The organism is Phyllobacterium sp. YR620 (genome assembly GCF_900104165.1).
Taxonomy (GTDB): domain Bacteria; phylum Pseudomonadota; class Alphaproteobacteria; order Rhizobiales; family Rhizobiaceae; genus Phyllobacterium; species Phyllobacterium pellucidum.
Genome location: NZ_FNJP01000006.1, coordinates 1 through 112,973 on the forward strand (window position 1 = coordinate 1; position 112,973 = coordinate 112,973).

Here is a 112,973-nt window from a genome sequence, read left to right on the forward strand (position 1 = left end):
CGACAGCTGCAACTGAAGCTACGGTCGACTGGTCGACATAGGCGAGCACGGCATCAACTGCACCCTTGCGGATCGAGGAGCCGTCGATATCGACGCCGCTCATGCGGCTTTGCGCCGTGAACGGCACGAAGTCGGCGTGCAAGGTCTGCATGTCGCGGGCGCGGATACCGTATTTTTCCTTGGCGAGGATGACGATCGAGCGGCCTTCGGGCGTCTCGTCTGCAAGCGATGCGAGTTGCGCGGCGTCGGCAAGTTCTTCTTCGGACACGCCCTTGACCGGGAGCAGTTCGGTTGCCTGCCGGTTGCCGAAGGTAATGGTGCCGGTCTTGTCCAGGAGCAGCGTATCGACGTCGCCCGCCGCCTCGACAGCACGCCCCGACATGGCGAGGACGTTGAAGCGGACAAGGCGGTCCATGCCGGCAATACCGATGGCCGAAAGCAACGCGCCGATCGTCGTTGGTATGAGCGTCACGAACAGCGCGACAAGCACCACCACCGGAATGGCGCCGCCGGCATAGGAGGCAAAGCTCGGTATGGTCGCAGTTGCGAGGACGAAGATCAGCGTCATGCCGGCAAGAAGGATATTGAGCGCGATCTCGTTCGGGGTCTTCTGGCGTTCGGCGCCTTCGACAAGCGCGATCATCCGGTCGAGAAAGGTCGAGCCGGCCGCAGCGGTAATGCGCACCCTCAGCCAGTCCGACAGCACCTGCGTGCCGCCGGTGACGGCGGAACGGTCGCCGCCGGACTCGCGGATGACCGGGGCCGACTCGCCGGTGATCGCAGATTCGTTCACCGAGGCGACCCCCTCGATGACTTCGCCGTCGGAAGGTATGATATCGCCAGCCTCGACGAGGACGAGATCGCCGACTTTAAGGCTCGTGCCGGGCACCAATTTGAACTTGGTGTCCTTTTCGCTCGAAAGTAGCTTGGCCTGGGTTTCGGTCCGGGCCTTGCGGAGCGAATCCGCCTGCGCCTTGCCGCGCCCTTCCGCGACGGCCTCGGCAAAATTGGCAAAGAGCACCGTGAACCAGAGCCAGAGGATGATCTGGAAGGTGAAGCCGAGGCTTTCGCTGCCCGATGCAAGATCTTTAAGAAAGAGAACCGTGGTCAAAGCCGAGACGACGGCAACAACGAACATCACCGGGTTGCGGGCAAGGCTGCGCGGGTCGAGCTTCTTGAAGGCGCCGCCGATGGCCGGCAGCAGGACGGACGAGTCGATGAGACTCGGAGATTTGGACTGGCTCATGAGTGACTCCAGCTGTGAAGATGAATGAGGGCATATGCAGCGAGCCAGATCAGCATCGTCATCAGCGTCATGCCGAGAATGATGTCCGAGGCGCGCACGCGCTTGGCAGCACCCCGCGCCAATTTCTTGGCGCGGGTCTGCGGGTTGAATTGCAAGTAACCGTGACGCATGGCGGGCTCCATCAGAACGTCTGGCCAAGGCCGAGGGCGAGGTGTTCGACGATCGGGCCAACGGCGAGTGCCGGAAAGAAGGTGAGACCTCCGACGATCAGGATGACTCCGACCAGGAGCCCAACGAAAAGCGGGCTGTGCGTCGGGAACGTTCCGGCGGATTCAGGAACCGTCTTCTTCGTCACGAGCGAACCTGCGATCGCCAATGCGGGAATGATGACAAAGAAGCGTCCGACCCACATGCCGATGCCAAGCGTGACGTTGTACCAGGGCGTATTGCCGGTGAGACCGCCGAAAGCCGAGCCGTTGTTGGCGGCCGCCGAGGTATAGGCATAGAGGATCTCGGAAAACCCGTGCGGACCGGCATTTGCGACCGAGGCGACGGCCGAAGGCAGGACGCTGGCGGCGGCGGTGAAGCCGAGCATGGCGAGCGGCAGGCACAGTACGGCGAGCATCGCCATCTTGACTTCCTTGGCCTCGATCTTCTTGCCGAGATATTCCGGCGTGCGTCCAACCATCAGGCCGGCAATGAAGACGGCGATTATGACGTAGAGCAGGATGCCGTAAAGCCCGGCGCCGACGCCGCCGATGACAACTTCGCCAAGCATCATGTTGATGAGCGGCACCATGCCGCTGATCGCCATGAAGCTGTCGTGCATCGCATTGACCGCGCCGCAGGAAGCGGCCGTCGTTATCACGGCAAAGAGCGCCGAAAGGACGATGCCGAACCGCGCCTCCTTGCCTTCCATGTTGCCGCCGTCGATGCCGAGCGCGTGAACGAGCGGGTTGCCGGCGGCTTCGCCCCAGTAGCAAATGACGACGCCGACGAGGAAAAGAACGCCCATCGCTGCGAAGATCGCCCAGCCCTGCCGCTGATTGCCGACCATACGGCCGAACACATTGGTGAGCGCCGCGCCGATGGCAAAGATGGTCACCATCTGGATGAGGTTAGAGATGGCATCGGGGTTTTCGAAGGGGTGCGCGGAATTGACGTTGAAGAACCCGCCGCCATTGGTGCCGAGCATCTTGATGGCAAGCTGCGTCGCAACAGGTCCGACCGCAATCGTCTGCTTCGCGCCTTCGAGCGTCGTCGCGTCGATATAGCTTCCAAGGGTCTGGGGCACGCCGAGATAGACGTAAACCAGCGTCAGCACCACGCAGATCGGCAGGAGCACGTAGAGCGTGCTGCGCGTCATATCGACCCAGAAATTGCCGACGGTTTTGCCGGACGCACGAGCAAAGCCGCGGATCAGCGCGATGGCGATAGCGATGCCGGTGGCAGCCGAAACGAAGTTCTGCACGGTAAAGCCGGCCATCTGCACGAGATAGGACATCGTGCTCTCGCCGCCATAGTTCTGCCAATTGGTATTTGTGACGAAGCTGACTGCGGTGTTGAAAGCGAGCCCCGGTTCCGTTGCGCCCATGCCGGCGGGGTTGAGCGGCAACACGCCCTGCAGGCGCTGCAAGGCATAAAGCAGGGCGAAACCGGCAATATTGAAGAGCAGAAGCGCGACCGCATAGGTCAGCCAGTGCTGCTCCTCGCGCTCATTCGTGCCGGCGAGGCGGTAAAGGCCTCGCTCAATAGGCACCAGGACAGGCGATAGCAGTGTTCGCTCGCCGCTAAAAACGCGCGTCATGTAACCGCCGAGCGGTTTGACGAGCACAATGATGATCCCGCAAAAGACGAGAATCTGTATCCATCCGTTGATAGTCATGAATTCAGCTTTCCAAGCCTCAGAAGCGCTCTGGGCGAACGAGGGCGTAGGTGAGATAGGCGAGCAGGAAGAGGGTCACCGCGCCGCCGAGAATATAGTCGAGGGTCATCTCGCGCTCCTCCAGTCAAAGACTGTCGCAGGCTTTGGTATAAGCCAGCGAGAGGACGATCAGCACCACGCCGACCCCGAGAAAGATCAAATCCATCGCAGATACTCCTTGCTATCCATGGACCCGATCAAAGCAGTCAACCCATGGATAAGGTTATAAAATCTCAATCAGCGACGGCCCCGGCAACTATTGCCGGAGCTCTCCTGACGGCGCGGAGTATGACTCTTTACGAAATAGGAATTCGAGACGGCGTCAGCCGCAGACGTATAAGGATTCTATAAGGAACGCCCGGCACAAGGGGGCGCCAGCACCGGGCGACCAGTACAGTTCCAGAACTTGCGGTAATGCCGATGGGGGATCAAACTCCGCATCGAAGGGCAGGAATGCGCTTCCCGCCCAACGGAGGACTGATCATGAACGATTTGGGCTTATCTACCCTGGAATCCGGCAAGAAAAATATCAGTGCCAGTGCAGTCGAAGCGCTCGCCGCGCAAATGCGCGGGAGCCTTATTGGCGAAAAGCACGCTTCCTATGACGAAGCGCGGTCGATCTGGAATGGCATGATCGACCGGAGGCCCGGCCTCATCATTCGATGTGCCGATGCAAACGACGTCGTCAATGCGGTGCGTTTTGCGCGGGGGGACGGTTTACTCGTTTCCGTCCGCGGCGGCGGGCACAACATAGCCGGCAGCGCCGTTTGCGACGGCGGCGTGGTGATTGACCTGTCGCAGATGAAATCCGTGCAGGTCGATGCTGCGGCGAAGCTTGCGCGAATCGAACCGGGCGCCACATTAGCCGATGTCGATCGAGAAACCCAGGCCTTCGGACTGGCTGTTCCCACCGGCATCAACTCCACCACCGGTATTGCCGGGCTGACACTCGGCGGCGGTTTTGGCTGGATCACCCGCAAGTTCGGCCTGACTATCGACAATCTCCTTTCAGCCGACGTCGTAACCGCTGATGGCGAACTTGTGCATGCGAGCGAGGCCGAGCACCCCGACCTTTTCTGGGCCCTGCGTGGCGGCGGCGGAAACTTCGGCATCGTTACCGCCTTCGAGTTTCAATTGAACAAGGTCGGACCCGACGTCCTCGCCGGACTCGTCGTGCATCCTTTCGCCGATGCCGAAGCCGTCCTCAAGGAATACCGGGCCGCGCTCGAAACGGCGCCAGACGAACTCACCTGCTGGACAGTCATGCGGCAGGCGCCCCCGTTGCCGTTTCTTTCCTCCGAATGGCACGGCAAGGAGGTGCTTATACTCGCCATGTGCTATTGCGGCGCAGTGCAAGAGGGAGAACAGGCGACAAAGCGGCTGCGCTCGATCGGCAAGCCGATTGCCGATGTCGTCGGCCCGGTGCCCTTTGCCGGTTGGCAACAGGCTTTCGATCCACTGCTTGCGCCAGGCGCGCGCAACTATTGGAAGAGCCACGACCTTGCCGAACTGTCGGATGCCTCGATCAAAGTCTTGACCGAAGCCATACGAAATCTTCCGGGTCCCGAGTGTGAGATCTTCACCGCCCATGTTGGCGGAGCCGCTGGCCGCGTCCCCCTTGAGGCAACGGCGTTTCCGCAACGCAACTCGCACTTCGTGATGAACGTCCATGCGCGCTGGCAAACACCGGAAATGGACAAAGCGTGTATCGGATGGGCGCGTGGCCTCTATGACGCCATGAGGCCGCATGCGACTGGAACGGCCTATATCAACTTCATGCCCGGCGATGAAGTTGACCGTGTCGAGGAAGCTTATGGCAGCAACTACAAGCGCCTCGCCGCCATCAAACACCGCTACGACCCGCAGAACCTCTTCCGGATGAACCAGAACGTGAAGCCGAAGGCGAGTTAGGCTGTCAGTAGTAAAGGGCGAAAGACGGCCGCACTGCCGTCTTTCGCAACTATGCTATGTTGAGACATCCGAACCAGGGAGACCAATCATGGATGCTGCTCAACTGCGCGCAATCCAGGCGCCCATCAAGGATCGCTACCGCGCAAACCCCGAGGACGCTTTCATCACGCTTAAAGCGCAAGGGAGCATCGACGACCAGAACATAGCCTGCAAGGTGGAAACAGGGCGGGCGCTCGCCGTCGCGGGGCTGCACACGGCCACTGGCGGCAGCGGCATGGAGCTTTGCTCAGGCGACATGTTGCTTGAAGCCCTCGTGGCCTGCGCCGGCGTAACTCTCAAGGCCGTGGCCACGGCTCTTGAAATTCCCTTGAAATCCGGCAGTGTCGCGGCAGAAGGCGACCTCGACTTCCGTGGCACGCTCGGTGTCGAAAGGGACGCGCCTGTCGGCTTCAAGCAAATCCGTCTCGTCTTCGATCTCGACACCGATGCGCCGCAAGACAAGCTGGATCAATTGCTGAAGCTCACCGAACGCTATTGCGTGGTGTACCAGACCATTCGCAACGGACCGGCGGTTGAGATCACGCTCCGGCATAGCCAAGGTTGAGCGGCACCCTCGCCTGCCAACAATCTGCTGGTGCACTTTGAGCCAAGACATGTCAAACTCTCGGCGCAGCAGTCTATGGGGGAGAGACGAACATGCGTGGTGCAGGTGCACTCATTCTGTTAGCGACATTTGCGATGGCCGGATGTCAGTCGACAACTGGCGACGATGCGAACGCAGTTCCCGCATCGACCCTGCCGCCCGGCATGGCGGCAACCGCGACAGTGGGAGGTGGTGGTGCGCCTACAGACCTTGCCGATCTCGTTAACAAGCCCGCCAAGTCAGCCGCAAGCCAGATGACGGCACGTGGCTACGCCTCCGTGAGCTTCCAGGACAATACGGCTTACTGGTGGAACGCGAGGACTCAAGTCTGCGCCAGCGTCGTCACCGCCAACGGCAAATTCCAGTCGATAGGAACGGCGACAGCCCGCTTCTGCGGTCAGTAATCCATCTCCAGTCCAGGTCGATCGTCGCCATGGGAAACAGGTTGGCGCAAGCGCGGACCTGTAGAAGTGGACGCGGCAAAGCGAGGCATTGCCGATCACAAATGGCAGGCGCAGAGTGGCGACTCGCCAATCCAGAGATGCGGTAACAGTCATGGAAGAATGGGATCCGGTAGTCGTCAAAATGCTCAGCATTTTTATGCCGACTGCCTTTGAAGGGCGAGCGTCGATCAAACGACATTCGCGCTTCGTGCACTATACGACCGCAGCAAACCTCTTCCGCATTCTCGACAGGCAGCAAGTCTGGTTTCGAAATGCAAGGTGCATGAATGACGATGGTGACACGGAATACGCGGCCGCAAAGGTTCAGGAATGGCTGAACGATAGCAGCCGCACCGCGCAACTCGCGCAGACGCTCGAATTCTGCATGCCCGGCATCTGGCAGGACGGGGTAAAGAAATTCGAGCTGTGGCTGCCGCGATTGCGCAACGAGACCTATGTCTTGTCCGTTGCCGAGCACGATCTCGAAGAGCACTCGACCGGTCGGCTATCGCTGTGGCGGGCCTTCGACGACGAGGAAGTCGCCGTTGCCGCCGTCGTGAACGTCGCGCCATTCATACAAATGACCGATGCACTGCAGGCATATCCCGGCCCGGTGACCTACTGGACCAACAAGCAGTTTGACGACGAGTTCAAACTTGTGGCCCACCGTGTCGCTTCGAACCGGGATTTTCTGGCAAAGCTCAGCAAGGGTGCGCTCACGGAAGTCGTGTTCCTAATGCTGCTTTTCGCAGTGACTTGCTGGAAGCATCCGGGCCTGCGTGATGAGCGCGAATGGCGCGTTCTGACCAATCCCTTGCTCTGGCCTTCAAAACGGCTCTTCAAGACGCACGAGGTTATCGACCGAATCCCGCAGCCCGTCTACGCCTTGCCGCTGAAGAATGACCCGGGCAACCATTTGACCGGCATCGAGCTGCCCGAACTAATCGACCGCATCATTATCGGACCAACGGATCAGGCAGGCCCCATCCGGGATGCGATCATTGCGAAACTGGCTGAGATTGGCGTGAATGACCCGGATTCGAAGGTTGTTGCCTCCGGCCTGCCATTGCGCACCAGCAAAATGGGCTGATCAGTGCAGGAGGGTCGGCCTCGGCCTGCCAACTTACCCTTGGCTTCTCCCAAGGAGCCGGGAGACCCGCACTTCGACCGAAATAGCCACATCCTCACGACGTGCAAGCGCGAGGTCATCGATGACTTCCATCATGGCTGAAAGGATTTCGTCACGATGCCAACCGGCATCGCACGCCCTGCCGACGAGTTCGATCACCTCGTCCTCAATCGCCAACTGACACTGATGAAATCGCGCCGGATGGGTGCGCGGGCGTTGCGGCCTTTCGATGGTCATCGTCAGTTCCCCCCAAAGTTTAACAGCACGCGTTCCAGCATGAGCAGCGCATCGCCGGGAAGTGCCTCTTTGGGTTTTAACGTAGCGCGCACCCACGCGTCTATCCATATGCGATTTTATTCGTCGCATCACGATTCAGTCAACGCGCCGAAGCGGCGTTGCCGAGTGGGGTCTTGGGGCGCCGTAGCCAATTTGCTCCGGTTTCGCGCATTATGTGATCGACTTTGTTCGGGATATCGAACAGTCTGAAGCAATGTCACGGCGCAGCAAACCGCCGCGCCGTGACAATGGATTTATTCCGCTGCGGCGAGCCGCTGCTCGATTTCAACCGGAACCGAAGCGATCGTCTTGAGGATCTGAGAAGCGATCTCGTAGGGGTTGCCCTGCGAATTCGGACGGCGATCTTCCAGATAACCGCGGTAGCCGCTGTTGACGAAGCTGTGCGGAACGCGGATCGAGGCACCACGGTCGGCAATGCCGTAGCTGAACGTGTGGATCGACTGCGTTTCGTGCTTGCCCGTCAGGCGCATGTGGTTGTCCGGGCCATAGACGGCGATGTGATCGGCGCGCGCCGCTTCAAATGCTGCCATCAGGTCCTCGAAATACTCCTTGCCGCCGACTTCGCGCATGTAGGTGGTCGAGAAGTTGGCATGCATGCCCGAACCGTTCCAGTCCGTATCGCCGAGCGGCTTGCAGTGCCATTCGATGTCGATTCCATACTTTTCCGTCAGGCGCAGCATCAGGTAACGTGCAAGCCAGACTTCGTCGGCAGCCTTCCTGGAGCCCTTTCCGAAAATCTGGAATTCCCACTGGCCCTTGGCGACTTCGGCGTTGATGCCTTCATGATTGATGCCGGCAGCAAGGCACACATCGAGATGTTCTTCAACGATCTTGCGGGCGACGTCGCCGACATTGCTATAGCCAACGCCGGTATAGTACGGACCTTGCGGCGCCGGGTAACCGGCTTCCGGGAAACCGAGCGGACGTCCGTTTTTGTAGAAGAAGTATTCCTGTTCGAAGCCGAACCAGGCGCCGTCATCGTCGAGGACGGTTGCGCGCTTGTTGGAAACGTGCGGTGTGACGCCATCTGGCATCATGACTTCGCACATGACGAGAACGCCGTTCGTGCGCTCCGGATCCGGATAAACGGCAACCGGCTTCAACACGCAATCCGAGCTGCGGCCTTCGGCCTGATTGGTGGAGCTGCCATCGAAGCCCCAGAGAGGAAGCTGTTCAAGCGTGGGGAATTCCGCGAATTCCTTGATCTGCGTCTTGCCGCGAAGATTCTGTACCGGTTCGTGACCGTCGAGCCAGATGTACTCGAGCTTGTATTTTGTCATTTTGCGTTCTCTCACACGTAATTTGCCTAGTGATCCTGCCGCAAGCGTCTCGTTGATTTGGGCGCGACTTGCTGGATGATTCCATTAAAGCAATTTGTGTGCCAACTGACGCGATGGGTGTGGGGCGCCGGGCAAAATCGAGGAATCGCCGGTTTCGTTTGAACGGCTCACGCCCGCCGACGACCCGATGCCCTTTCGTCGATGACATATATATCGGCCTACGCTCAAAAATTCGACACGTAAGGGCGGCGATTTGCCTATGTTTTGAGCAGGTTGCGGGGACGTTACTCTGCTGCCTCGGCAACAGGGGCGCTACGCGACAGCCGCTTTGCGGCCTTGCCGAGAAGCCGCGACAGGTCTTCCATATAGAGGAAGATCACCGGCGTGATGAACAGCGTAAGTATCTGGGAAACGATGAGGCCGCCGACGACCGCGACACCGAGCGGCTGACGCAACTCGGAACTTGCGCCTGCACCGATCGCGATTGGAATTGTGCCCATCAATGCAGCAAGCGTCGTCATCATGATAGGCCGGAAACGGACAAGGCACGCTTCGCGGATGGCATCAAGCGACGTTTCGCCCGCCCTTTGCCGGACCAGCGCGAAGTCGATCATCATGATGGCGTTTTTCTTGACGATACCGATCAGCATCAGGATGCCGATGATGGCGATGACGCTGAGGTCGTAGCCGAAGAGCTCGAGTGTGGCCAGCGCGCCTGCGGCAGCAGCGGGCAGTCCGGTCAGGATGGTCAGCGGGTGAACGAAGCTCTCGTAGAGAATTCCCAGCACAATGTAGATCGTCAGAATCGCCGCGCCGACAAGCAAGCCCTGATTTGCCAGCGATTGCTCGAACACCTGGGCCGTTCCCGTAAAGGTGGAGGTTATCGTCGTTGGCACGCCGAGCTGCGTCTTCAGCGTGTCGAGTTCCTGTATTGCCTGACCGAGCGACACGCCCTGCGGTAGGTTGAACGAGATCGTGACTGCGGGGAGCTGGCCGAGCTGGTTGACTGCAAGGAGACCCGTGGTGCGCTCCACCCGGGCGAAGGCAGAAAGCGGAATGAGCTTGTTGGTCGTGGTCGAGCGGATCTGCATCTGGTCGAGCTTGTCCGCTGTCCACGGAATATCGGGGTCAAGCTCGACGATGACCTCGTAGCTGTCGCCTGTGGCGAAGATGGTCGATGCCTGGTTCGTGCCGAACGCGTAATAAAGCGTATTACGAAGCTGGTCCGAATTGATGCCGAGCAATTGTGCCTTGTCGTGATCGATGACGAGGTTGGCCTGGAGGGCATTGTTCTGCAGATTGCTCGACACATCCACGAATGTCTGCCGCTCCTGCTGCATGGCAAGCAGCATTTTTTGAGACCAGGGATAGAGGTCCGTCGAACTGACACTCTGCAGCACATATTGATACTGTGCATTCGAGGATACGCCGCCGATACGCAGGTTCTGCACCGCGACGGGATAGCTGGTAATGCCCGGAATTTTTGCCAGCGTCTGCCGCAGGTCACGCAGGAGTTCTTCCAGCGGCATCCGTTCGGACTTCGGCTTCAGCTCCACGAACAGCCGCCCCTGATTGAGACTGGCGGAGTTGAAACCGCCGCCTACGCTGGAAACCACATGGGCAACATAGGGACGGCCGGATACGGCACTGGCCACCTGCTTTTGCAGTGCCACCATCGCATCATAGGAGATGTCCTGCCGTGCTTCCGTCGAGATCGATAATTGTCCAATGTCTTCGGTCGGAAGGAAGCCTTTGTTGATCGTCGAAAAGAGATAGACGGTGGCGACAACGGTCAGAAGGAAAACGACAAGGATGACTGGACGGGCACGCAGGCAAATGTCGAGCAGGCGTCCATAGCCTCCTTGAACGGCGTCGAATACGCGTTCGGTCAGCGGTGGCTTCTTCTTTTCCGTCTCGTTCTGGTGGCCGCGCAAATGACTGCAGAGCATCGGCGTCAGCGTGAGCGATATGAGAGCCGAGGCGCAGATCGCGACTGTGACAACGACCGCGAATTCATTGAATATGCGTCCGACGACGCCGCCCATCAAAAGGATGGGAATGAACACCGCCACCAGCGAAGTGGTGATCGAAATAATGGTAAAGCCGATCTCCTCGCTGCCCTTCAGCGCCGCTTCGAATGGGGGCATCCCCTCTTCGATATGCCGGGTTATGTTTTCAAGCATGACGATGGCGTCGTCGACGACGAGACCCACCGAAAGTGTCAGACCCAGAAGCGAAATATTGTCGATGGAAAAGCCGAGGACATACATCGCCCCGAGCGTGGCGATAAGCGACAGGGGAACCGCGACGACCGGTATCAGCGTCGCGGAGAGCCGGCGCAAGAAGACGAAGATCACCAGTATGACCAGGGCAATCGTCAGAAGCAGGGTGAACTGCACATCGGAGACGGCCTGGCGGATGGATGCCGAACGGTCGTTGACGATGTGGATACTGGCCGATGGGCCGAGATCCTTTTCGAACTGCGGCAGGATTTCGCGCACGCGGTCCACCACGTCTACTGTATTGGCGCCGGGCTGCCGGAACACGGCCAGCACCAGCGACGGCTTGCCGTCATAGCGGCTTTCGGTCTGGGTCGTCGCCACCGAATCGATGACGCGCGCAACATCGCCGAGCCGCACCATCTTCCCGTTGGGCGCGGCAACGATGATCTGACGGAAAGTATCAGCGTTTTCCGCTTGGGTATTGGCCTGGATCGCCATTTGCTGCGTCGGGCTCGATATGGTGCCTACCGGAGCAATCGAGTTTTTAGCCGCCACCGCGGTGGTCAATTCGTCGAGACCGATGCCGCGCGCCGTGGCCGCATTGGGATCGACTTCGACGCGCACCGCATATTGCTTGGTACCCAGGACCTGGACTTCGCCAACACCGCTGATCGTCGAGAAAGCCGGCGACATGACATTCTCGGCGTAGTCGTCGAGTTTCGAAAGCTGCATCGTGTCGCTCTGCAGCGCGACGAGAACCACCGGTGCATCGGCGGGATTGGTCTTCCGGTAGCTCGGCGGGGTCGTCATATTCGGCGGCAGGCGGCGGAGCGTACTGGCGATCGCCGCTTCGACATCGGCTGCGGCTTGGTCGATGTCGCGGTTGAGATCGAATTCGAGCGTGATCTGGGTCGAGCCAAGCGTGCTTGTCGAACTGATCGTCGAAATGGCCTGGATCGTTGAAAACTGCTTGATGAGCGGCGTTGCGACCGCGTTGGCCATCGTATCGGGCGATGCACCAGGCAGTTTCGCCGAAACCGTTACGATGGGAAAATCGACCTGCGGCAGCGCCGCAACCGGCAGGAACTTATAGGCAAATATCCCCGAAGCTGCGAGTGCGACGGATAATAATATCGTCGCAATCGGCCGCCGGATGAAGAGTGCAGAAAGATTCATTGGGCGGCCTCGACGGGCAGCGCCTTGTTGTCACTGCCAGGGTCTGGCACGGGGGCTGCTTGCGCCTCCTTCGTCGTCGTTTGCACAGTCGCCCCGTCCTGGAGGTGCAATTGGCCGTCAACCACGACCTGATCGCCAGGCTGGATGCCCGACGCGATGACAGCGGTTTCGCCTACGGTATTGGCGAGCGTCACGTTCTGCATAGCCACTTTCTTGTCGGGATGGACAAGGAAGACAAATGAGCCGCTATTGCCCTGCTGCACGGCGATAAGGGGGACAGTCGTCGCGTCCTTCTGCAGACTGAGATCGACAACGGTTTTCACATATTGCCCAGGCCAAAGCGCACCATCCTCATTGGCAATATCGGCCTTGAGGACGATGGTGCCGGAGGCGGTGTCGACGCTGGAATCGATGAAGTTGAGCGTCCCGGTCGCGATAACATCATTGCTGCCCGGAAGCTTTATCTTGACGGACGCCGGATGACTGGCGACCGCCGCCCGCAACGCCGGCAAATCGCTTTCGGCAAGCGTGAACGCGACGCGCAGCGGAGCCATGCGGGTGATCGTCAAAAGGTTCGTCGTATCGGCAGTACGCACCAGATTGCCGACGGAGGTATTGACGACCCCGACGCGGCCGTCGATCGGAGCCTTGATCGTCGTATAAGAAAGTTGGACCTGATCCGCCGCGATTTGCGCCTTGTCCATATCGATCGTCGCCTCGATGACCTTTACCGCGGCATCCGCCTGATAGGCTTGCTGGTCCGTACCCACACGTTGCTTGGCAAGATCCTGCGCGCCCGAAAGATCGAGTTTCGCCGACACGAGGCTGGCTTCATCCTTCGCAAGCAAGGACTGGTCCTTGGCAAGCGTTGCATTGAGCGCTCGATCGTCCAGTTTGAAAAGCACGTCGCCGGCTTTGATCATCTGGCCATCGATGACGTGCTTTTCGACGACGACGCCATCAATCTGCGGGCGAACCGCGACGGTCTCAATGGGCTCGATCGACCCGACGACCGTTTTCGTAACCGGAACGTCCTCTTTTTTCGCCTCTGCAACCACGACGAGTGGCACGATCGCATTGCGCTTCTTTGTCTGCGCCTGTGCATTGCCCCCGCTTGCGGAGAGCGAGCCTGTCGGCATTGCGCCCTTGTCCGGTGCAGAGGCACGAAGCGAGAGTTCGGGATAGGCGAGAAAATAGCCGACGCCGATCATGACCGGAATTGCGATCACAAGGCCTATACGCTTCATGACGTGTTCTCTTTCTCGAACTCTATCGAACATGTCAGAACTACCCCTCCGGCAGCCCATTACAAATTATAGTTTTGTAATATTCATAAGGTGCACGACTTCGTTTCACGTCCCACCTATAGGCGGCAATTGGGTTTTTCGCGGGGCGCGGACGAGCCATCAACTGTCGGTCACGCAATTGTTACGATTTAACGCAGGTTGCGAAGGGTTGGACGAACCTGCCGCGTCATGGCTGCCCGCAGGCGAAAAACGCTTCACTGAATTTTTCGCTTGTCACGGGACTGTTATAAAAAGACAGTACAAGGAAAATAATTGCGCAGCTGTGCAATACGGGGAAGAAAATGAACGGGCAGGCTTTTCTCAAGGTAGAGAATCTCAGTGTGGGCTATGGCGGGACAACCGTCCTGACCGATCTTGACCTTTCGATCGGCAAGGGCGAATTCGTAGCGCTCCTCGGCTCGTCCGGCTGCGGGAAGACGACACTCTTAAGAACAATCGCCGGCTTTGCCAAACCCTCGGCCGGAGCAGTCTCGGTCGCCGGACGCGACGTGACGCAATTGCCCCCGGACAAACGCGGCATGGCCCTCGTCTTTCAATCCTACGCCCTGTGGCCGCACATGACGGTCGCGCAGAACATCGGCTACGGACTGAAGCTGCAGGGGCGCTCGCGTGGTGACATAGAAAAGCGTGTGACCGAAATGCAGGTACTGCTTGGCCTTGGCGGCCTTGGCAGTCGCAAACCCGGCCAGCTTTCAGGCGGCCAACGCCAGCGCGTGGCGCTTGGCCGGGCCCTGGCGATCGATCCGGAAATCCTGCTCCTCGATGAGCCCTTGTCAAACCTCGACGCGCGGATCCGGCTGACAGTGCGCCATGAAATTCGCTCGCTGCAGAAGCGGCTCGGCATCACCGCCATTCATGTCACCCATGATCGGGAAGAGGCCATGGTAATGGCCGATCGCATCGTCATCATGAACGCGGGGCGCATCGAACAGCAGGGAACGCCGGAAGACGTCTACAACAGGCCGGCTTCACCCTTCGTTGCCGCCTTCATGGGCGCCGAAAACCTTCTGACAATGCAGGCAAGGGTGAGCGGCGAACATATCGAGCTGATGGAAAGCGCGATGAGCCCACCGACCGTGACAGGACGTGGCGGTCGGGACGTCACAAGCGGGCCGGTTGAACTTCGTTTCCGTGCCGAAGCTGCGAGCCTCGTCCGCAACGGCGAGAAGACGACGCCTGCAGCTGGCGCCCTCGAGTTGCGCGGCCAGGTGGCAAGCGTCACCTATCCCGGCGGACATTGGCGCCATGCCGTGCATCTCGGCAACCAGGAGATTCTCGTCGACGCCGACCGGCCCTTCGATCAGGGCGAAACAGTGAGGGTACATGTGCCGGAGAGTTCGCTCTTCATCTTCAACGCGTGATGGCGTTCGCACGGAGTTTTGGCGCCCTACCGAAGTGCGCCAGGGAATAGAGTTGATAACCAAATCTTGCTCAGGGAGTTACGGAATGAAACATCTTCTTCAAGCTTCGATCATCCTCGGCCTCGCCACAACACCGGCGGCCGCCGTGGATCTTACTGTGGTGACCGCGGGCGACCAGAACATGGTCGATTATGTGAATGATTACCTTGCACCGCTCTTCGAGAAGGAAAATCCCGGCGCGAAGGTGCGCGTTGTCGGAACGGGCCCAGGCGATGCCGGTTCGCAGAAGATCGTCGAGCGCTTCGACGCGCAGGCGAAAGCCAACGCAGACAAGTGGGATGTGGACGTCGCTGTCGTCCACGAAAAATTCGCCGGACCCCTCGTCGCTGACGGCTACCTTGAAGCCTACAAATCCAAGATTCCGTCCGGTGAGATGGTGACGAGCGAAAAGGCGAAGCTTGCGCTCGGCGCCAATGTCGATGGCTATGTCATGCCCATGTTCTCGAGCCAGACCGCCATTGCCTACAATCCGGCCACCGTGCCCAACCCGCCGAAGAGCTATCAGGAGCTCGTAAGCTGGGCCAAGGAAAATCCGAAGCAGTTCGGCTATAACGGCATCAAGGGCGGCGCTTCTGGGGTCAGCTTCGTCATGGGCTGGATCTATGCTTTCGGCGATGGCGATGCGACAAAGCTGATGAACGGACCCTTCGAGGAAGCCGAAACCAAAAAGTGGGACAAGGCTTTCGCCAGCCTCAAGGATTTTACCACCAACGCGACGCTCACGCCTGGCAATGCCGGGACACTTGACATGCTGAGCCGTGGCGAAATTGCCATGGGTCCGGTCTGGGTCGATATGTTCTATTCGTGGAAAGCGGACGGCAAGCTTCCGCCGGAAATGAAACTGATCCTGCCTGCGCCGGGCATGCCGGGCCAGCCCATGCACTATGTCATTCCCGCGAAGAGCCCGAACACGGAACTCGCCGAGAAGTTCGTTGCACTGGCAACCAGCCCGAAAGTGCAGGCGGATGGCATCGTCAAGCGCTTCAACTGGTACCCGGGCATCGACGCGAAATTTGTGCAGCCGGAACTGGACAAGGCGAGCTGGGACAAGCTCTTCGTCGATATCACGCCTGATGACCTGGCCAGCAAGGGCAAGCCCTTCCCGATCGCGCCTTATAACAAGGCCATCCTCGAAGCCTATGAGAAGAACGTCGCCAACTGATAGCAACTGGGCCGCCGGCACCCCCGGCGGCCACTCCTCATCCGGACCAGTTCATGCCCAAACGTCTTCTACCCCTCCTGCTCGTCCTGCCCGCTCTGGCGATGATCCTTCTGTTTTTCATCGTCCCGCTCGCGGCCTCCATCATCGGCGCGTTCGAGGTCGGCGACCGGTTCGGCCTGGATAATTTCGCCAAATCCTTCGATCTTTATTCGAGCGACATGATCTTTACGCTCGTCATCGTCGCGATTTCGACGGCCCTCATCGGCATCATTGCCATTGCCATTGGCGGCTACCTCACCCTCGGCGAAAATCCACGCGCCGTGGCGGTGCTGCGCTGGCTTTATCGCTGGCCCATGTTCATCCCGTTCATCGTCGTCGGCCAGGTCATGCGCACCTTTCTCGCCAAGAACGGGTTGATGAACAATGTCCTGGTCAGTCTCGGCATACTGACACCTCTGCAAACAACCGGATTTCTGGACTGGCGCGGCATCGTTATCGCTTTCGTCTGGAAGCAGACGCCTTTCGTGACACTCCTCCTTGCTGGCGCGATGGCCTCGCTCGACCGCAGCACCATCGAGGCGGCGCGCAATCTCGGTGCATCGCGTTTGCGCATTCTCATAGAAATCGTGCTGCCGCAGGTTGCCGGCACACTGCTCGTCGGCCTGATCCTGTCATTCGTGACGATGATGTCGGTGCTTTCGGTGCCCTTGATGATAAACGCCCAGTCGCCGACCATGCTTACGGCGGATATCGCTTTCCGCATCAATGCCCATGGCGACTACGGCGTCGCCAATGCGCTCGGGATGATATCACTGTTGCTGACGGCGGGTGTTGCCCTCATTTATCTGCGTCATTCGGTGAAGGAGCGGTCATGACGGCTCGCTTCGATCTCTGGTGGCTGCCGCGCGCCGTTGTTCTCGGCCTCATCGCCTTCATCATCTTCGGCCCCCTTACCAATCTCGTCCTCTGGACAGTCGCCGAAAAATGGTATTTCCCGCATATGCTCCCGCTCGAATATGGGTTCAGCTTCTGGCAACGGGTATTCTCGTCGCGCGGCAACGCCATGTCCTCGCTCGCGACCAGCATCCTTATCGCATCGCTCACCGTCCTCGTATCGCTGGTCCTTGCCATCCCGGCGGGCTATGCGCTGTCACGCCTTAAGCTGCCCTTCCGCGGGCTGATCCTGTTGGCATTCCTGATACCGCAGGCGTTTCCCAACCTGCCTGTTTATGTGAACATTGCCCGCTTCTTCTATGAGATCGGCCTCAACGGTACGATAACCGGCGTCGTGCTCGTCCATGTGACACATGGGCTGGTCTATGCGGTATGGATTGCAACGGCGGCCTTCGCAGCAGTTGACGTCGATCTTGAGGAGGCAGCGCGCTCAATCGGCGCCGGCCCTTTGCGCGCGTTTCGCGATGTGACATTGCCGCTCGCGGCTCCCGGCCTCCTCGCCAGCGCCATCTTCGTTTTTCTGGAATCGCTCGACGAATTCACCGGCAGCTACTTCGTCGGCGCGCCGGATGTGAACACCTTACCGTTGCTGCTCTATACGGCGGGCGCCGGCGGCAATTACCAGATTGCATCCATCACCGCTCTTCTGTTGCTCGTGCCGTCGATAGGCTTCATGCTGGTTGTGGAGCGATTCTTGCGGGCGGACGTACTATCCAAGGTCGGACATTAGAAATGAAATCCAAGGACAAGAAAACGTCGAAGGATGACAAGCAGTTCGTCAGTGCGCTGCAGGTGGCCAAGTATGCCGGCGTCTCGCGCTCGGCGGTGTCGCGCGCCTTTACGCCTGGGGCCAGTGTTTCCGCCAAGAAACGCGAAAAAATCATGGAGGCCGCCGAAGCGCTCGGCTACCAGGTCAATGACCTTGCCCGCGGTCTGCTGGCGCGCAAGAGCCGGCTTGTCGGCCTTGTCGTCACTAACCCCGAGCTTGGCTATCGCTCCCACCTTGTCGCGGCCCTTACCAAGGCATTGATTCAGCGCGGCAGCGTTCCGATCGTCATCAATACCGGCAATACCGAAGAAGAACTCGTGGCCGCCCAGAAGACGCTGTTCGGCTACCGTGCCGAGGCGACGATCATTCTGTCCGGTTCCCCGCCCTCATCCTTTGTTGATCTTGCCCGCCGCAATGGTCAACCGCTCATTGTGCTCGGACGTTCAGAAACGGGAGCCGACGACGTCAACATCGACAATGAGGGCGCGGGACGCGAAGCCGCCCGGTTTTTCCTAGCCGGTGGTGCAAAACGGCTGGGCTTCGCCGGTGCGATGTCGCGCACGCCGACCACCATCGAACGCGAGCACGGATTTCGGCACGAAGGAGAATTGCGCGGCGCCGAGGTAATGATCGGCAATGGCAGCAACTCCAACTATTCCGGCGGCCAGGAGGCTGCCCAGCAGTTGTTCTCCGGGGCGAAGCGACCGGATGCTGTTTTCTGCGTCAACGATCTCGTTGCTTTCGGGCTCATTGACTACATCACCCATCATACGAACCTCAAAATTCCCGGCGATGTGTCGGTGATCGGCTTCGACGATATTCCCGAAGCGCAATGGGACTCCTTCAATCTCACCACCTTCCGGCAGGATGCCACCGTGATGGCCGCCCATGCGGTAGCGCTTCTCGATCAACGGGAGTCGGAACCCGACCGTCCGCCGTCACACGACCGGCTCACAACCGAACTTGTCCTGCGCGGCAGCACCCGTAACGCAACCGCCAAATCCAGGTCCGAACACGAGCGAATCCGATGAAGATATTGCAGGTAACCGACCTCCACCTGGTAACGCCGGGGGAAACCCTGTGCGGCCTCGACCCGTTGGCCCGGCTCGAGGCATGTGTCGCGGATATCAACCGCAACCATTCCGATGCCGAACTGGTGATATTCACCGGCGACCTCAGTGAGACCGGGGAAGAGATCACTTACAGGGCTTTGGCGGATGCTTTGCGCGAACTCGTCCCGGCCCACCGGTTGATGCTCGGCAACCATGATAACCGCGACAATTTCCTGCGTGTCTTCGACAAGGCCGCAACGCATGGGGGATTCGTACAAGGTATCGAAGATACGCGCGAGGGGCGCCTCATCCTGCTCGATACGCTGCTTCCCGGACGGCCGGAAGGCCGACTTGACGAGGCGCGGCTTGCCTGGCTCCGCGACCGTCTGAACGAAGCGTCAGATCGCCCTGTCTTCCTGTTCTCGCATCATCCGCCGTTTCCGATACACATGCCCTTGCTCGACCGCATGGGCATCATCGAAGCTGAAGCGCTCTACCCGCTGCTGCGCGAGCATGGCAATGTCCGGCACATCTTTGCCGGACACGCGCATCGCCCGATCGCGGGAAGCTGGCGCGGCATTCCGGTCAGCGTCCTGCGCGGCACCAACCATCAGTCGGCGCTCGATTTTTCGCCAGACCGCATAGCCAACACGCACGAGCCGCCTGCCTACGCGGTGATCTTCATCGACGCAAACGGCGTGATCGTGCATTTCCACGATTTTCTCGACAGGACCGCCGCCTATTACTGATCAGGCGGCTTGCCGCACCAGCGCCTGCGCCATGCAATGGATGCCACCGCCGGTCTTGGAGATTTCACTCATGTCGACCGAGGCGACTTCGAATCCTGTCGCCTTGAGCTTGTCGATGAGCGTCTTGCTCGACGAGGGCGCTATAACCCGGTCGTTGCCGAGCGACATGAAGTTGCAGCCGAGGTTCATTGTATCCTGAAACGGAACGTCGATGATTTCGTGCCCCTTTGCCTTCAGCCAGTCGACGATGCCGGGCTCCGTGCAGGCAAGGCAGACGGCCGTCAATTTCGGCGCGATCGGCACGACCATAAGGTCGATGTGGACGTAATATTCGTCGATAAAAGCAAGGCGGGTTTCCCAGCCTTCCTTGCGGAACCATTCTTCGACCTGGCGGGCGCCCTCTTCCTGGGTTCGTGCGCCGCCGCAGCCGATGAGCACGCTGCCCTCCTCGATCACATTGAAATCGCCGCCCTCGAACGTCCCTGCCGTCACCATATCGTAGATTGGGATGCCGAGCCGTTCATAGGTGCGGATCGCCGCATAGTTTTCGCCGCGACGCCACCAGTTGGCCATTGCCGTGATGATCGCGCCGTAAGGAGTCATCACGCTGGAATCGCGCGAATAGACCTGCATTGGCAGTTCGGGTTCCGGCTCGTGCCAATGGATCTTGACGCCGAAATGTTCATATGCGGAAACCAGTTCCTTGTGCTGCGCCTGCGCCGCCTGAATATTGCACGGCGCTTCACGCAAATGCTTGCGCGACAGGGAGCTTGTCGCCATGTGCCGCAGGAACGCCGGCGAGCCGAGGAGAACGTCGGTCAGCGGATCGGTCTCGTTGCGAAATCCCCAGCCTGAAAGCGGCTTGGTCCCGCCATTGGAATTGCGGCGTTTCAAAGTGAAGCTTTCGCTTGCAAGGTCCTGTTCGTGCCGTGTCATGACAATTCTCCTCGTTAGGCGGCGGTTGGTATCCACCATTCGCGCCCGCGCGCCGTTGTTACATATTCCGGCCAACGGAAACGAATCGGCGGTTCATAATCGCAAAGCGGGGCAACCCACTTCGATCCGCCAATGCCTCCGCCCGTTCGCTCAATGAATTCGTCCTTCGCCTGCGTTCTGGCGCTCTCGTCCTCGAGAAGCCGCAAGGCCGTCAGCGCCACGGTTTTCGCAGCGCAATTGACCATCGGATCGATCGTTTCCGGGATGCCGCCTAGCGCATTCATCACCCAACCCGGATAGGCAAAGCCTTTCGGTGCTTTCAGTGCGGGGCGCGCCACGTAGAAGCGGACCGTCGGCGCGTGCCACGTCATGTCCGTGTAATCATCCGACGTCGAATTGAGCTGCGAGGGCGGCAAGTCGCGCCGCAAGATCGCCTCGGCCTCCTGCGGTGCGATCAGCCGCTCGCACTCGTCGATAAACGGGTGGGCGATCGGGTCGATGCCGACATTGGCCTGTATCTCGCGTGCGATAGCCTTTGCGGCATCGCCCCAGCGGGGGGCGCCGACCGCCTGGAGCGCCTCCCACGTGATATTCGCCATCGCATGATTGGCAAGCCCCGGCCGCGACTTGCAAACCCAGTGACGCTCGACACGGCAGCCGGACATGGCCGCCGCATGCTCGGCATTGCGGTCAAGCACAGCGGTGATCTGCTCGGCCATCGCGATCGTCGGAACGCGCATCATGTACTGGATTTCGGCGAGAGCAGCGGGAAGGTTGTCGGCTGTGGCCTGCCCGGCGGTCAGGATCGCTTCGCTGATCGACCAGCCGCCCTGATGCGGCAGCATGGAATCGCGGAGCGCTTTGGAGGAGAAGTACATCAGCATCAGCGCATCATTGGCGCCGGGAGCACGCACCGCTGAGTGCGACTGGGGGATAGGCGCGCCATCGCTGAGCCCCCAACGTTCCGGCTGATCGCATACAAAGCGGTAGATCATCGAATAGGCGGCACCGCAATGCGTATCCCAGCGCACCGTATTGCACATCGGCAGCATGTAGAACGGATGGAACGAGATCATGCCGTCGAGGCCGTCATAGTAGCCCTTGGCCGCATGGATGGGCTTCGATCCCCGCACCTTTTCGGCGGGCTCGCCGGTAAATCGCAGCGTCCCGGCAATGCCGTGGCGCTCCATTGCAGCCTTGGTTGCAAGAAGTCCGCCAAGTCCGGAAATTCCAAGGCCCGAATGCGGATCGGTATGCCCGCCTGCGTGCTCGCCAAGACCAGGGCGCGGACGCTTTTGCGTGGTGGCGTCCTGGCAATTGCCGGGTACCGCGTCGTACTCGGCATACATCCCGATCGTGGGCGACCTGGAGTTAGTCCCGACCTTGTTGGTCCAGTGGGCGCAGAAAGCGGTGGGCATGCCGCCCGACCCCGCCTCCACATCGAACCCTTCCTGACGTAGCCGGCTCACGTACCAGTCGGCTGACTGATACTCGCGCCATGCCGTTTCGCCGAAATCGAAGATGGTACGGGTCCAGGTGGAGAGATCAGAGGCGCGCCCGTCAACAAAATCTCGTGCCGTCGTCGCTGATGCCGTAACCATGAACATTCTCCCGCTGGCGGGAGATAATCATCTGGAAGCCGGGACAAAAAGTGATATGTTTTTTCAAAACGTGCAAATTCCATTCACCTCTTTGTCCTCAAGGCCTATTCATGCGCATCCCATCGACCCAGGCGCTGCGTGCATTGGAAAGCTTCGCCCGGCACGGCAGCGTCTGGCGGGCCGCGGAGGAATTGCACCTGACTCGCAGCGCGGTCAGTCATCAATTGCGTCTGCTCGAACGCGATCTCGGCTTTCAACTGCTGCAGCGTGACGGCAAGGGCGTGATGCTGACGCCTCGCGGGCGCAAATATGCCAATGACGTGCGCAAAGCGCTGATCGTGATCGACGATGCTGGCGGCCGGCAAAGCTCGGCGAGCACCGGCGGTTCGCTGTGCGTCAGTTGCACGGCCGGCTTTGCGTCCTTGTGGCTTTGCACCCACATCGCTGAATTTCAGGAAAAATATCCGGACATTGCGCTACGCATCCTCACCCCCCGCAAACTCGATGACGTTACCGATGCAAGCGTCGATTTGTTCATCGCTTTCGGCGACGGCAATTGGCCGAACCGCTCGGTGGAACTGCTCTGCGAGGTCGAATTCACGCCGCTCTGCAGTCCGGTTTTGCTCAATAATCTTGGGGGCCTTGCCGAACCCAAGGACATATTGCGCGCGCCCCTTCTCCACCTCGACGATTTCGAGGATTGGACGCGCTGGCTCGCGCTCGCGAATGTCGATAATCCGGACTCCGAAAGGGGTATCGTGTTCTCGGATATGAACCTTGTCTTTTCTGCCGCGATCACCGCGCAGGGAATCGCCATGGGCGACGAACTGACCTGCCGAAAGGCAATGCGGGCCGGCCAATTGATCCGGCCCTTCGACCTCAGCATCAAGTCGCCGAAATCCTATTTCCTCGTCACCGACTATGCCAAAATCGAGCATCCGGCCCAGACAGCGTTTACGGAATGGTTGAAATCGCGTCTGTCGCAAACCCGCAATACCTGACCGGAGACATGAACGCGAAATTGAATGGCGTGAATTTTGTTCACGTGTGAGGGCAATATAATTCAATTGTCGTCGCGCCGGATTGTGCCTAGGCTTGCCTTAAAAATGGGGAAAGAAAGTCGATCAATGCCGCAAAGCATGCAACTGGGCGACTCGAAGGCCGCCGAGATCAAAGCCGTATCGATCGGCAAGACGTTTGGCGCGTTCCATGCGCTGAAAAACCTTTCGCTTGATATTGGCCGCGGCGAATTCCTCACCCTTCTTGGTCCCTCCGGTTCCGGCAAAACCACTTTCCTGATGATCCTTGCGGGTTTCACCGCGCCCACAACCGGCCGCCTGATGATGGATGGCAAGGACATTACCGACGTGCCTGCCGAGGATCGGTCGTACGGAATGGTTTTTCAGGGCTATGCTCTGTTTCCGCATCTGACCGTCGAACAAAATATCGCTTTCCCGCTGAAGGTAAGGGGACGCTCCTCCGCCGAGATCAAGCGGCGCGTTGGCGAGATGGTCGAGCGCGTCGGCCTCGTTGGTCACGAGCGCAAGCTCCCGGCGAAGCTCTCGGGCGGACAGCAGCAACGTGTAGCCCTCGCCCGGGCACTCGTATTCGAGCCAGCGGTCCTCCTGCTCGACGAACCTTTCTCGGCTCTCGACAAGAACTTGCGCGAAATGATGCAGGAAGAGGTCAAGCGGCTGCACCAGGAGACAGGAACAACTTTCGTCTTCGTCACGCACGACCAGTCGGAGGCGCTTGCCCTTTCCTCCCGGGTCGCGATCTTCAACCATGGTGAACTGCTGCAGGTGGGGCGGCCTCAGGATGTGTATGAACGGCCGGACAACCGCTTCGTCGCGGAGTTCCTTGGCGAGGTCAATCTACTGCCGCTCGATGCCGTCAAGCTCGACGGTGACCGCGCTGCGGGCCAGTTCGAAGATCGCACGATCATTCTCAACAAGACGACCAGGCTCGATGGGACCAGCGCCGTCGCGGCAGTGCGGCCCGAGCACATGGTGATTACGACGCAGCCAGCAACGTCCGACAGCAACGCGATTACCTGCCGGGTCGAGGGCGCGACCTATTTCGGCGCTTCGACCAAATATCATTTGCGGACAAGCAAGGGTACGAGCCTTGCGGTATCGATGCCGACCGCTGCGATAGCGCCGATCGCGCCGCAAACGGATGTTTGGGTCTCGTGGCCGACGAACCAGGGTTTCTTGCTGCCAAGCGGAAGTTAGCGCGGCGACGGGAATGCGAAAATAACAATCCAGAGGGAAAAAAGATGAACACTGAGTTTGAAAAAGACTGCCTCGAAATCCTCGCGGCGAAGGTCGAACGCGGCGAGATTAGCCGCAGGCGTTTTACCCAGATGGCCGCAATGTTCCTTGCTGGAGCGCCGGCCCTGCTCCGCTCCACCGGCTCCTATGCGCAGGCCAAGGAATTGGTGCTCGTCAACTGGGGCGGCGACGCGATGACGGCCTATGACAAGGCCTACGGCCAGCCATTCACCAAGGAAAGCGGCGTCGCGGTCAAGATGGACGGGTCGGGACCGACCGAAGGCGCTATCACGGCGCAGTTCAAGAGCGGCAAGCCGAGCTGGGATCTTCTTGACATCGATCCATTCTCGGGAATTTCGCTTGGCAAGCAGGGCATGCTGGAAGCCATCGACTACAATATCGTCGACAAGAACAAGATGCGGCCGGGCTTCGGCTGGGATCACGCCGCTTCCACCTACTTCTTCTCCTATATCATCGCCTACGATTCCTCGAAATTCGGCGACCAGGCACCAACTGGCATGGCTGATTTCTTCGATGTGAAGAAGTTCCCGGGCAAGCGTTCACTCTATAAGTGGGGCTCGGCCATGTGGGAAGCCGCACTCATGGCAGATGGCGTCGCTCCGGAAAAACTTTACCCGCTCGACCTGAAGCGCGCGCACGACAAGATTGCCGCATTCAAGGAGAACGTCGTCGCCTATTGGGGCGGCGGTGCCGAGAGCCAGTCCGTGCTGATGAATGGCGAAGCATCGATGGCGCTGATCTGGTCGACGCGCGCCCAGCTTCTCGAGCAGGACTCCGGCGGCAACATCAAGTTCATCTGGGATCAGGGCCTGATCTCTCCCGGTGCTCTCGGCGTCATGAAGAACAATCCCGGCGGCAAGGATAATGCAATGAAGTTCATTGCCAGCGCCCAGGCACCGGAGCGGCAGCTGGTCATGTTCGAAATGCTCGGCCAGGGCCCGGCAAATCCCGCGACGGATGCGCTGATCCCGGCCGACAAAAAGCGCGTCAACTGCGTCGATCCTGCCAATATGGCAAAGCAGGTGCCGCTCGACATGGAATGGTATGCCGAAAATTACGGCAAGGCATTCGACGAATACACCAAAGTCATTTCCGCATGACATCGATGGCGCGGGGGTTCAACGCCCCCGCGCCGGGTTTGCGTTTTTATGCCATGAAGGATGTTGAATGATCGGGAAGTCCGCCGCCTCCAGAAAGATCCTGTTGCTGGCCCCGCTGCTGCTGTTTCTCGGCCTTGCCTATGCCGTTCCGTTTTTTGGCGTCGTGCGCTGGAGCTTTACCCTCCCCGAGCCCGGTATCGGACAATATCGCGCAGTCTTTACCGATCCCCTCGTCCAGTCGGTGTTCATCCGCACCTTGAGGATCTGCCTCGTCGTCACGGCAGCTTCGCTCATCGCGGCCTATGCGATCGCCTATGTCTGGGTGCGCGGAAATTCACTCCAGCGGATGCTCGCCGAATTCTGTATTCTCGTTCCCTTCTGGATCTCGGTGTTGACGCGCGCATTCGGTTGGCTGGCGATGCTTTCCAATCGCGGGTTGATCAACACCTGGTTGCAGTCCGCGGGCATCATCAGTGAACCGTTGGCGCTCGCCCGCAACGAGCTCGGCGTCATCATCGGCATGACGCATTTCCTCATACCCTTTGCCGTCTTTCCGATTGCATCGGCCATGCGCAGCATCGACGAGCGCGTGTTGCTTGCGGCGCGCGGCATGGGGGCATCGCGCACGCGCATCTTCTGGACCGTCTTCGTACCGCTCACCTATGGTGGGCTGATCGGGGCGGCGCTCATCGTTTTCGTGTTCGCGCTCGGTTTCTTCGTCACGCCCGCCATCCTTGGCGGCGGACGCAGCGTGATGGTCGCCGAACTCGTTTACCTGCGCATATTCCAGAGCCCGGACTGGGGGCTTGGCGCGGCGATCAGCGTCGTCCTCGTCGTGTTCATCGGGGTCCTTCTTGCCCTCATGCGGCGTTTCATCAAACCCGCACACCTGGTGGGATAGCCATGCAATCATCAAGACCAGGACCCGTCATCCTCATTCTCGCAACAGCCATTGCGCTGTTCCTGCTCATGCCGCTGATCGCGGTGGTGCCGGTTTCATTCACGCCGGCTCGCTTCCTTTCGATGCCCTCCGGCACGCTGTCCCTGCGCCACTATCAGGCGCTGATCGACAACCCGCAGTGGGGGCAAAGCATATTGCTGAGCCTGCGCATCGGCATTCTGTCGAGCGCCATCGCCACCAGCCTGGCCACGCTGTTTGGTCTCGGCATCTGGATGTTCCAGCCGAGATTTTCGGCTCTTATGATCGGCTTCGTTCTGCTTCCGCTGGTGGTCCCCCCGGTCGTCTCGGCCATGACGCTCTACTTCCTGATGACCGCCCTTTCCTCCGTCAACAACTGGATCGGCTACGATACCTGGCTTGGGGTAGCGCTTGCACATGCTGTGATGATCACGCCTTTCGCCGTCGTTCTCATCCTCGTTGCGCTTTATCAGGTTGATAGGCGCATCGATCTTGCCGCACGGGGTCTGGGGGCAAATCTTGCCACACGAGCTCTAAAAATCATCATCCCGAACATAAAGTTCGGCATTGCCACGGCAGCGCTCCTATCGTTCGTCCTCTCCTGGGAAGAGATCGGCGTCACCCTGTTCATCACCAGCGTCAATGCGATAACCCTGCCCCGCTTGATGTGGATGGGACTGCGCGACAATATCGATCCTGCTATTGCTGCGATCTCCGTCGTCCTTATCATCGTGACGGCCGTTATCCTCGGCATCCGCATTTTCATTGAACGGCGGGGAGCAGCGCAACAGCAATGACCAGAGACGACATCGCCAGGCACCTCCGTTCGATCGTCGGACCGAATGGTGTGAAGGAGGCCGACGCACTGCGCCTTGTCCATCCTGGGTCCGATGCGCGCAATCTCGATGCCGGGCTGATGGCTACACCGGCGACTACGCAACAAGTCGCCAACATTCTCCGTTTCTGCAATGACCACCGCATAGCCGTCGTGCCCCACGGCGGACGCACCGGACTTACCGGCGGTGCAGTGTCGAGTGAGGGCGAGGTCATTCTCTCGCTTGCCGGGTTGAACCGCATTGAATCTCTCTCCGCTTCCGCAGCGACAGCCATCGTTGAAGCCGGCGTGACATTGCATACACTGCAGGAGGCCGCCGCAAAGGAAGGCCTGTCCACGGGCGTCGATATCGCCTCGCGCGGCAGCGCCACGATTGGCGGCATGATTGCAACCAATGCCGGCGGCATGGAGGCCTTCCGCCATGGTGTAATGCGCCAGCGTATTCTGGGACTTGAAGTCGTGCTGGCTGATGGCTCGATCATGCGTGACATGAGCGAGGTCAGCAAATGCAACGAGGGCTACGATCTGAAGCAGATATTCATCGGCGCCGAGGGGACGCTCGGCGTTGTTACGCGGGCGGTGGTGAAGCTGACGGCCGCCGACGCTTTTACAGCCACCGCACTGGTCGCCTGTCCGTCCGCCACCGATGCCGTTACCCTGTTCCAGGCGCTGCAGCGTGACCGCGGTATCCATTTGCTTCGCGCAGAATTCATGGCGCACGACTACTTCCATCTGGCGTCGCAGAGCCTCGGCCCCGCATCGCTTGCCGCCTTTACGCAAGCGCCGGCCTACCTCATTCTCGAAACGGACGATCCGGACCAGCCTACGGCCCGATCGAGGCTGGAGGAGGCACTCGGCCTTGCGATTGAACGCGGGCAGGTGGTCGATGCGATCATTGCTCAAAGCGAGAAAGAGCGGAACGCAATCTGGAATATTCGCGAAGACAGCAGCGTGATCGACCGTAACTGCCCCTATTGTCATTGGTTCGATATTTCCGTGCCGCTCGGTGCGCTCGAAACATGGCTGCAACAGTTCAATAGCGGGATTGCCGCTCTCGGCAGCGAGTTTCGCGGGTTCGCCTTTGGTCATCTTGGCGACGGCAATCTCCATATCGGCGTTGCCGGCGAAACCGCCTGGCCCGACAAGGAGCGCGCCAAGGCGATCATCTATGCCAATCTCCGCAAGATGGGGGGATCCTTCTCGGCCGAACATGGTATCGGCCTCGAAAAGCGACCTGAACTGATATCCGAAGGCGATCCGGTCAAGCTGAACCTGATGCGCATGGTCAAGCAGGCGCTTGATCCGCACGGCATCATGAACCCCGGCAAGGTGATAGGCTGACCGGTAATCACTCCTGACATTTTCAGTCGAATCTCCTATTGGCCTCGACGGGTTTAGGTATAGAATAGCTCCATGGATGATATCCAGCCACTGTTCGGTGTGCTGCGCCAGTCGGTCCAACCGGACATCGTCGACAAGATCGAGCGGCTTGTACGTGAAGCTCCCGACCGGAAGCTTTGTCGCGTCAATGCGCTCGCCTTTGCCGCCAGTGAAAGACTCGATGAAGAGGAAACGATCAACGCCTTTCTGCATGCTGCCCACCTTGGCATCTTCGAGATGTCATGGAACGTTTTGTGTCCGGGCTGCGGCGGGGTGCTTGATGCGAATACCTCGCTGAAGACGGTCCAGAGCGAAGAATACACCTGCGCACTCTGTGCCGCAGGCTACGAGCCGACGCTGGACGAAATGGTCGAGGTGACATTCACAGTCAGCCCGCGCGTGCGCCATATCGAGGCACACGATCCACATCGGCTGCCCACGCTCGAATACTTCCGTCAGATCTATTGGGGCTCCGGTATTGAACTGCCCGAGGACGATTTCGAAGCCAAAGTGGACGGTTTTATGCTCGAAGAGCTTGAACTGCCACCGAGCGAAAAGGCAGTAATCTCCCTGCAATTGCCGGCGGACTTCGTCATCGTCTTCGAGCCGGTAACACACGCCGCCCAGTTTCTCGACGTCAAGGGTGAGCCGACGAAGGAGCGTCAGAGCCTCTCGCTCATCTTCGATCGCACGCATCGCCACCACGAAACGCTTACCCTCCGCCCTGGCCCGTTGCGCATTGCACTGGAAAATCACACCGACGTTCGCGTCCTGCCATCCGTTTGCATAGCCAACGAGGCGCTGCATAATTTGCTCGGCCGTCGCCGGCCATTCCTTACCGCAAAGCGGCTGCTCACCAACCAGACATTCCGCGATATTTACCGCACCGACACGATCGACGTGGATCAGAGGCTAAAAATCACCAGCCTCACCTTCCTCTTCACTGATCTGCGCGGCTCGACCGAACTCTACGATAGGGTCGGCGACCTTGCAGCGTTTGACCTCGTGCGCATGCACTTTGGCATTCTCAATGACATTGTAAGTTCCGAAGCGGGCGCTGTCGTCAAAACCATCGGGGACGCGGTGATGGCGACCTTCCCGACCCCCGACCGGGCCGTCCTTGCGGCCATGCGGATGCGCGAAGCGATGCTGAAGCTGAACGGCGAACGCGGCAGCGAGGATCTCCTGTTGAAGATCGGCATCCACGAAGGACCGTGCATCGCCGTGAACCTCAACGAGCGGCAGGACTATTTCGGCCAGACGGTGAACATCGCCTCGCGCGTCCAGCACCTTGCGACGTCGCGGGAGATATTCGCCACCGGCTCCGTCCTTGACGATCCGCGCGCCTCCGACCTGCTAGTCCGGCACGGCCTGAAGCCGATGTCGCAGAGCGTGACGCTGCGCGGGATCACCGATGAGATCAGCGTTTATACGATTCCGTGAGCGGCGATCCGCGCGGCGTCTGCACAACTTCGTGAAAAATGTGGTCCCGATAATGATCGTGATTGGACTTCAAAGCGTGACAGAGTCAGGCTGGCTGGTGGGCTAAGACCGGGATTTTGGGCGGACCAACTATCGTTGATATAGGAGGCCAGAATGAAACATCTCGCTCTTGAACAATTGCAGGTCCTTGAAAAAACTGATCCCGACTACCCGCGCCAGATTCTGTCGCGCAATGAGCGTATCGAGCGCTGGGCTGAACTCTTGGAGCGCAACCCCGCACGGCGGCTTACGACACTATATCAGACCGAGTTCCAGTCGGCCGGGACCCGTGATGCGATGCGCGCTGATGGTTCTGCTCTGACGGTGGCGTTCGAGGATTCCTATCTGCGGGGATCAGGCCTCTCCGACGATAGCTATGGCGAAGCCAAGCGCTTCTTCGAACTCAACGACCATCAACTCCACAGAATGGTCTGCTATTGTCATTTCGGCGCCAATGTAAGCGCTGGTACGACCGCCCGATATGTGCGCAGGTTCCTGCCCTCGCAAGGCAAGGGCATGATTGGGTGGCTCCGGCAACTGTTTGCAGTTTAGTTTATAGGGCAAGCGCGCAAACGCCATGGTGCGTCCTCGGGCGAAAGCGGTTGCTTCGTCGATCGAGCTTGCCGCCGCAGCGAGAGAGCGCAGGATCACATCCTGCGCTCCACTCCTAGAGTTCAAGTTCGCGGCGTAGTTCCTCCAGCCGTTCCATGGCTATCACACCGTCATGGATCGTCGGCGCCGGCGTTGATGCCCCGCCGAGCCCCGGCACGACGTCAGCAAGCAGAGAGTAGTAGCCTTTGGGGTCCTCATTGGCTGCTGCCGTGAAATTCGGCTTCCAGGTCAGGGTGTCGACATCGTCCGCAAGCGTGGCGTTGGGATCGTCCACCTTGAAGGGTGGATTACGGTTCCACCGTACTTCTATAACATCGTCCACTTCGAGCCGCTGGTGATCGCTCATCAGTTCGATGCGCTCGACCGGCGTTCCGCGCGACTGGATCGTACCCATGGCAATATTGCCGATCGCGCCGCAGTCGAATTCGAAGCCGACGTGGAAGAGGACCCGGCCCGGCGTCTTTTCGACTTTCCGGGCGGATAGCGTGCGCACCGGCGAGACAAAAAACGATACAAGGTCCATGTAGTGCACGCAGTGATGCAGGAAGAAGCCGGTATAGTCGACATTGCCGGTAAAATAGCCGGGCGCCGTCATGTAATAGCCGGTGAGGCCGAGCACCGGGCCAAACCGACCCGACTTGATGATGTTGTGGGCGATCTTGTTGCCGACGGAATAGCGCTTCATGAAGCCGACGAACAATGGTTTGCCCGATCGCTCCGACGCCGCGCGCAGTTCCCGCGCGCCTTCAGCCGTACCCGAAGGCGGCTTTTCCATGAAGACGGAAAGTCCACGCTCAAGTGCGAGCTTGCCAAAACGCAAATGCTGATCTGGTCCTACCGCCATGCCGATAGCGTCGATACCCGGCGTGCGGATAAGCTCCTCGGCATCGCTGGTCAATCGCGAAACGCCAAACTGTCGTCCGGCATCGGCAAGCCGCTTGCCGTCGATATCGCACAGCGCAACGATTTCAACGTCGTGGCGCACGAGTTGGGGTAGAAGCATCTGGGTTGCGTGAATGCCGCAACCGATCCAGCCGATTTTCAAGGTCATCGCCGATATTCCGTCAAGGTGAGATGGGATTTGATAAAGGCAGCGCTGGCCGCGAGCCGTTCGCTTTCATCCTCGTGCGGCGCACGCCATTGCGCGAACGGTACGCCGAAACGGTCGTCATTGCGCCGGAACGGTTCGACCGATACCGGCCCCTTGTAGCCGATCTCATGCAATGCGCGACCGACAGCGACCCAATCGGTCGAACCGGTCCCAGGAAAGCCGCGGTGGTTTTCGTTCGCCTGGAAATGAACGAGACGGTCACCGCCAAGCCGGATCGCCTCGGCAATCGATGCCTCTTCCATATGCATGTGGAACGTATCGAGCATCAGCTTGATCGCCGGATGATCAACCGCATCGAGAAGCTCGTTTGCCTGTTGTGTCGTACACAAAACGTCGCTCTCAAAGCGGTTGAGCGGCTCGACGGCAAGAACGACGCCGGCCTTGGCGGCGTGATCGCCGGCTTCCTTGAGGCCGACTACGCAGCGCTCTTTGCGCTTCAAACGCTCGTCCTCGGAGACGGGCGCAGGTGGCCTTCCGGCGAAGACAAGGGGATTGCCGGTCAACGGTCCGCCGACGATCGTCGCACCGAGCGCGTTTGCGCAATCGGCCGTATAGCGCAGATAATCGATGCCGGCACGATGCGCGTCCTTGTCGTCCGACGAAAGGTTGCGCTGGAGATTAACCCGCGCGGCAAGGACGACGCCAAGCCCTGCATCGTCCAGCGCACGCCGCGCGGTGGCAAGATCGATCTCGCCTGGTTCCGGCACCAGAAGCTCGACGAAATCATAGCCGAGTTCGCGCATCCGCGTGAAGAGGTGAAAGTGCTCGGCGGTAAACGGCCGCGCATACTGCATGGAGATCAATCCGATGGGATTCATCGCTGTTCCTTTTTTGATTGGCATGTTCATCCCTTCACTGCGCCTTGGGTCAGGCCGCCGATAAGCCGGCGTTGGACGAGAAGGAAAAGTATGGTTGCGGGCAATGCGCCGACGACCCCGCCGGCGGCAAGTAGTCCCCACTCGATCTGGTATTCGCCGATGAGCGTCTGGATTGCTACCGTGACCGGGCGGACATTTCGGCCGCCGAGGGTCAAGGCATAAAGATATTCGTTCCAGGCGGTGATGAAGATATAGATGCCGGTCGAGATAATCCCGGGCATGGCGAGCGGCAGCACGACGCGGCGCAGGGCCTGAAGCCGTGAGCAGCCGTCTATCATAGCAGCCTCGTCGAGACTGCGCGGTATAGCGGCGATGTAGCTGGTCAGCATCCACACGGCAAAGGGGATCGCCACGGTGGAATTGGCCAGGATCAAGCCGATATGGGTATCGAGGATGCCGATCTTCCGGAACAGTACGAACAGCGGCAGGATCAGGAGGACGATCGGGAACATGTTGACGAGCAGGAACTGCAGCATGATGATCTTGCGCCCCGGGAACCGGAAGCGCGACAGGGCATAGGCTGCCGTAACCGATACGACGAGGCCAAGTATCACCGTTCCGCCTGCGATGATCAGGCTGTGCAGCATATTACCTAGGAACGAGGTCTGTTCGAGCAGGCGTATATAATTGTCGAGACTCCAGCCGGCGGGTGACAGTGAAACGCCGGACGCCGATAGCTGCGCGGTCGGGGTCAGCGACGTCAGGATCATCCATGCAAAGGGCCCGATGGCAAGGAGGATGATCAGGACGACCGGAATATCGGTTGTGAGGATCCGCTTGAGAGTGGATGGCTTGTTCATTGTTCCACCTCCCGCATCGTGCGGACGATATAGACGGCGACGATCGCGCCGAGCAGGATGGTGAAGGTCACCGCAATGGCAGTGCCGTAGCCGAAATCTAGATTCTGGCGCGCTTTGATGAAGGCATAGAGCGGCAGCGTATGCGTCGCATAGCCCGGCCCTCCCCCAGTCATCACGAAGATGACATCCATGGAATTCGCGACCCAGATGATGCGCAGCAACCCGGCGGTCGCAAGGACGGGAGCGATACCCGGCAGCGTGATGTGGATGAACTGACGCCAGCTGCTCGCCCCATCGATGGAAGCGGCCTCATACTGGCTTTGCGGAATGCCCTGCAGGCCGGCGAGGATCATGACCGCGAAGAACGGGAAGCCTTGCCAGGTGAGCGTGGCTATCACGGCGTAGAGCGCGAGCTGCGGATCGGCAAGCCAGGGCACCGTCGAGTGAATGATCGACAGGTAAAGGAGTATGTCATTGAGAACCCCGGTCGTCGGATCGTAAATCCATCGCCACATCAGGGCGATCACGACGCTTGGCAGTGCCCAGGGGATGATGACCAGGGCGCGCGCGAGCCCGCGCCATGGAAAATCACGGTTGAGCAAGAGTGCCGCGATGAGGCCAAGGCCCATTTGCAGCGGCACCGTCAGGCCGATCCATATCGCTGTGTGACCAAGAGACGTCCAGAACACGGGATCACGCAGCAGCTTCACATAGTTGCCGAATCCGACGAAACGGGTGGCATTCGGCTTCCACAAGACGAGGTCATAGAAGCTGGTGACGAGCGCCTGCACCATTGGAAAGAACACGATGACGAGTGTCACCAGCACGGCTGGCGCCAGCAGGGCATAGGGCATAAGCCTGCTGCGCAGCGGACGGAGCTGTGCGGCCTCTGCTGGTGCAGATGATACAAGCGTTGACATGACTTTACTTTCCGGCGTTCGTCGATCGGCCTCTTGAGAACCTTTCCGCGCTATTGCGCGAAAAGGGTCTCAAGCTGCTCCATCATCTGCTGCGAGGTGATCTGCCCCGTCAGCGCCTGCTGCATCGAGGTTTGCCAGGCGGTATTTACAAATTCGGCAGTGGCAGTGCTTTGCGGCAGGACATGCGCGAACGGGAGCGACTGCACAGTGGCATCGACGAAGCGGCGTTCATGCAGCGTCCAATGTTCCGCACCGCTCTTCGTTACGGTCATCTGGCCGGTCGCCTTGTTGAAGGCCACGTTGTTCTCGCCTTCCGCAAGGAACGAGATCCACTTCCACGCGGCATCCTTGACTTGCGATCCGGAGAAGATGGCCAGCGATTCGTCGCCATAGGACGTCCACTGATTGCCGCCGCACTTCGGCACGGGGACAGCCGAGACCTTGTCACCCAGCGCCTTGACGAGATCGTTGGACGAGCCGATGTGGTGAATGGTCATTGCAGTCTTGCCGGCCTTGAAAGCCGCGACAATTTCCTGGAACCCGTCATTCGGCGCGGATGGCGGAATGACCTTGTCCTTCTGGAAGAGATCGATGAGCCACTGGTTGGCCGCCACAGCTTCCGGTTTGGTCAAGCCGCCCGGCTTCAGTTCAGCACCCTGCGAGAACACGAACGTCCCCCACTGGTCCCAGCCACCCTTGCCGCCGCGCAGGCCAAATCCATAGGTGTCGGGGGACTTTGTGAGCTTCTGTGCAGCCGTGCGGAATTCCTCGCACGTGGTCGGCGGGTTCAGGCCGGCTTCCTTGAAGAGGTCGGCGCGGTAGTAGAGGTAAAGCACCACATACTGGATGGGCAAGTAGTACTGCTGTCCATCGGGGCCCTTGTTGAGTTCAAGCAGATTGTCGAGAAGGTCAGCCTTTCCCGGCCAGGCGTTGATACGTTCGCCAAGCGGTTCGAGCGCACCCATTTCAGCAAGCCGCGGCTGGGCGAAGAGCTTGACCATGCCGGCATCGGGAGCATTACCCCCGACGAGCGATGTATAGAGATTGTCGTAATAGCTGTTCCAGGGAACGTTTTCGGCCTCGATCTTGATATCGGGGTTTTTGGCCTCAAACTTCTGCACGAGATCCGACATAGGATTTTCCGGATTGTCGAAGTGATACCAGAAGCGCACGGTCTCGGCGGCGTTTGCGCTCCCCATGGCGAGACCTGCGACGAATGCGCAGCTGACGCTGAGTTTCTTGAAAATGCTCATTGTGTCCTCCACTGTTGTTCTTCGAAATTAACGACTGCTCCGGATCATCCGACGGGCGGCCTCACCGGCAGCCGCGAGCGCCTCCCGTGCCGCGGCCAATTCATTGGTGTTCTGCAAAAATCCATGCGTGACGCCCGGCACGATCGAAACGGGGCTATCCCGGCCAGCTGACTTCAGCCTGTCGGCGAGAAGCAGGGTGTCGGAGAGCAGCGGATCGATGCCGGCAGCCAACAGATAAAGCGGCGGCAGGGCCTTTAGCGTGCGGTCGCTGGCGTGAAGCGGCGATGCCATCGGACCGCGGCGCAAATCCTCATCACGGCAGTACCAGTTCCAATAGCGCTGCATCTTGCCGCGCGTCAGTCCCGGGCCATCCGCGAATTGCTGATAGGAAGGCGTGGTGAAATCCGCGGCGTAGGTTCCGTAGAAGAGCAGCGCGCCCGCCGGGACCGCATGACCTGCTTCAAGTTCATGAATCATGGCGGCAAGCGCGAGATTGGCGCCAGCAGAATCTCCCGAAACGAGCAGCGGCCCTTCTTCGACCCCGACTGCTGCCGTTGCCGGAAATGCGGCGCGCAGGCAAGCGACAACATCATGCAATCCATTCGGATAGGGATGTTCAGGGGCAAGGCGATAGTCGGGTACGAGCACGGGCAACCCTGTTTCAATAGCAAGGACCCGCGCGCATCGCTCATGGGTTTGCGGACTGCAGAACGCGAAACCCCCGCCATGGACGAAGAGCACTGCGCCGGGGCCCGCACTTTCCGGTATAAAGACCTTCATCCTGCAATCTGCCGAGCCAAGGTCGGAATTGGCTTCGACCATGACTTCCGCTGCTTTGGCGACCGGCGGAAGGTTCTCGTTATTACGTTCGTTGATGCGCTCGGATTGCGCCCGCCCCTCCGCAGGTGCAAGCAAGCTCGGATCAGGGAGTGGCCCAAGTTCCGCCTCGACGCGTGACATGATCATGCGCATCTCCGCCGAAAGGTCACTCGGAAATTCGTTTGAGGTGCTCATTGCTCGGCATCCGGGAACAGTGTGGGACCGAAATCGACGATGGTCGCGATGTGATGGTGCAGTGTCTGCGTTGCCGCCGCCATGTCCCCCTCGCCTATCGCTTCGATGATCACGCGGTGACGCAGGGCAGTCGCCATGAGGTCGCGCGTTCCTATGCTTCGCGAAATCTTGAAGCGGTGATTGTGGACGAGGCAGCGGTGCAGGATCGGATCGAGCGCAGGCAGGTCGGCGTCGCGGAAAATGCGGCGATGGAAGTCGCGATCTATTGCAGCGAGCTGCAATTCGTCGTCGGCCTTCGCCGCGTCAATCATATCTTCGGCCATGTCCTGCAGGTCGGGTATGAGGCTGCGGCTCTTGTGCCGCATCACCCGGGCCATGCCGTTGCACTCGATCTGCTGGCGGACGCGAAACATCTCCACGGCTTCATCCACGGTGCAGGCGGAGACCTGCGTGCCACGATGACCCTGACGCCGTACAAGTCCCTCCTCCTGCAATTGCAGGAGCGCTTCCCGTACGGTTCCCTGGCTGCACTGGAACCGCGCCGCCAGATCGAGTTCAGTCAAGGGTTCGCCTGCCCTGAGCTCGCCAAGCATGATGTCCCGTTTCAGCGAGGCAAACGCAACCGATGCCTTTGCGGCTAAAGGGCTCTGCGGCGTGCGAGCCAGGCGGCGGGACAGGGAGTCGGACACTGCAAGCCCTTTCTTGTTGTTGCAGACGACGCGAAATATCATTATTGATATTGATATCGATAATGAACGTCAATAGAGATAATGGGACGGAGGAATTTTCAAATGACAGCGATCAGCCTCGATAAGATCAAGAAGGTCTATGGCACCGTTCCAGTAATTCATGGCGTCGACATAACGATCGCAAGCGGCGAGTTTCTCGTGCTAGTCGGCCCCTCAGGCTGCGGTAAGTCCACGCTGTTGCGGATGATCGCCGGTCTCGAAGAGATCAGCGGCGGCGAACTGCGTATAGGTGACAAGGTGGTCAATGCGCTGCCGCCTTCAGACCGGGATATCGCCATGGTGTTCCAGGATTATGCGCTCTATCCGCACATGAGCGTCGAGGAAAACATGGCATTCGGCCTCAAGATGCGCAGCGAAGGAGCAAGCGAGATCAATACGCGCGTGTCGAGCGCCGCGGACATTCTCAAGCTTCAGGACTACCTAGCCCGGCGCCCGGCGCAGCTTTCTGGCGGCCAAAGGCAGCGCGTTGCCATGGGGCGGGCGATCGTGCGGCGCCCGAAGGCATTCCTGTTTGACGAACCGCTGTCCAATCTCGATGCGGCGCTGCGCGTCGAGATGCGCCTTGAGATCGCCAAGTTGCATCGGCAGATGCAGGCGACGACTGTGTACGTCACCCACGACCAGGTCGAGGCAATGACCCTGGCCGATCGCATCGTCGTCATGAATGCCGGTCATGTCGAACAGATTGGCAAGCCGCTCGATCTCTACCGGAAACCCGCCAGCCTTTTCGTCGCCCGCTTCATCGGCAGCCCGACAATGAATACACTCGCCGTCGATGTTGCAGAATCCGCCGGCGAAGACCTGGTTGTTCAACTGCCTGCCAGGCGGGCAGCAATTACGGTTCAAGATCGATCCACCAGGAAGGCGAAAGCTGTTACCTTCGGTGTCCGCCCCGAAGACCTGACGGTGTGCGAGCCGGATAATGCATGGTTTTCCGGCGAGTTGGTCGTCGTTGAACGCCTTGGCAGCCAGACGTTCGGCTATCTGGACGCCGGAACTGGAAAACTCATTACTGTAGAGTTTCCGCGCGTAGCCGAGGTCAATGTCGGCGACCGGATTTCGGTGAAGGGCGAGAGCACCAAAGCTCACCTCTTTGACAGTCAAAACGGACAACGCCTGAATTGAGCGCGTTATCTGCTGGCAATCACCTGTTGATACGGACAGCCAGCACATGACCGCACCAGGCTGCGGCGAGCGACAATAAAACGACGGCACCAAGATAGAGCGCGCCGGTAACGATGCTCGCATCGAGCATGAGCAGGTAAGTATCGAGGCTCATCGCCGAAAACGTCGTGAAGCCCCCGCAAATCCCGCCCATGACAAAAAGGCGCCCCATCGCACCAACGGGCCACCGTCCCTCGGGACCGGTCGACGTGGCGAAAAGCATGATGATGAACGAGCCTACGACATTGACGAAGGTGGTGGTCCAAAGCACGCTTTGACCCAGTCCATCGACGATGGCGACGCCCGCCAGAAAGCGCAGTAGCGAGCCAATCGCGGCACCACAGCCGACTGCGAGATACATCCGACCGACCTTCGTTTTTTCCGTCATCCGAGCAAACTGCCTGACCATTCGACAAGACGAAAACCGAGAGCCACGGCGAAGAGGCACAGGAGAGACGAGCCGACGACATTGAAAGCCGCACGACGCATTTCACCACTGAAGGCAAGGTAGAGGCTTTGCAGGCAGAATGACGACACGGTCGTATAGCCGCCCAAGAGGCCGACAACCACAAAGTCGCGGAACAATGGGTCGGCAAAAAAACCGCTTGAGTTGCGTCCAAGCCCGGCGACGATCCCGATTATAAGCGCGCCGCTGACATTCACGACAAACGTTCCCCAGGGGAAATATTCATCGAATCTTCTGCCGACGAGCGTCGACAGATAGAGGCGCGCAATACCGCCGACAAACCCGCCGATGAGGACTAGGAGACAGGCTTCAGGACTCATCTGGGCGGGTTCCGCGGTCGAAAGCAATGATGACGTGATATTTGTTCCTTGCCGTTTCTGCAATGGCGCCAAATCGAGGCACCCGTCCTTATAAAGCGCAGCGGGCACGACGAGCGGTTAGCCCACCAAACGCATTCCAGATAAGAGATAGCTGGAACAAAGCTCTGCAACAGTGTCTTATAGGTGCGATTTGCCACCTTACTGGCGGCGTAGTCCCGATGCTGAACAGTTTGCATAGCGGCAATCCGTCAGTGGAGCGAAGGCACTTTCGGAGTCATTTAATGTCGACACATGCCAGGTCTATCGCAGCTGCTACGGCGAGTACCTGGTTCGGTTTTGCCGCTTTGTGCATCGGCATGTTCATGGCGATCCTCGACGTGCAGATCGTCTCGACCTCCTTGCCAAATATCCAGAACGCGCTCGACATCGATCCCGATCAGATGAGCTGGATACAGACCGCCTACCTTATCGCGGAGGTCGTCGCCATTCCATTGAACGGCTTTCTCACGCGAACGCTGACGATGCGCTGGCTTTTCGTATGCGGCATCATTCTTTTTACGCTGGCCTCCGTTGGATGCGCATTGAGCGGCGATTTCTCGGCGTTGCTTGCCTGGCGGATTCTCCAGGGTCTTGCCGGCGGCGCGCTTATACCGCTCATATTTTCGGCGGTGTTCATCCTGTTTCCGGGAAACCTGCAGGGTATCGCCACAACAGCGGCAGGCGTCGTCGCAGTCATGGCTCCGACAGTCGGACCGATGGTGGGCGGCTGGATCACCGAGGCATATTCCTGGCATTGGCTGTTTCTCATCAACGTCATCCCGGGGATCGTCGCAGCTGGCCTCGCGGCTACTTTGCTGCCGCGCGAAACGACAAAGTTTCAGGAGATTCGGACGCTGGACGTCATGTCCCTGCTGATGATGGCGATTGGCCTCGCCGCCATGGAGATTGGTCTCAAGGAAGCCCCTAAGCGCGGTTGGACCGATGGCATCGTACTCGGGCTTGCCGTTGTAAGTGCCGCAACACTTGCCGGGTTTGTCCGGCGAACCTGGCGCAACAAGGTGCCTTTGGTAAACCTGCGAAACTTCAAGGAACTGAATTTTACGATCGGCTGCGCATTGAGCTTCATTCTGGGCTTCGGACTGTTCGGCTCGGTTTATCTGATGCCCTTGTTCCTGGCCTATGTGCGTGGCCACAGCGCCTTTACGATTGGAACCATGATGCTGGCGACGGGGGTCGCGCAAATCCTCGTCGCGCCGATAGCGGTTTTTCTGGAGCAGCGCATGGATGCGAGAGTCTTGACCGCCATTGGGTATGCTGTCTTTGCCATCGGTCTCGGATGCAGCGCCTTTCAGACGCCGGCAACCGACGGCGACGGCATGTTCTGGCCGCAAATAATACGCGGCGTTGCGATCATGTTCTGCATTTTGCCGCCGACGCGTCTCGCACTCGGCAACCTGCCGCATCACCGCATTCCGGATGCGAGCGGCCTTTTCAATCTGATGCGCAATCTCGGCGGTGCCCTGAGTCTGGCCCTGATTGATACGGTGATCTACTCGCGTGCCGCCACACACGGACTGGAGTTGGCCAACGGCCTTCTCATCGGCGATGCGAAGACCGCGGCGTTCGTCGGCATTCCGCTTGACCAACTGCGCGGTGACGGCATGGCAGGGGCTGGCGCCGAGGTGATGTTCAGCCCATTGGTGGCGAAGGCTGCGCTGGTGCAGTCCATCAATGACGCCTGGGCGATGATTGCGCTGATCACCCTCGTCTCGCTTATCGTCGTGCCCTTCGCCCGGCCGATAAAGCGCGATCCCCACGGGGTTGCGACCTGAAGTCAATGCGGAACCAACCTTCTCGCGGATCGTTGCTCAATATTCACGCGAGGAGGCGAACCCAATGGACGACAATACGATCACGGACGGCGAAGTGGCTGCGGCTCAGAGCAAGACAAAGCCGAAGACCCGAAGCGCCGCCACTCGGAAGGACGCAACCAAGAGCAAGGCTTCTCCACGCAAACAAACCGCCAAAAGTGCTGACTCCGGCTTGGCGGACTATGCTTCGTCCATGGCAACGACGGCTGCGCGGACGGTTCGCCGTCAGGCAGAGTCTGTGGCCGGTCCGGTGCGGCGCAACCCGGGACGAGCGATGTCGGCAGTCGGCGCAATAGGCATTCTTGGATTTTTCCTCGGCGTGTTGGTCGGTCGCATGACAGCCGAGGATACGCGCCGCCGCTGGTATTGAAATGGCCGGGGTGCTGACGGGCAAAGGAGGCAAGAATGAAACTCAATCGACGTAGTGTACTCGCACTGACCGCAGCTTCCGCTGCGACGACGTTGTTTGCGCCTGCCGGACGCTCGTGGGCGGCTGCACCGTTCAAACAACCCGAATTACCCTATGCCGAAGGCGCTCTGGCCCCGGCCATTTCGGCAAGGACGGTCGGACTCCACTATGGCAAGCACCATGCCGGCTATTTCAAGAAGCTGAACACGCTGGTGGAAAAGACGCCTTATGCCGACCTTTCGCTGGAAGAGGTCGTCGTCCGATCTAAGAAACAAGGTGACACCGACATCTTCAACAACGCTGCGCAGGCCTGGAACCACAACCTCTATTGGCAACAATTCAGGGGCGGATCGGCCGCGCCCAAGGGCGCGCTACTCGATGCGGTAAAGACCAGCTTCGGCGGGCCGGACGAAATGCAAAAGAAAATGGTTGCCGAGGGCGACAAGGTCTTTGGAACCGGTTGGGTTTGGCTCGTCAAGGATGGCGACAAGCTGACAATCGTTGGGCTACAGGACGCAGGAACGCCATTAGCTGATGGCAAGAAAGCCCTCGTCGGGATCGATGTATGGGAACACGCCTACTATCTCGATTATGAAAATCGTCGCCCAGAGCATGTTGCTGCGGTTTTGAGCAAGCTCGTCAACTGGGACTATGTCAGCGAACAGTTTGCGGGATAAGCGTTCGAGCCGCTGTTCCGCGTTGTGATTGCGCGTCCAACTTTCGGCCATCATGATCTGCATCGGCTACAATGAAGCCGATGCAGCAAAAATCACGTGTGCTCCCCACCATACGAAGATCTGGTCAACCTCGCTGGTCTGGCCTAAGATGAACGTTTACGAGCACACGGTCTGAGGGGGTCTTTGCCCCCCCAAAATGGGGTTAGTTCGCGTACCTGCGTCTCAATCGCCTTCGCTTAACCCATACTAACAAAATCATAGCGTTCGCATATTATCGGCGGACTGCCCTGCCGATCCTCATAAACGGGAGAGTGCGCCATGGCTGTTGCCATCAAAATCAATGGAAATACCCACAGCGTCGACGTCGACGACGACACGCCACTTCTGTGGGTCCTACGGGATGTGTTGGGTATGACCGGCACGAAATTCGGTTGCGGGATGGCGCTTTGCGGCGCCTGCACCGTTCAGATCGACGGTGTCGCCACACGCTCCTGCATTACGACAGTCGATAGCCTTGGCGAGTCCGAGGTGACGACGATCGAAGCGATCGGCTCGACTCCAGCGGGCGCTAAAATACAGAAGGCGTGGCTCGAGCACGAGGTTCCCCAATGCGGCTACTGTCAATCCGGCCAGATCATGTCGGCATCGGCGTTGCTGGCTGCCAACCCGAACCCGACGGACGCCGATATCGATGATGCCATGAGCGGCAATATCTGCAGGTGCGGTACCTATGTTCGCATTCGCGCGGCCATAAAGCTTGCAGCACAATCGGCCGGAAATGGAGGTTGACGACCATGACCATCGATCACGCCTTGACCGAAAGGGGTTCACGCCAGTCTCTGTTGCCGGCAAATCTCTCCCGCCGCAGCTTCCTTAAGGCAAGTGCGGCTATCGGCGGTGGACTTGTCTTGAGCCTGCACCTGCCATCATCAAGAAATACAGCGAGGGCGAGCGAAGCCGCAGGCTTCGAGCCAAACGCCATCATTCGCATTGATGGCAATGGCGAGGTTTTCCTGACGATGCCCTATGTCGAAATGGGCCAGGGCACCTATACTGCGATCCCCATGCTGATAGCCGAAGAACTTGAAGTGAGCCTGGACAAGGTTCACCTCGAACATGCGCCCCCGAATGAACAGCTTTATGCAAATCCGCTGCTCGGGGTCCAGGCCACGGGTAATTCGAACGCCATGCGGGGTGCATGGAAACCAATGCGGGAGGCGGGTGCAACCGCGCGCATGATGTTGGTTGCAGCGGCCGCCAAGGAGTGGAGTGTCGATCCGGGTACTTGCCGCGCGCAGGGCGGTGAGGTGATACACGATGAGACCGGCAAGCGACTGACATATGGAGCACTGGCCGGCGCGGCAGCGAACATGCCGGTGCCGAAAGATGTCGCGCTGAAATCGCCCGATAGTTTCACGTTGATAGGCAAGCCAATCAAGCGGCTCGACACGCCGACAAAGGTCAACGGCACCGCCATATATGGCATCGATGTCCGGCCGCCCGGGGTAAAGATCGCAACGCTTGCGCAGTCTCCGGTCTTTGGCGGCAGGGTGAAGAGCCTTGATGACGCTGCCGCTCTGGCCGTTAAAGGCGTGCGTCAGGTTGTAAGGCTTGACGATGCTGTCGCAGTCGTGGCCGATCATATGGGCGCTGCCAAAAAGGGCATGGAAGCCCTGCAGATCGAATGGGATGACGGCCAGCACGCTTCGCTTGCCACCGAGGATATTGCCCGCGAGCTCGACAAGGCGACAATGAGCCCAGGTGCCGTTGCGCAGAACATCGGCGACGTGGACAAGGCCATGGGCAGCGCGGTCACGAAGGTCGAGGCAACGTATCAGTTGCCGTTCCTCGCACATGCGCCGATGGAGCCGATGAATTGTACCGTGCATTTCCGCAAGGACGAATGCGAGATCTGGATCGGGAATCAAGCGATCGCGCGGGTTCAGGCGATGGCGGCGCAGGCAGCGGGTCTGCCGCAGGAGAAGGTCATTGTTCACAACCACCTGATCGGTGGCGGCTTTGGCCGGCGCCTTGAGGCGGATGGCGCGGTCCGCGCCGTGGAGATCGCCAAGCAAGTCGATGGTCCGGTAAAAGTGGTATGGACGCGCGAGGAAGATATCCAGCACGACCTATACCGCCCCTACTGGTTCGATCGCCTTTCAGCTGGGCTCGACGACAAGGGTAGGCCAATTGCCTGGAAGAACCGGTTCGCCGGATCGTCCGTGATTGCGCGGTGGCTGCCCCCAGGCTTCAAGGATGGGCTCGATCCGGACTCGACCGAAGGAGCCATCGATCTCGTCTACGATTTGCCGAACTTCCACGTCGAATATGTGCGGGCGGAGCCTCCGGCCATTCCGACTGGATTCTGGCGCAGTGTCGGCCCCTCGCACAATGTTTTCGTAACCGAAAGCTTCGTCGACGAACTGGCTGCTGCGGCAAAACAGGACCCCGTTGCTTACAGGCGGGCGCTTCTCGACAAGTCGCCCCGCGCTAAGGCCGTTCTCGACCTTGCGGCAGAAAAAGCCGGATGGGGAAGCACGCTCCCCGAGGGAAGCGGACGCGGGGTTTCGCTGCAGTTTGTCTTCGGCAGCTACATGGCACAAATTGCCGAGGTCGAAGTGGCGAAAGACGGCAGTGTCCAGCTTCGACGCGTCGTCTGCGCGATGGATTGCGGCACCCCCGTCAACCCGAATACGATCGAGGCTCAAATCCAGAGCGGCATTATCTTCGGAGCGACGGCAGCACTCTATGGGGAAATTACGCTCAAGAACGGGCGCGTCGAGCAGACCAATTTTGACTCCTACCAGATGCTGCGCATTAACGAAGCACCGGCCATCGAGGTTCACATTGTGGCGAGCACGGAACCACCCGGAGGGATGGGCGAGACTGGTACATCGGCAATCGTCCCAGCAATCGCCAATGCAATCTATGCCGCAACCGGGACGCGTCTGCGCAAGATGCCGGCAAATCCTGGTCTTCTGAAACGGGCGTAAGTTCAACGGCAATACCTACCAACACGGGGAGGGAATTATGACAAATGCAGGCGTGGACATGAAGTTGGAGATTGTCGTCATCCCTGTTTCGGACGTCGACAGGGCGAAGGAATTCTATTCAAGCCTCGGCTGGCGGCTCGACGCCGATTACCCTGCCGACGACTTTCGCGTCATTCAGTTCACGCCGCCGGGTTCGGGGTGCTCGGTCATTTTCGGTAAGAACGTCACTGCTGCGGCTCCAGGTTCAGTCAAGGGGCTCTATCTCATTGTTTCCGACATCGAGGCAGCGCGCACCGAGTTGATCGGCCACGGAGTCAAGGTCAGCGAAACATTCCACCATGCCGGCGACACCTATACCGGATCCGACGAACCCTACCTGTTTGGCAGTGTCCGCGTCAGCGGCCTTGATCCCGAACGGGGTACCTACCGTTCGTTCGCCTCATTCAGCGATCCTGACGGTAACGGCTGGCTGTTGCAGGAAATCACGGCACGGCTGCCGGGACGCGTCGACGCAGAAAACACCTTGTTCAATTCCTCGTCCGAGCTTGCTGCCGCCTTGCGCCGGGCAGCAACCGCGCATGGCGAACATGAGAAGCGAGAGGGCGGCAAGCACGACGAGAACTGGCCGGATTGGTACGCCGAATACATCGTGCGCGAGCAGGCCGGGAAGGAACTGCCGCTTTAGCGAACCCGGCGCGAAAGCCCAACCCGCTCGGACGATGCGCAATCATACGCCACTTCAAATGGACGCCTGACGCATTTTGCGCCTGGCGAAGCTGCGTTGCGGCCGGAAAGCATTTCTTACATAGTGGCTTGCGCGCGCAAGTGGCCTCCCATGGACGCCACCATAAGGAGATGGGGAAATATGGGCGATCACACCGATACGAGTCATGTGGAGATGGTGGTCCTCATGACACCGGACATGGCGAATTTCAGCGGCAAGGTCCACGGCGGCGCGCTTCTCAATCTTCTCGACCGCGTCGCTTTCTCCTGTGCCTCGCGCTTTTCCAAGCAATATGCGGTGACTCTGTCGGTGGACCAGGTGGTGTTTCGCCAACCCATCCTTGTCGGCGAACTCGTAACGTTCCGCGCCTCGATCAACTACGCGGGACGAACCTCAATGGAAGTGGGCATTCGGGTGGAAGCGGAAGACATCCGCAGCGGCGTCCGCCGGCACACCAATTCATGCTACTTCACCATGGTGGCCGTGGATGAAGAAGGAAAGCCGACCGCCATTCCAGCGTATGATCCACAATCTGAGATTGCAAAGAGACGATTGCGGGCAGCGGAAACGCGGCGGAGCCTACGCCGCGAGTTCGAGACGCGGTTCAAGGAGGCCGCTTCTTCCGAAAGCGCTGGCGAGGGCTAGCGCCGCCAACCCTTCTTCCGCGTCGTCCTCAGGGGAACCCCCCGCTACTTCCAAAGTAGTATGATTTCTCTCGAAGTGCATATTTTTCAAGCAATTGCTACGCCTAATTCATCAGCTGGCAAACACTAACCATGAGCGTTTCTAGCGCCCGCAGTTCATGTAGGATGATCTTGGGCCAATATCGGTAGAAACCGCACCAATAACAAAATGGAGGGGCATGATGTCATCAGGTAAAAGACAAAATTCACCGCACAACCGAGCGCGAAGACATTTCCTTGGCGTGGCGGGTGCAATCACAGCTACAGTCGTTGCTTCTTCAGCGGCGGACGCGATGGGTCACAAGACCTGGAGAAGAGGAGGCAACAAGGGCTCCGGATCGGGCTCAGGCTCCGGTTCCAGCGGCCAGAACTGCTTTCTGCGCGGCACTTCGATCATGACGCCGACAGGCGAAGCGGTGATCGAGGAGCTCAAGGTGGGTGATCTGGTGGTTACAATGCGGGGCCATGCAGTGCCGATCAAATGGGTCGGGCATCAACGCTACAAGAACGGCGGAAAATCCTGGCACGAAAGCGTCGTTCCCATCAAGGTTTCGCGTCATGCGCTCGACGATCGCACGCCACACAAAGACCTGTACCTCTCTCCCAACCATGCGCTCTATATTGATGGCGTCCTTATCCGCGTGAAGGACCTCGTAAACGGAGCTACGATTGCTCCTGCTACTCCCAACCGCGGCGAGGTGCTCGACTACTACCATATCGTACTGGATACCCATGAAGTGATCCAGGCGGAAGGGTTGGCTGCCGAGACGCTTCTCGTCAGGGAAAGCAATTATGAGCACTTCACCAATTTCGCGGATTACAAGCGCCTATATGCCGACGAAGCGCCTGTGGCCATGACACCATTTGCACCGATCGTCGGTTACGAGGGTGGCCGCGAACATCTCAAGGCCCTGCTCCGCATCTGGGCTTCGCCATTCGTCAAGGTAAGCGATCCGATCGAAAAGGCCTATCAGAGGATTGCAGCGCGGGCCGAGCAGCTCGTCAGCTGATCCTGACCGCTGAGGGGCGGCATCTGACCGCCCCCTAGCCTGTGCCAGCGCCATATTTGCCAATGCGACGGCCGGCCGTCTCGCTGACCAACAGGATCTGTTCAGGAGCAGGGAGCGAACTATCCGGCCTGCTCCAGACGGGCTCAGTCGCATTTCCTTGTCGAAGCAAGGCCGGCGCTGCAGTCCTTGGCAGGCGCTTTCTTCGTCGTGGTGTTCTGCGACACCCCAAAGGTCCCGCTAAGCTGATCCCCGTAATTGTCTCGCGTTGCTTGATCGACAACCGCGACCGGGGCAGCCAATATCAATCCGGCAGCGCCGCCTGCGGCGGCGGCCGTTCCCGTCGTCGCGGCGAGAATCTGATCGCCGAGACCTGTCTTGCTGTCGGTCAGCGTCTGGCCCTCGGAAATGCGCTGGCCGATGAGTTGCACAATCTCCGGTGATTCAGCAAACTTCGAGTGGTGGAGATCGTCGCCGGCCTTGATCTTGGTGAGATCGATGACCGCGATCTTGTTGTTCTCCAGTTCTGCTTTGTAAGGCGCTTGCTCGGGATCGATCGACCCAAGCCGCGGAATGTCCCCCCAGATACGCCGCGATAGCGCCAAGGCGCGATCATCGCGCGACACAAACAGTGTGAAGCGGGGATGCTGGCTTCCCATATCCGCAATCTGCGACCGGAAAACGTCGACATCGACATCGGGTGCCGCCAGCATCACATTGGTAAATTTCGCAGGCAGTTTACCATTACGGATCGCCATCTGGCGGAGAGACTCGAGTGCGAGCCAGTTTCCCATCGAATGCGCCAGCACGGAGACTTCCTTAACCTCTGGATCCCGCGCCAGATACTGGAACAGGTTTTCGAGGGCATTGCGCGTATAATTGGTGCTTTCCCGATCGTAGCCATAGGCGAGAAGGCTTCCGCGCGAGGGCCATGTCACAAGTATCGGCGCACTATGAACACCCGAATCCTTTACGATCTGCGCAAAGCGGAAAACGGAACTTTCGAACCTGTTGTTAAACCCATGGACAAATACGAGAACGCTGCGATCAGGGGATTTTCGGACCCCCGTACGGAGCCATTGTTTGGCTTCATCCAGGGTCAAATCATCTGTCTTCAGCGTCGCAAAATCTGTTGCCGGGTTGGGAGGAAGTCGCTTCGGCCAAGCTACTTCACCCTCCTTGCGCACCGTCTTTGGCGGGATCGAAACCGTGATGTCAGCAAATGCCGGCGCGAGCCCCCGCTCGCCGCTGAACATCTCGCCGGGGTTGGTGGAGCGCTTGCGGGTCGTCGTGACGAGCATATCGACCTGGCTTGCTGCTGGCGCGGTCTCGGCAACCGGCGCCAACACGTTTTTCGGATGGCTCGCACAACCTGAAGCGAGAATGGCCAACAATAGAATGAACGCCCCATATCGACGTTCAGAACGCATGACTTTTTTACACAACTGCATCAGATGGCACCGCTCCCACTCATGGCCTTAACAATAGTACACGCCGACGGCACAGCGGCGAACTGTTCGCCGGGCGACTCCTGCTACACTCACAGGCGTGAGCGGACGTCCGATCCTGGCGTCGGCGGGCGTAACGAAACCGGATATGCCCGGGACCGACAATTCGAAACCGGCTTCCAACACGAACAGCCCGACGATCGCCGTCAATACGACTATCCTCAGCTTCCTTGAGGTTTTCATTTGCTGCCTCCTACGGCGAAGTGTTGTGGAAGTTCGTCGATATCGCCCAATTTCTTGAGATCGACCTGCTTGGCATCCGTGGCGTTCTTGAATCCGAAGTCAGCTGCCGAGACGTCTGTCCCCGACTTCCAGTCGCTGATCTGAATGCTGTATTGCGGCCCCTGGTCTACCTTTTTCGCCGTGATGACATATCTGCAGGGATAAGGATGGTCGCCCTGGGCAATCCAGATCTGCCAGTCAACCTCCTTGGCCCGGAACGCAAGATGATCGCATTCGGTCCCGCCGATTACGCCGCTGCCGAGATCCTTCACATTCGTGACATCCCGCATCAGTTCATCGTAGACGTTGGGTAGGAGCAGGTCAGCGCCGGGAACAGGCCGATGCAGTTTATCCCGCAGTTCGTCGATGAGATGATCGATGCTGCCGGGCGAATCCACTTGCGTATAAACATTGGCGTCCTTGCCAAACAGGGTCACCGTCTTGCCATCGAAGGTCATTTCCACATTGGCGAATCCGCCATGCCGCGTCGCACGGATCTTGTCGGGACGGTCGAGTTCGATCGTTCCGGAACTTGCCAGCAGGAGTTTCTGATGTTCCTTGGTGACGACCTCGAGATTGGTGTCGTAATTGAACGAGATCTGCTTTTGCGCCGTGACGTAGTCGGACATTGCCTTGAGCAATTTCTTGGCGTCCGCCTCGTCGGCACTTGCTGCGGATAATGTTGCCGCTACTGCATAGAGCGCCACCGCCGCCACCGACAGGGTTGTCGCAGCGAACCGCTTAACGTTTCGAGCTATCTTCTGCATTGAAGCATCCCTCCCTGTTTCGCCCGCTTGAGCAGGCAGGAACAACACTATGCGCTGTGATGCCATTAAGCTTGTAGTATCGGGTATGTTACCCCCCCGCGCCACGCCACTACCGAGATGGAGCAGACGCAGCCGCCGGCACCGCGCCCGCCGCTGCTTCTGCGCCGGGCGGCAGCAGCAGGCCAGCCTTGCGAATGCCTGCGATCATGCGGGCCTGATCATTCGGTTGAATATTGCGGAGCTTGAGTTCGGTTACGAGGTTTGGAATGAACCCCGGGCGCATGGCGACGAACGTGTCGCCTTCTCGTTTTGCCTCATCCATCATCCCTTTTTCTGCGTAGATGACGGCAGCAACCAGATGAAAGAGGGGAAATTTCTCGAGGTTCGCCTGACGGATTTCGATAAGCGCCGTATCGTAATCTTCGAGCATATAGGCAGCGAGGGCGCGATTGCCGTGGTAGTAGCCGGCACCGCCGGGATTGAATGCGAGTGCCTGGTCAAGGACCTGTGCGCCTTGCTTCCATTCGCCGCCCATGGCGAGGCGGACCCCGTATTCACCCATCAGCTCAGTGTCGTTGGGATTGATGGCAAGCGCCTCTTCGCCCACGCGCATCGATTCCGCCAGTTGCTGATTGAAGAACAGAGCGGTCATCAGCGCCTGGAGGGCCCGGCTGTTGTCAGGCTCGAGTTCGACGGCGCGCCGGGCGGCCTGTAACGCACGTTGGAGTGCGGGTTGCGAATTCGATCGAGGATTGTAGCCGAATCGATCCTCGTCCAGATAGACGATCGACAGCATTGCCCAGGCTGTTGCATAGGTCGAATAACGCGCAACAGCTGTTTCCAGGCACGCGCGGACATTGGCGTGGCGTTCAACGCTGAGCTCGGCGCGGTAGGCATAGAACCGAAGGGTGCACCCGTACGCATCGAGATCATCTGGCGGCGGATTCGCCGTATTGACTTGCGTGATTATGCCGTATGGCTGGGCTATGGCTTTCGCGACCTTGTTTGCGACATCGGTCTGGATGGCAAAAAGGCCACGCGAGCGAAGATCATCCTCATAAGTGTCTGACCAAAGAATAGCATTTGTCGCTGTATCGATAAGCCGGGAAGTCACTCGCACGCGATCGTCGGATATACGCACGCCCCCGGTCAGCAGGTATCGTGCCCCGAGCTTGCCGCGTATATGCGACGCGTCCACGCCGGTTGGCAAAGCCTCGGATGTTTCCCGCCCAAACACTTTGAGTTCCTTGAAGCGGGGCAGCGCCGTCAACAGCTCTTCCGTCAGCCCCAGCGCATAAAGATTGGCCTGTGAGCTCTCGCCGAGATTGGCAAAGGGCGCGACGACGAGCGACGGTTCATTCGGAACCGACGTGAATGAGGCGCCTGGATCGAACACCGTGCGGGCAAACGTCCAGTAACCGAGTAATGCAATTGCAATTGCAGCCGCGAGCATCCACGCAGCCAGCCTACCGGGGCGGGCGAACAGGGATTTCGGAGGAGCCACGACGGGAGCAACGGCAGGCTCTGCCACCGTCCCGGCTTCGTTCCAGGAGAAATACGGGACGTACTTGCCCTTTGGTATATCGATCCTTACCGGATCATCCTTGCCGGCGATCAGATAATAACGCTCGAGCGTACGGCGCAGACGGCCCGCCTCGATCCGTACGACAGGGTCATCCTGGTTGAAGCCCTCGTCGCGATTGAAAACCTCTATGGCGATGGAATAGCCCTTGATCCGCTCGGCACGCCCTGCAAGCGTCTCTTCAACGACGTAGCGAAGAAAGGCATGTGCATGTCCTGCATTGGGGAATTCAGGACTGGCAACCATGCGATCCAATTGGGCGCGGATATCCTCCGGAGCGGGCGGCACGCGTTGTGCGCCGGCTGCCTGTTCAGTCCGGGCCTCCATTTGGTCCTGCATTCTTTCATCCCCCGATGAACAGAAACCGCCGGCATCTTCTAGTTGTATGCTACGGTAACCTACTCCCCAAATGCCTCCCCGTCCACGATAGTAAGTTCGAAACTCCTTTTGCTCCGGAAAGGGAGCTCTTTGACATGGATAGAGGGGTAGTGGCTGCGAAAAGGCGATTTCCTTTCCGAGGTCAAGCGATAGAGGAACGTGCCGCCCGCGATGATGAGTTCCGCGAACTGTGTGCCGATTTCGCGGACGCGGAGGTGGAACTGTGCCGTTGGGAGCAATCGACGGAGCCAAAGCGCAATGAGCGTTATGCCGAGTATCTGCAACTCGTGGACGACCTTGCAAGCGAGATCGGCGCGGCGCTCGATCGTGCGGCCATCATCCCGTTCCACAGACGTGGGCCCCGAACCTGACAGCCTCGCGCTCAGTTGGCGTTCTTTTCCGCCGGCGATGGCACCCCGACCCGAATGAGGCGGGAAAAATCCTGCGACAAGCCGGCGGCATTTGCCCGCTCGTCGATATGAGCGCGGGCACGCAAATCTGCGAGCGAATAGCTTTTGTCGAGCGCCCCGTGGTCGTAAGCATATTCAGGCAAATAGCCATTGACGATCAGCCGCCAGTCGAAAGGGACGACGTCGCCGACGGCACGCATCATCTTGACGACCGTCGTCGTACAGTTCGTCGTGATCGAATTATAGAATTCCGGTGACGTCGACAGGGCGTTGGCATCGGCAACGTATTCGAGAAGCAGCGCTCTTGCTGCCTCCGGTCCCGCCCTCAGGCGATAAATCTGCACATCCTCGCCGCGAAAATTCGACCTGACGCCAATGACGTCACGCTCGTCGGCCGCGATGATGACGAGAGGATCACTCTTGAATAGATCAGCTATCGGCGAGAACGCGCCGCCCTCACGCCGCTTTACCTCAATCGACCATGCAACATATTGATCCTGCTCGAAACCAAAACTCATTATGACATGCGCAATATTGGGATTGCCCCAATAGGACATGAAAAGATCAGCGGTCTGGAGTTTGCTGAGGTCGTAGCTGCGGGTCGACCAGCGTTCGACGAAATCCGTCTTGCCGCGCCATTCGAATTCGCGAACATTTGTTAGCGTCAGCACATTGCCATCCATCGTGCCGGTTACCTGCCGCGACACTTCAGGTGCCCAATCTGCCTGGGCCGGCGGTCGTATCGTGCTCCACCAGAGTAACAAGGCCGCGAATGCGATCAGAAAGGCGGCAAGGCCGCGAAACATCCTGCGCGTGAACATGGCAATGATGGCTACGATGCCGAGAATGACGAAGACGCACCCCGCAAGCGCGCGTAGATATTCGGGCGCCGGCAGGCGATACCAAAGCGCGAGCGCCGCCCATGCCGTCGCCAGCACAATGACCAGCGACAGGATGGTTGCGATCAGAATGCGCGCTACAAGCCGCAACAAGCCCCCTTCGCTGGCACTATTTCACCATGCCAAGGTTGATCAGCTGGACCCGGCGGTTTGACGCTGCCTTCGGATTGGCGGCATCGACCAGCATTTCCTGTCCCACGCCCACAGCATAAAGGCGATCGGGCGAAACGGCAAAAGTTGTGGTCAATGCCTCCCGGATCGCGTCTGCCCGTTCCTGGCTGAGCTTGAGGTTATGCCGGGCATCGCCTGTCGAACTTGTATGCCCGACGACGAGGAACTTGTAGAACATGAGGTTCGGATGATGCAGCGCATCGGCAATAAGTCCGACCGTCCGGTACGACTGCGGCTCTATCGCGACGGAATCGTTCTCGAAGTCGATCTCGACAAGCAATTGCGCGAGATGAGTGAGTTGGCTCCAGTTCGGCTGGTTCGCCACTCCCTTGCCGACATTGGCGTTCGCTTCTTCCATGAGCAGTGCGATATCTATCGCCGGTGCCTCGGACGATACCTGGCTCAAGCTGGTAACGAGTTGCCGGTCGGTAAGCTGCTGCGCCGCCACAGGACCGGCAGCGAGCAAGAGGCCAAGCGCCAGGCCGGCGCGCAGTCGATGAACAAGCATTCTTTGTCTCCCTAAGCCGCGCATGGTTCAACGCCATCCCGCATCGGTAATCGCCTGGTTGCACTTTCCGTTGTCGATCCGCTTCGTCTTCAAGAGACAGGCGAGAATATTGCCTTCGCCCTTTACGCCCTTGCAGAACTCGGCCGCGTCATGTTCGCAAAGCTTGAAAAAACCAGTCTGCGCGGCTTGCCGCTGACTGATCGAGGCAGTGACCGAAGTCAGCGTGGAGGTGCAGGTTGGCGAAACCTTCGCCTCGTTTTTCTGCAGGCAGTCCTGAATGCGGTTGTTGCCAAGGTTGAGACCGCTGCAAAGCTTCTTGATATCCTTGCCGCAGTCCTTGGCAAGCGCACTGACCGCATCGGCGTAGCTGATCGTATCCGCTGAGCTGATCCCGGCCATGAAAAGCGTCACGATTGCCACCGCTCCGCTCATGAGGCGTAGTCTCTTCATCACAAATTACCCCTCGTCCCGATTGACGTTTCTGGTAGTGCCGGCCCCTCCCCAGTAGCTTTCGTGCAGGGCCGATGGCGTGAAATTGAAGCATGCTCACTGCGCCAATGTGGCGTCATCGGCCCAAAAACTACTGAACTTACCGGCGGTCTGGGAGTAATTTACTGTAGGATACGCTCACACGGAGAATTGGGGATGGAGCGAAACACTCGGAGCAACCGGCAGGTCCTTGCATTCAGTTTTTTCGGTTTTGTCCTGTCAAACGCCGGCCCGGCACACTATCTTGCACTCGAAACCGCAGCATGAGTTGGAGGCCGGAATGAGTGCCGAGAAACAATTGACTGATCAGGACGCTTTTGAAGTGGCGAATGGAATCGTCGAAACGCAAAAGGCCAAGCTTTCCCCGAAATTTGTTGAGCAGATAGGCGATTCCGACTTGCGCGTAGGCGAATCCTGGTTTGCCTGGGGGATCTACGGAGCACTGACGACCGATGCCGAACGGCGCCGCCGGCTTCTGGCCGAGTATTTGAAGCGAAAGGACCAAAGCGAACGCGACCCAAACGAACTTGCGCGCGAGATCGAGGCACTTTCCATTGGCGAAAATCGGCTGTTCCATGCGGTCGCAGGGGCTGGGCGCCAAGCCTACCTAGAAGGCGGCGACGCGCATCTCGACAAGATCGCTTCCATCTTCCTCAATATGATCAGGAATCATTGAACGCAATAGCTTGCCAGTGGTGCAGAAATCCGGGCGAGGCAGTATCATTCCTGCGAGGTGTCACTCTTGCATCACTCAGGCTATCGTATGATCGACTTCTGATCGCCACACTGCCCCCAAGAAACCGGCGATCAGCTTTAGGAGGAGCAAGAGACGATAAGGTTCCCCCTTGTAAACGTTTCCCTCCTCCTCTTTTTAGGTGCGTCGTGACGTAAATTTAGGCCGCGCCGGGGGGCCGCCGGAATGAAATCCTGGAAATGGCTATCAAACAGGGCCATTGACAGGCCTGTTGCGGTGCAGCAAGGTTGGTGAGTCGAGAGGCCAACGCTCGATGTGAGGTTCGGTGAGTCACATTGAGCGAAATGCCGGACCTCACCTTTTACATTATCGTGAGTTGACGGGAAGCTGCAGCGGGCGCACGCTTTCGAGGTTGCGCTTCTAGCGATCTGCAACATCGGGGCTCGGGTCGACCCTTCCTTTCTCCTCGAGCCGAGCCTCACCTTACTTGTCCGCGCTTTCTTTTTATTTTCCGGCGCAATCGATCTCGCCGATTGTCGCGCTAGCGCCGGATGATCTCGTGGAACTCGTCATGCTGGCCGGGAAGGTCCTCGGCGACGACCAGGCCAAGGCCCTCGGCGTCAAAGATGGCAAACCATTCGTCCCATTCAACGAGCCGCGGACGGCCAAAATCCGCTGGGCGGTCAGCGCCCTGATCGTCGTCGTCCTCATAGGCGTGCTGGCCAAAGGCAAGCGCGAGGACTGGAACGTCGCTACCGATCAAATCGGCGGAATCGCGGATGGTGGGCACACCGGAACGACCTGCGGCCCAATCCTTTATTTCCTGGTGATCCGTGAGCAATCTGGTTTCGACCATGGGAACTCGTCCTTTCCATTGTGCTTGTGCCGAGGCGCGAAAGCCCCTGCCCCATTGATGCATGCCTTAGTCACATGCATCAAGTCCGCAAGGTCAAGCCCGTCTTGCTGCGAACTCTGACAGGATGGCCCGCTGGCCCTTGAGAATTTTCAGCGCGGCCACGGGCAACTGGAACCACCCCGCGCGATCGACCTCGGGAAATGCTTGCATCGAGCCGGATTTAGGCGGCCACTCCATTTCGAACGTATTGCTTACAATGGTTTCGGCATTCACCGCCGCATCGGCTTCGACCGACCAGGCAACTATTATCTTGCCGCTCGGCTGCTTGAATTCGCCGAGCGGCGCGAAGGTGCCGTCTATATCGAAGCCAATCTCTTCCCTGGTCTCGCGTCGCGCCGCATCCAGCTCATCCTCGTTATCGTCGATGAGGCCTTTCGGTATCGACCACACGCCATCATCCTTGCGAGCCCAATAGGGCCCGCCGGGATGGACCAGCAGCACTTCGAGAGTTCCGTCGCTGTAGCGATAGATCAGAAGGCCTGCGCTCCGCTGTACCATTCAGGCCGACGCAGCACGGACGGGAAGCTTCCAGCCGGGCCGGATGAAGTGACAGGTATATCCGTTCGGGATGCGCTCGAGATAATCCTGATGCTCGGGCTCGGCTTCCCAGAAATCGTTGGCCGGGGCCACCTCGGTGACAACTTTGCCGGGCCACAGTCCCGAAGCGTCAACGTCTGCGATCGTATCGAGCGCAACGCGCTTCTGCTCCTCGTTCGTATAGAAAATCGCTGAACGATAGCTCATGCCAACATCATTGCCCTGGCGGTTGCGGGTGCTCGGATCGTGAATCTGGAAAAAGAATTCAAGAATCTGCCGATAACTGATGCGGGCCGGATCAAAGACGATTTCGATGGCCTCCGCATGGGTTCCATGGTTGCGGTAGGTCGCGTTCGGAACGTCGCCGCCGCTATAGCCAACGCGTGTCGAAATCACCCCGTCATAGCGGCGAAACAAATCCTGCATGCCCCAGAAGCATCCGCCAGCGAGAATTGCGCGTTCTTGGCTCATGAATTTACCTCCAGTTTCTTGGGATGGACTGCTGTATCGCTGGTCCACATGCCCGGAATATAGGGATGCGCGTGTCCAGCCGCCAGAAGCGGGCCGCCAAGTGCAATGACACCGGCTGCCGGTGAAGGTTCACGCGAGGTCACATCGTAAATGCAAGGCGAACCTAGCACTCCCGCGACGATCAGGCACTTTATAACAAATTTCATTACGGCTTTTCCTCTCAGGTGGAGCGATATCGTACGATCATAGACGAAGATATCGCCCCTCAAGACGGGGGCGATATCTTTCGGATCGTCAGCCACGGGCTGCCTTGACCTCGGGCATGACGGGCTGATTGGCTGCCTGCTCGCCCTTGGCTTCAGCTAGAAGATCCTGAATTACCTTTTCCGACGTGTCGTATTCGCCTTCGCCGAAATGGTGGTAGCGGATCTGCCCCTTGGCATCGATGAAGTAGTGCGCCGGCCAATAGCTGTTCTCGAAAGCCTGCCAGATTTTATAGTTGTTATCGACGGCAACCGGATACTTGATTCTAAAGTCGGCGATCGCCTTCTTGACGTTGTCGATCTTCTTCTCAAAGGCATATTCCGGGGCGTGCACGCCAATGACGACAAGACCCTGATCCTTATACTTCTCGGACCATTCCACGACATAGGGCACCGTATGAATGCAGTTGATGCACGAGTAAGTCCAGAAATCGACCAGCACGACCTTGCCGCGTAATTGCTCCGGGGTCAGCGGCGCTGAATTCAGCCATTCGACAGCGCCACCCAGTGAGGGAAACTTGCCTTCGACCGGCAAATCACTGCGAAAGGCCGGTTGGGTGTTGGCGGCCAGCATAACGCCACGGTCTGCTGCTGATTGCGGTGAAGTACGCGGCTTGAGCGCATCGAGAAGCGCCTGCTCGGCCTTGCCCGTGGCCGGCCCCGAGAGCCGAGCCAGATAGCCCGTATCTGCGCCGAGCGCGATGGCGGCGACGCCAGCAAGAACGGCGATGCCGAGGCCACGACGCAGCCATTCGCCGGCGCCTATCGAGCGCTTCATCACAGCGAAGACCTGACCACCAACGAGCACTGCCAGTGCAAGCGATGTCCCTGCGCCTGCCGCATAGGCGAGAAGAAGCAGGGTCGTTTGGACGCTGGCACCCTGAAGCGCGGCTCCGGTCAGAACCAAGCCGAGAATCGGTCCGGCGCAGGGCGCCCAGAGCAGGCCCGTTGCAACGCCAAGGATGAGCGCTCCTCCGAATGTCGGAACGGACCCGGGTCCGCCGGTTGCGTTCAGCAATCTGTTGGCAAAGGTTACAATGGGAGTGGTGGCGATGGCGGCGAGCCGCGGAGAAACAAGGGTCAGGCCAAACGCGGCCAACAGCACAAGTGCCGCGTAGCGCCCATATTCATTGGCTTGCACGGCCCAACTGCCCCCAACAGCGGCGAGCGAAGCGACAAGGGCAAACGTCATTGCCATGCCGACCAGCATCGGCAAGGTACTCTTGATGAAGGGTTGCCCCGCGCGCGCGAAGACAAAGGGAAGTACGGGCAGGATGCAGGGGCTGAGGATCGTCAGCGCGCCCGCGAGGTAGGCAACAAACAGAAGCGTCATCATCATCTCCTTCGAAGCGATGTGTGTGCGACGACTGAAGATCAGTCGCGGATCGCATAGAGCCGCAACGACGTATCCTGGATGTGTCCTATAGGGCTCGAAATTGTATCGGATTGTACAAATGTGCGGGATGATATCACGCTTCAGCGAATGGTGACTTCCGCTGAAAGGCCACCACCGGCACGATTGCGCAATTGCAGCGATGCACCAATGGCAAGCGCAAGTTGGTGGGCGATGGCCAGTCCCAGCCCCGTGCCCCCGGTGCCGCGGTTGCGTGACTGCTCAAGCCGGAAGAACGGCTGGAGCACCGCCTCCAAATGGTCTTCCGGAATGCCGGGGCCACGATCCATGATCTTGACGGTCGCTTGACCGTTCTTGTCACTTTCAAGATATACCTCGGCGCTGCCGCCAAATTTCAGCGCATTGTCGATGAGGTTGGTGAAGATCCGCCGCAATGCGTGGGGCCGAGTCTCCACCGGGGCAAGGATTTTTCCTTCAATCGTTACGGCCTTACCTGTGTCCTGGTAGTCGTAGACTAGGCTTTCCATAAATGAGGTAATGTCGATGCGGGAGGACTTCTCGGCATCGCCGTGGGCGCTACGGGCATAAGCCACGCCTTCATGGACAAGCCGCTCGATCTCGGTCAGATCCTGGATCAGCTTGTCTTTCTCGGCGGAATCCTCACCGACCTCAGCACGAAGCTTCATCCGGGTAATCGGGGTCTGCAGGTCGTGGGAGATCGCAGCCAGGATTTGCACGCGTTCCTCGAGATAGTGCGCGATCCGGTCGCGCATGGCATTGAAGGCAGTTGCGGCATAGGCAACTTCACTCGGGCCTGACTCGCTGAGCCTTGGAGCCTTTTTGTTAGGGTCGAGCGTATCGGCTGCATGGGCGAGATCAACGAGTGGACGGATTGCCTGGCGCACCGCAAACCAGGTGCAAAGAACGAGCAAGAGCAGTTGAGCAACGAGCACGTACGGCAACCAATCTGCGAGCGGCATCGCCGCCGGTTGTACATCGATCGTCAATGGCGCGCCGTCGCTCAATGTCAGATGGGCCTGCAGGCGCATTGCATCGCCCGGGATGGATTCCACATGGATGGGAAAGCGCTGACCACCGGCAGCTTCTATCTTTGCCGCAATCTCGGCCCCCCGCTTGCTCATGTCCGGGAGGCCGGGCAGGCCGTTTCCGAGTTCGAAGCGATAGGTTCCACGATCAAGGCGGTCGAGCCAGTTCGCGCGCTCATTGGCGGGCAGCCGATCGAGAATGGCAATGGAGGTCGCGACATCGCTTTCGAGCGTGTTCAGCATGACGTTCCGCGTTGCCATATAGCGTTCAAGAAACAAGGCACTGAAGGACAACGCATGAGCAAGGATCAAGCCCGCGAGAAGGATCAGGAACAGGCGCGCGCCAAGCGTGCGGGGCCATCGCCAAGGATGCGGGCTCCCCGCAATGCTCATTGTCGCAGCTCGGCAATTTCAACTGGCATCGAGAAAACGTAGCCCTCGCTCCGTACAGTCTTGATATAGGCAGGTTCACGCGCATCGTCGCAAAGTCGCTGCCTCAGCCTGCTGACAAGCAGGTCGATCGAACGATCGAAGAGCTCCGCATCGCGGCCTTGCGTCAGATTGAGCAGTTGGTCGCGATTAAGCACGCGCTGAGGATGATCGACAAACACGCGAAGCAGTCGGTACTCGGCGCCGCTGAGTGTGACCGTGGTTCCGGTCTTGTCGACCAAATGCCGGCCTACCGTGTCGAGTTCCCAATCGCCGAACCGTAAGCGTTGGCCGGCCTCCGTGATCTGGAGGTTGGGCGGAAGCATACGGGTTCGCCGCAGCACGGCCTTGATACGTGCCAGCAATTCGCGTGCCGCAAATGGCTTCACCAGATAGTCGTCGGCACCCATTTCAAGCCCGATGATGCGATCGGTCTCATCGTTTCGCGCTGTCAGCATGAGGATCGGCGTCGCCTTGTGCTTACCCGCCCGCAACTCGCGGCACAGCACCAGCCCGTCGTCGCCAGGCATCATGATATCGAGAACGATGAGATCGACAGCATTCGTTTCAAGGAAAGCGCGCATGTGCCGGCCGTCTGCCGCGACGCTGACACGCAAGCCGTTCCTGGTCAGGTAGGCCGCGACCAGTTCGCGGATCTCACGGTCGTCATCGACGATCAAGACGTGGTCAATGTGGTCCATCACACCTGCTTCGTTTGTGTTGCCCTGCCGGCTTGAGCCTCAGAAGCCATCGACATCGATGACCGCCTGGGCAAAAGCCTGAGGCGCTTCCTGCGGCAGATTATGGCCTATGCCGCCCGTGATCGTTCGATGCTCGTACTTGCCGGAAAATTTCTGGCGATAGGATGCCGGCTCGGGATGCGGCGCGCCATTCGCGTCTCCTTCCATTGTGATCGTCGGCACGCTGATTAGCGGGCCCGCGGCAAGCTTTTTTTCCAACCCGTCGTACTGCGGTTCGCCCTGCGCAAGGCCAAGCCTCCAGCGGTAGTTGTGGATAACGATGTCGACATGATCCGGATTGTTGAACGCTTCGGCGGATCGATCGAAGGTAGCATCGTCAAAGTTCCACTTTGGCGATGCAAGCTGCCAGATGAGCTTTGCGAAGTCATGCCGGTTGCTGTCGTAGCCCTGGCGGCCGCGATCAGTGGCAAAATAGAACTGGTACCACCAGGCAAGCTCCGCCTTGGGCGGCAAGGGCTTCTTGTTGGCTTCCTGACTGCCGATCAGGTAGCCGCTCACCGAAACCATGGCCTTGCAACGCTCGGGCCATAGCGCTGCCACTATGTTCGCCGTCCGCGCTCCCCAGTCATAACCTGCGATGATCGCGGTCTGAATTTTCAATGCATCCATCAGCGCGACAATGTCGGTGGCAATGACCGCCTGCTGGCCGTTGCGGATCGTCTCGCTCGCGAGAAACCGGGTCGTGCCGTAGCCGCGAAGATAAGGCATGACGACGCGGTAACCCGCTCCGGCAAGAAGTGGCGCGACGTCGACAAAGCTGTAGATATCATACGGCCAACCATGCAGCAGTATCACCGCCGGGCCATCCGCGGGGCCGGCTTCCGCATAGCCGACGTTGAGCTGCCCCACGTCAACCTGCTTAAGGGGTGCGAAGCTCGTATGCGTCCCCGGCTTGACTGCAGGCGCTACCTTGCCGGCCTGCGCGTTCGCTGCGCCTATCAGTGGAAATTCCACAGCGACTGCCGTCACCGCGGCAATACTGAGGAAATTGCGACGGTTGACCTCTTCCGACATTGTTACTTCTCCGATTGGGTAATGCGACCACTGCAATGCATGGCGAACGTATACCCCGTGTGTCCGTCAAAGGGCAATTTGCATGCGCGTGTAAGTAGCAGCGTACCGGATACATACTGTTACAATCGGGCTTTGGACAAGCTACTGGATCAGAAGTAATCCGCGCTTCTTGTCGCCATCGAATGTGTCCATTGCCAAGAATAGGCGTTCGCGTTCAACGAGCCACGGCCGGTAGTTTTCGTTCACATCAAGGACGAGGACCATATCGGCCCCGTCAAGATAGCCACCAATCGGTGAGAAGTGCCCTGCGCCAGCGCCGAAGACTTTCTCTCTGGTAAAGTTGACGATGTAGCGACGGTCCGGATCATTCGAATGTCGCAAGTGCTCGCGGAACTCTTCGCTCGATATGTCGCGAATGACCGTGACTTTCCGATCGGTATGCTGTTTTGCTACACCGGCCAATTCGTCAAGCGTAAGACCCATGATGCATAGGCCGGTCCAACATTTGCCGGTGCCTTCGAGGACGGCCGCCTCGGTGGTCTCGTCCTCCCCGAGGGAGCGAAACACGTTGGCGACACTGGCGGGACCGCATTTTGAGGGGTTGGACTGGTAGCTGACCGTCAATCCAAATGTCTTGGCCGCCGGAAGCTTCCAAGCTTGTGCAAGCATGTCGGGTGACCGGGTGACGGCATTCGCTATGGCGTCGGCGGGAACCTTGGTCTGACCGACAACGACAATGACCGCCCCAAGAAAAGGGCACTGAAGGCGACCAAGGCTAAAAGAACACGCCTCATGTTTTCCGACCACCGATGATGCCGGCATCCTACATCAACGATTGCACCACTGCTACCGACCTGTTGAGCGTCAGTTCTGCTCGATGTCTCCGGCACCGGGCAGACGCGCAACCGAGACAGCGGCGTCGGGCGCGACAGTGACCGTCGCAGTCATGCCGGCTACGAGCTGCGTCTTTTGCGGGATCTGGTCCAACGCAATCCGCACCGGTATACGCTGCGCCAGCCGCACCCAGCTGAACGTTGGATTGATATTGGCGAGAAGACCCGAACCTGCCGTTCGCTCACGATCCTCAATGCCTGCGGCGATGCTGTCGACGTGGCCGGTGATGGCTTCTGATTGGCCCATCAGCTTGACCTTCACGGAGTCCCCGACACGGATACGGGCCAGCTTGGTTTCTTCGAAATAGCCTTCGACCCGAATTGAATCGGTGTCCACCAGCGCCATCTGGGAACTGCCTGTCGTCACATAATTTCCCGGCCGGAGCGACAGGTTGGTGATGGTACCGTTGACCGGCGCCTTTATCTGCGACCGCTCGCGGTTGAGGCGGGCGAGTTCCAGACTGGCGGTAGCTTGCAGATAGCTCGCTTGGGCAGTCGCCTCAGCGGACTGCGCCGCCTCCTTCTGTTGCTCGGAAATGACACCACCGAGCTGTTCGCGGCGCTTGCGGTCGCGGCTTGCCTGCTCGAGCGTTGCCTTCGCGCCTTCGACCGCCGCTTCGGCCTGTGTCACGGCGATTTCAAAGCGCCGCTCATCGACCTTGAACAGTATGTCGCCCTTCCGCACGACATCATTGTCCTTGACGAGAACGTCGCTGACGAGACCGGAGACGTCCGGCGCTACGGCCACGACATCCGCGCGCACCCTCGCGTCGCGAGTCCACGGATCGTTCATGTAGTGGTTCCAGAGTTCGCGACCCACGAACAATGCACACACGACCAATGCCAGGGTGACAACTACCCTGCCAGCTGTTTGAAGATTTTTCATCATGATACTAACCATTGCGTAAGTGAGACTGTCGCGCCGAGAAGCACGACGTAGAGCGCGACGTCGAATAGTCCACGATGCCAGACCCAGGCATAAATGCCGACCCAGGCAAGTGCGCGGCGGACCATCGCCGAGAGGAGCAGCGTCAGAAACATCATGCCGAGGAGCCCGGGCATGTAGACGCCGTAAATATCGAAATCACCAAGCATGTGTTCTACTCCGCAGCCATCAGCATTTGCGGCGATGACGTTTTGACGATGTCGCCGCCCATAGGTTTCGGGGACGGCGCGTAGGGGAAAAGGGCACGGCGCAGGCCGACAAGCGCATCGAGTATGCTGCGGCCCTGCATTGTCTGCTGCAGACCTGGCAGACTTAGCGCCTGATCGATGCGCTCCTGCAGGCGAGCATCGGGCGCGACCGCTTCGCGGCGTACGACACGCTGGCGAAACAGGTCGGCAATACCGGAAAGGACTGCATTCACGCTCGACTGGCCCTCGCCATCGAGATGCCGGCGCGCACGTTGTATCGCGACGATGTTGAAACCGAGACGTACTTCGGCAAAGCCATCGATCTCGGAGAGATACCGATCCTCCAGCGCAGCCAGCCGGGGAACAAGCTGGCCCATGCGATCGAGCATTCTTCCGGCAAGTTTTTCATGATCGCTTCGCCGCAAACCAGCCGCGGTTTCGGCGAGATCCGACCAGCCGGCCCGCACCAGGCGGCGCGCAGCTATCTCGGCGCCAAATGGCCTTGCGACCTGCGTCCAGACCAGCGCGAAGGCGATTCCCGCCATGGCCGCGATCGCCTCGTTGGCGAACGAGGCGAAGTCGACGGTCAAACGATTCTGCATGGCAACGAACGAGGCGGTGTTTACCGTGAGCAGCATGGCAAGCATGTTGAATTGCGGACGTGGAATAAGAAGTCCAATGAGAAGGAACGACGGCGCGAAGACGAGGACGAGCATTTCATAGCCGCTGATCGCCGGCAGGATCGCAAACTGGTAGACGAACGCTGCGATGAGGCTGACGCCGCACCACAGGAACATCTTGAAAATGAATGGTGCAGGTTGGTCCATTGCCGCAAAGAACGAGCAGGCTACGGCGGTCATCATGACGAAGCCGGCGCCGCTCTGCCATCCCGTTTCGATCCATATTAAGCTTGCAACGAGCGTAGCGACGACGACCGATCCAGATGAAAACAGCATCATGGCATAATCGTAATAGCGGGTGCGGCCGACGACTTGCCGATGCCGAAATGTTGGCCGCCACCGGCCCGAATACTGCCCGCGGGCGATCTGTTCGCGCAACGCAAGGCAATCGTGCCAGAGGTTGATAATTTCCAAAAGCCGCGCGAGCGCGCTCGACAGGATCAGGTGGTCCCAATTCTCTGATCGATCAGCCGATTTAAGCTCCTCGATCGTCCTGGCAAATCGTTGCGGAGCGTCCGCGGACGCTGCATCGGGTGATTGCAGCCAATCGGCCACTTCATGGAGCAACGAACTGAGTTTGGGCGGCAGGGGCCGGTCGCCCGACTTCAGGGCATGAAGCCTGTCCGCCAGTGACGAGAACAGCGGCAACAGCATCATGAGCCTACCGCGCAATTCTCTCGCATGGCGGGCGACGTCGCGGGTGCCGGCGTCAAAGGACAATTGACTGATGATGAGATCAAGGCCGGCAATATCTGCAGCGAGCTTCTGGCGCCTTGCCGGCGTTGCCGGTATTGCCCCCTCGCCGCGCAGAATTTCGTCGGCCCAGTCGGCTGCATCATCCAGCCAATCAGTGATGCGGCCACCGAGAACGGTCCCGACGCTGCTTGGAAAGATCAGGAGGCCAACGAGAGTGGCGCAGGTAATGCCGATGATGATTTCTTCCGTGCGTGCGACTGCTGTATCGAAAATCAGTTCGGGCGTTCCAACGGTTGGCAGGGCAATCAAAGGAAGCGAATAGCCTGCAAGCATAAAAACGTAACTGCGCGGCGTACGGTCGAGCATAGATATATAGAGGAGGCAGCCGGTCCATAGGGCGACGACGAGGGCGAGAAGCTCGGGCGCATTCACAAAGAGCGGCACGAAAAACACCGCGGCGCTGGCCCCGATGATTGTGCCGAGTGCGCGATAGAGACCCTTTGAGCTTGTTGCCCCGGCCAATGGATTTGCAACGACATAGACAGCCGCCATCGCCCAGTACGGACGCGGCAGGTCGAACCACAGGGCGATATAGAGCGCCATCATCGATGCGAGAAAGGCCTTGGCTGAAAATACCCAATCCCGCCAGGACGGAAACATCACGGCGTCAACTCGACCTCGCGCCTCGAAGGTTCAGCGGCAGGAGAGTTGCTTGCAGCGTCGAACGCCGCCAGAACCCGCAGTGCCGCATTGAGATCTTCCTTGCTCACGTCGGCAAGAATCTGGGCGCGCAAACCGACGAGGATATCCTCGAGCCTGGAGGCGTATTGCTTGCCCTTGCGCGTCAGCCACAGGGTCTTCGCGCGCCGGTCGCTCTTGTCTTCCTTGCGGATGACGAGGTCGGCCGCTTCCAGCTGGTCAATCAACCGGACCAGCGACGGGCCCTCGATCCCGATATAGGAAGCAAGAGTGATCTGACGCACCCCTCCGCCAAGCCGTCCGATCCACAATAGCGGCGCAGCACAGGCTTCGGAGATGTTCGACGACATCAACGCTTGATCGGTAATGCGCCGCCACTGCCGTCCCGTTTGGAGAAGACTGGTGGTAAAGGCGCGGCGGAGCTGATCTATTTCTTGCATAGGAAATTAATAGCATCCTAATGATTTTCTTGCAATCGATTTTTTCGCGGCTCGGCCGGTTGCAGCCAAGCCGTCTTTGGTATCAGGTGTGGCGTATGCGCGTGACTAAAAGAATGTCATCAACGAGGGCGCGGTCTTCCCCAAGCTTGCCGGCCGACCGCAAGCACAAAAGCATCAGTGGCAGCGTCGGCTTCAACAGCGGTGACTGGGCTTGAGGTCAACTGCCTGGGGCTATGGCGAGCAGTTCGCACGCCGAAAGGTCGCGCCATAATTTGAGGAGCTCAGGGCATTTTTGGCTGACCCGCGTTTTGTCAGCGTGGCATGGTCTCCCGGAACGAAGTCGAGGATCACAGGATTAGCCTTGCGGCGATTAGCGGCTAGCACCGGCGTCACATCCTGCGGATCGCAGATTAATTGCCACGGCAAGTGGCGCCTCGCAAAGTGACGCGAATTCGGTTGATGTGCGGCCGCGGCCAGGTTCATCTCCCGCCGCGGCGCAGACTTGCCGGTGTTTAAAGCGGTGTGACGTCGAACCCGAACCACTTCTGCGATAGCGACTTTATCGTGCCATCGGCCTTGGCGGCGTCGATTGCTTCGTTGAACAGCGCCTTTAGTTCAGGTTCGTTCTTGCGCAGACCAACCGAGCTTCCTTTACCGAGGAAGCCGCCCTGGAAGCGGGGACCTGCAACGGTCATTTCCTCGTTCCCGGGCTTGGCGGAAGCGGTGGTCAGATACGCCATCGATGCCATCACCAGATCGACGCGGCCGGCGGCGAGATCAAGGTCATGCTGTTCGGTGGTCTTGTATTCGCGCACCTCGACGACGCCCTTGAGATATTTGTCGACGAAGGTAGCGCCTGTCGATGCGGTCTGGACACCGATGATCTTGCCCTGCAAAAGCGGCTTCAGTTTTTCGAGCGCTTCAACCGCGCCTGCCTCGTTGGAAGCCAGCGAGAATACCTTGCCCTTGAGATCCATTCCTGCCAGCGGACTTGACTTCAACGTCGCAAATGCCTGCCCGGTCGAGCCGTACGACTGGCTGAAATCGATGACTTCCTCGCGCTTTGCCGTTGCCGACATGCCGGAGATGATTGCGTCGAACTTGCCGGCATTGAGAGCCGGGATCATGCCGTCGAAATCCTGAACGACGATCTTGCACTCAACCTTCATGTGGTCGCAAAGATACTTCGAGAGTTCAATCTCGTAGCCATCGAGCGTGCCATCGGGATTGGTGAAATTGTAGGGCTTGAACGCGCCTTCGGTCGCGATCGTAACATGCGTCCATTTCTTTTCTTCGGCGTGGGCGCCGGAGGCAAGGACGAGAGCTGAAAGCGTCAGTGCCTTCAGAAAGACGGTCAGTTTTTTCATTCGAGGTATTCCCCTTGGTTTGCGACTGGTGGTTCAGCCTTGGATAAACTGTTTGAAACGATCGGACTTGGAGTTGCCGAACACCTGTTCCGGTGTCCCCTCTTCCTCGATCAATCCTTTGTGGAGAAAAATGACGCGGCTCGAGACATCGCGCGCGAAACCCATTTCATGCGTGACGACGAGCATGGTGCGACCCTCTTCAGCAAGGCCTCGCATCACGCGCAGCACTTCGCCGACAAGTTCGGGATCGAGCGCCGACGTCGGTTCATCGAACAGCATGATCTGCGGGCGCATGGCGAGCGAGCGGGCAATGGCGGCACGTTGCTGCTGGCCTCCGGAGAGATGCGAGGGATAGTGATTGCGCTTGTCGGCGATCCCGACCTTCGCGAGCAATGCCTCGGCTTCTTCGATGCACTCCTTGCGCGGTCGCTTCTGCACGTGGATGGGCGCTTCGATCACGTTTTCGAGGATCGTCTTGTGCGACCAGAGATTGAAGCTCTGGAACACCATGCCGAGACGTGAGCGCACGCGCTCGACCTGGGCCTGATCGGCGGGACGGCTTTTGCCGTCACGCATGCGCTGCATGAGGATCGTCTCCGAGCCAACGGTTACTTCGCCCGAATCCGGAACCTCAAGCAGGTTGATGCAACGAAGCAGAGTGGACTTGCCGGAACCCGAGGAACCCAGAATCGAGACCACCTCGCCTTCATTGGCGGTAAGGCAGATTCCTTTCAGGACCTCGGCGTCACCGAAACTCTTGTGCAGGTCATTGACACGAAGCGCCAAGGGCGTGGCCGGATGTGACTGAGCGTTCATTTGGCTTCTCCTGGAACCGGCGTCATCATCCGGGGAGCGCGAAGGTGGGGACTGAGCAGGTGCTCGACGAATTGTACGAGGCGCGTCAGCATGAAGTTGATGGCGAGGTAGATCAGGCCGGCGACGATAAATACCTCGATGGCGCGATAGCTCTCGGAGATGATCTTCGCGGCAACGCCGGTGACTTCCATCAGCGTGATGATCGATGCAAGCGACGTCGCCTTGACCATGGAAATCATTTCATTGCCATAGCCCGGCAGCGCCTGCCTGATTGCCAGCGGCATGACGATGCGCCGGAAGATCATGAGGCGTGGCATGCCGCAGGCGCGGGCGGCTTCGATCTGTCCATGCGGAACGGACAGGAGCCCGCCGCGAATGATCTCGCTGGCATAGGCGGCTGTGTTCAGCGTCAACGCGATGACGGCGCACCAATAGGGCTCACGCAAGATTGGCCACAGCACCGTATGCCGAACCGCCGGAAACTGGCTAAGGCCGTAGTAGATGAGGAAAATCTGAACGAGAAGCGGCGTGCCGCGGAAAACGAATACATAGGTTCTCGCAAACCAGTCCAATACGGTGACACCCGAAAGCCGGAACAGCGCCAATGCAAGGGCGACGAACGCACCGAGGAAAATCGCCGTCGCCGCAAGCTGGAGCGTCAGGGGTATAGCCTTGACGAGGCTGACGAAGGTCTCGAGCATAAATGACCAATCCATCAGCCTCTCCTCACGCCGCGTGAGAAATGCCGTTCCGACCGCTGCAAGACGGCGCCCGAGAGTGTGGAGATCATGAGATAAATGCCGCCGGCAACGATGTAAAAATTGAACGGCATGCCCGTTGAGCCCGCACCGATTTGCGCCTGGCGCAGAAGTTCGACGACACCGGTGATCGAGACGAGCGCCGATTCCTTCAAGACCACCTGCCAGACATTGCCCATGCCGGGAAGTGCATGGCGCAAGGTCAGCGGCGCGATGATGCGTCTGAAGCGCAGCGGCCGCGACATGCCGCAGGCGATGGCGGCTTCGATTTCGCCGCGGTGCACCGCTCTGAAAGCGCCACGATAGACTTCAGTTTGCTGGGCGCCTGAGGTGATCCCGACCGCGAGCGCACCAGCAAGGAAGCCGGGAAAGCCGATAAAGCCTTCGGAACCGAGGAACCGGCCGATCGCCGTCACGGCCGCGCTGCCGCCGAAATAGAAGAGATAGATCACGAGAAGGTCGGGAATACCGCGCAGCACCGTCGTATAACCATCGGCGAGCACCCGTATTGTCCTGCCACCGGAAATCTTGGCCCATGCGCCGAATGTGCCGATGACCGAGCCGATCATAAAGCCGCTTATGGCGATGAGGATCGTCATCACGGCGCCGGTGAGGAGTGCAGCACCCCATCCTCCAGGTCCAAAGCTGATGACGTCCAGGAAGCTTGGCTGGTTCATAGCCTACGATCCGGCTTCAGGGGAAAGGTTGAAGAGCATTTCCTTGATCTGTTCCTTGAGCGTTCAGTTTCCGGGGAGTGCCGGCGAAAGACGAGCTTGCTCGACTTTCGCTGCGACAACTCGCTGATACGGCCCGTCAGCTGCTGTCGATCCCATGCGAAGGCCGTCTCAGACATCCGTGTTCTCCGGCAAGGGTGGCTGAACGTCATCGGTAATCGGATTGACGAAAGGCTTTCCCTCGAGGCGGTTGCGATGGTCGGCCTTGGCGGCATCAATGAGATCCCGGTTGGCGAGGAGGTCGATGGCCGTGCCCGCCATCACTTTCGCCGCGTGTTCCATGCCCTTGTGAGCCGCTGGCAGCTTGCCTTGCGCTACAAGCTGCCAAGAGTGCCCCGGCGTGCCAATGGCATAGGTCGCGCCGCGCATCTGGACTGTCGGAACGACCCAGCTTACCGTGCCGACATCCGTTGAGCCGACAATCGCGCCGTCGCCGCTTTCGGGCGGAAAGATGCTGTCGCACAAGGCTTGGCCCTTCTTCGGCGTGACGTCAAACCGCTTGTACGAGGATGCAATGTCTTCTTGCGAGAACGTCTCCTGAAATTTCCGTGCGATGGCATGGTCGTGCTCGTCGAAGGCAGGCGGGCCGAGACGCTCGAGGTGCGAATGCATTAGAGCTTCGAGCGGGGTGTTGCCGACCAGATTGGCGTCGCCGCTGATGATGCGGCTGCGAACGGTGGTCTCGGTCATCAATGCGGCGCCGTCGGCAACCTTCTTGACCCGCGCCACAAGGCCGTTGAGTTCCGGAAGATCGCGGGCCCGCACAAGATAGCGCACCGTTGCCCGGGCCTGGACGACATTCGGGGCGGAACCGCCCGTGTCTGTAACGGCGTAGTGGATGCGGGCGCTAGACGGCATATGTTCGCGCATGTAGTTAACACCAACATTCATCAATTCCACGGCATCGAGAGCGCTGCGGCCAAGATGCGGCGTTGCGGACGCATGTGAAGCACGACCGCTGAAGTGAAAATTGATCTCGTTGCAGGCAAGCGAGATCGGGTTGTTCACACCGGCAAACGCAGCAGGATGCCAGGAAATGGCAATGTCCACGTCGTCGAAGACGCCGGCGCGCACCATGAAGCCCTTGGACGAGCCACCCTCCTCGGCTGGGCAACCGTAGTAGCGGATACGGCCCTTAAGGCCGGTGCGCGCAAGGTAGTCCTTCACCGCAGCAGCCGCCAGCATCGAGCCGGAACCGAGTAGATTGTGGCCGCAGCCATGACCATTGCCGCCCGGTACGACAGGTTGCTCTTCCGCGAGGCCAGCGACCTGGCTTAATCCGGGCAGCGCGTCGAATTCACCGAGAATGGCGATGACCGGGCCGTCCTCGCCTGCTTCGCCCATGACAGCAGTCGGTAAGCCTGCAACGCCGCGCGTAACGCGAAAACCTTCGCGTTCGAGGAGGTCTGCATGCTCGTTCGACGAGCGAAACTCTTCGTAGTTGGTTTCGGGCATCTCCCAGACGCGATCGCTGAGTTCAAAAAACGCAGCGCGCTTGGCTTCGACGATTTCCCAGACTTCTGCCGAATTCTTCATGATTTCCCGATTGGTCGTTTTATGTTAGTAACCAAAATTGGCACCAATTTAGACGCAAATATTTTTTACGCAACCTCTGTGTAAAATTATTTGTCTGGCGTACATCTCGCGGGTGGGCCGCTAACTCTAAGAGGCTCGCATTCGATGGAATTTGGAGAGACGAATGAGTGAAGCAAGAGCCAAGCGAAAATCACAACTCAAATCCGTCGATGTTACCGACTCTATCCTGCACGACATTCTCGCCGGTGTTTTGGCGCCGGGTGTCTGGCTGAAGCAGATCGACCTCGAGCAGCGCTATCAGAGCACCAGGCCGGAAGTACGGCGTGCACTCGATCGTCTGGTGCAGAAGCGGCTTGTCGAGCACGTCCCGAACCGCGGTTATCACGTATTCGAACCGGATGGTAAGCAGGCGAATGAAGTAAGCGACATTCGCGTCATCCTTGAAACGGCTGTGGCGGACAAGATCGTTGCAAATGCCTCGGAGTTGACGACGAAAAAACTTCGCGACCTCGCACACCGTTTTGACGATCTCATCATGAACGGAACGATGATCGAGCTCTACGAGGCCAACCTTACCTTTCACCGCGAACTGCTGGCGCTGTGCGGCAACAGTGAACTGGTGAACCTCGTTACCGAGATCCGCCAAAGGACGTCGTCAGCGCCGGTGTCACAATGGAAAACACGCGCGCGGATCGAACAGTCGTCACGCGAGCATCACCAGATGATCGACGCTCTCGAAGCGAAGGACATTGAAGATCTGAAGCGCGTTATCATTGTTCATATAAGGCAGGTTTGAACCGGCCGTCTGGCACGGCGGGACGCGCTACAGAAAATCGTCACGCCGCGGCGTGAACGTATCGATCAGCAATCCATCCTCGAGCGCAACGACGCCGTGGACGAGATTGGGGGCAACGATGAAACTGCTGCCGGCAGGCAGTGCCGTGGTCACGCCGTCGACGGTCACCTCGAAGGCACCCTCGGCCACATAACTCACCTGCGTATGCGGATGGGAATGGAGCGCGCCGATCGCGCCTTTGTCGAAGCTGAAGGCGACGAGCATCATTTCGGGACGATGCGAAAGAACGGCGCGACGATTGCCCGGCGAGGTTTCCGTCCAGACCAGGCCGTTAGGCAATGTGTAGTGATCGGACAATGATACCTCCATTTATCGCGCCAGCCATCCGCCATCGACGGGTAGGATCGCGCCATGCACATAGTCGGATGCGCGGGATGCGAGAAAGACGGCCGCTCCGGCCATATCATCCGCCCGAGCCCAGCGTCCGGCCGGAATGCGTTTCAGGATATCGGCATTGCGTGTGGCATCCGCCCGCAGCGCAGTCGTGTTGTTGGTCTCGACATAGCCGGGAGCAATTGCATTGACGTTGATGCCATGCGCCGCCCACTCATTGGCCATCAGCCGCGTCAGGCCTGCAAGGCCGCTCTTTGCTGCCGTGTAGGATGCAACACGAATGCCACCCTGGAACGACAGGAGCGAGGCAATGTTGATGATCTTGGCCGGTAACTTCTCAGCCATCGCCATCCTGGCAAACGACTGGCAGAGAAAGAATGCCGACTTCAGGTTGGTGTCCATGACGGCATCCCAGTCTTCCTCGGTAAAATCGATCGTATCAGCCCGGCGGATGATCCCGGCATTGTTGACGAGAATGTCCGGGCGCTTACGAACGGCGGCAGCCCGCCCGATGACGGCGCGCACCTCATCCATCTTGGAAAGGTCTGCCAGAAGCGGATGAAACGCCCGGCCACCGGCCGTGACGAGGGACGCCGTTTCTTGCATCGGCGAGCGGCCAACGCCGATAATGTCGGCGCCGGCACCAGCGAGACCGACGGCAATGGCTTGGCCGATGCCCGTGTTGGCCCCCGTGACGATGGCGCATCTGCCAGAAAGATCGAACGGATTCATCTCAGACTTTCCATCGGTATCTTGTCCATGTCGGTGAAGCTCATGTTATCGCCAGCCATCGCCCAGATGAAGGAGTATCGACCGGTACCTGCGCCGGAGTGGATGGACCACCCCGGCGACAGCACGGCATCATGGTTTTTCAGCACCAGATGCCGCGTTTCATGCGGTTCTCCCATGAAATGGAAGATGCGGGTCGACTCTTCCATGCCGAAATAGAGATAGACCTCCATGCGCCGGTCATGCACATGCGCGGGCATGGTGTTCCAGACGGAACCCGGCTCGAATGCCGTGAGGCCTACCAGGAGTTGGCAGCTTTCGCAGACATCCGGATGCACGTACTGGTTGATCGTGCGTGCGTTCGCTTCTTGGGCCGAGCCCGTGCGCACCTTCTTGGCCATTTCCGGCGTGATCAGCACGGTCGGGCAAGCACGATGTGCAGGTGCGCTCAGGAGATAGAATTCGGCGGGACTGGCCGGGTCGTCGCTGCGAAACGACAGCATTCCCTGTCCCATTCCGACATAGAGCGCATCCTGAAAGCCAAGCGGATAGTCGACGACGCCGACAGTGACCGTGCCCTTGCCACCAATGTTGAGGATGGCGACTTCGCGCCGCTCGAGGAACTGGCTGGTGCCGGTTTCCTTTACCTGGTCGACCACAAGATCTTCTGCGAGCGGGACGACACCCCCGACAATCATCCGGTCGAGATGGCTGTAGGTAAGATTGACCTCACCTTTCGAAAAAAGCCCTTCAATCAGGAAGCCTTCGCGCAGGCCTTTCGTGTCGCGCCTGGCAGCATCTTCTGGACCAACGACCTGGCGCACATTTACGGAAATTGTCACAGCATTTGCCTCTTGGCTTTTGGTGAAAGGGTCACGTGAGGACGACATATTCGGTGAGTTGGCTGATGCTGGTGTCTGCCTTATTGACATCGAACACCTTGGTACCATGGCTCATGATTACAAAGCGATCGCAGACCTGGTAGGCATGGTAGAGATTGTGCGTCACCAGCACGCTCGACACGCCCTCGGCTTTCAGCTTCAGCACCTGCGCCAACAGGGCCTCGGTTTCGCGCACCGACAATGCCGAGGTCGGTTCATCGAGAAGCAGCACCCGCCGTTTGAAAAAGACAGCGCGTGCGATGGCGACGGCCTGCTTCTGCCCACCCGAGAGGTCACCCACCAGCTTATCGGGAGAATCGATACCCGAGATGTGGACAGCCTTCTCGAGCACCTCCATGGCGATATCGCGCATCTCTGCCTGCTTCAGGAAGCCAAAGGCATTGGTGCGCTCGCGCCCCATGAAGATGTTGCGGGTGATCGAAAGCGAATCCACCAGCGCGGTATTCTGGTAGATCGTTTCGATGCCGGCATCGGCGGAATCGGACCGGCAGGTGAACAGCGTCTCGCGACCGTCGACGCTCAAGTGGCCGGAGGTCGGCTTGTGGATCCCCGAAATCAAGTTGACGGTGGTCGACTTGCCGGCGCCGTTGTCGCCCAGAAGCCCGACGACTTCGCTTGGGCCGATGTGGAAGCTGAGGTCCCGCAGCGCCGTCAGCGTGCCAAACGTCTTGGAGATATTGTGCAGTTCGAGAAGATGGGGCGCAAACATCATACGGCCCCCCGGCGTTCGATGAGATGGTTGAATGCGGCAGCGATCACGATGAGCGTTGCGATAAACATGTCGAGGTAGAAGCCAGGGGCCCGGAGGAGCAGAAGCACATCGGTGATCGTGTGGATCAGCATGACCCCGAGGAAGATGCCGATAATCGAGCCGCGACCGCCGCGCAGCGACAGCCCGCCGATGACGCACGCGGCAATCGCCTGAAGCTCGAGCCCGGCGCCCTGCCCCGGCTGGACGCTGCCCACGCGGGCCGTGGCGATGATGCCGGCAACCGCCGCCATGCCTCCGGCAATGGCAAAGGCGATCAACTTGACACGGTCAGTGTTTATGCCGATTGCCGTTGCAGCGGCGGGATTGCCACCGGTGGCAAAGACATGGTTGCCGAACTTGTGCCGGTGCAGCAGTAAATAGAAGCTGACAACGAACAGGATGATCCAGATGAACGCGGCATTAATGCCGAATAGCGTGCCTGCAAAGAGGCTCGAAAAGGCTGGTTCCGGATCGAAACGCACCTGGACGGCGCCGTTATAGAGCAGCACGGCGCCACGCCAGAAGAGCAGGCCGCCGAGCGTGACGATGAAAGACGGCAGGCCAAAGCGCAACGTAATCGTGCCGTTGAGAAGTCCGATCATCACCCCCAGCAGTATGCCGAGCGGTGCTGCGATAAAAGCGCTCAGGCCGCCATCGACGAGGCTCGCCATCAGGACCGCCGTCAAGGTATAGACGGAACCGATCGACAGGTCGAACTCGCCAGCAATCATCAGGATGCCGGCGCCCAATGCCAGGCAACCCAGCACCGGAATAGCCTTCATTAGGATGGTCAGGTTCTGCGGTGACAGGTAGCGGAAGTCGTCGGGAAAGGCGAGCGCGCCGGCGATGCAGGCGATCTGCAGGGCCGCGAAAACCAGGAGAATCGCGCCGGCCGGCATGGTCATGATGTGCTTCAGCAGCGATTGTTTTTTCGTGCGGGATTTGGGCACGGCAACGTCGGTCATGGCGTAGGTCACTGTCTTTACTCTGTTCCAGGGATCGAGGGGACCTTCCGGATTTTGGCCGGAAGGTCTTCAGGCGTGACGCTTATCGGTAGCTGCCGATCAGTGGCTTGACCGAACTGATGCGCGTCTTATCGAGGAAGGCGCCCTGGCCGGTGTCGACATCGGTCGGGGTCAGACCGTATTTTTTCGCCAAAGCGATCTGGGCGATCGGATAGTAGCCCTGCAGGTACGGCTGCTGGTCCATCGTCGCGAACATTGCGCCGGATTCGACCGCGTTGACGATTTCAACGGCGAGATCGAAACCGCCAAAGGGAATCTTGACGCCGGCATCCTTGATGGCGCCTGCGCCGACCGTCGACGTTACGGACCCGGTGCCGAACAGCGCCTTGACATTGGGATTGGCGATCAGGAACTGCGCGATGATGTTCTGGGCTTCGGCCGGATCAAGCCCGGAGCGAACCGTCTCCACCTTGATGCCTTTTTCCTTCATTGCCTTTTCGATGCCGCCGCCACGCGCGACGGCGAAACTCGCTTCAGGAATCTCGCGCGGATTGAAGACCACGTCGCCATCCTTGAGGCCAAACTGCTCGATCATGCGATTGCCAAGTTCATAACCAGAGGCGAATTCATTCATGCCGACATAGGCTTGGCGGCAATTGCCCTTGGCCCCGTCGAGATCGTCATTGTTGAAACCGATGACGATGATGCCGGCCTTGGCGGCGGCGCAGATGCTGGCATCGAAGGCATCCGAACTGGAAATTGCAACTGCAATGCCGTCGACCCCGCTGGCCGTGGCGCTCTCAATAAGGTCGTTCTGGCGGACCGGATCGTTATTGGCATATTGCACGTCGAGATCGACACCGAACTGTGCCGCGGCATCCTGTGCGCCTTTGACGACCGGGTTAAAGAACTGGACACTCGGATCAAGATAGATAATCATCGTGGCCTTGACATCGGCCGCTACGGCGGCGGACGTGAAGGCCATAGCTGCGCACGCCGCAAGCATTGCGGTTTTCAGTTTGGTCAATTTCATTTGCGTATCCTCCCTTTGGATGTGCAATCGGGGTCGAAAGACCCATGTCTCGGCTGGCGAGCTCCGACCAAAGATCGCGCCAGCCGAGATTTTCCTCCTCTGCCTCAGTTTCCGATGAGCAATCTCACCCGAACCAAGGATCCGGCCGGCCCAAGGTCACGTGAATGCCCTTGAACTGCGAATACTCGTCAAAACCGTAGCGGCCAAGCTCGCGCCCGAGCCCGCTTTTCTTGTAGCCACCGATCGGCAGCTCAGGCGCGCCGTCGATGACGCTGTTGATCCAGCAGCGCCCGGCCCGGATGCGCCGGATGCTCTGCAGCGCGTTTTCGAGATTGGTGGACCAGACGCTTGCCGACAGGCCGAACTCCGATGCGTTTGCCAAGGCGACGGCCTCGTCAGCTGTCTTGAACGTCAGCGTCGATAGAACCGGTCCGAAGATTTCCTCGCGGGCAATCGACATATCGGCGGTGACCCCGGAAAACACGGTTGGCGCGTAATAGAGCCCCGCGCCCTCCCCGACACGTGTGCCGCCGAGCAACAATTCGGCACCGTCAGCCTGCCCTGCCTCGACATAGGAATGCACCTTGGCGGCATGCGCCTCCGAGATCATGGCGCCGATCTTCGTTCGCTCGTTCAAGGGATCGCCGAAAGTAACCTTGCGGGAAATATCGAGCAGGCGATCAAGAAGCGCATCGCGGATACCTTCCTGCACCAGGAGTCGGCTTCCCGAAATGCAGCACTGGCCGGCATTGTGGTAAACGCCGTAGGCGATGCCGTCGGCCGCCGCCTCAAGGTCGGCATCGGCGAAGACGATCTGCGGCCCCTTGCCGCCGAGTTCAAGGCCAACGCGCTTGACGCTGCGGGCCGCGATCTCGCCCAGCTTCGTTCCAACACGAACCGAACCGGTGAAGGCGACCATGTCTGTGCCGGGATCTTCCGCCAAGACCTGGCCGGCAGGATCGCCGTAGCCGGTGACGACGTTGAAGACGCCGTCGGGAATACCGGCCTCGCGGGCGAGCTCCGCCATGCGGATCGATGTACCGGACGTAAATTCGGATGGTTTCAATACGACCGTGCAACCGCCGCCAATGGCCCATGGCACGCGCTCGGAGGCGATGATAAAGGGGAAGTTCCACGGCGTGATGATGCCGACAACGCCGACAGGTTCCCGCAGGACCAGGCCAAGGCGGTTGTCGCCGATATTATTGTGGGTCTGCCCTTCCAGTGCCCGCGCCTGCCCGGCCGCATAGGACCAGAGATCAGCACAGAAGGTGATCTCGCCCCGGGCCTGAGCAATCGGCTTGCCAACCTCCAGGCTTTCCATCAGGGCGATCTCTTCCACATGGGCTAGAATGAGCTCCGCCGTCTTGAACATCAGGCGCGATCGTTCGGCGCCGGACATGCGCGGCCATGGCCCGGTGTCGAAGGCCCGGCGGGCGGCCGCAATCGCTGCGCGAACATCGTCGGCAGAGGCATCCGGCCACGTGCCGACCACAACGCCGGCGTGGCCCGGGCTCACCCGATCTATCGTCTTGCCCGAGGCCGCATCAACAGACTTGCCGTCGACAAGCATCCGGTAGCGGGATTTACTCTGCAAACGCGGGTCACTAGAGTCGGGCGTTATGAAATTGGATTGTACCGTCATCAACCGACCGGATTTTAAAGCCCGGCTCCTCCATTTAGGCTCGGCGTATCGACCGCCGTGCCTGTACAGTCGTTAAGTTGTATGGTACTGTATGGTGGCTAAATGCAAATGTCAACGAGATGGCGGCGGCGAAAAGCATGAACCTTGAGACATTGAAAATCGAGCCCATGAGGATCGAGACTGGGGAAACGACCGCCGCGCAGGTGGAACGTGACTTGCGCGAGGCGATCATCCGTCTCGATCTCGCGCCGGGGTCACGCCTGTCCGAGCAGGAGATCGCGTCTCGTCTCGGCGTCTCTCGCCAGCCGGTCCGCGAGGCGCTGATTGCCCTTGGAAAATCAAAGCTGGTCGAAATCCGCCCTAATCGGGGAACCATCGTGGTCCGCATTTCGGCGCGTCAGATGATGGAAGCCCGCTTCGTGCGCGAGGCGATCGAGGTCGCCGTCGCCAGGCGGGCCAGCGAGAGTTTCGATACCTGGACGCGGCGAAAGATTGACAGCATCCTCGAGCGCCAGCGAATGGCGATGACCGGTCACGATCACAATGCGTTTCGCCGGGAGGATGAGCAGTTCCACATCGCTATTGCAGAGGGCGCCGGCTGTGGCCTCGCCTGGAACGCGATTTCAGACATCAAGGCGCATATGGATCGCGTCTGCAACCTGCAGCTTCGTAACCCAGCCTCTATGAACAACCTCATCGAGCAGCATGAGAAAATCGTCGCCGCGATCGACGCCCGAAACGCCGAAGCTGCAGCCAACGCCATGAGGGAGCATCTGAACGGCATTCTTAACGACCTGCCACAGATCGAAGCTGACAATCGCGAGCTCTTCGAATAGCGCCATAAACTGTGGCGCATCTCCGTAGGAAACGGAGCATGCGCCACAATTTCAATCTTAATTTACGCCAGGTCAGGTCAAACGGACCTCGGCGACATCGTCTTTGTAATCTTCCTTCGGATCGACGCCTAGCAGCATTTTGACGCCCGCGAGCAGACTGGATTCGTTGAGCCATATCTCGGCCCGCTCGGCGTCAAACCGCAATAATGTCAGCTTGGGATCGTCCTTGCCGCCTTCAAACCAAGCCGCCACGAACCGGTTCCATAGCCGGTCGATGGTTTCCCGATCGTTGAAGACTGTGAGCCCGCCGTGAACGGCTGCAAAAAGGTCGTTACCTTTCGCCGCGAAGGTCGCGACAGCTCTGCTCTCGCTCTGCAGGTTTTGTACGAGCGAATTTTCGGTCGAGGTGAAGAAGTAAATGGGACCGTGATCGCCTTCGAGTTGAGCGGTCATCGGACGAGTATGACTCTCTTCAACCCCCACCAATCCCAACATCATGGTCATATCGGATTTCAGGGATTTCCAGAATTTTTCCCGCAGTTCCGGTGCAGTTGGCATGTTGTCATTCCTTTCGACGATTGACATGCATAACTGCCGCGATTGCTAAAGGTTTCGCGATCGCACCATTATTTTCCCCCATCGTGCTGCACACCTGCCGCTTGCACCAGGATAAACCTCGCCTACCGCTGGAAGAACATATACAAGCCGCTGAACACAAGCAGAGCCAGCGGCACCAATGGAGCGTAAACGATCGCGAGCGGCGCTGGACGGAACGTCATCGAGACAAAATTCGCCAGAATGGTGAGGGTCAGCAGAATTCCGAGCCACCGATGGCTCTGGCGTATCCAGTAGTGCAAGATCATGAGAGCCTCCTTGAAAGAGCATCCAGGATGGAATGTGGCACATGGCAACCTCAACGAGCCTGGACCAGCTTCCAGCCATTGCCTGATGGATCGCGGAAGCTTGCATCCACGGAGCCGTATCGATCGATCGGTTCTTGGGTGAACTCGACCCCGCGCTTGCGCATGGCTTCGAATGCAGCCTGGCAATCGTCGACCACCAGAACCAACGGCGGCATCGCACCCTTGGCCACGGCTTCAGTCAGGCCCTGAGCCGTTGCGTCATCAACGGTCGGAGCCTGCGGACGGAACAGGCCCAACTGGAAGTCCGGCTGCTCGGGATGCTGCACGGTCACCCAGCGATAGTCGCCATTGCGCGCATCCGTGTGCACCCGAAATCCCAGCTTTTCGACATAGAACTGAAGCGCTTCGTCCTGGTCATGGACATAGACGCCGGCAACTTGAACACCATTTTTCATGAGTCATCTCCCTTTCGCCCGTCGTGCCTACCCTCTTTCGTTCGTCGGCGCTTCTCCGAAACTGCCATTTTGAGGTGCGGCCTTTGCGCGGCGCTCACGAAACAATGGGGAACCTCCTCGAGATCTCCGGGAACAAGCTGCATTCGTCGCCTTAGTTCGCTTGGGCTTTCACCGGTCACGTCGCGGAAGGTGCGTCCAAACGTTCCAAGACTGTTCCAGCCTGTCTGCAGCGCGATTTCGATGATGGGTGTGTCAGTATCCCGCAAGAGCGCTGCGGCGCGCTCGACCCGGCGCGTCAGCAGGTAACGATGCGGCGGTATGCCGAAGGCGTCCCGAAACGATCGCGCGAAATAGGCTTCCGAGGCGCCGCTGACGCTTGCCAACCGGGATATCGGCCAATCCTCGTGTGGCGCCGCGTCCATGTGGTCTTTGGCACGCAGCAGGCGCCGCAGCAGTTTCAAATCTCTATTCACGGAGTTCTTGACGATTTTTGTCGGGCGCATAGCCAATGAATGCATGGACTGACGACCGTTGACAATGATTGCGCCCTCGAAAGAGCGGCACTTCATTTTGTCGTCGGGCGTAGCGGCATCTGAAAGGTAAACCTCGTTTCGATGGAAGAAGAGGTTACGACAAGGGTGCCACCATGCGCCTTGGCAATTTCCGATGCGATATATAGTCCAAGCCCCAGGCCTTGTTGACTTGCGCGAACGCCACCACGAAAAAACGGCTGGAAAAGACGTTCCATCGCCTCTTGCGCTATTGGAACGCCGCTATTGGCGACGCTTATCTCCAAAACTCCCGATTTCGTGCCTGCTGAAAACCGGATTGGCCGGCTCGCGTCACCATAGGTAATCGCATTGCCGAGAAGGTTTGAAACCATCTGACCAATACGGTCCCTGTCGCAGTAAACTTTTTCGGTGATGTTGAAGTTCGTCTCAATGGAAATGCCGGGCGTTCCCAATTGGAGCTCTTCTGCAATCTGCTTGAGGACGGGGTCGAGCAGTTCGTCCGCATCAAGCCGCAGCGCGAAGCCACTGCCGAGCCTCCCTCGCGCAAAATCGAGCACGTTATCGATCAGGCCCGACATGCGCTGCACACTGCCTTGCATCAGGGTAACGATCGTCTGTGCCCTTGGGCTTAGGTCTTCTTGCAGGAGCATGCGCGAACCGCCCTCCATCGAAGCGAGCGGGTTGCGAAGATCATGCCCCAAAACCGCAATGAACTGTTCGCGCAACTCCGCTATTGCCAGTTCCTCGCTCAGACCTGCCTCCGCCAGCATCCGTTCGGAGATCGCTTCGCTTTTGGCACCTTCAGCGGCGATTCGCTTGTCGACCAAATCGCGTTCATAGCGGCGGCGTTGAGCAGCCGGGAAGATGACGACACGGGTAAACTGCAGGTTGCCATCGTCATCCCGCCGCTCTTTTGCGTTGGCAAGCACCGGCAGTTTCTTCCCGTCGCCGGTCACAAAATCGAAAGCGACCTCTTCAAGGAAACCTTGCATGCGCAACAGCGGCGAAAAATGCGTTTCGTAAAACATTCGTCCGGAAAGCGTCAAAAGTTCACTGAACTTCTTGTCGAGAAGGTCGAGCTGTGAAACTCCAATCCAACGCGAGAAGGTGAGATTGGACTTGAAGATTCTGCCGTCGGGGCGAAGCGACAAGTATCCGCACGGTGCGTTCTCGTACAGCTCCGCAAGATCTTCGGCGAATGTGCTATTGGGATCCTCGGGCACGGCTCACACAAACGCCTTGATGGCCGCAATGACTTCGCCGGGCGCACTCAGATTTGGGCAATGCCCCGTAGCGTTCAACATAACCAGTTGGCTTTGAGGAATGTGTTGCTTCACGTATTCGCCTACATTCTCTGAGGCGATAATGTCTTCCCGGCACTGAAGTATCAATGTTCGCGCTGTGACACGTTGAAGATCGTCGCGATTGTCCGACGTGAAAGTGACCCGCGCGAACTCCTTTGCAATGTCAGGGTCGGTTCTGCAGAAGCTGTTGGTGAGCTCTTCACCAAGTTCGGGTCTGTCCGGATTGCCCATAATGGCTGGGGCCATCGCCGCCGACCACCCAAGATGATTGTCCGCGAGGGACTCCAGCAACTCGTCGATCTGAGCACGACTGAAGCCGCCGACGTATTCACCGTCGTCGATGTAGCGGGGCGATGGGCCGACGAGGATCAAGCTGTCGAAAATCGCTGGGTCCTTGAGCGAGGCAATCACGCCGATCATCGCACTGACGGAATGCCCGACGAACACCGCATCCTTGAGTTCGAGTTCCTTGCCAATCTCGATAAGGTCGTCGGCGTATCCTTCGAGGGAAGCATATTTCGCGGAGCTGTAAGCGCCAAGATCGGAGCCACCGGCCCCGACATGGTCGAAAAGAATGGTTCTGAACGTGCTTCCGAAGGCAGGCGCCACCAACTTCCACATGTTCTGATCGCAGCCAAAGCCGTGCGCGAACACCATCGACCGTTCCCCGCCGCCGGATAGTTTGACATTGTTGCGCTCTAAAACGGACACCCGGGACTCCTGATTTCGCAAAACGAAGTTCGACTGTATGCTTTGAAAGCTCGAACACCTAACTGCTTCGCGCCGCAGCAGCTCTTTTTTCGCGCTTGGAGGCTTAGCCGGTGCGCGTATTATCTACGCCCCTCCGCTTCATGCTGCGCATGTATTGGCCCAAGGACACATCTCCTTCATTCTGAATGGAAGCTGGAAGGTGCCCCCGGCGGTCAAGGAAAGCTGAGATGGCGGCTTAGCGGCGACTTTGGTTGAGCTTCAACCTGCCGAGCGGCGGCCGATGATCGCTAGCATCTTCACTTGCCAGGCCAAATATTGCGTCGACGCGGCCTTCGCTTCGGCCAAAGCCCTGGCTTGGGGATACGCCAGAGTTTCTTATTCGCTGATGGCATCGCCGCCTGGCAGGATGCCAATTACCCGACTGAGACAAGTTTGACGAAATAGCCGGTCGAGTTCGTGAACTAATAGGGGTAGGCCTACATGGCTTCCCAACTTATGTGTCATTCTTCATTCCTTCACCGGTCGCCAGATGACGCGCTTCTTGTTGACGCGATCGCGGTCGTCTTCGTAGGGCATGACCTCGCAGTCTATGGAATTGCAGTCCCGACACCGGAAGGTGAGGCTTGGAAGTGTGCGGCCATGGCCGAGAACAGCGGCCAGGTCAGTCGCTGTGAAGGTCGCGACCTTATCACATTTTCGACAACCAACCCGCACGAACATGCCGTAGCGGGCCGCCTGCCCCAGATTCTTGATTGCCCTTGTCATGCGAACAAAAAGAGAACAAATTCCTCGAGCAAGTCAAGTGGGATGAACTAGTAATGCACCAGGGCAGCCCTGACATCCATACAAAAATGCCCAACTCGGGGGCTTCGCCGCATTGAAGCGACCTGCTGCAGAGCTGCCAGACCCGCTACAGGACATCCCAGCATGCCCATTTTTGCGACACACCACACCGAACGTTGGTATAGTGTTTTCGCTTGGACACTTTCAATCGGAGAATAGCGTCGTGGCAGGCGATATTGGTCTAACCGGCATGTCTGCCTGCGAGGTGGTCGATCTGTTAAATGGCGGTGAGGTAACGCCGCTCGACTGTCTCGATGCACTTGAGGTTCGCATTGCCGCCGTGGAGAACGTCGTCAACGCACTTCCGATCCTTTGTTTCGATCGCGCCCGCGATCGAGCCCGGCGCCTGCTCCAACAGCCTCTCGGGTGCCGCGGTCGTTTGGCGGGATTGCCTGTGCCGATCAAGGACTTGACAGACGTTTCCGGCGTTCGCAGCACTTATGGCTCGACAATATTTGCAGACCATGTTCCCGAACAATCCGACATTCTTGTCGAGAGGCTGGAGGCCGAGGGCGGTGTTGTTTACGCCAAGTCGAACACCCCAGAATTTGGTGCTGGTGGCAATACATTCAACGACGTCTTCGGGACGACATTGAACCCCTGGAATACCGGCCTGTCCGCTGCAGGCTCCTCGGGTGGGGCCGCCGTTGCTCTTGCCACTGGCATGGCCTGGGTCGCGCAAGGCTCCGACCTTGGAGGCAGCTTGCGCAATCCCGCAAGCTTCTGCGGCGTAGTGGGCCTACGCCCAGGCCCGGGCCGCGTTCCTCGCAGTGCACGATTCAAGATCGATGACCTGCTGAGCGTCAACGGTCCTATGGCTCGTAACGTCGAAGACACAGCGCTTTTGCTGGATGCGATGACCGGCGATAGCCCTGCTGACCCTCTGTCGTTACCGCGGACCGAGAGTTTCCTTGCCGCAGCGCGCTCCGGCTGGCGGCCGGTGCGGGTGGCCTTTTCGGCCGATCTTGGCATTACGCCCGTTGACCCGGAGGTCGCCTCGATCTGTCGCGCAGCAGCTGCAAGCTTGGCGGCAATTGGCACGCATGTTGAAGAGGCGCATCCCGATCTCTCGGAGGCCCATGACACGTTCAGCGTCCTGCGCGGCATGGCCTTTGCCATAAGTTACGACGCGCTTCTGGAACAACATCGAGCCAAAATGAAGCCCGAAGTCGTATGGAATATTGAAACGGGGCTCAGCTATTCGATGGCAGATATCGTACGAGCGGAAAATAATCGCGCGGCGATTTACCGAAGGATGCATGCCTTTTTCGAAACTTATGACCTGCTCCTTTGTCCGGCCACGATCGTTGCCGCGTATCCTGCCAGTGACAGATACGTGAAGGAATGTGCCGGCTATGCCTTTCCGAATTATTTCGAATGGCTGGCAATAGCCTACGCAATTTCCCTGACAGCAGCGCCGGCGCTCAGCCTGCCTTGCGGGTTCACCAAAGATGGACGTCCGGTCGGACTACAGATCGTCGGCCGCCCCCGCGCCGAGGGACAGGTACTTGCCGCCGCCCGTGCACTGGAACTCCTTCTGGACCTTCATCCGACGACCCCAATAGACCCACTACCGCCGCGCCATGTTTGATTTCATGAATGTCAGTCCGGAAGGCAGGTCTTGGCGCCAGGCAATAGCTGCACACCGATTGTTGATTACTGTTTGTATCCCTTTGCCTGCATGCAGCTATTGATCAGATTGGCTTCTTCCTTCCGTCTGGCAGAACTATCGGACGCCAAGGAAGCCGTTGCACTCGCGGCCTGATATTTGCACTGCACCATATCATTGTCTGCCGGAGTCGCCGGAGCCTCGCTATGGACCCACTTTTTTTCGGAAGAAGCACACGACGCGAGCACCATGAGCGGAACCACGATCAGCATGGTACGGCTCCGGGAAAGTTGCTTAGAAAACGTGTCGTTTGAATTTGTAACTGCATTGCGCATCGTTCGAATCCTCATTTTATGGGTCTATGCTGTGTACGAAGCCTCCCATTTGGTGGCCGACGCGGGTGCCAACACTATCGTATTTGCTGTTGATAGTCCCGTATTCGCTGCCGCTCACTAGCGGCATCTTCATACGCCACGTCTTTCCGAACGATGCATTACTTGCAAATGTGGCGATACCGCAGCATTTGTCTCTATCGCCTGCGTCTCATGGAACAGACAGGTTTGGCCCGCGTTCCCTCACTGAACCATTATTCATTTACGGTTCTAATGACGACGAGTGCGGCAGATATGTTTTCAGGCGGCTCGATCTTCTATCTCCTGACTGCGATGGCTCTCATTGTCGGAGCGTGGCTGTTTTTCATTTTACGCCAGCATATGAGATGATCGATCGGCATGAACAATAATAGAGCCTGGTATCTCCGGATTGCCGCTTTTGCCCTGATCCTGATCGTGTTCCTGGGCGCGAGCGTTTACTTCCTTCCGTCTTGAAGGGTGGAAAAAGCCGGATATTCAACATCAACACGTAATATTGGAAGGGGCGCGGTTTCGTAGGTGAATGCTGATGGAGGGTGTATACTGCTCAACGGAGGATATATGCTAAAAACCTATTATAATTGCCCTATTTCCGATGAACCTGTTCATGAAGTGCTACCCCGAGACGGCGATTTCGTTGAATTCTTCTGCCCGACCTGCGGACAGTTTCGGATTTCAAATAAATCGATCACATCGATGCGCCACAGATCGCGCGGCGAGAGAGAGGCCATGCTGACCGACGCCAGGCGCGATGCTCAAGGCGGAGATGGCATTCCGCTCATAAGAGACAGCCATTCACATGCGAGGAAAACAGATGACCAACGATAAGACGACTTCCACATGGAAGAACCGCCCTCCGGGCAAAATCGGAGAAACCTACACTGTCGATCACCTCATGGAAGCGTTTAACCTCAACAGGGATGATGCCGAACAGTTGATCATCAAATTCAATGGTGATTGCGAGCGGATCAATGCTTCGGTCAGCGCGCGAAAGAGACGCCGTTAGCCACATTTTTTCGAGCCCCTTTTGCTCACGCTAAAAAGGGCACAATCCTATGGCCTTACAGGCAAGACATTCTTTCGACTGAAATCAATCTCCTGTCACAAATGAAGGAAACCGATGACGCTATACCTATGGTATTTCATCGTTCTAGGCGGCCCCGTCTTATTGGGCGCCATCATCGCATTCGATATGATGAAGCGCAGGCAATCGGCCAAGCTTAACAACAGGCCTCAGGCCATGAAAAAGCTTTGTCCCGCGGAATAAGCCATTCGCTGATTTGCAGCCGCCACTTAAAAGCCCCCTTGCCTACCCGCGCACTTCCCGGAGGCTCTCACTTCTTCCGGTCACGCGGCGTGCCATAGGCCGCGTCGCGCGGTCGCGAGTACTGATCTATTCTTGGCAAGGTATCATCGAAGGCAATCCAGGGAAGCTTCAGCTGCCAATAAGTATGCGCAGTGGGGGCGAAATGTTCAGGATGATCGAAGAAGCCGATCGTCAAATATATCTCGCCGGCTATGCCCTCATCCTCATACCCGATTGAGGTGCCACAGGTACCGCAGAAGCTGCGCACTACCCCACTCGTTCTTGAGAAGGTCTTTGGTGGCTCATGCGTAAAGCGAAATTGTGCCGTTTTGTAACCCACCCAGATCGTCAGCGGTGATCCGATCGCGCGACGACAATCATCATCGTGATCGTAGCAGATCCAGAACGGTTCGCCCTCGGCCTCGGCGGTGACTTGCCCGCAAAAGCAGGCGCAGGTTTCCAGCCTTTGTGTCATTCATTTCGAACCAATTGCCTGAAATTTAGTTCCGCGTCGGTAAATTTGCATTTATACATTTTGGATCGATTGCCAAGAATTGGGACCCAGCGAATAAAGATTTGGTCTCGCGATGGTGTAGCATTATTTCGACGGCCGCTTGGCAACATGCACCACGTCGGGGGAGTCCATATGAAGAGCAGCGTCAGAGCCTGGTTTATCTTTGCTTTGGTTTTCATTGCGGCCGCGATAATCTATTTTGGCGTACCACTCATTTGGCATGCCTTGTTTGATCGTCCAGCATAACCAAGGTGAACGTCCGCTTCCTCTAACGCCTTTCCGGAGAAATGATGAGGAAACTCAGTTTAACGAGATCTGCTATGTGGGGCGCTATACTTGGATGCCTGCTGATGGCCATATGGATACTCTATACCGGCAGGGCGCGAAGCGTTCCCGCAACAGGATATCTTGTCGAGCTTCTCGGAGGGGCAGCGGTCGGAGCCGGACTGCTATCCCTCATCGTGTGGCTTGTCGGATCCGCCGTGCGCCAGAAATAGCAATCGGGATTTCGCCGCCGATTTTTCCTGTCATCATCGTCTGAAAAGAGGGACGCAGTTCATGTTCTACGCCATCTTGGCCTATCACGAGGAAGAGATTGTCGAATCATGGTCGAAAGAGGAGGACGCATCGTTGATGGCCGAACTTCTGGAAATCGGCGACCGCCTTGTAAAGGAAAAGAGCCTGGGCCCGGCGGCCCGCCTTGGGCCGACCCGGCGCGCGGTCACATTGCGCGGCAAGGGAGCCGGTATCGTCACGGACGGGCCGTTTACAGAAACAAAGGAGCAATTGCTTGGCTTCTATGTTGTTGAGTGCCCTGCAATTGAGGGGGCGATCGCGATTGCCCGCGACTTGCGCCGTGCCAACCCGACCGCCGTCTATGAAATCCGCCCGGTCTTGCTCTACCAGTCCGGGGCGACGCTATCAGACAGGGATTGATTGGCACTCCGGTTGGAGTTCCTACGCATTTCAAAGGCGGGTCGCTTGCAAGGGCCTTGACCTCCGCAAACGCCGGATGCGGTATCAGAAGAGACTTGCGAAGTTGCGATCGTCTGCGTAGAAGGGGCTTCGACATCAAGAGTTGGGTTGACGCCCAACGCCAACCTGCGCTCCGGGCAAGGTGGTACTTCCGTCAGGGAGGATGTGGCCGAACCGGCAATTATACGGATTTAGCTACCGGCGTCTGTCCAGCGAACCAACAGGAACGCGCGATAATGCCGATAAAGATCCCCGACGATTTGCCCGCACGCCGCCAGCTCGAAGCCGAAGGCGTCAATATCATGCGCGAACGGGACGCGGTGCGTCAGGATATAAGGCCGCTGCGGATCGGATTGCTCAATCTGATGCCCAACAAGATCAGCACGGAAACGCAGATCGCAAGGCTGGTCGGCGCAACGCCGCTGCAGATCGAACTCACCCTCGTTAGGATAACCAATTACGTGGCGCGCAACACGCCGGTCACGCACATGGCATCATTCTACCGTGCCTGGGAGCAAGTCCGTGCCGAGCGGTTTGACGGATTTATCATTACCGGCGCGCCGGTCGAGCATCTGGCCTTTGAAGACGTGCAATATTGGGATGAGCTCCGCCACATTTTCGATTGGACGCAGTCGCATGTCCATCACTGCCTGACTATCTGCTGGGCAGCCCAAGCTGCGCTTTGGCATTTTCACGGCATCCCGAAGCACGCCCTGTCGGTAAAGGCTTTTGGTATCTTCAACCACGGCAACCTCGCGCCCGCTTCGCCATATTTGCGCGGTTTCTCTGATGATGTGCTTATGCCCGTGTCGCGGTGGACGGAGGTTCGGCGCGACGACATCCCACAGGGGCGCGGCCTCAAGGTGCTGCTTGAGGCGGAGGAGACGGGGCTAGGTCTGGTCGATGATCCTTCATGCCGGTCGCTCCACATGTTCAACCACCTCGAATATGACACGAACTCACTTGGCGACGAGTATTTCCGCGATCTCGCAAACGCACCTTCAATGCCGCTGCCTCGCAATTACTTTCCCGATGACGATTCGTCATGTAGGCCGGCGAACAGGTGGCGCAGCGCTGCCCATCTCCTTTTCGGCAATTGGATCAATGAGATCTATCAAACCACGCCTTTCAACGTCGACGACATAGGCATGATACCGCGACAGCTGGTAGGTTGACGCGATAAGGAATGTCGCTGATTTACGCGCGGATCCTTTTGACGTATGTAAATGAAATAGAAGCTTATTGGTATTTAGCTTCCGTTCGACCTTGACCCGATTTGCCCAGTCCCGCCTGATTTCGTATTAGAATCTAGGCCGTCCGGATGCCGGATCATCAGGAGATAGTCGAAGCGGAAACCCGAAGGTTCCGCGCTTGTTCCCCAAGCGCGCCACCTCGCACCCTTCATCAGGCATGAGAAACGGAATCTCGCACGCCCTCCCCGCCTTCCGTGTCCCATCATGCCGACGACTGCAATAGACATTCCGGAAGTCGGTTGGAAATTGGATGGATCGTGTCTGACGCCAAGCGTTTATTGTCGATCTCCCCGTTATCCACTTCCCCCGCCGGGGTGATTGTTGATTGGAGGTGGATCTGTACCATCAGGCTGTGCAAGGCAGAGTCCACCTCCCGACCTTGTGACCCCGAGGGCGCCGCTGGCATCTTTGCCCGCCAGCGGCGCTCCCCGTGTTTTCCATGCACGGTGCTATCTTGCTCGAACGCCGTGTGGCGCCCTAACTTGTTCAATCCGCCTCAGCCGCATCAACAGGGCGATACAGGCGAATATCCTGCGAAGGTGTGCAGGCAAATGTCTCACGGTAAAGCTTCGAGAACCGGCCTGGGTTGGCAAAGTGAAAGCGGGCGGCGAGTTCCCTGACCGACATTGCGTCCCCATTCTCGATGATCTTTCGAGCCGCCTCGATACGGCAATCCAGCAGCACCTTTATGGGCGTTACCCCTTTCAGCTTGCGAAACAGGCGTTGCAATGACCGGGTATTCACCCCGGCCGCGCTGGCGATATCGGACAGATTGATGGGCTGAAGAAGGTTGTTGCGAATGAAGTCCTCCGCGGCAGCGAATTGCTGCGAAGGACTTTTGGCCGGGACCGCGCCCGCGCTGGCAGGCTTTGGTTCATCCATTTGGCCTGAATGGGAGGGCGCGGAACCAAAGAGCAGGGCCGTGTCATCTATCATTCTTGATAACTCTTATTGAGTGTTGAAATTCGAAGTTCGGTAAAGGTACAACCAGATGTTGAAAAGGAATTAAGTAAAACGAGTGATTGTGCAAACCTTAAATCAGCCGGGCAAAATTCAAAATTCGACCTTAGATCTATGTCGGAATGTACTGTGTTGACAACTGTCAACACCAGGCTCTGGTGACGTTACGTTGACAGCTGTCAACTGACGCTCACGTTAAGTGCCGCTATCGACTTCACTATTTGTAAACCACATTTCCATACAGTCAGAGCTTATATGCACCGGCTTGTAAGCGAGTACTGCAGTGTCCCAGAGCAACGACGCATTCACAACCGAGATTAAACCGCACTCTGTTTCCAGGCGCCAAATTCTGATTGGCGTCGGCTCACTCGCATTGGCGGGTGTAGGGGGCTGCACTCAAACGACTTTTGAACTGCCCGAAATGAATATTGACCCGCTCCCCACGAGCGGTATCCGCCCGCAAATCAGCGTCGACAAATCCGTGACCGCACCCGACGTCATGTATGCGGCGGTCCAGGAAGGGCCCTACTCACTTCCGGCCGTTCCCTATCAGAAAATTCCGGCGCAGTTCCGTCGCCAGATCGTCGTCGACCCGACCGGCGAGCAACCCGGCACGATCGTCGTCCGGCTGCAGGAGCGCTACCTTTATCTTGTCCAGCCAGGTGGTGACGCCATCCGCTACGGAGTCGGCATTGGCAAAGCCGGCTTCCTGTGGAGCGGTCGCGCCAACATACAATACAAGAAGGAGTGGCCGCGGTGGACGCCGCCACGCGAAATGATCGGCCGCAAACCCGAACTTGCGAAATACGAAAACGGCATGGAGCCCGGTCCGCAGAACCCGCTGGGGGCCCGCGCACTCTACATCTACAAGGATGGCGTCGATACAGGATACCGTATCCACGGCTCGCCGGAATGGTGGTCCATTGGACAGTCGATGTCCTCTGGCTGCGTCCGCCTTATCAACCAGGACATCATCGATCTTTATAATCGTGTCCCTGGAAAAGCGACGGTCGTGGTTGGCTAACGTCGTCAAAGCGTCTAGACTAAGCCTTACGCCAGCTCGTTGATTCACTCTCCTCAACATTTGCCGGGTCGGCAACGCGCGGCTGGAAGCGAATGCTCATATAGCTTCCGCTTAACCTTTCGTTTACCATGTTTTCAATGGTTTACGATTCGGCTGATTTTTCACCCTGGGATTTGCTTGCTCCGCTCGTTGCGGCAGAAGACGCTCTCGCTCGGCTTGATGACCGGCTCGGCCGAAAAGGGGACCTTGGCGAGCCCAGTGGCCGCCGCACGCGGGAAGGGCTGCTACGGGAAAACGAAGGCTGGATAACCCGCTCTCACTTTATCGAAGCATGCAATGCCTTATGGCTCGCTGGTGAACTCGTCCACACCGAGGACCTCGTGCTTCACGATGCCCGGATGGATATTCGAACCCCTACCCACGAGTTGACCAAGGCACACGCGATCCTGCGTTGCCGGCGTCAGGTCGCGGGCAACGCCCCAGGCTGGGCCCTTAGCGCAAAAGGCATTGCCGCGCTGCGTGGACGCACCCTTAGCGAGGCCCCGCTCACGCCCGTTCCAGTTCATCGCGCGGAGCCGGTTACAGACCTTGCGAAAACCGAAGCCGAGAATGAATTTGAGGACGGTCTGGCCCGCCTCGATACATTGCTGGACCGCACGACGCGGCTTCTCGCAGAGTCCGGAAATTCCGCTTTTCCGAATCCTCCCTCCAGGCAGGGGACAGAACCGCCTCCCTCGGCGGTGACCCCGGACGGCGACCCACTCGTTTATGATCCCGATTGGGACGAAGATGCGCGACTGGATCGTTGGCTCAAGGTGTATGAACGTTCGCATGGCCTGCCGCCGCTGCTTGCGGCTGCTGTGGTCTGGGATGCGTGGGAACAGATCGAGCCGCTACAGCACCAGCATTGGCTTGGTCCCATGCTCGTTGCAGCCATGTTGCGGGAGCGCGGCAAGACAAAATCACACATGGCCGTCTTAAATGCGGGTCTGCGTTCCGTCCCGCGCGAGCGGCGCCGCGCACGCGACCGCACAACGCGCCTGCTCGCGTTTCTGGAGGCAGTCCAGACCTCCTCAACGACCGGTCTCAAGGATGTCGAACGGCTTGGACTCGCCCGCATGCAGATGGAACGCAAATTGAAAGACCGCCGCTCCACCTCCAGCCTCCCGGGGATGATCGATCTTGTACTTTCACTTCCTATGGTTTCGACGGCTCTGATTGCCAAGGAACTCAAGGTGTCCCAGCGCGGCGCCCTGAATCTCATCGCGGAACTTGGCGTGCGCGAGATGACCGGCCGCGGGCGCTACCGCGCATGGGGAATCATCTAGCATGGGAATATTCACCAGATTATAGTTGATTATTTTACTCATAAATAATAAGCCGCTCTCCACGACATTTGAAGGAACGGCTAATGAAGCAGACACAGGCCGATAAAATCTCGAAGGCACGTTTTATGCAATGGTCGCCGGTTGGCCCATTGTTCGCCACGCTCGTATTCGCGGCTACCGTTTGCGGAACGGCACACGGACAGGAAACGGTAACCCCTCCTGAACCCAACTCAGCGCAACAATCGGCCCCCGCCCCGGAAACAACAAACCCTGCTGCAAACACGCCGCCACAAACGATATCACCTGCGCCTTCAGGCGCGGTTATGCCGATGGATGCGCCGGCGCCAACCCCGCAGGCCACGCTGCGGAATTTGCCGCACAATCTCTCACCATGGGGCATGTTCATGGCGGCCGACTGGGTCGTCAAAGGTGTGATGATCGGGCTTGGCTTTGCTTCACTTGTCACCTGGACCGTATGGCTCGCTAAGACACTCGAACTTGCAGGCGCGCGTCTTCGCGCTCACCGCGCACTCCAGATCATCAACAACGCAGCTACATTGAGCGACGCGGAAAAAGAGCTTGAGGGGAGGGGAGGGCCCGGGGCTGCACTCGTCAATGCCGCTCGCCAGGAAGTCCGCCTGTCTGCAGATGCGAGAGAACATGCTGGCGCCGACGGTCTGAAGGAACGCGTTGCCTCGCGCCTTGCCCGTATCGAGGTGCAGGCCGGCCGGCGCATGAGCCGTGGCACTGGCGTTCTCGCCACGATCGGTTCGACTGCGCCCTTCGTCGGCCTGTTTGGGACGGTCTGGGGCATCATGAATTCTTTCATCGGCATCTCGGAATCGCAGACAACCAATCTTGCGATCGTGGCTCCGGGCATTGCTGAAGCGCTGCTGGCAACTGCGATCGGCCTTGTCGCCGCCATTCCGGCGGTTGTGATCTATAATGTGTTTGCGCGATCGATTACCGGTTACCGCCAATTGATTGCCGATGCATCGGCAGGCGTCGAACGTCTCGTCAGCCGCGACGCCGATTATGCGCTCGTTCCACAAACATCAAAGCGCGCCGCAGCGACAGAATAGGCGGCACGACCATGGCAGGCGGCATCCGGCACAACGTCTCCGACGACGAACTTCAGGAAAACCACGAAATCAACGTGACGCCATTCATCGACGTCATGCTGGTGCTCCTGATCATCTTCATGGTCGCGGCGCCCCTCGCGACAGTAGACATCAATGTCGACCTGCCGGCCTCGACGGCGACGCCGGCGCCTCGTCCAGACCAGCCGGTCTATCTGACTTTGAAGGACGATAAATCCATAGCCATCGGCAACGACACGATGACGCGCGACTCCCTCGGCCAGTTCCTCGACCAGAAGACAACCGGCAACAAGGAAACGCGAATCTTCCTGCGCGCCGACAAGGCGGTCGACTACGGTTCGCTCATGGACCTGATGAACGCGCTGCGGGACCATGGTTACCTCAAGATTGCGTTGGTGGGACTTGAAAGCGCACCTCTGGCTCCCAAAGGTGAAAGCGCGCAGTGATGTCCAACGGGTCTGCCACCGCCGGGGGAGGGGGCCCGCGTCTTGATTGGCGCGAAGTTGGTCTCTGGTCAGCAGCCGGACTGGTCGTTGTCGCGCTCCACGCGGGCGGAGCCTGGTATTTACAAAGCCGACAAAGCGCTGCACCCGCAGGCGATATCGCGAACGCCATCATCATCGACATGGAGCCACTGCCTGCGCCGATCGTGCCTGAGCCGGTTGCACGGGATGCGCAACCAATCGACCCCGAACCGACAGAGCCCGAGGCGGTCGAGCAGGAGGCCGTATCGCCCGAAGCTCTGCCCGAAGTCCAGCCGGAACCGGAAGAGCAGGTAACGCCGGTTGAAGAGGCAGAGCCCGTAGAGGAGGTGACGCCCGAACCAGTGCAGGAACAGGCCGAGGGAGTCGTGGAACTTCCCAATGTCGACGTGCCTTTACCCGTCGTCCGCCCAGAGCCGGAAAAGCCTGACACGCCAAAGAAGAAGGCCGTCCGCAGGCCGGAACCGAAGACGGCGGTTGCAAGGACCGAGGCTGAAACGCCCCGTCAGGCAGTGCAGCAGCCGCAGCCTGCAGCTTCCAGCGCAGCGTCGGCGCGGCAGGCGGAAAAGTGGAGTTCACGGGTCCAGGCCTATCTTATCCGCCGCGCCCGCAGCGCCCGCACATCGGGCGAGGGAACGGTTCGCGTCAGCTTTACCGTCACGCGGGACGGCGATATTGTTTCCGCTCGCATCGTTGGCAGTTCTGGCAATCCGACGCTCGACCAGGGCGTTCTCGATGCCGTACGCCGGGCATCACCAGTACCATCCGCTCCCGCCGATGTCACAGTATCGCGCCAAAGCTTCACCGTACCGTTTCTGATCCGCTAACCGCGCACGATCATTTCCGCAGCCTTTTCCGCAATCATGATTGTCGGCGAATTGGTATTGCCTGAGGTGATTGTCGGCATTATCGATGCGTCCGCCACCCGCAGCCCCTTGATGCCACGGACCCGCAATTGCGGATCGACCACCGAGGCTTCATCCGCGCCCATCCGGCACGTCCCGACCGGGTGAAAGATTGTCGTGCCGACCGCACCGGCAGCTTCAATCAATTCTTCTTCCGTCTGATAGGAGGGTCCGGGCTTGAATTCCTCCGGCTGAAACCGTTGCAATGGTTTCTGCGCCACAATGTTGCGGGTGATGCGGATCGAATCGGCAGCCACATGACGATCACCCGGCGTCATCATGTAGTTGGGTCGAATGGCGGGCTGCATCCGGTGGTCCGGCGACTTCACGTGCACGGTCCCTCGGCTTTCAGGGCGGAGATTGCATACACTTGCGGTAAAAGCCGGAAATGCGTGCACGTTCTCACCGAACTTCTCCAATGAAAGCGGTTGCACGTGATATTGCAAGTTCGGCATGTCAAAAGACGGATCCGAACGCGTGAACACGCCGAGCTGGCTTGGCGCCATCGACATGGGACCTGACTGTCTCAGCAGATATTCCAGTGCAATCGAAGCCTTGCCCAGCAAGCGGTTGGCTTTCTCGTTGAGTGTCGGAATCCCGGTCACTTTGTAGGCGCAACGCAACTGCAAATGATCCTGCAGGTTTTCGCCCACGCTACGCCGATCGAGCACCGTCTCGATACCAGCCGCCTGGAGGGCTTCGCCCCGCCCGATACCGGAAAGCTCCAGAATATGCGGAGAGCCGACTGCGCCTGCGGCGAGAATGACTTCGCGGCGGCAATCCACGGTCCTGGCCGTGCCCTCCTGATCGAACTCGACGCCTTGGACTTCGAGCCCATCGAGAACCAGTCTGCGCACATGCGCGCCGGTCGCCACGGTGAGGTTCGGCCGCTTGAGGGCAGGGCGCAAAAACGCCTTCGCGGTATTCCACCGGATACCGCGTTTCTGGTTCACCTTGAAATAGGACGACCCTTCATTGTTGCCTCGATTAAAATCGTCGGTGCGCGGAATGCCCGCCGCCTCAGCGGCGTCGCGAAACGCATCGAGAATATCCCAATGGAGGCGCGCTTCCTCGACCCGCCACTCGCCTCCGGCACCATGGAATTCATCAGCGCCCCGATAATAGTCTTCCGACTTCCTGAAATAGGGCAGCACGTCGTCCCATCCCCAGCCGGTGCACCCGTCCTGCCGCCAAAGATCGTAATCGCGCGCCTGCCCGCGCATGTAGATCATGCCGTTGATCGAGGAGCAGCCGCCAAGGACCTTTCCGCGCGGATAGTTCAGTATTCGTCCATTCAGCCCCGGCTCAGCTTCAGTTGAGAAACACCAATCCGTCCGGGGGTTGGAAATGCAGTAAAGGTAGCCAACCGGAATATGTATCCAGGGGTAATTGTCCTTACCGCCGGCCTCGAGGAGTAGAACCGAAACGTTGCGATCTGCCGACAGGCGATTGGCGAGCGTGCAACCCGCCGTTCCGGCACCGACGATGATGTAATCATAGGTTCCGTACATTCTGATCAGTTCTCGAGTTTGCTCGCAAGCATCCTTCCGAGGCGCGAGGCATAGAGTTCGCCAATGATGCCGCGGCGGAAAACGAGGACGCAAACCATGAAGATGATGCCGGTGATGACCGTCACTGGAAACTCGGAGGTTGCAAGGTAGTTCTCCAGCGTCGCTATGAGTGCGGCGCCGAAGATGGGCCCGACGAGAGTACCAATGCCACCCAGCAATGTCATGAGCACGACTTCACCCGACATTTGCCAGCTTACATCCGTCAGTGTGGCGAACTGGAAGACAATTGCCTTGAGACCACCGGCAAGGCCTGTCAACGCCGCGGACATCACAAAGGCGGCGAGCTTGTAGCGCGAGACCGAATAGCCGAGCGATATGGCGCGGTTTTCATTTTCGCGCACGGATTTGAGGATCATGCCGAAGGGCGAATTGATGATGCGCCAGATCATGAACATCCCAATCAGAAACACGCCAAGCACGAAGAAATACATGTTAAGCGGTTGTTCGAGATCGATAAACCCGAAGAGATACCCTCGTGGCACTCCCTGAATGCCGTCTTCGCCGTGGGTGAAGGACGCCTGCAAACAGAAGAAGGCAAACATCTGCGCCATCGCGAGCGTAATCATCGTGGAGTATATGCCCTGACGACGGATCGCAAGAAAGCCGATGACGAGGCCGAGGGCGGTCGCACCGGCGACACCGGTGAGAATGCCGAGCTCCGGTGAAAAGCCCCATTCCTTGACCGCGTGGGCGGTAAAATAGGCAGCGCCGCCAAAAAATGCTGCGTGGCCAAAGGAAAGGATGCCGGTATAGCCAAGGAGCAAATTGAACGCACAGGCGAAGAGCGCGAAACAGAGGACCTTCATCAGGAACACGGGATAGACATGAAACGGCGCAAATACCAAAAGGGCCACGCCGATCAGTATCAGAACCGTTTCGCGGTTGAGGCGCGCCTTTGGCGCGGATAGGGCAGCTTCGCTCATCTCACGCCTCCTTACCGAACAGCCCCGCAGGGCGCACAAGCAGCACGATTGCCATGATGACGAAGATGACGATGCTCGATGCTTCCGGATAGAAGACCTTCGTCAACCCCTCAAAAATGCCAAGCATATAACCGGTCACGATCGCCCCGAGTATCGACCCCATGCCCCCGACCACCACGACCGCGAAAACGATGATGATGATGTTCGAGCCCATCAGCGGGCTGACCTGATAGATCGGCGCCGCGAGGATTCCCGCGAGCCCGGCGAGTGCGGCCCCAAGGCCATAGGTAAACGTGAGCAGCAAAGGCACATTGATGCCAAAGGCCCGGACAAGCGTCGGATTTTCCGTCGCTGCACGCAAGTACGCGCCAAGGCGAGTCTTCTCGATCAGGAGCCAGGTGCCTAGACAGACGACGAGCGATGCAACGACCACCCACGCACGATATTTCGGCAGGAACATGAAGCCGAGGTTGACGCCGCCAGCCAGAGCATTCGGCACCGCATAGGGCTGTCCCGCGGCGCCAAAATAATAGCGGAAGGTGCCTTCGATCACGAGCGCGAGGCCGAACGTGAACAACAGGCCATAGAGATGGTCGAGATTATATAGGCGCGACAGGGCAACCCGTTCAATGAACGCTCCCGCGAGGCCGACGGCCAGGGGCGCAAGGATCAAAGCCGGCCAGTAGCCGATGCCAAGCTTGGCCAGGAGCAGATAACCAATAAAAGCACCCAGCATATATTGGGCGCCATGAGCGAAATTGATGACGCGAAGCAGCCCGAAAATGATCGCAAGGCCGAGGCTCAACATGGCATAAAAAGAGCCATTGATCAGCCCGATCAGCAATTGCCCGAGGAACGCCTGGAGAGGAACGCCGAATATCATGGTCATCGTCAGACTCCCAAAGCTTCGTTGAGCATCGACATGCGGCCGGTAAGTTCGCTGACATGAAAGTTGTCGATGATCCTGCCATGATCGACCACGTAGAATCGGTCGGCCACCTTGCTGGCAAAACGAAAATTCTGTTCCACAAGAAGGATCGTCATGCCGCGCTGCTTGAGCGTTACAAGCACCTCGCCAATGCGCTGTACGATAACCGGCGCGAGGCCTTCTGTCGGCTCGTCGAGGAGCAACAGTTTGACACCGGTCCGCAGGATGCGGGCAATCGCCAGCATTTGCTGTTCGCCGCCGGAAAGCTTGGTGCCGGGGCTGTTGCGCCGCTCCTTGAGGTTGGGGAAGAGTTCATAGATCTCGTTGATCGACATCCCGCCCTTGGCAACCACAGGCGGAAGGTTCAGATTCTCGTCGACGGAAAGCGTGGCAAAGATGCCGCGCTCTTCCGGTACGAAGCCAATGCCGGCATGGGCGGTGCGATGCAGTGGCACGCGCAACATATCCTTGCCATCGAACATGATGGTGCCGGTGCGCTTGCGAATGATACCCATGATGGAGCGCAGCGTCGTCGTCTTGCCGACGCCGTTGCGCCCAAGCAACGTCACCGTTTCGCCTTCGTCGATATCGAGATCGACGCCATGGAGAGCATGGCCTTCGCCATACCAGGCATTGAGATCGCGCACGGCCAGAAGCGGCTTAGTCATGTTCGGTCCCCATATAGGCCACCCGGACACGCTCGTCTTGACTGACGGTGCGATAATCACCCGACGTCAGAATCTCGCCTCGCTGCAGAACCGTGACCTGATGACAAAGGTCGGCGACCACCTTGAGATTATGTTCGACCATCAGGATGGCGCGATCCTTGGCGACCTCGCGAATAATGTCCGAAACGGTATGAACATCTTCATGCCCCATGCCGGCCATCGGCTCGTCGAGCAGGAGAACCTTGGGATCAAGCGCTAGCGTCGTGGCAATTTCGAGCACGCGCTTGCGGCCATAGGAGAGATCCGCCGCCGGGCTGTTGCGGGCGTCCGTAAGACCGACGGCCTCGATCAATTCGAGCGCCCGCTCGTTGAGCCGGTTGAGCGATGTCATCGGCAGCCAGAATTGCGTCGATAGGCCGCTGGGCCGTTGCAGCGCGACGCGGACATTATCAAGCACGCTCAGATGCGGAAAAACGGCGGAGATTTGAAACGAGCGGACCAGCCCCATGCGCGCGACCTTGGCAGGGTTGGTCTTTGTAATGTCGTTGCCAAGCAGCGTGATCGTCCCGCTGGATGGTTGCAAGAATTTGGTGAGAAGGTTGAAAACCGTCGTCTTGCCCGCGCCATTCGGCCCAATCAGCGCGTGCACGCGCGCATGGTGAACGTCGAGATCGACATTGTTTACGGCGATGAAGCCGCCAAAGTCGCGACGCAGGCCACGCGCCGACAGGACAACCGACGGTCCTTGTCGTTGGTCAGCGAGGGGAGAGGAGGTTCCTCTCCCGCCCGCCGGATTGGTCTGGGTTGCGGTCATGCGTTATTTGACCAGCGGGCAGCCGCTCTCTTCCGGCTTGATGTAGGCTTCGGCTCCCGGAACGGTTGCAAGTACCTTGTAGTAGTCCCAGGGTGCCTTGCTCTCATCCGGCTTCTTGACTTCCATCAGGTAGACGTCGCTGAAGAGGCGCCCGTTCGGTCCGACCTTTGCGCCTCGGCCAAAGACGTCATCAACCGGCATTTCATGCATCGCGGCCGCCACCTTTTCCGTGTCGTCTGTGCCAGCCTTCTGAATGGCCTTCAAATATTGCGTTACGCCCGAATAGGTCGCGGCCTGGATCATGTTTGGCATACGGCCGGTCCGCTTGAAGAATTTCTGGCCGAACTCACGCGATTGATCGTCGCGGTCCCAATAGAAGCTCTCCGTCAGCGTCAGCCCCTGTGCGGCTTCAAGACCGAGACCGTGTACTTCGGCAAGGGTGAAGAGAAGCGCCGCTAGGCGCTGACCTCCGGAAACGATGCCGAATTCAGCCGCCTGCTTGATGGCATTGGCCGTATCAAGACCGGCATTGGCAAGGCCGATGACCTTTGCGCCCGAGGATTGTGCCTGCAACAGGAAGGACGAATAATCGGTCGTCGCCAAGGGGTGGCGCACTGAGCCGACAATCTTGCCGCCCTTCGACGTTACGAACTTGCTCGTCTGTTCTTCCAGCGAATAGCCAAAGGCATAGTCGGCGGTGAGAAAGAACCAGGTATCGCCGCCCTGCGCCACGAGGGCGCCACCAGTACCGACAGCAAGCGCGTGCGTATCATAGGCCCAATGGAATCCATAAGGCGAGCATTGCTTGCCTGTGAGTTCCGCCGTCGCTGCCCCGGTTACGAGATCGATTTTCTTCTTTTCCTTGGAGATGCCCTGCACGGCCAGCGCCACCGAGGAGGTGGTCAGCTCCATGATCGTATCGACCTGCTCGGTGTCATACCATTGGCGCGCGATATTGGAGGCAATGTCAGGCTTGTTCTGATGGTCTGCGGAAATGACTTCGATCGGTGCGTCGAGCACTTTGCCGCCAAAATCTTCGGCCGCCATCTTTGCGGCTTCAAACGACCACTTGCCACCAAAATCAGCGTAAACGCCCGACTGGTCGTTAAGAATACCGATCTTGACCTTGCCGTCCGATATCTCGGCGCTGGCCGCGGGGATGACTGTTGCGGCCATCAGAGCTGCTGTTGCAATTGCCAAAAGTCTCATTCGTAACTCCTCCCAAAGATTGTACGCTCACAGGATCATCGGGTGATGGACTGCTGCGCGCCGAATGGTTCAATGAAAATGCCCAGGGAATACGCGCGGATAGTTCCGCGTTCCTTGGTTCTGGTTCCTCCTCAATCCGCCCCAAGGGGCGGACAAAATTCGTCTTATGATTGCCTTGTTTCTCCCGACCGGCAACCACGCGTTTGAAAAAACTGTAACATTGACAAATAGGTACACAAACACCTATTTTTGCACAGAATAAGTACAAAAATGTACAGACCCATAAAGGGCCGTTTTTGCGCCAGTTCACTTGGGACGATCTCCAGTATTTCCTTGCCGTCGCTCGCACCGGTCAATTGACGACGGCCGCGCGCCGCCTGCGCACCAATCATGTGACGGTTTCGCGGCGGATCGACAGGCTAGAGGAATCGCTGTCTGCGCGTTTATTCGAACGCAATCCTCGTGGCTATGTACTGACGGCGCTCGGAGAAAAACTTGTGGAGTCGGCCGAGATCATGGAGCGGGAAGCCGACCGTTTTCAAAACGAAGCCTCGGAGGGGACGGTCTCGCTGACCGGGGTTGTCCGCCTCAGCATCCTGGAAGGGTTTGCCAACTTCTTCCTGGCCGATCGCATGCCGCGCATGGCGCAGTCCTATCCCGGCCTTTCCATTGAAATGGTAACTATCCAGCAGATCGTGTCGCTGTCGCGCCGCGATGCGGACCTGTCGATCACGCTTCATGCGACACGAACCGGGCCATATTTCCAGGAAAAGCTGACGCCTTATCGACTGTTCATTTATGGATCGCGGGATTATCTGGCGCGCCATTCGCCAATCGGCGAGCAGTCGGACCTCTCCAATCATCGCTTTATCGGTTACATCGAGGACATGATCTTCACGCCGGGCCTCGACTACATGCGCGAGATCCTGCCTGGTCTCCATCCAGCCTATCAAAGCTCGAGTATTTTCGCGCAACTCAGCGCCACCCGTTCGGGCTTCGGGCTCTGCATCCTGCCATACTTCATCGCATGCAAATATCCCGAGCTGGTGCCGGTCCTGCCAAAAGACCTGCACCTCAACCGGGACTATTGGATGATCTGCCACGAGGATATCGTCAGCACGCCCCGTATCCGCGCCTTGAGCGATTTCATAAAGTCCGAGGTGAAAACGCAATCCAGCGTTTTTGCCGGGGAGCGGCTTCTCGGCTGATCAGGAAAACCGCGCCGGCGATAATTTCGGCAGGAGCGGTTCAAGTTCGGCATCGGGCGCGTCACCGCGAATGAGCGCTGCCGCCAAAGCCGACAGGGCAGGGGACGTCTGAATTCCATAGCCCCCTTGTCCGGCAAGCCAGAAAAAACCTTCGACGTCAGCGTCAAACCCGGCGACGGGCGTGCGGTCGGGCGCGAAAGTCCGCAAACCCGCCCAACTATGCTCCACGCGCGTGACTGACACGGTCACCGCCTGCTCGAAACGGTAGAGACCTTCCGCGAGCACCATGTCATCGGCGAAAGCGTCGTGCGGATCAACTGGTGTTTCATCGCAGGGCGAAACAAACATCCGTCCGCCGTCCGGCTTCATATACCAGGCTTCGTTCACGTCATCCACCAGGGGCCAACCGCGGGTATCGTGGTTTTCGGGTGCGGGCAGCACTGCGATGCTGCGGCGCAACGGCGTCAGGCCAAGCGGCTTTGCACCAAAAAGCGCAGCCGTCAGATCTGCCCATGCACCCGAGGCATTGACGATGGTTTGGGCCACGAACGTCTTGCCGCCGGCTTGAACGTGCCATTCGTCGCCGATGCGTTCCGCCCCGGTGACCTCGGACCTGGTATGGATTTCAACCCCGAGAGATGTGGCCTTGCGCAACCAGCCCTGATGCAGTGCATTGACGTCGATATCCCAGGCATCGGCCTGATAGCATGCTGCAGCAATATGGTCTGCGTTGAGTATCGGCACCATTTCAACGGCACGATCGACAGAAATGATCTCGACACCGACACTGGTGCGCGCAAAGTTTTCAAGATCGGCAATGTTCGTCGCATCGGCCACGGTCAGGCAACCGCGCGGCGTAAGCAGCGGCTGTGGGAAGAGGCTCGTGTCGCGATTTTCGAACAGCGGGGCACTCACCTTATTAAGGCCCCGGATAACGTCGTTGCCATAGTTGGGTAGAAAGATTGCCGCCGACCGGCCGGTGGAATGATAGCCCGGTTGATCCTCACGCTCGATCACGGTCACGCGATGCGTCGAAGCCAGGGCAGCGGCAACGCCAATACCGGCGATCCCCGCGCCAATGACAAGAACATCCGTTTTGATTGTATCGGTCATGCTGATCCCAAATCTTCAAGGTAGGTATTGTCGGCTATGGATGCTGAAAACGCGCCGGGGTCAATATCCGCAAACATCATGCTTTCCGCGTCCTCCGGGCCTTCCGCAAGCAGACCGCCATCGGGCGCAGCGATACGCGAGCGGCCGGCAAATGTGAAGCGGCCATCATTCCCAAAATGATTGACGTAGGCGACGAAAATCTGGTTCTCGAAAGCACGCACCTGAATCATGTGGTCGGTGATGAACGTGCCTGACGGTCCCCTCGGGAGCGCTGTCGGTACGAGCACCGCATCTGCGCCGGCGAGCGCCAACCGGCGGACATTTTCCGGAAACTCGACATCGTAGCAGATGAGCAGTCCCAACTTGAGACGCCCCAACTCGACGATACAGTTGTCGGGGTTTCCGGATTTAAACAGGCTGCGCTCATAGGGTCCGTAAAGGTGCGATTTGCGATAGATGGCGGGCTTGCCATCCCCATTGACGAATGCCGCGCTGTTGAAGACGTGAGCGCCATCGCGTTCGGCAAATCCAGCGATGATGGCCACTCCGCTTTCCGTGGAAATCTTCTGAAGCCTTTTGACCTGGCTGCCGGTTGCCGGTTCCGCGAGGGACTTGATAATATCCCCAGCGCCATAGCCGGTGACGCACAATTCAGGTGTGACCAGCAGGTCGGCACCGCCTTGCCCGGCCTCCTGCGCGGCTTGTTCGATCCGGGCAAGATTGGTGTCCACGTCACCGGGAGCCGACTGCATCTGCAATGCCGCGATCCGCATCATTTCTCCTCCGAAGCCATGGCGCCAAGCAGTTTCGGCAAGTCGCCGAATTTGGCCACCAGCGAGAAAATCACTGCCGCTGTCGCGACGAACAGGATCGTCACCGAAGCCATGGTCGGCGTATAGCCATAGCGCAACGCGTTGAAGATTTTGATCGGCAACGTTTCGAGGGTAAAACCAACCGTCATATAGGCAACGATATATTCGTTCAGTGACAGGACGAACGCGAATGCATAGCCGGATACCAGGTAGGGGCGGATCAGCGGCAGGACGACTGTGCGGAATATCGTCCGGTCGTCGGCGCCCATCGTGGCGGCCGCCTCAACGAGTGACCGGTCGATAGCGGAAAAGCCGAGCGAGAGGGTCACAAGCGGCAGCGTGACGAAGAAGATCGCATGGCCGATGACCGCGGTCCACGCCTGACCGTAGAAGCCGGTGGTTGCCCAGAACGTCAGGAAACCGAGCGCGGTAATGACAGGGGGCAGCGTGAAGGGCGCTATTCCAAGAACCTGGAAAATATTCGCCCACGGCGCGATGCGCCGCCACAGGAACCATGAGAGGGGGAGGGCGATCAGCACCGCAAGGGCTGCCGAGGTGGTCGCGAGAATAACCGAGGCGACGAGCGCGCTGCGCCACTCGGGATTGGTGAATATCTGGCCGTACCAGCTCAGCGAAAATCCTTGCGGCGGGAATGCAAGCGTCTGCTTGGCATTGACCGACACTCCGGCAACAACGATGAGCGGCATCGCCAGAAAGAGGCCTATCAGCACGAAATAGAGACGGCGCAACGCGTTGGTCATGCCTTTTCTCCCTTGCGGCCAACGAGCAGGGTGAGCGCGACGAGCCCAAGCGTCACGAGAACCAGGAACACGGCCATTGCCGCCGCAAACGGCATGTTCGACTGGTAAATCGCCAGGTCGGTAATAAGCACCGAAAGGGTCCAGTGCTGCGGACGACCCAGGATCTGCGGCAGCAGGTAGGAGCCAAGCGCAAAGATGAAAACCATGATCAGCGTTGCCATGATTGTATTGCGCAGCGCAGGCACAAGCACATTGAAAAAGGCGCGAACCGGGGAAGACCCAAGCGTTCGTGCTGCTTCCATTAAGGTGGGATCAAGGCGCACAATCGCGGGATAGAGAACGAGGATCGTATAGGGCAAGGCCTGGTAGATCATGCCGGTGAGCACGGCGCCAAAACTCGGGAACAAGGCGACGGGCTGGTTGAGCAAGCCAACTGCGACGAGGAGATTGCTGAGCCCACCCGTCCGCGACAGGAGCGTCGACCACGCAAAACCGATGATAACCTCTGAAAGAGACAGTATCGAAAGCAGCGCGACCAGCCAAAAGACCTGCAGACGACGCGAAAGCCGCGAGAGAAGATAAGTGAACGGCAGGGCCAGAACGACGCAACAGATGGCGACGGTAACGGCGAGCATCAGGGAGAAGCTGAGGACCCCGCCGAAGAAGGGCGTCAGGAACCGCTCATAATTGGAAAGCACGAACGCCGGCGTATAGAAGCCGCCCTCCTGACGCTGGAAGAAGCTGACCGTGATCATGGTGCCGAACGGAACGACGAAGAAAATGAGTAGCATGCCCGCCGGAAAGAATAGCGGGCCGTAATCGGCGATGGATTGGGGCCGTTCCCGCTTCATTGCTTGAGCACCACGCATACATCCGGCGAAAGCGTTATGCCCACCTTCTGGCCGGCGGCGACATCGGGCCGTTCGCGCGGCGTGGAGACGGCGATGATCTGCTGTCCGCCCGCGTCGACGAAGGTTTCGATCGTGCCGCCGAGATCGCGAACGAAGGTCACCGTACCGTCGATCGCTCCGCTGCCGGGAGCTGTCAGATGCACGTCTTCAGGACGCACCGATATCGTTGCACGCTGCGTGCCCGCTGGCAGGGCCAGACCTTGCACACGGTGTCCGAAGATCGTAGCCGCTCCCGAACTGTCGGCGGCGGTCTCGATCAGATTGGTTGATCCGATGAAATCGGCGACGAACGTATCGGCAGGTTTGCGATAGATCTCGACGGGGGAGGCGGCCTGCCTGATGTGTCCGCCGTTCATGACGACGACCGTATCGGCCATGGTCATGGCTTCGCGCTGGTCGTGGGTAACGACAATGGTGGTGATGCCAAGTTTCTGCTGCAACTGGCGCAGCTCCACCTGCATCGCCTCACGCAGCTTGGCGTCGAGCGCCGACAGCGGCTCGTCGAGCAGGAACAGGCGCGGCGACAGCGCGAGCGCCCGTGCGATCGCGACGCGCTGGCGCTGGCCACCCGAGAGCTTCGAGACGGGACGGTCTTCATAACCAGGCAGATGGATGAGAGACAGCAATTCATCGACGCGCTTCTTCTGTTCCTCGCGTGGCTTACCGCGGATGCGAAGCGGATAAGCAATGTTTTCCCCGACAGTCAGATGCGGAAAAAGCGCGAGCGATTGAAACACCATCCCGAGATTGCGCTTATGGGTCGGCACATTGGTGATGTCGGCTCCGTCGAGGAGAATGGCGCCATTGGTCGGGTCCTCAAGGCCGGCAATCATGCGCAGCAAGGTCGTCTTGCCGCAACCTGAAGGCCCGAGCAGGCACACGAATGTGCCATGCGGAACCGAAAGACGCACGTTCTCGACCGCAGCGAATGTCCCAAACCGCTTGGTGACATCGTTCAATACCAATCCGGACATCTGCCCCTCATTATCTCGATTGTTAAGCACCACCCTCCTGGCGAAGGGTGGTGCCTTTGTCTATTCAGCCGACGATGAGTTCGGTCCACTTCTGGTTCAGCCAATCCGACTTGGTGGTGTACAGATCGTAACGGGGGATGATCGGCTCGATATCGGACGAAACAGCGGCAAACTCCTTCTCGTTGAGATCGAGCAATTCCCGCTTGACTGTCGGGGATGTGCCGACCTTTCGTGAAAGGGTCGCCTGGATCGCCGGCTGGCTCATATAGTCGATGAAGGCATGGGCTTCATCCACCTTCTTCGAGGCGCGCGACAGCGCCCAGCAGCCGGAGTCCTGAACGCCGCCTTCCTTGGGGAAGGTCGAGCGAACCGGGTGTCCTTCGGACGCAGCAAGTCCGGTGACGTCGTGATAGTACTGGCCCATCGGAATTTCGCCCGACTTCAGCGACTGCTCAAACTGGGCCTCGTCGCGGTACCACAGGCGCACATTCGGTTTAACTTCGGCGAGCTTGTCGAAGGCTTTCAAAAGCCCTTCCTCAGTATCAAGCGCGTTTGTGCCACCGAAGTACGTCTTTGCCGTGATTTCCAGCAGGAACGAGTTGGAGACGAGAGCGAGAAGTCCGAGCTTGTCCGCGTTCGCCTTGTCCCAGAACGCGGCCCATGTCGTCGGCGCTTCCTTGTAGATGTCCGTGTTGGTCACGAGCGTGATGTACCAGGAAACCGCGCCGATGCCGGCAACGCCGCCATCCGGATATTTGTTGATGAAACGGTCGAGCAGATTCTTCGAATTCGGGATCTTCGCCATGTCGAGTGGGGTCCAGAGCTTCGTGGTCTGCCCCTTGAGCATCGCGACCTGCGACATCATCGAAACGTCGGCGGGTGCCGCGCCAGCCTTCGCCGCCTGTTCAAGCTGCACCAGCCAGGCCTCGCCAGTCGGCTCGGCAACGGACTCAACCGTGATACCGGTCGCCTTGGTGAATTCGGGAAAAATGTTCTTGTCGAACGAGTCCTTGAAGTAGCCGCCATAGACGCCGACCTTCAGCGACTTGTCCTGCGCCCGCAAGATCGACGGCATCGCCAAGGTACCCGCCGCCATTGCGCCGGTGGCGAGCACCACGCGGCGACTGACACCTTTTTGCAGAATATTGCTCATCATCATTCTCCTTATTTTTGCAGCCAGTACTGGCGATTTCCCACTCTTCTTATCTAGATGCGCAGCTTGCCATTCAGTGCTGGCGAGCAGCGCGAAGCTCCAATGTCTTTGTATAGCGCGTCAGCGGATAGCACAGAACAAAATAGATCAGCGCGACCAGGCCATAGACGGTGAAGGGTTCGAACGTCGCGTTGTTGATCGCATTGGAGGTGCGCACCAGTTCCTCGAACCCGATGATCGACGTCAGTGCCGTGCTCTTGATCAACTGCACGAGGAACCCGACAGTCGGCGCACGCGTGATGGCGAATGCTTGCGGCAGAATGATCAGTCGCAGCTGGGCCACATAATGAAGGCCGAGACTGCTACCCGCATCCCATTGGCCTGTCGGTAGCGACTGGACACCGCCGCGCCAGATCTCGGCAAGAAAGGCGCTCGCGCAGAGCGTCAGCCCCAGTACTGCGGCTGTCCATGCCTCGATGCGCAGGCCAAGCAGCGGCAGCCCAAAAAACAGCAGGAAAAGCTGCATCAGCAGCGGCGTTCCCTGGAAGAGGCCGATGTAATACTCCGCGGCGCGCCGCAGCCAGCGCCGCTTGGAAATGCGCAGCAGCAAGATAGCGAGGCCTGCAATCGAGCCGCCGATAAAGGCGACGACTGACAGGAGAATGGTCCAGCGGGCAGCGAGAAGCAGGTTGCGCAATATGTCCCAGAAGGTGAACTCGATCATGCCATACCCCCCGCAATCGCGCGCCTTCCGGCAGCAAAGAGCAGTCTGCGCAGACCGATGCTCATCGCGAGGTAAACCAGCGTCACCACGAAATAGGTTTCGAACGCCCGGAAAGTGCGTGCCTGCAGCATGTCGGCCTCGTAGGTCAATTCACGCACCGCGATCTGCGACACCACAGCGGATTCCAGCATCATGATGATGATCTGGCTGGTCAGTGCCGGGAAGATGACTTTCAGCGCCTGCGGCAGGACGATCTTGACGAAAACGAGCCATGGCTGGAGGCCGAGCGCCGCCGCCGCTTCCCGCTGCCCTTTCGGAACCGCGTCGAGGCCGGCGCCGACGATCTCCGTCGTATAGGCCGTCATGTTCAAGGTCATGGCGAGCATGGCCGAAACGACCGGGTCAAGCCGGATGCCGAGCCGCGGCAAGCCAAAGAAGATGAAGAACAACTGCACGAGAAAGGGCGTGTTGCGCACGATTTCGACGTAAGCGGCAATTGCCTTGCGCAGTATCGCATGACGGCTGCGCTTGGCGGCCGCCCCGAAGATGCTCAAGGTTACGCCTGCCACAGACGTCACGACGATCAGAAAGATCGTCATGGCGGCGCCACTGGCAATCATGCCAATGGCGCCATAGAGCCAGCCGAAATCGAGCGCGTAGCCCACCGTCAATCCTTGAGGTTTTCGGGATTGAGCGGCGTTTTGAGCCAGGCTTCCGAGCTCTTGTTGAGGCTGCCGTCCGAGAGCATCTTGGCGACCGTATCATTGATCGTCTGCTTCAGGCGATCTTCCTTCTTGTTGAGCGCGATGTGCGAGGGAGAGGTCAGAAGCTGGAACTTTTGCTCAGGTGCCAGTGCTTCCTGGCGGGCGAGAACCTGCGCGCCCACATCGTTGCCGACAACCATGAGTTCGGTCTGGCCCGAGATGAAGGCCTGAATGACAGCATTGTAGTTGTCGAAGCGCTTGATGTCGGCCGATGCAGGAGCGGCTTCGGTGAGAGACGTATCTTCGAGCGTGCCGCGGTTGACGGCAATGGTCTTGCCGGCAAGTCCATCCTTGTCTTTCACCTCGACCGCCTTCGGACCGATGACGGCGATATAGTAGGGCGCATAGGCGGCGGCAAAATCAATGACTTGTTCGCGCTCCTTGCTGTAGCCGACGCTCATCAACAGATCGACACGGTGTTCGGTGAGATAGGGAATGCGGTTCTGTCCAGTCACCGCGACCGCATTGAGCTTCACTTTGAGCGCGTCCGCGATCGCCTGCGCCACGTCCATGTCATAACCCTTGAGCGACATGTCCGCGCTCGCCGACGAAAAGGGCGGGAAGTCGGCGAAGACGCCGATGTTGACGACGCCCGCCTTGGTGATGTCGTCGACTGCATCGGCCTTGGCCGCTTGTGTGGCAAGGCCGAAACCGGCACTGCCGATGAGAAGCAGCGCCGCAAATGATGATCGCAGCTTGGTATGAATTGTCATCGTATTCCCCTTCATTGTTGTTGTTGTGTGTTGGTCTTCCAAAAATGCCGAGGCGCCAGTCGGCGCCTCGTACTCGATACTGTCGTCGTCAGCGCTTTCCCTGGACGAACGGGCTGAACACCATGAGCGACAGGATCTCGAAGAGTACCTGTGCGCCGGCATGCGCGGTGTTGGTGGTCGCATCGTATTGGGGAGCCACCTCGACGACATCACCGCCGACAAGGTTGAGCCCTTTTAGCCCGCGCAGGAGTTCGAGTACTTCGCGGGTCGTCAGTCCGCCGACTTCCGGCGTCCCAGTGCCCGGTGCGAAACTTGGATCGAGGCTGTCCACATCGAAGGACAGGTAGGTCGGTCCATCGCCGACGATGGCCTTTGCCTTTTCGATAATCGCCTGGATGCCGAGACCGCTTACCTCCTCGGCATGAATGACGGTCATGCCGGATTCGTACGAAAACTCCCACAGATATTCGGCCGAACCGCGAATGCCGATCTGGATGGTTCGGCTCGGATCCAGCACACCATCGAGAACCGCGTTGCGGAAGGGGCCGCCGTGATGGAACTTGGTCTGGTCGAAAGCGCCACCCGTATCGCAATGGGCATCGATATGGATCATTCCGACCGGGCGGTCCTTGCCGACTGCCTTAAGGATCGGATGGGTAATCGAATGGTCGCCACCGATGGAAAGCGGAACCACGCCGGCATCAACAATCTGGTTGATCCGCCGCTCGATATCGACATGGCTCTGTTCGAGGCGGTAGCGGCTGGCAAATGGCACGTCGCCGATGTCGGCCACGCGCAGATCAAAGACCGGCGAGCATTCGAGCACATGATTATAGGGACCGATGCGCTCGATTGTTCGCAAAGCGCGGGGACCAAAGCGCGATCCGGTGCGGTTGGTAACACCGAGATCCATCGGTACGCCTACCATGGCCACCTGCAAATTGCCGAAATCGGGATTTGCTGCGTCGACCGGCATGTGCGGCGCGGTCAGAAAGGTCGGAACGCCCGCATAGGGTGCAAGGCGCGTACCGCTCTTGGAGAAAATCTTGTCCGCGACTTTGCGGAATTTTGCGTCGAACAGCTCGCCGCCGTGGCTTTCACCATATT

Annotated in this window: 115 protein-coding genes, 2 pseudogenes and 1 riboswitch (1 of these 118 running past the window's edge); of the genes and pseudogenes, 41 read left to right on the top strand and 76 right to left on the bottom strand. The window is 58.8% G+C overall.

The features are described from left to right. The 4 genes from kdpB to BLR72_RS18275 form a co-directional block, all read right to left on the bottom strand. On the bottom strand, window positions 1-1,246 hold a 1,246-nt coding region (gene kdpB / locus BLR72_RS18260), incomplete at its 3' end, for a potassium-transporting ATPase subunit KdpB (RefSeq protein WP_139202555.1). Next, a complete protein-coding gene (locus tag BLR72_RS22550; RefSeq protein WP_175492403.1) occupies window positions 1,243-1,416 on the bottom strand; it encodes a hypothetical protein in 174 nt (57 codons plus the stop codon). The genes BLR72_RS22550 and kdpB, both read right to left, overlap by 4 nt. Window positions 1,417-1,427: 11 nt before the next feature. Further along, complete coding sequence (kdpA, locus tag BLR72_RS18270) at window positions 1,428-3,131, bottom strand: potassium-transporting ATPase subunit KdpA (RefSeq protein WP_091950870.1); 1,704 nt, start codon at window positions 3,129-3,131, stop codon at window positions 1,428-1,430. Window positions 3,132-3,150: 19 nt separating this feature from the next. Then, window positions 3,151-3,240 carry a K(+)-transporting ATPase subunit F gene (locus tag BLR72_RS18275; RefSeq protein ID WP_081815899.1) on the bottom strand — a complete coding sequence of 30 codons (90 nt, stop codon included), beginning with the start codon at window positions 3,238-3,240 and terminating at the stop codon, window positions 3,151-3,153. Window positions 3,241-3,653: 413 nt separating this feature from the next. On the opposite strand from BLR72_RS18275, the gene BLR72_RS18280 reads away from it, so the two are divergent. The 4 genes from BLR72_RS18280 (at window position 3,654) to BLR72_RS18295 (ending at window position 7,257) form a co-directional block, all read left to right on the top strand. Further along, window positions 3,654-5,081: an FAD-binding oxidoreductase gene (locus tag BLR72_RS18280; protein ID WP_091950872.1), complete on the top strand. Its 1,428-nt coding sequence runs from the start codon at window positions 3,654-3,656 to the stop codon at window positions 5,079-5,081. 88 nt (window positions 5,082-5,169) lie between these two features. Next, window positions 5,170-5,685: an OsmC family protein gene (locus BLR72_RS18285; RefSeq protein WP_091950874.1), complete on the top strand. Its 516-nt coding sequence runs from the start codon at window positions 5,170-5,172 to the stop codon at window positions 5,683-5,685. Window positions 5,686-5,777: 92 nt separating this feature from the next. Further along, window positions 5,778-6,128 carry a hypothetical protein gene (locus tag BLR72_RS18290; protein ID WP_091950876.1) on the top strand — a complete coding sequence of 117 codons (351 nt, stop codon included), beginning with the start codon at window positions 5,778-5,780 and terminating at the stop codon, window positions 6,126-6,128. A gap of 151 nt (window positions 6,129-6,279) precedes the next feature. Next, window positions 6,280-7,257, top strand: a complete 978-nt coding sequence (locus tag BLR72_RS18295; protein WP_091950878.1) for a hypothetical protein — start codon at window positions 6,280-6,282, stop codon at window positions 7,255-7,257. 33 nt (window positions 7,258-7,290) lie between these two features. Here BLR72_RS18295 and BLR72_RS18300 read toward each other — a convergent pair whose 3' ends face one another. The 4 genes from BLR72_RS18300 to BLR72_RS18315 form a co-directional block, all read right to left on the bottom strand. Beyond that, entirely contained in the window at window positions 7,291-7,533 is a 243-nt protein-coding gene (locus BLR72_RS18300) for a hypothetical protein (protein WP_036814624.1), read from the bottom strand. Between the two features lie 293 nt (window positions 7,534-7,826). After that, entirely contained in the window at window positions 7,827-8,873 is a 1,047-nt protein-coding gene (locus BLR72_RS18305; RefSeq protein WP_091950879.1) for a glutamine synthetase beta-grasp domain-containing protein, read from the bottom strand. 284 nt (window positions 8,874-9,157) lie between these two features. Next, complete coding sequence (locus tag BLR72_RS18310; RefSeq protein WP_091950881.1) at window positions 9,158-12,271, bottom strand: efflux RND transporter permease subunit; 3,114 nt, start codon at window positions 12,269-12,271, stop codon at window positions 9,158-9,160. Continuing rightward, window positions 12,268-13,518: an efflux RND transporter periplasmic adaptor subunit gene (locus BLR72_RS18315; protein WP_175492404.1), complete on the bottom strand. Its 1,251-nt coding sequence runs from the start codon at window positions 13,516-13,518 to the stop codon at window positions 12,268-12,270. Before BLR72_RS18315 ends, BLR72_RS18310 begins: the two co-directional genes overlap by 4 nt. Window positions 13,519-13,859: 341 nt before the next feature. Between BLR72_RS18315 and BLR72_RS18320 the strand changes: the two genes are divergently transcribed. The 6 genes from BLR72_RS18320 to BLR72_RS18345 all read left to right on the top strand — a co-directional run bounded on the left by BLR72_RS18320 (window position 13,860) and on the right by BLR72_RS18345 (window position 19,685). After that, the gene (locus BLR72_RS18320) at window positions 13,860-14,939 is read left to right on the top strand and encodes an ABC transporter ATP-binding protein (protein WP_091950885.1); all 1,080 of its coding nucleotides are present in this window, start codon (window positions 13,860-13,862) and stop codon (window positions 14,937-14,939) included. An 85-nt stretch (window positions 14,940-15,024) separates the two neighbouring features. Further along, complete coding sequence (locus BLR72_RS18325; RefSeq protein ID WP_091950886.1) at window positions 15,025-16,161, top strand: ABC transporter substrate-binding protein; 1,137 nt, start codon at window positions 15,025-15,027, stop codon at window positions 16,159-16,161. Between the two features lie 53 nt (window positions 16,162-16,214). Beyond that, complete coding sequence (locus tag BLR72_RS18330; RefSeq protein WP_091950888.1) at window positions 16,215-17,036, top strand: ABC transporter permease; 822 nt, start codon at window positions 16,215-16,217, stop codon at window positions 17,034-17,036. Beyond that, complete coding sequence (locus BLR72_RS18335) at window positions 17,033-17,845, top strand: ABC transporter permease (protein WP_091950890.1); 813 nt, start codon at window positions 17,033-17,035, stop codon at window positions 17,843-17,845. Before BLR72_RS18330 ends, BLR72_RS18335 begins: the two co-directional genes overlap by 4 nt. Before the next feature lie 2 nt (window positions 17,846-17,847). Then, the gene (locus BLR72_RS18340) at window positions 17,848-18,915 is read left to right on the top strand and encodes a LacI family DNA-binding transcriptional regulator (RefSeq protein WP_091950892.1); all 1,068 of its coding nucleotides are present in this window, start codon (window positions 17,848-17,850) and stop codon (window positions 18,913-18,915) included. Then, window positions 18,912-19,685, top strand: coding sequence for a phosphodiesterase (locus BLR72_RS18345; RefSeq protein ID WP_091950893.1), 774 nt, complete (start codon window positions 18,912-18,914; stop codon window positions 19,683-19,685). The genes BLR72_RS18340 and BLR72_RS18345 overlap by 4 nt, the downstream gene beginning before the upstream one ends. Here the strand turns inward: BLR72_RS18345 and BLR72_RS18350 are convergent, their stop codons facing one another. After that, window positions 19,686-20,621 carry a dimethylarginine dimethylaminohydrolase family protein gene (locus BLR72_RS18350; RefSeq protein ID WP_091950895.1) on the bottom strand — a complete coding sequence of 312 codons (936 nt, stop codon included), beginning with the start codon at window positions 20,619-20,621 and terminating at the stop codon, window positions 19,686-19,688. A gap of 14 nt (window positions 20,622-20,635) precedes the next feature. Then, the gene (locus tag BLR72_RS18355; RefSeq protein ID WP_091950897.1) at window positions 20,636-22,222 is read right to left on the bottom strand and encodes a zinc-binding metallopeptidase family protein; all 1,587 of its coding nucleotides are present in this window, start codon (window positions 22,220-22,222) and stop codon (window positions 20,636-20,638) included. Window positions 22,223-22,332: 110 nt separating this feature from the next. Here BLR72_RS18355 and BLR72_RS18360 point away from each other — a divergent pair, with 110 nt between their 5' ends. The 8 genes from BLR72_RS18360 (at window position 22,333) to BLR72_RS18395 (ending at window position 30,784) form a co-directional block, all read left to right on the top strand. Then, a complete protein-coding gene (locus tag BLR72_RS18360) occupies window positions 22,333-23,223 on the top strand; it encodes a LysR substrate-binding domain-containing protein (RefSeq protein WP_027232079.1) in 891 nt (296 codons plus the stop codon). A gap of 126 nt (window positions 23,224-23,349) precedes the next feature. Next, entirely contained in the window at window positions 23,350-24,456 is a 1,107-nt protein-coding gene (locus tag BLR72_RS18365) for an ABC transporter ATP-binding protein (RefSeq protein ID WP_091950899.1), read from the top strand. A gap of 44 nt (window positions 24,457-24,500) precedes the next feature. Then, a complete protein-coding gene (locus BLR72_RS18370; protein ID WP_027232081.1) occupies window positions 24,501-25,616 on the top strand; it encodes an ABC transporter substrate-binding protein in 1,116 nt (371 codons plus the stop codon). A gap of 67 nt (window positions 25,617-25,683) precedes the next feature. Then, on the top strand, window positions 25,684-26,517 hold the full coding sequence (locus tag BLR72_RS18375; RefSeq protein WP_091950901.1) for an ABC transporter permease: 834 nt from the start codon (window positions 25,684-25,686) through the stop codon (window positions 26,515-26,517). A 2-nt stretch (window positions 26,518-26,519) separates the two neighbouring features. After that, a complete protein-coding gene (locus BLR72_RS18380) occupies window positions 26,520-27,332 on the top strand; it encodes an ABC transporter permease (RefSeq protein WP_091950903.1) in 813 nt (270 codons plus the stop codon). After that, window positions 27,329-28,711 carry an FAD-binding oxidoreductase gene (locus BLR72_RS18385; protein ID WP_091950905.1) on the top strand — a complete coding sequence of 461 codons (1,383 nt, stop codon included), beginning with the start codon at window positions 27,329-27,331 and terminating at the stop codon, window positions 28,709-28,711. Before BLR72_RS18380 ends, BLR72_RS18385 begins: the two co-directional genes overlap by 4 nt. 72 nt (window positions 28,712-28,783) lie before the next feature. Beyond that, on the top strand, window positions 28,784-30,193 hold the full coding sequence (locus BLR72_RS18390; RefSeq protein ID WP_091950907.1) for an adenylate/guanylate cyclase domain-containing protein: 1,410 nt from the start codon (window positions 28,784-28,786) through the stop codon (window positions 30,191-30,193). 153 nt (window positions 30,194-30,346) lie between these two features. Beyond that, entirely contained in the window at window positions 30,347-30,784 is a 438-nt protein-coding gene (locus BLR72_RS18395; protein WP_091950909.1) for a hypothetical protein, read from the top strand. A gap of 115 nt (window positions 30,785-30,899) precedes the next feature. Here BLR72_RS18395 and BLR72_RS18400 read toward each other — a convergent pair whose 3' ends face one another. The 7 genes from BLR72_RS18400 to BLR72_RS18430 are packed head-to-tail and all read right to left on the bottom strand — an operon-like array spanning window position 30,900 to window position 37,509. After that, the gene (locus BLR72_RS18400) at window positions 30,900-31,895 is read right to left on the bottom strand and encodes a Gfo/Idh/MocA family protein (protein WP_091950911.1); all 996 of its coding nucleotides are present in this window, start codon (window positions 31,893-31,895) and stop codon (window positions 30,900-30,902) included. Then, entirely contained in the window at window positions 31,892-32,773 is an 882-nt protein-coding gene (locus tag BLR72_RS18405; protein WP_091951282.1) for a sugar phosphate isomerase/epimerase family protein, read from the bottom strand. Before BLR72_RS18405 ends, BLR72_RS18400 begins: the two co-directional genes overlap by 4 nt. Window positions 32,774-32,799: 26 nt before the next feature. Continuing rightward, on the bottom strand, window positions 32,800-33,633 hold the full coding sequence (locus BLR72_RS18410) for a carbohydrate ABC transporter permease (RefSeq protein WP_027232089.1): 834 nt from the start codon (window positions 33,631-33,633) through the stop codon (window positions 32,800-32,802). Further along, entirely contained in the window at window positions 33,630-34,553 is a 924-nt protein-coding gene (locus BLR72_RS18415) for a carbohydrate ABC transporter permease (protein WP_091950913.1), read from the bottom strand. Before BLR72_RS18415 ends, BLR72_RS18410 begins: the two co-directional genes overlap by 4 nt. A gap of 50 nt (window positions 34,554-34,603) precedes the next feature. Next, complete coding sequence (locus BLR72_RS18420) at window positions 34,604-35,806, bottom strand: ABC transporter substrate-binding protein (RefSeq protein ID WP_091923192.1); 1,203 nt, start codon at window positions 35,804-35,806, stop codon at window positions 34,604-34,606. 27 nt (window positions 35,807-35,833) lie between these two features. Next, window positions 35,834-36,820, bottom strand: coding sequence for an alpha/beta hydrolase (locus BLR72_RS18425; RefSeq protein WP_091950915.1), 987 nt, complete (start codon window positions 36,818-36,820; stop codon window positions 35,834-35,836). Beyond that, window positions 36,817-37,509, bottom strand: coding sequence for a GntR family transcriptional regulator (locus BLR72_RS18430; RefSeq protein ID WP_244506753.1), 693 nt, complete (start codon window positions 37,507-37,509; stop codon window positions 36,817-36,819). The genes BLR72_RS18425 and BLR72_RS18430 overlap by 4 nt, the downstream gene beginning before the upstream one ends. A 102-nt stretch (window positions 37,510-37,611) precedes the next feature. Here BLR72_RS18430 and ugpC point away from each other — a divergent pair, with 102 nt between their 5' ends. Next, window positions 37,612-38,694: an ABC transporter ATP-binding protein gene (ugpC, locus tag BLR72_RS18435; RefSeq protein WP_091950917.1), complete on the top strand. Its 1,083-nt coding sequence runs from the start codon at window positions 37,612-37,614 to the stop codon at window positions 38,692-38,694. Between the two features lie 19 nt (window positions 38,695-38,713). On the opposite strand, the gene crcB (BLR72_RS18440) is transcribed toward ugpC, so the two are convergent. Continuing rightward, entirely contained in the window at window positions 38,714-39,121 is a 408-nt protein-coding gene (gene crcB / locus BLR72_RS18440) for a fluoride efflux transporter CrcB (RefSeq protein ID WP_091950919.1), read from the bottom strand. Further along, on the bottom strand, window positions 39,118-39,519 hold the full coding sequence (gene crcB / locus BLR72_RS18445) for a fluoride efflux transporter CrcB (RefSeq protein ID WP_091951284.1): 402 nt from the start codon (window positions 39,517-39,519) through the stop codon (window positions 39,118-39,120). Before crcB (BLR72_RS18445) ends, crcB (BLR72_RS18440) begins: the two co-directional genes overlap by 4 nt. 281 nt (window positions 39,520-39,800) lie before the next feature. On the opposite strand from crcB (BLR72_RS18445), the gene BLR72_RS18450 reads away from it, so the two are divergent. The 8 genes from BLR72_RS18450 to BLR72_RS18485 all read left to right on the top strand — a co-directional run bounded on the left by BLR72_RS18450 (window position 39,801) and on the right by BLR72_RS18485 (window position 47,886). Then, window positions 39,801-41,351 carry a DHA2 family efflux MFS transporter permease subunit gene (locus BLR72_RS18450; RefSeq protein ID WP_091950921.1) on the top strand — a complete coding sequence of 517 codons (1,551 nt, stop codon included), beginning with the start codon at window positions 39,801-39,803 and terminating at the stop codon, window positions 41,349-41,351. 64 nt (window positions 41,352-41,415) lie between these two features. After that, window positions 41,416-41,760, top strand: coding sequence for a hypothetical protein (locus BLR72_RS18455; protein WP_091950923.1), 345 nt, complete (start codon window positions 41,416-41,418; stop codon window positions 41,758-41,760). A 35-nt stretch (window positions 41,761-41,795) separates the two neighbouring features. After that, window positions 41,796-42,476: a superoxide dismutase gene (locus tag BLR72_RS18460; protein WP_091950925.1), complete on the top strand. Its 681-nt coding sequence runs from the start codon at window positions 41,796-41,798 to the stop codon at window positions 42,474-42,476. A 318-nt stretch (window positions 42,477-42,794) separates the two neighbouring features. Then, complete coding sequence (locus BLR72_RS18465) at window positions 42,795-43,265, top strand: (2Fe-2S)-binding protein (RefSeq protein ID WP_091950926.1); 471 nt, start codon at window positions 42,795-42,797, stop codon at window positions 43,263-43,265. 5 nt (window positions 43,266-43,270) lie between these two features. After that, window positions 43,271-45,469, top strand: a complete 2,199-nt coding sequence (locus BLR72_RS18470; protein ID WP_091951286.1) for a xanthine dehydrogenase family protein molybdopterin-binding subunit — start codon at window positions 43,271-43,273, stop codon at window positions 45,467-45,469. Between the two features lie 37 nt (window positions 45,470-45,506). After that, a complete protein-coding gene (locus tag BLR72_RS18475; protein ID WP_091950928.1) occupies window positions 45,507-46,154 on the top strand; it encodes a VOC family protein in 648 nt (215 codons plus the stop codon). A 180-nt stretch (window positions 46,155-46,334) separates the two neighbouring features. After that, window positions 46,335-46,838 (top strand): acyl-CoA thioesterase, encoded by a 504-nt coding sequence (locus tag BLR72_RS18480; RefSeq protein ID WP_027232102.1) that lies wholly within the window; start codon window positions 46,335-46,337, stop codon window positions 46,836-46,838. A gap of 220 nt (window positions 46,839-47,058) precedes the next feature. Beyond that, window positions 47,059-47,886, top strand: coding sequence for a Hint domain-containing protein (locus BLR72_RS18485; RefSeq protein WP_091950931.1), 828 nt, complete (start codon window positions 47,059-47,061; stop codon window positions 47,884-47,886). 143 nt (window positions 47,887-48,029) lie between these two features. On the opposite strand, the gene BLR72_RS18490 is transcribed toward BLR72_RS18485, so the two are convergent. The 8 genes from BLR72_RS18490 to BLR72_RS18525 all read right to left on the bottom strand — a co-directional run bounded on the left by BLR72_RS18490 (window position 48,030) and on the right by BLR72_RS18525 (window position 54,760). Then, window positions 48,030-49,313, bottom strand: coding sequence for an alpha/beta hydrolase (locus tag BLR72_RS18490; RefSeq protein ID WP_091923213.1), 1,284 nt, complete (start codon window positions 49,311-49,313; stop codon window positions 48,030-48,032). A 48-nt stretch (window positions 49,314-49,361) separates the two neighbouring features. Continuing rightward, a complete protein-coding gene (locus tag BLR72_RS18495) occupies window positions 49,362-49,574 on the bottom strand; it encodes a hypothetical protein (protein WP_036814631.1) in 213 nt (70 codons plus the stop codon). Next, window positions 49,571-50,380, bottom strand: a complete 810-nt coding sequence (locus BLR72_RS18500) for a DUF2092 domain-containing protein (RefSeq protein WP_091950934.1) — start codon at window positions 50,378-50,380, stop codon at window positions 49,571-49,573. Before BLR72_RS18500 ends, BLR72_RS18495 begins: the two co-directional genes overlap by 4 nt. A gap of 109 nt (window positions 50,381-50,489) precedes the next feature. After that, the gene (locus tag BLR72_RS18505) at window positions 50,490-52,289 is read right to left on the bottom strand and encodes an adenylate cyclase (protein ID WP_091951288.1); all 1,800 of its coding nucleotides are present in this window, start codon (window positions 52,287-52,289) and stop codon (window positions 50,490-50,492) included. A gap of 71 nt (window positions 52,290-52,360) precedes the next feature. Beyond that, window positions 52,361-52,690: a hypothetical protein gene (locus BLR72_RS22905; protein ID WP_027232106.1), complete on the bottom strand. Its 330-nt coding sequence runs from the start codon at window positions 52,688-52,690 to the stop codon at window positions 52,361-52,363. Window positions 52,691-52,722: 32 nt separating this feature from the next. Next, window positions 52,723-53,742 carry an Lnb N-terminal periplasmic domain-containing protein gene (locus tag BLR72_RS18515; RefSeq protein ID WP_091950936.1) on the bottom strand — a complete coding sequence of 340 codons (1,020 nt, stop codon included), beginning with the start codon at window positions 53,740-53,742 and terminating at the stop codon, window positions 52,723-52,725. Window positions 53,743-53,758: 16 nt separating this feature from the next. After that, window positions 53,759-54,328, bottom strand: a complete 570-nt coding sequence (locus BLR72_RS18520; RefSeq protein ID WP_091950937.1) for an OmpA family protein — start codon at window positions 54,326-54,328, stop codon at window positions 53,759-53,761. A 27-nt stretch (window positions 54,329-54,355) separates the two neighbouring features. Then, window positions 54,356-54,760: a hypothetical protein gene (locus tag BLR72_RS18525; protein WP_228020112.1), complete on the bottom strand. Its 405-nt coding sequence runs from the start codon at window positions 54,758-54,760 to the stop codon at window positions 54,356-54,358. A gap of 337 nt (window positions 54,761-55,097) precedes the next feature. Here BLR72_RS18525 and BLR72_RS18530 point away from each other — a divergent pair, with 337 nt between their 5' ends. Next, window positions 55,098-55,493 (top strand): hypothetical protein, encoded by a 396-nt coding sequence (locus tag BLR72_RS18530; protein WP_027232110.1) that lies wholly within the window; start codon window positions 55,098-55,100, stop codon window positions 55,491-55,493. 559 nt (window positions 55,494-56,052) lie between these two features. Here BLR72_RS18530 and BLR72_RS18535 read toward each other — a convergent pair. The 18 genes and pseudogenes from BLR72_RS18535 to BLR72_RS18620 all read right to left on the bottom strand — a co-directional run bounded on the left by BLR72_RS18535 (window position 56,053) and on the right by BLR72_RS18620 (window position 72,055). Beyond that, a complete protein-coding gene (locus BLR72_RS18535) occupies window positions 56,053-56,367 on the bottom strand; it encodes a hypothetical protein (protein ID WP_091923220.1) in 315 nt (104 codons plus the stop codon). A 93-nt stretch (window positions 56,368-56,460) separates the two neighbouring features. Further along, window positions 56,461-56,925: an NUDIX hydrolase gene (locus BLR72_RS18540; RefSeq protein WP_091950939.1), complete on the bottom strand. Its 465-nt coding sequence runs from the start codon at window positions 56,923-56,925 to the stop codon at window positions 56,461-56,463. Then, a complete protein-coding gene (msrA, locus tag BLR72_RS18545) occupies window positions 56,926-57,435 on the bottom strand; it encodes a peptide-methionine (S)-S-oxide reductase MsrA (protein ID WP_091950941.1) in 510 nt (169 codons plus the stop codon). Continuing rightward, the gene (locus tag BLR72_RS18550) at window positions 57,432-57,641 is read right to left on the bottom strand and encodes a hypothetical protein (protein WP_091950943.1); all 210 of its coding nucleotides are present in this window, start codon (window positions 57,639-57,641) and stop codon (window positions 57,432-57,434) included. Before BLR72_RS18550 ends, msrA begins: the two co-directional genes overlap by 4 nt. A 103-nt stretch (window positions 57,642-57,744) precedes the next feature. Beyond that, window positions 57,745-59,031, bottom strand: a pseudogene (locus BLR72_RS18555) (cytochrome c biogenesis protein DipZ); the annotation flags it as partial. Between the two features lie 143 nt (window positions 59,032-59,174). Then, window positions 59,175-60,491 (bottom strand): ATP-binding protein, encoded by a 1,317-nt coding sequence (locus BLR72_RS18560; RefSeq protein WP_091950947.1) that lies wholly within the window; start codon window positions 60,489-60,491, stop codon window positions 59,175-59,177. Beyond that, window positions 60,488-61,228, bottom strand: a complete 741-nt coding sequence (locus tag BLR72_RS18565; protein WP_091923232.1) for a response regulator — start codon at window positions 61,226-61,228, stop codon at window positions 60,488-60,490. The genes BLR72_RS18560 and BLR72_RS18565 overlap by 4 nt, the downstream gene beginning before the upstream one ends. A gap of 39 nt (window positions 61,229-61,267) precedes the next feature. Further along, complete coding sequence (locus BLR72_RS18570) at window positions 61,268-62,302, bottom strand: alpha/beta fold hydrolase (protein WP_091950949.1); 1,035 nt, start codon at window positions 62,300-62,302, stop codon at window positions 61,268-61,270. A gap of 141 nt (window positions 62,303-62,443) precedes the next feature. Continuing rightward, window positions 62,444-63,040, bottom strand: coding sequence for a phytochelatin synthase family protein (locus BLR72_RS18575; RefSeq protein WP_244506767.1), 597 nt, complete (start codon window positions 63,038-63,040; stop codon window positions 62,444-62,446). 126 nt (window positions 63,041-63,166) lie between these two features. After that, the gene (locus tag BLR72_RS18580; protein WP_091951290.1) at window positions 63,167-64,081 is read right to left on the bottom strand and encodes an efflux RND transporter periplasmic adaptor subunit; all 915 of its coding nucleotides are present in this window, start codon (window positions 64,079-64,081) and stop codon (window positions 63,167-63,169) included. Continuing rightward, window positions 64,081-64,290 carry a DUF1656 domain-containing protein gene (locus BLR72_RS18585; RefSeq protein ID WP_027232118.1) on the bottom strand — a complete coding sequence of 70 codons (210 nt, stop codon included), beginning with the start codon at window positions 64,288-64,290 and terminating at the stop codon, window positions 64,081-64,083. Before BLR72_RS18585 ends, BLR72_RS18580 begins: the two co-directional genes overlap by 1 nt. A gap of 5 nt (window positions 64,291-64,295) precedes the next feature. Next, window positions 64,296-66,368 (bottom strand): FUSC family protein, encoded by a 2,073-nt coding sequence (locus BLR72_RS18590; RefSeq protein WP_091950953.1) that lies wholly within the window; start codon window positions 66,366-66,368, stop codon window positions 64,296-64,298. Then, window positions 66,365-66,844, bottom strand: coding sequence for a MarR family winged helix-turn-helix transcriptional regulator (locus BLR72_RS18595; RefSeq protein ID WP_091923239.1), 480 nt, complete (start codon window positions 66,842-66,844; stop codon window positions 66,365-66,367). The genes BLR72_RS18590 and BLR72_RS18595 overlap by 4 nt, the downstream gene beginning before the upstream one ends. Before the next feature lie 512 nt (window positions 66,845-67,356). After that, on the bottom strand, window positions 67,357-68,211 hold the full coding sequence (locus tag BLR72_RS18600) for a transporter substrate-binding domain-containing protein (RefSeq protein WP_091950955.1): 855 nt from the start codon (window positions 68,209-68,211) through the stop codon (window positions 67,357-67,359). A 33-nt stretch (window positions 68,212-68,244) separates the two neighbouring features. Further along, on the bottom strand, window positions 68,245-69,027 hold the full coding sequence (locus BLR72_RS18605) for an ABC transporter ATP-binding protein (protein WP_091950957.1): 783 nt from the start codon (window positions 69,025-69,027) through the stop codon (window positions 68,245-68,247). Continuing rightward, window positions 69,024-69,743, bottom strand: a complete 720-nt coding sequence (locus tag BLR72_RS18610; protein ID WP_091950959.1) for an ABC transporter permease — start codon at window positions 69,741-69,743, stop codon at window positions 69,024-69,026. The genes BLR72_RS18605 and BLR72_RS18610 overlap by 4 nt, the downstream gene beginning before the upstream one ends. Continuing rightward, complete coding sequence (locus BLR72_RS18615) at window positions 69,743-70,462, bottom strand: ABC transporter permease (protein ID WP_091950961.1); 720 nt, start codon at window positions 70,460-70,462, stop codon at window positions 69,743-69,745. Before BLR72_RS18615 ends, BLR72_RS18610 begins: the two co-directional genes overlap by 1 nt. 168 nt (window positions 70,463-70,630) lie before the next feature. After that, the gene (locus tag BLR72_RS18620) at window positions 70,631-72,055 is read right to left on the bottom strand and encodes a M20 family metallopeptidase (protein ID WP_091950963.1); all 1,425 of its coding nucleotides are present in this window, start codon (window positions 72,053-72,055) and stop codon (window positions 70,631-70,633) included. 163 nt (window positions 72,056-72,218) lie between these two features. Here BLR72_RS18620 and BLR72_RS18625 point away from each other — a divergent pair, with 163 nt between their 5' ends. Continuing rightward, on the top strand, window positions 72,219-72,851 hold the full coding sequence (locus BLR72_RS18625) for a GntR family transcriptional regulator (protein ID WP_091923248.1): 633 nt from the start codon (window positions 72,219-72,221) through the stop codon (window positions 72,849-72,851). Window positions 72,852-72,878: 27 nt separating this feature from the next. Here BLR72_RS18625 and BLR72_RS18630 read toward each other — a convergent pair whose 3' ends face one another. From BLR72_RS18630 to BLR72_RS18660, 7 genes are all read right to left on the bottom strand, one after another. Continuing rightward, window positions 72,879-73,208, bottom strand: coding sequence for a cupin domain-containing protein (locus tag BLR72_RS18630; protein WP_244506754.1), 330 nt, complete (start codon window positions 73,206-73,208; stop codon window positions 72,879-72,881). A gap of 12 nt (window positions 73,209-73,220) precedes the next feature. After that, a complete protein-coding gene (kduD, locus tag BLR72_RS18635) occupies window positions 73,221-73,976 on the bottom strand; it encodes a 2-dehydro-3-deoxy-D-gluconate 5-dehydrogenase KduD (protein WP_091950967.1) in 756 nt (251 codons plus the stop codon). Beyond that, window positions 73,973-74,815, bottom strand: a complete 843-nt coding sequence (gene kduI / locus BLR72_RS18640) for a 5-dehydro-4-deoxy-D-glucuronate isomerase (protein WP_091950968.1) — start codon at window positions 74,813-74,815, stop codon at window positions 73,973-73,975. Before kduI ends, kduD begins: the two co-directional genes overlap by 4 nt. 31 nt (window positions 74,816-74,846) lie before the next feature. Then, complete coding sequence (locus BLR72_RS18645) at window positions 74,847-75,584, bottom strand: ATP-binding cassette domain-containing protein (protein WP_027232130.1); 738 nt, start codon at window positions 75,582-75,584, stop codon at window positions 74,847-74,849. Beyond that, on the bottom strand, window positions 75,584-76,603 hold the full coding sequence (locus BLR72_RS18650; protein WP_175492406.1) for an ABC transporter permease: 1,020 nt from the start codon (window positions 76,601-76,603) through the stop codon (window positions 75,584-75,586). Before BLR72_RS18650 ends, BLR72_RS18645 begins: the two co-directional genes overlap by 1 nt. A 70-nt stretch (window positions 76,604-76,673) precedes the next feature. Then, window positions 76,674-77,624 (bottom strand): sugar ABC transporter substrate-binding protein, encoded by a 951-nt coding sequence (locus tag BLR72_RS18655; RefSeq protein ID WP_091950970.1) that lies wholly within the window; start codon window positions 77,622-77,624, stop codon window positions 76,674-76,676. 124 nt (window positions 77,625-77,748) lie between these two features. Further along, window positions 77,749-79,269, bottom strand: a complete 1,521-nt coding sequence (locus BLR72_RS18660) for an aldehyde dehydrogenase family protein (RefSeq protein ID WP_091950972.1) — start codon at window positions 79,267-79,269, stop codon at window positions 77,749-77,751. A 119-nt stretch (window positions 79,270-79,388) separates the two neighbouring features. Here BLR72_RS18660 and BLR72_RS18665 point away from each other — a divergent pair, with 119 nt between their 5' ends. Then, a complete protein-coding gene (locus BLR72_RS18665) occupies window positions 79,389-80,105 on the top strand; it encodes a GntR family transcriptional regulator (protein WP_027232134.1) in 717 nt (238 codons plus the stop codon). 72 nt (window positions 80,106-80,177) lie between these two features. Here BLR72_RS18665 and BLR72_RS18670 read toward each other — a convergent pair whose 3' ends face one another. The 6 genes from BLR72_RS18670 to BLR72_RS18695 form a co-directional block, all read right to left on the bottom strand. Then, on the bottom strand, window positions 80,178-80,690 hold the full coding sequence (locus tag BLR72_RS18670) for a pyridoxamine 5'-phosphate oxidase family protein (RefSeq protein ID WP_244506755.1): 513 nt from the start codon (window positions 80,688-80,690) through the stop codon (window positions 80,178-80,180). A 95-nt stretch (window positions 80,691-80,785) separates the two neighbouring features. Further along, the gene (locus tag BLR72_RS18675) at window positions 80,786-80,968 is read right to left on the bottom strand and encodes a hypothetical protein (RefSeq protein ID WP_091950974.1); all 183 of its coding nucleotides are present in this window, start codon (window positions 80,966-80,968) and stop codon (window positions 80,786-80,788) included. 50 nt (window positions 80,969-81,018) lie between these two features. Continuing rightward, the gene (locus tag BLR72_RS18680; RefSeq protein WP_091950975.1) at window positions 81,019-81,423 is read right to left on the bottom strand and encodes a VOC family protein; all 405 of its coding nucleotides are present in this window, start codon (window positions 81,421-81,423) and stop codon (window positions 81,019-81,021) included. Then, entirely contained in the window at window positions 81,420-81,884 is a 465-nt protein-coding gene (locus tag BLR72_RS18685; protein ID WP_244506756.1) for a helix-turn-helix transcriptional regulator, read from the bottom strand. Before BLR72_RS18685 ends, BLR72_RS18680 begins: the two co-directional genes overlap by 4 nt. Window positions 81,885-81,988: 104 nt before the next feature. After that, window positions 81,989-83,158: a PAS domain-containing sensor histidine kinase gene (locus BLR72_RS18690; protein ID WP_091950977.1), complete on the bottom strand. Its 1,170-nt coding sequence runs from the start codon at window positions 83,156-83,158 to the stop codon at window positions 81,989-81,991. Between the two features lie 3 nt (window positions 83,159-83,161). Next, a complete protein-coding gene (locus BLR72_RS18695) occupies window positions 83,162-83,950 on the bottom strand; it encodes an alpha/beta fold hydrolase (protein WP_091950978.1) in 789 nt (262 codons plus the stop codon). A gap of 1,033 nt (window positions 83,951-84,983) precedes the next feature. Between BLR72_RS18695 and BLR72_RS18705 the strand changes: the two genes are divergently transcribed. Further along, on the top strand, window positions 84,984-86,384 hold the full coding sequence (locus tag BLR72_RS18705; protein ID WP_091951294.1) for an amidase: 1,401 nt from the start codon (window positions 84,984-84,986) through the stop codon (window positions 86,382-86,384). A gap of 1,203 nt (window positions 86,385-87,587) precedes the next feature. Further along, entirely contained in the window at window positions 87,588-87,779 is a 192-nt protein-coding gene (locus BLR72_RS18715) for a hypothetical protein (RefSeq protein WP_091950984.1), read from the top strand. A gap of 328 nt (window positions 87,780-88,107) precedes the next feature. Here the strand turns inward: BLR72_RS18715 and BLR72_RS18720 are convergent, their stop codons facing one another. Then, the gene (locus BLR72_RS18720) at window positions 88,108-88,554 is read right to left on the bottom strand and encodes a GFA family protein (RefSeq protein ID WP_091950986.1); all 447 of its coding nucleotides are present in this window, start codon (window positions 88,552-88,554) and stop codon (window positions 88,108-88,110) included. A gap of 389 nt (window positions 88,555-88,943) precedes the next feature. Here BLR72_RS18720 and BLR72_RS22560 point away from each other — a divergent pair, with 389 nt between their 5' ends. From BLR72_RS22560 to metA, 3 genes are all read left to right on the top strand, one after another. Further along, the gene (locus tag BLR72_RS22560) at window positions 88,944-89,090 is read left to right on the top strand and encodes a hypothetical protein (protein WP_155810897.1); all 147 of its coding nucleotides are present in this window, start codon (window positions 88,944-88,946) and stop codon (window positions 89,088-89,090) included. A gap of 61 nt (window positions 89,091-89,151) precedes the next feature. Further along, on the top strand, window positions 89,152-89,529 hold the full coding sequence (locus BLR72_RS18725) for a YciI family protein (RefSeq protein ID WP_027232148.1): 378 nt from the start codon (window positions 89,152-89,154) through the stop codon (window positions 89,527-89,529). 127 nt (window positions 89,530-89,656) lie between these two features. After that, a riboswitch (SAM-I-IV-variant riboswitch) is annotated at window positions 89,657-89,763 on the top strand. 41 nt (window positions 89,764-89,804) lie between these two features. Beyond that, the gene (gene metA / locus BLR72_RS18730) at window positions 89,805-90,743 is read left to right on the top strand and encodes a homoserine O-succinyltransferase (protein WP_091950988.1); all 939 of its coding nucleotides are present in this window, start codon (window positions 89,805-89,807) and stop codon (window positions 90,741-90,743) included. Window positions 90,744-91,307: 564 nt separating this feature from the next. Here metA and BLR72_RS18740 read toward each other — a convergent pair. Continuing rightward, a complete protein-coding gene (locus BLR72_RS18740; RefSeq protein WP_091950992.1) occupies window positions 91,308-91,757 on the bottom strand; it encodes a helix-turn-helix transcriptional regulator in 450 nt (149 codons plus the stop codon). A gap of 340 nt (window positions 91,758-92,097) precedes the next feature. On the opposite strand from BLR72_RS18740, the gene BLR72_RS18745 reads away from it, so the two are divergent. From BLR72_RS18745 to BLR72_RS18765, 5 genes and pseudogenes are all read left to right on the top strand, one after another. Next, window positions 92,098-92,805 (top strand): L,D-transpeptidase, encoded by a 708-nt coding sequence (locus tag BLR72_RS18745; RefSeq protein ID WP_175492412.1) that lies wholly within the window; start codon window positions 92,098-92,100, stop codon window positions 92,803-92,805. A 137-nt stretch (window positions 92,806-92,942) separates the two neighbouring features. Then, window positions 92,943-94,133 (top strand): RHE_PE00001 family protein, encoded by a 1,191-nt coding sequence (locus BLR72_RS18750; protein WP_091951296.1) that lies wholly within the window; start codon window positions 92,943-92,945, stop codon window positions 94,131-94,133. A 368-nt stretch (window positions 94,134-94,501) separates the two neighbouring features. Next, window positions 94,502-95,215, top strand: a pseudogene (gene exbB, locus BLR72_RS18755) (tonB-system energizer ExbB); the annotation flags it as partial. A gap of 11 nt (window positions 95,216-95,226) precedes the next feature. Beyond that, window positions 95,227-95,679: a TonB system transport protein ExbD gene (gene exbD, locus BLR72_RS18760; RefSeq protein WP_027232164.1), complete on the top strand. Its 453-nt coding sequence runs from the start codon at window positions 95,227-95,229 to the stop codon at window positions 95,677-95,679. Then, window positions 95,679-96,542, top strand: a complete 864-nt coding sequence (locus BLR72_RS18765) for a TonB family protein (protein WP_091950996.1) — start codon at window positions 95,679-95,681, stop codon at window positions 96,540-96,542. The genes exbD and BLR72_RS18765 overlap by 1 nt, the downstream gene beginning before the upstream one ends. Here BLR72_RS18765 and BLR72_RS18770 read toward each other — a convergent pair. The 6 genes from BLR72_RS18770 to BLR72_RS18795 are packed head-to-tail and all read right to left on the bottom strand — an operon-like array spanning window position 96,539 to window position 102,733. Further along, window positions 96,539-98,131 (bottom strand): GMC family oxidoreductase, encoded by a 1,593-nt coding sequence (locus tag BLR72_RS18770; RefSeq protein ID WP_091950998.1) that lies wholly within the window; start codon window positions 98,129-98,131, stop codon window positions 96,539-96,541. The genes BLR72_RS18765 and BLR72_RS18770 overlap by 4 nt on opposite strands. 5 nt (window positions 98,132-98,136) lie before the next feature. Continuing rightward, window positions 98,137-99,114, bottom strand: a complete 978-nt coding sequence (locus BLR72_RS18775; protein WP_091951000.1) for a branched-chain amino acid ABC transporter permease — start codon at window positions 99,112-99,114, stop codon at window positions 98,137-98,139. 1 nt (window position 99,115) lies between these two features. Further along, window positions 99,116-100,003, bottom strand: coding sequence for a branched-chain amino acid ABC transporter permease (locus tag BLR72_RS18780; RefSeq protein ID WP_091951002.1), 888 nt, complete (start codon window positions 100,001-100,003; stop codon window positions 99,116-99,118). A gap of 2 nt (window positions 100,004-100,005) precedes the next feature. Further along, window positions 100,006-100,710, bottom strand: coding sequence for an ABC transporter ATP-binding protein (locus BLR72_RS18785; RefSeq protein WP_091951004.1), 705 nt, complete (start codon window positions 100,708-100,710; stop codon window positions 100,006-100,008). After that, on the bottom strand, window positions 100,703-101,524 hold the full coding sequence (locus BLR72_RS18790) for an ABC transporter ATP-binding protein (RefSeq protein ID WP_210183740.1): 822 nt from the start codon (window positions 101,522-101,524) through the stop codon (window positions 100,703-100,705). Before BLR72_RS18790 ends, BLR72_RS18785 begins: the two co-directional genes overlap by 8 nt. A 3-nt stretch (window positions 101,525-101,527) precedes the next feature. Beyond that, on the bottom strand, window positions 101,528-102,733 hold the full coding sequence (locus BLR72_RS18795) for an ABC transporter substrate-binding protein (RefSeq protein WP_091951006.1): 1,206 nt from the start codon (window positions 102,731-102,733) through the stop codon (window positions 101,528-101,530). A gap of 296 nt (window positions 102,734-103,029) precedes the next feature. On the opposite strand from BLR72_RS18795, the gene BLR72_RS18800 reads away from it, so the two are divergent. Next, a complete protein-coding gene (locus BLR72_RS18800; protein ID WP_091951008.1) occupies window positions 103,030-103,941 on the top strand; it encodes a LysR family transcriptional regulator in 912 nt (303 codons plus the stop codon). On the opposite strand, the gene BLR72_RS18805 is transcribed toward BLR72_RS18800, so the two are convergent. From BLR72_RS18805 to speB, 10 genes are all read right to left on the bottom strand, one after another. After that, window positions 103,942-105,054 (bottom strand): NAD(P)/FAD-dependent oxidoreductase, encoded by a 1,113-nt coding sequence (locus tag BLR72_RS18805; RefSeq protein WP_091951010.1) that lies wholly within the window; start codon window positions 105,052-105,054, stop codon window positions 103,942-103,944. Then, the gene (locus BLR72_RS18810; protein ID WP_091951012.1) at window positions 105,051-105,830 is read right to left on the bottom strand and encodes a carbon-nitrogen hydrolase family protein; all 780 of its coding nucleotides are present in this window, start codon (window positions 105,828-105,830) and stop codon (window positions 105,051-105,053) included. Before BLR72_RS18810 ends, BLR72_RS18805 begins: the two co-directional genes overlap by 4 nt. Beyond that, window positions 105,827-106,627, bottom strand: coding sequence for an ABC transporter permease (locus BLR72_RS18815; RefSeq protein ID WP_027232175.1), 801 nt, complete (start codon window positions 106,625-106,627; stop codon window positions 105,827-105,829). Before BLR72_RS18815 ends, BLR72_RS18810 begins: the two co-directional genes overlap by 4 nt. Continuing rightward, window positions 106,624-107,478 carry an ABC transporter permease gene (locus BLR72_RS18820; protein WP_091951014.1) on the bottom strand — a complete coding sequence of 285 codons (855 nt, stop codon included), beginning with the start codon at window positions 107,476-107,478 and terminating at the stop codon, window positions 106,624-106,626. Before BLR72_RS18820 ends, BLR72_RS18815 begins: the two co-directional genes overlap by 4 nt. Then, complete coding sequence (locus BLR72_RS18825; protein WP_091951016.1) at window positions 107,475-108,512, bottom strand: ABC transporter ATP-binding protein; 1,038 nt, start codon at window positions 108,510-108,512, stop codon at window positions 107,475-107,477. Before BLR72_RS18825 ends, BLR72_RS18820 begins: the two co-directional genes overlap by 4 nt. 64 nt (window positions 108,513-108,576) lie before the next feature. Beyond that, entirely contained in the window at window positions 108,577-109,608 is a 1,032-nt protein-coding gene (locus tag BLR72_RS18830) for an ABC transporter substrate-binding protein (RefSeq protein WP_244506768.1), read from the bottom strand. A gap of 130 nt (window positions 109,609-109,738) precedes the next feature. Further along, window positions 109,739-110,389 (bottom strand): amino acid ABC transporter permease, encoded by a 651-nt coding sequence (locus tag BLR72_RS18835; protein WP_027232179.1) that lies wholly within the window; start codon window positions 110,387-110,389, stop codon window positions 109,739-109,741. After that, window positions 110,386-111,054 (bottom strand): amino acid ABC transporter permease, encoded by a 669-nt coding sequence (locus BLR72_RS18840; RefSeq protein ID WP_162737231.1) that lies wholly within the window; start codon window positions 111,052-111,054, stop codon window positions 110,386-110,388. Before BLR72_RS18840 ends, BLR72_RS18835 begins: the two co-directional genes overlap by 4 nt. A gap of 2 nt (window positions 111,055-111,056) precedes the next feature. Beyond that, entirely contained in the window at window positions 111,057-111,866 is an 810-nt protein-coding gene (locus BLR72_RS18845; RefSeq protein WP_091923580.1) for a transporter substrate-binding domain-containing protein, read from the bottom strand. 88 nt (window positions 111,867-111,954) lie between these two features. Continuing rightward, window positions 111,955-112,973, bottom strand: partial view of an agmatinase gene (speB, locus tag BLR72_RS18850; RefSeq protein ID WP_027232182.1) — the 3' portion only. The gene runs 43 nt beyond the window's last position; 1,019 of the gene's 1,062 nt are visible here — the last part of the coding sequence; its start codon lies beyond the right edge, outside the window; its stop codon occupies window positions 111,955-111,957.

Excerpts from the sequence above, each read along its gene's own strand:
- crcB (WP_091950919.1), bottom strand. The coding sequence starts at position 39,121 with ATGACGGAAAAAACGAAGGTCGGTCGGATGTATCTCGCAGTCGGCTGT.
- kdpA (WP_091950870.1), bottom strand. The coding sequence starts at position 3,131 with ATGACTATCAACGGATGGATACAGATTCTCGTCTTTTGCGGGATCATC.
- BLR72_RS18360 (WP_027232079.1), top strand. The coding sequence starts at position 22,333 with ATGCGCATCCCATCGACCCAGGCGCTGCGTGCATTGGAAAGCTTCGCC.
- BLR72_RS18775 (WP_091951000.1), bottom strand. The coding sequence starts at position 99,114 with ATGAGCGAAGCTGCCCTATCCGCGCCAAAGGCGCGCCTCAACCGCGAA.
- metA (WP_091950988.1), top strand. The coding sequence starts at position 89,805 with ATGCCGATAAAGATCCCCGACGATTTGCCCGCACGCCGCCAGCTCGAA.
- BLR72_RS18475 (WP_091950928.1), top strand. The coding sequence starts at position 45,507 with ATGACAAATGCAGGCGTGGACATGAAGTTGGAGATTGTCGTCATCCCT.
- BLR72_RS18530 (WP_027232110.1), top strand. The coding sequence starts at position 55,098 with ATGAGTGCCGAGAAACAATTGACTGATCAGGACGCTTTTGAAGTGGCG.
- BLR72_RS18625 (WP_091923248.1), top strand. The coding sequence starts at position 72,219 with ATGAGTGAAGCAAGAGCCAAGCGAAAATCACAACTCAAATCCGTCGAT.
- BLR72_RS18290 (WP_091950876.1), top strand. The coding sequence starts at position 5,778 with ATGCGTGGTGCAGGTGCACTCATTCTGTTAGCGACATTTGCGATGGCC.
- BLR72_RS18845 (WP_091923580.1), bottom strand. The coding sequence starts at position 111,866 with ATGACAATTCATACCAAGCTGCGATCATCATTTGCGGCGCTGCTTCTC.
- BLR72_RS18600 (WP_091950955.1), bottom strand. The coding sequence starts at position 68,211 with ATGAAAAAACTGACCGTCTTTCTGAAGGCACTGACGCTTTCAGCTCTC.
- BLR72_RS18450 (WP_091950921.1), top strand. The coding sequence starts at position 39,801 with ATGTCGACACATGCCAGGTCTATCGCAGCTGCTACGGCGAGTACCTGG.
- BLR72_RS18670 (WP_244506755.1), bottom strand. The coding sequence starts at position 80,690 with ATGTCAATCGTCGAAAGGAATGACAACATGCCAACTGCACCGGAACTG.
- BLR72_RS18740 (WP_091950992.1), bottom strand. The coding sequence starts at position 91,757 with ATGATAGATGACACGGCCCTGCTCTTTGGTTCCGCGCCCTCCCATTCA.
- BLR72_RS18400 (WP_091950911.1), bottom strand. The coding sequence starts at position 31,895 with ATGACCTTGAAAATCGGCTGGATCGGTTGCGGCATTCACGCAACCCAG.
- BLR72_RS18520 (WP_091950937.1), bottom strand. The coding sequence starts at position 54,328 with ATGCTTGTTCATCGACTGCGCGCCGGCCTGGCGCTTGGCCTCTTGCTC.
- BLR72_RS18715 (WP_091950984.1), top strand. The coding sequence starts at position 87,588 with ATGACCAACGATAAGACGACTTCCACATGGAAGAACCGCCCTCCGGGC.
- BLR72_RS18705 (WP_091951294.1), top strand. The coding sequence starts at position 84,984 with ATGTCTGCCTGCGAGGTGGTCGATCTGTTAAATGGCGGTGAGGTAACG.
- msrA (WP_091950941.1), bottom strand. The coding sequence starts at position 57,435 with ATGAGCCAAGAACGCGCAATTCTCGCTGGCGGATGCTTCTGGGGCATG.
- BLR72_RS18675 (WP_091950974.1), bottom strand. The coding sequence starts at position 80,968 with ATGATCTTGCACTACTGGATACGCCAGAGCCATCGGTGGCTCGGAATT.
- BLR72_RS18645 (WP_027232130.1), bottom strand. The coding sequence starts at position 75,584 with ATGTTTGCGCCCCATCTTCTCGAACTGCACAATATCTCCAAGACGTTT.
- BLR72_RS18815 (WP_027232175.1), bottom strand. The coding sequence starts at position 106,627 with ATGACCAACGCGTTGCGCCGTCTCTATTTCGTGCTGATAGGCCTCTTT.
- BLR72_RS18490 (WP_091923213.1), bottom strand. The coding sequence starts at position 49,313 with ATGCGTTCTGAACGTCGATATGGGGCGTTCATTCTATTGTTGGCCATT.
- BLR72_RS18425 (WP_091950915.1), bottom strand. The coding sequence starts at position 36,820 with ATGAGCACCTCAAACGAATTTCCGAGTGACCTTTCGGCGGAGATGCGC.
- BLR72_RS18410 (WP_027232089.1), bottom strand. The coding sequence starts at position 33,633 with ATGAACAAGCCATCCACTCTCAAGCGGATCCTCACAACCGATATTCCG.
- BLR72_RS18325 (WP_091950886.1), top strand. The coding sequence starts at position 15,025 with ATGAAACATCTTCTTCAAGCTTCGATCATCCTCGGCCTCGCCACAACA.
- BLR72_RS18505 (WP_091951288.1), bottom strand. The coding sequence starts at position 52,289 with ATGGAGGCCCGGACTGAACAGGCAGCCGGCGCACAACGCGTGCCGCCC.
- BLR72_RS18340 (WP_091950892.1), top strand. The coding sequence starts at position 17,848 with ATGAAATCCAAGGACAAGAAAACGTCGAAGGATGACAAGCAGTTCGTC.
- BLR72_RS18500 (WP_091950934.1), bottom strand. The coding sequence starts at position 50,380 with ATGCAGAAGATAGCTCGAAACGTTAAGCGGTTCGCTGCGACAACCCTG.
- BLR72_RS18460 (WP_091950925.1), top strand. The coding sequence starts at position 41,796 with ATGAAACTCAATCGACGTAGTGTACTCGCACTGACCGCAGCTTCCGCT.
- BLR72_RS18310 (WP_091950881.1), bottom strand. The coding sequence starts at position 12,271 with ATGAATCTTTCTGCACTCTTCATCCGGCGGCCGATTGCGACGATATTA.
- BLR72_RS18585 (WP_027232118.1), bottom strand. The coding sequence starts at position 64,290 with ATGCTTGGTGATTTCGATATTTACGGCGTCTACATGCCCGGGCTCCTC.
- BLR72_RS18770 (WP_091950998.1), bottom strand. The coding sequence starts at position 98,131 with ATGTACGGAACCTATGATTACATCATCGTCGGTGCCGGAACGGCGGGT.
- BLR72_RS18465 (WP_091950926.1), top strand. The coding sequence starts at position 42,795 with ATGGCTGTTGCCATCAAAATCAATGGAAATACCCACAGCGTCGACGTC.
- BLR72_RS18830 (WP_244506768.1), bottom strand. The coding sequence starts at position 109,608 with ATGGCGGCGGGTACCTTGGCGATGCCGTCGATCTTGCGGGCGCAGGAC.
- BLR72_RS18495 (WP_036814631.1), bottom strand. The coding sequence starts at position 49,574 with ATGAAAACCTCAAGGAAGCTGAGGATAGTCGTATTGACGGCGATCGTC.
- BLR72_RS18355 (WP_091950897.1), bottom strand. The coding sequence starts at position 22,222 with ATGGTTACGGCATCAGCGACGACGGCACGAGATTTTGTTGACGGGCGC.
- BLR72_RS18370 (WP_027232081.1), top strand. The coding sequence starts at position 24,501 with ATGAACACTGAGTTTGAAAAAGACTGCCTCGAAATCCTCGCGGCGAAG.
- BLR72_RS18295 (WP_091950878.1), top strand. The coding sequence starts at position 6,280 with ATGGAAGAATGGGATCCGGTAGTCGTCAAAATGCTCAGCATTTTTATG.
- crcB (WP_091951284.1), bottom strand. The coding sequence starts at position 39,519 with ATGAGTCCTGAAGCCTGTCTCCTAGTCCTCATCGGCGGGTTTGTCGGC.
- BLR72_RS18550 (WP_091950943.1), bottom strand. The coding sequence starts at position 57,641 with ATGAAATTTGTTATAAAGTGCCTGATCGTCGCGGGAGTGCTAGGTTCG.
- BLR72_RS18825 (WP_091951016.1), bottom strand. The coding sequence starts at position 108,512 with ATGTCCGGATTGGTATTGAACGATGTCACCAAGCGGTTTGGGACATTC.
- BLR72_RS18395 (WP_091950909.1), top strand. The coding sequence starts at position 30,347 with ATGAAACATCTCGCTCTTGAACAATTGCAGGTCCTTGAAAAAACTGAT.
- BLR72_RS18300 (WP_036814624.1), bottom strand. The coding sequence starts at position 7,533 with ATGACCATCGAAAGGCCGCAACGCCCGCGCACCCATCCGGCGCGATTT.
- BLR72_RS18320 (WP_091950885.1), top strand. The coding sequence starts at position 13,860 with ATGAACGGGCAGGCTTTTCTCAAGGTAGAGAATCTCAGTGTGGGCTAT.
- BLR72_RS18385 (WP_091950905.1), top strand. The coding sequence starts at position 27,329 with ATGACCAGAGACGACATCGCCAGGCACCTCCGTTCGATCGTCGGACCG.
- BLR72_RS18785 (WP_091951004.1), bottom strand. The coding sequence starts at position 100,710 with ATGACTAAGCCGCTTCTGGCCGTGCGCGATCTCAATGCCTGGTATGGC.
- BLR72_RS18415 (WP_091950913.1), bottom strand. The coding sequence starts at position 34,553 with ATGTCAACGCTTGTATCATCTGCACCAGCAGAGGCCGCACAGCTCCGT.
- BLR72_RS22550 (WP_175492403.1), bottom strand. The coding sequence starts at position 1,416 with ATGCGTCACGGTTACTTGCAATTCAACCCGCAGACCCGCGCCAAGAAA.
- BLR72_RS18380 (WP_091950903.1), top strand. The coding sequence starts at position 26,520 with ATGCAATCATCAAGACCAGGACCCGTCATCCTCATTCTCGCAACAGCC.
- BLR72_RS18835 (WP_027232179.1), bottom strand. The coding sequence starts at position 110,389 with ATGATCGAGTTCACCTTCTGGGACATATTGCGCAACCTGCTTCTCGCT.
- BLR72_RS18580 (WP_091951290.1), bottom strand. The coding sequence starts at position 64,081 with ATGAAAAATCTTCAAACAGCTGGCAGGGTAGTTGTCACCCTGGCATTG.
- BLR72_RS18615 (WP_091950961.1), bottom strand. The coding sequence starts at position 70,462 with ATGAACCAGCCAAGCTTCCTGGACGTCATCAGCTTTGGACCTGGAGGA.
- BLR72_RS18305 (WP_091950879.1), bottom strand. The coding sequence starts at position 8,873 with ATGACAAAATACAAGCTCGAGTACATCTGGCTCGACGGTCACGAACCG.
- BLR72_RS18315 (WP_175492404.1), bottom strand. The coding sequence starts at position 13,518 with ATGAAGCGTATAGGCCTTGTGATCGCAATTCCGGTCATGATCGGCGTC.
- BLR72_RS18365 (WP_091950899.1), top strand. The coding sequence starts at position 23,350 with ATGCCGCAAAGCATGCAACTGGGCGACTCGAAGGCCGCCGAGATCAAA.
- BLR72_RS18750 (WP_091951296.1), top strand. The coding sequence starts at position 92,943 with ATGGTTTACGATTCGGCTGATTTTTCACCCTGGGATTTGCTTGCTCCG.
- BLR72_RS18330 (WP_091950888.1), top strand. The coding sequence starts at position 16,215 with ATGCCCAAACGTCTTCTACCCCTCCTGCTCGTCCTGCCCGCTCTGGCG.
- BLR72_RS18595 (WP_091923239.1), bottom strand. The coding sequence starts at position 66,844 with ATGCAAGAAATAGATCAGCTCCGCCGCGCCTTTACCACCAGTCTTCTC.
- BLR72_RS18420 (WP_091923192.1), bottom strand. The coding sequence starts at position 35,806 with ATGAGCATTTTCAAGAAACTCAGCGTCAGCTGCGCATTCGTCGCAGGT.
- BLR72_RS18455 (WP_091950923.1), top strand. The coding sequence starts at position 41,416 with ATGGACGACAATACGATCACGGACGGCGAAGTGGCTGCGGCTCAGAGC.
- BLR72_RS18350 (WP_091950895.1), bottom strand. The coding sequence starts at position 20,621 with ATGACACGGCACGAACAGGACCTTGCAAGCGAAAGCTTCACTTTGAAA.
- BLR72_RS18345 (WP_091950893.1), top strand. The coding sequence starts at position 18,912 with ATGAAGATATTGCAGGTAACCGACCTCCACCTGGTAACGCCGGGGGAA.
- BLR72_RS18565 (WP_091923232.1), bottom strand. The coding sequence starts at position 61,228 with ATGGACCACATTGACCACGTCTTGATCGTCGATGACGACCGTGAGATC.
- BLR72_RS18485 (WP_091950931.1), top strand. The coding sequence starts at position 47,059 with ATGTCATCAGGTAAAAGACAAAATTCACCGCACAACCGAGCGCGAAGA.
- BLR72_RS22560 (WP_155810897.1), top strand. The coding sequence starts at position 88,944 with ATGGCCATATGGATACTCTATACCGGCAGGGCGCGAAGCGTTCCCGCA.
- BLR72_RS18795 (WP_091951006.1), bottom strand. The coding sequence starts at position 102,733 with ATGAGACTTTTGGCAATTGCAACAGCAGCTCTGATGGCCGCAACAGTC.
- BLR72_RS18805 (WP_091951010.1), bottom strand. The coding sequence starts at position 105,054 with ATGACCGATACAATCAAAACGGATGTTCTTGTCATTGGCGCGGGGATC.
- BLR72_RS18665 (WP_027232134.1), top strand. The coding sequence starts at position 79,389 with ATGGCGGCGGCGAAAAGCATGAACCTTGAGACATTGAAAATCGAGCCC.
- BLR72_RS18525 (WP_228020112.1), bottom strand. The coding sequence starts at position 54,760 with ATGAGCGGAGCGGTGGCAATCGTGACGCTTTTCATGGCCGGGATCAGC.
- BLR72_RS18470 (WP_091951286.1), top strand. The coding sequence starts at position 43,271 with ATGACCATCGATCACGCCTTGACCGAAAGGGGTTCACGCCAGTCTCTG.
- BLR72_RS18280 (WP_091950872.1), top strand. The coding sequence starts at position 3,654 with ATGAACGATTTGGGCTTATCTACCCTGGAATCCGGCAAGAAAAATATC.
- BLR72_RS18535 (WP_091923220.1), bottom strand. The coding sequence starts at position 56,367 with ATGGTCGAAACCAGATTGCTCACGGATCACCAGGAAATAAAGGATTGG.
- exbD (WP_027232164.1), top strand. The coding sequence starts at position 95,227 with ATGGCAGGCGGCATCCGGCACAACGTCTCCGACGACGAACTTCAGGAA.
- BLR72_RS18540 (WP_091950939.1), bottom strand. The coding sequence starts at position 56,925 with ATGGTACAGCGGAGCGCAGGCCTTCTGATCTATCGCTACAGCGACGGA.
- BLR72_RS18780 (WP_091951002.1), bottom strand. The coding sequence starts at position 100,003 with ATGACCATGATATTCGGCGTTCCTCTCCAGGCGTTCCTCGGGCAATTG.
- BLR72_RS18790 (WP_210183740.1), bottom strand. The coding sequence starts at position 101,524 with ATGACCGCAACCCAGACCAATCCGGCGGGCGGGAGAGGAACCTCCTCT.
- BLR72_RS18620 (WP_091950963.1), bottom strand. The coding sequence starts at position 72,055 with ATGAAGAATTCGGCAGAAGTCTGGGAAATCGTCGAAGCCAAGCGCGCT.
- BLR72_RS18610 (WP_091950959.1), bottom strand. The coding sequence starts at position 69,743 with ATGGATTGGTCATTTATGCTCGAGACCTTCGTCAGCCTCGTCAAGGCT.
- BLR72_RS18405 (WP_091951282.1), bottom strand. The coding sequence starts at position 32,773 with ATGAATCCCATCGGATTGATCTCCATGCAGTATGCGCGGCCGTTTACC.
- BLR72_RS18335 (WP_091950890.1), top strand. The coding sequence starts at position 17,033 with ATGACGGCTCGCTTCGATCTCTGGTGGCTGCCGCGCGCCGTTGTTCTC.
- BLR72_RS18560 (WP_091950947.1), bottom strand. The coding sequence starts at position 60,491 with ATGAGCATTGCGGGGAGCCCGCATCCTTGGCGATGGCCCCGCACGCTT.
- BLR72_RS18810 (WP_091951012.1), bottom strand. The coding sequence starts at position 105,830 with ATGATGCGGATCGCGGCATTGCAGATGCAGTCGGCTCCCGGTGACGTG.
- BLR72_RS18655 (WP_091950970.1), bottom strand. The coding sequence starts at position 77,624 with ATGAAATTGACCAAACTGAAAACCGCAATGCTTGCGGCGTGCGCAGCT.
- BLR72_RS18820 (WP_091951014.1), bottom strand. The coding sequence starts at position 107,478 with ATGAAGCGGGAACGGCCCCAATCCATCGCCGATTACGGCCCGCTATTC.
- BLR72_RS18390 (WP_091950907.1), top strand. The coding sequence starts at position 28,784 with ATGGATGATATCCAGCCACTGTTCGGTGTGCTGCGCCAGTCGGTCCAA.
- BLR72_RS18375 (WP_091950901.1), top strand. The coding sequence starts at position 25,684 with ATGATCGGGAAGTCCGCCGCCTCCAGAAAGATCCTGTTGCTGGCCCCG.
- ugpC (WP_091950917.1), top strand. The coding sequence starts at position 37,612 with ATGACAGCGATCAGCCTCGATAAGATCAAGAAGGTCTATGGCACCGTT.
- BLR72_RS18605 (WP_091950957.1), bottom strand. The coding sequence starts at position 69,027 with ATGAACGCTCAGTCACATCCGGCCACGCCCTTGGCGCTTCGTGTCAAT.
- BLR72_RS18680 (WP_091950975.1), bottom strand. The coding sequence starts at position 81,423 with ATGAAAAATGGTGTTCAAGTTGCCGGCGTCTATGTCCATGACCAGGAC.
- BLR72_RS18725 (WP_027232148.1), top strand. The coding sequence starts at position 89,152 with ATGTTCTACGCCATCTTGGCCTATCACGAGGAAGAGATTGTCGAATCA.
- BLR72_RS18480 (WP_027232102.1), top strand. The coding sequence starts at position 46,335 with ATGGGCGATCACACCGATACGAGTCATGTGGAGATGGTGGTCCTCATG.
- BLR72_RS18660 (WP_091950972.1), bottom strand. The coding sequence starts at position 79,269 with ATGACGGTACAATCCAATTTCATAACGCCCGACTCTAGTGACCCGCGT.
- BLR72_RS18720 (WP_091950986.1), bottom strand. The coding sequence starts at position 88,554 with ATGACACAAAGGCTGGAAACCTGCGCCTGCTTTTGCGGGCAAGTCACC.
- kduD (WP_091950967.1), bottom strand. The coding sequence starts at position 73,976 with ATGAATCCGTTCGATCTTTCTGGCAGATGCGCCATCGTCACGGGGGCC.
- BLR72_RS18275 (WP_081815899.1), bottom strand. The coding sequence starts at position 3,240 with ATGACCCTCGACTATATTCTCGGCGGCGCGGTGACCCTCTTCCTGCTC.
- BLR72_RS18765 (WP_091950996.1), top strand. The coding sequence starts at position 95,679 with ATGTCCAACGGGTCTGCCACCGCCGGGGGAGGGGGCCCGCGTCTTGAT.
- BLR72_RS18570 (WP_091950949.1), bottom strand. The coding sequence starts at position 62,302 with ATGTCGGAAGAGGTCAACCGTCGCAATTTCCTCAGTATTGCCGCGGTG.
- BLR72_RS18285 (WP_091950874.1), top strand. The coding sequence starts at position 5,170 with ATGGATGCTGCTCAACTGCGCGCAATCCAGGCGCCCATCAAGGATCGC.